The organism is Rhodococcus sp. UNC23MFCrub1.1 (assembly GCF_000686025.1).
Taxonomy (GTDB): Bacteria; Actinomycetota; Actinomycetes; order Mycobacteriales; family Mycobacteriaceae; genus Rhodococcoides.
This window is the reverse complement of record NZ_JMLQ01000008.1, coordinates 57,115-172,457: the sequence shown is the minus strand read 5'-3', so window position 1 is coordinate 172,457 and position 115,343 is coordinate 57,115. Positions and strand designations below refer to the sequence as shown.

Annotated in this window: 104 protein-coding genes, 3 tRNA genes and 1 other RNA gene (2 of these 108 only partly in view); 44 read left to right on the top strand and 64 right to left on the bottom strand. The window is 68.0% G+C overall.

Annotated elements, in window-relative coordinates:
* On the top strand, positions 1-1,084 hold the 3' portion of the coding sequence (locus tag BR07_RS0118430) for an ArsA family ATPase (protein WP_027506684.1). It extends 41 nt beyond the left edge of the window; only the last 1,084 of its 1,125 coding nucleotides appear in the window; its start codon lies beyond the left edge, outside the window; its stop codon occupies positions 1,082-1,084.
* A 10-nt stretch (positions 1,085-1,094) separates the two neighbouring features.
* On the opposite strand, the gene BR07_RS0118425 is transcribed toward BR07_RS0118430, so the two are convergent.
* The 3 genes from BR07_RS0118425 to BR07_RS0118415 all read right to left on the bottom strand — a co-directional run bounded on the left by BR07_RS0118425 (position 1,095) and on the right by BR07_RS0118415 (position 3,331).
* Entirely contained in the window at positions 1,095-1,754 is a 660-nt protein-coding gene (locus BR07_RS0118425; protein WP_027506683.1) for a hypothetical protein, read from the bottom strand.
* 8 nt (positions 1,755-1,762) lie between these two features.
* Positions 1,763-2,431 carry a hypothetical protein gene (locus tag BR07_RS0118420; protein ID WP_027506682.1) on the bottom strand — a complete coding sequence of 223 codons (669 nt, stop codon included), beginning with the start codon at positions 2,429-2,431 and terminating at the stop codon, positions 1,763-1,765.
* A 576-nt stretch (positions 2,432-3,007) separates the two neighbouring features.
* A complete protein-coding gene (locus tag BR07_RS0118415; RefSeq protein WP_027506681.1) occupies positions 3,008-3,331 on the bottom strand; it encodes a WhiB family transcriptional regulator in 324 nt (107 codons plus the stop codon).
* A 285-nt stretch (positions 3,332-3,616) separates the two neighbouring features.
* On the opposite strand from BR07_RS0118415, the gene BR07_RS0118410 reads away from it, so the two are divergent.
* Positions 3,617-5,986: a penicillin-binding protein gene (locus BR07_RS0118410; RefSeq protein ID WP_027506680.1), complete on the top strand. Its 2,370-nt coding sequence runs from the start codon at positions 3,617-3,619 to the stop codon at positions 5,984-5,986.
* Positions 5,987-6,016: 30 nt separating this feature from the next.
* On the opposite strand, the gene BR07_RS0118405 is transcribed toward BR07_RS0118410, so the two are convergent.
* Positions 6,017-6,490 carry a GatB/YqeY domain-containing protein gene (locus tag BR07_RS0118405; RefSeq protein ID WP_027506679.1) on the bottom strand — a complete coding sequence of 158 codons (474 nt, stop codon included), beginning with the start codon at positions 6,488-6,490 and terminating at the stop codon, positions 6,017-6,019.
* Between the two features lie 75 nt (positions 6,491-6,565).
* Between BR07_RS0118405 and BR07_RS0118400 the strand changes: the two genes are divergently transcribed.
* Both BR07_RS0118400 and BR07_RS0118395 read left to right on the top strand, forming a co-directional pair.
* Positions 6,566-7,531, top strand: a complete 966-nt coding sequence (locus BR07_RS0118400) for a metallophosphoesterase (RefSeq protein WP_051613580.1) — start codon at positions 6,566-6,568, stop codon at positions 7,529-7,531.
* Positions 7,532-7,567: 36 nt separating this feature from the next.
* Positions 7,568-7,641 (top strand) — tRNA-Pro (locus BR07_RS0118395).
* A gap of 74 nt (positions 7,642-7,715) precedes the next feature.
* Here BR07_RS0118395 and BR07_RS25425 read toward each other — a convergent pair.
* On the bottom strand, positions 7,716-9,326 hold the full coding sequence (locus BR07_RS25425; protein WP_051613562.1) for an MFS transporter: 1,611 nt from the start codon (positions 9,324-9,326) through the stop codon (positions 7,716-7,718).
* A gap of 95 nt (positions 9,327-9,421) precedes the next feature.
* Between BR07_RS25425 and BR07_RS25420 the strand changes: the two genes are divergently transcribed.
* Positions 9,422-10,120, top strand: a complete 699-nt coding sequence (locus BR07_RS25420; RefSeq protein ID WP_037186485.1) for a TetR/AcrR family transcriptional regulator — start codon at positions 9,422-9,424, stop codon at positions 10,118-10,120.
* A gap of 23 nt (positions 10,121-10,143) precedes the next feature.
* Here BR07_RS25420 and BR07_RS0118380 read toward each other — a convergent pair whose 3' ends face one another.
* The gene (locus tag BR07_RS0118380) at positions 10,144-11,550 is read right to left on the bottom strand and encodes an FAD-dependent oxidoreductase (protein WP_027506677.1); all 1,407 of its coding nucleotides are present in this window, start codon (positions 11,548-11,550) and stop codon (positions 10,144-10,146) included.
* 113 nt (positions 11,551-11,663) lie between these two features.
* Between BR07_RS0118380 and BR07_RS0118375 the strand changes: the two genes are divergently transcribed.
* On the top strand, positions 11,664-14,177 hold the full coding sequence (locus BR07_RS0118375; RefSeq protein ID WP_027506676.1) for a molybdopterin-dependent oxidoreductase: 2,514 nt from the start codon (positions 11,664-11,666) through the stop codon (positions 14,175-14,177).
* Positions 14,178-14,299: 122 nt separating this feature from the next.
* Complete coding sequence (locus BR07_RS0118370; RefSeq protein ID WP_027506675.1) at positions 14,300-14,773, top strand: tautomerase family protein; 474 nt, start codon at positions 14,300-14,302, stop codon at positions 14,771-14,773.
* Positions 14,774-14,852: 79 nt separating this feature from the next.
* Here BR07_RS0118370 and BR07_RS25415 read toward each other — a convergent pair whose 3' ends face one another.
* The 6 genes from BR07_RS25415 to BR07_RS25405 form a co-directional block, all read right to left on the bottom strand.
* Positions 14,853-16,067 (bottom strand): oxygenase MpaB family protein, encoded by a 1,215-nt coding sequence (locus BR07_RS25415; RefSeq protein ID WP_051613579.1) that lies wholly within the window; start codon positions 16,065-16,067, stop codon positions 14,853-14,855.
* A gap of 223 nt (positions 16,068-16,290) precedes the next feature.
* Positions 16,291-17,757 carry a mannitol dehydrogenase family protein gene (locus tag BR07_RS25410; protein WP_051613561.1) on the bottom strand — a complete coding sequence of 489 codons (1,467 nt, stop codon included), beginning with the start codon at positions 17,755-17,757 and terminating at the stop codon, positions 16,291-16,293.
* A gap of 107 nt (positions 17,758-17,864) precedes the next feature.
* Complete coding sequence (locus BR07_RS0118355; RefSeq protein WP_027506674.1) at positions 17,865-18,833, bottom strand: ABC transporter substrate-binding protein; 969 nt, start codon at positions 18,831-18,833, stop codon at positions 17,865-17,867.
* Between the two features lie 72 nt (positions 18,834-18,905).
* The gene (locus BR07_RS0118350; RefSeq protein WP_027506673.1) at positions 18,906-20,003 is read right to left on the bottom strand and encodes an ABC transporter permease; all 1,098 of its coding nucleotides are present in this window, start codon (positions 20,001-20,003) and stop codon (positions 18,906-18,908) included.
* Complete coding sequence (locus BR07_RS0118345) at positions 20,000-20,779, bottom strand: ATP-binding cassette domain-containing protein (RefSeq protein WP_027506672.1); 780 nt, start codon at positions 20,777-20,779, stop codon at positions 20,000-20,002. The genes BR07_RS0118350 and BR07_RS0118345 overlap by 4 nt, the downstream gene beginning before the upstream one ends.
* On the bottom strand, positions 20,776-21,534 hold the full coding sequence (locus BR07_RS25405; protein ID WP_081821395.1) for a nucleoside/nucleotide kinase family protein: 759 nt from the start codon (positions 21,532-21,534) through the stop codon (positions 20,776-20,778). The genes BR07_RS0118345 and BR07_RS25405 overlap by 4 nt, the downstream gene beginning before the upstream one ends.
* Positions 21,535-21,903: 369 nt before the next feature.
* Here BR07_RS25405 and BR07_RS0118335 point away from each other — a divergent pair, with 369 nt between their 5' ends.
* Both BR07_RS0118335 and BR07_RS0118330 read left to right on the top strand, forming a co-directional pair.
* Positions 21,904-22,644: an SDR family oxidoreductase gene (locus BR07_RS0118335; RefSeq protein WP_027506671.1), complete on the top strand. Its 741-nt coding sequence runs from the start codon at positions 21,904-21,906 to the stop codon at positions 22,642-22,644.
* Between the two features lie 39 nt (positions 22,645-22,683).
* Positions 22,684-23,694 (top strand): LacI family DNA-binding transcriptional regulator, encoded by a 1,011-nt coding sequence (locus BR07_RS0118330; protein WP_027506670.1) that lies wholly within the window; start codon positions 22,684-22,686, stop codon positions 23,692-23,694.
* Here the strand turns inward: BR07_RS0118330 and BR07_RS26735 are convergent.
* Positions 23,683-24,855, bottom strand: a complete 1,173-nt coding sequence (locus BR07_RS26735; protein ID WP_197027829.1) for an HAD-IA family hydrolase — start codon at positions 24,853-24,855, stop codon at positions 23,683-23,685. The two genes, BR07_RS0118330 and BR07_RS26735, sit on opposite strands and share 12 nt — an antisense overlap.
* Positions 24,856-24,975: 120 nt before the next feature.
* On the opposite strand from BR07_RS26735, the gene BR07_RS25400 reads away from it, so the two are divergent.
* From BR07_RS25400 to BR07_RS25390, 5 genes are all read left to right on the top strand, one after another.
* Entirely contained in the window at positions 24,976-26,007 is a 1,032-nt protein-coding gene (locus tag BR07_RS25400) for a LacI family DNA-binding transcriptional regulator (protein WP_051613560.1), read from the top strand.
* Between the two features lie 2 nt (positions 26,008-26,009).
* Positions 26,010-28,277, top strand: coding sequence for an FGGY family carbohydrate kinase (locus BR07_RS27440; RefSeq protein WP_231476442.1), 2,268 nt, complete (start codon positions 26,010-26,012; stop codon positions 28,275-28,277).
* Between the two features lie 51 nt (positions 28,278-28,328).
* Complete coding sequence (locus BR07_RS0118305; RefSeq protein WP_027506668.1) at positions 28,329-29,891, top strand: DUF2207 family protein; 1,563 nt, start codon at positions 28,329-28,331, stop codon at positions 29,889-29,891.
* Positions 29,892-29,904: 13 nt separating this feature from the next.
* On the top strand, positions 29,905-30,183 hold the full coding sequence (locus BR07_RS0118300; protein WP_027506667.1) for a hypothetical protein: 279 nt from the start codon (positions 29,905-29,907) through the stop codon (positions 30,181-30,183).
* 78 nt (positions 30,184-30,261) lie between these two features.
* Entirely contained in the window at positions 30,262-31,653 is a 1,392-nt protein-coding gene (locus BR07_RS25390; RefSeq protein WP_081821392.1) for a nucleobase:cation symporter-2 family protein, read from the top strand.
* A gap of 12 nt (positions 31,654-31,665) precedes the next feature.
* On the opposite strand, the gene BR07_RS0118290 is transcribed toward BR07_RS25390, so the two are convergent.
* From BR07_RS0118290 to BR07_RS0118240, 10 genes are all read right to left on the bottom strand, one after another.
* The gene (locus BR07_RS0118290) at positions 31,666-32,655 is read right to left on the bottom strand and encodes an LLM class F420-dependent oxidoreductase (protein ID WP_027506666.1); all 990 of its coding nucleotides are present in this window, start codon (positions 32,653-32,655) and stop codon (positions 31,666-31,668) included.
* 15 nt (positions 32,656-32,670) lie between these two features.
* Complete coding sequence (locus BR07_RS0118285; protein ID WP_027506665.1) at positions 32,671-33,471, bottom strand: SDR family NAD(P)-dependent oxidoreductase; 801 nt, start codon at positions 33,469-33,471, stop codon at positions 32,671-32,673.
* Positions 33,472-33,477: 6 nt separating this feature from the next.
* Entirely contained in the window at positions 33,478-35,286 is a 1,809-nt protein-coding gene (locus tag BR07_RS0118280) for a glycoside hydrolase family 15 protein (RefSeq protein ID WP_027506664.1), read from the bottom strand.
* Entirely contained in the window at positions 35,283-35,948 is a 666-nt protein-coding gene (locus BR07_RS0118275; RefSeq protein ID WP_027506663.1) for an HAD family hydrolase, read from the bottom strand. The genes BR07_RS0118280 and BR07_RS0118275 overlap by 4 nt, the downstream gene beginning before the upstream one ends.
* Before the next feature lie 50 nt (positions 35,949-35,998).
* Positions 35,999-37,462 carry a hypothetical protein gene (locus tag BR07_RS27115; RefSeq protein ID WP_027506662.1) on the bottom strand — a complete coding sequence of 488 codons (1,464 nt, stop codon included), beginning with the start codon at positions 37,460-37,462 and terminating at the stop codon, positions 35,999-36,001.
* Positions 37,462-37,986, bottom strand: a complete 525-nt coding sequence (locus tag BR07_RS25385; RefSeq protein WP_081821410.1) for a signal peptidase I — start codon at positions 37,984-37,986, stop codon at positions 37,462-37,464. The genes BR07_RS27115 and BR07_RS25385 overlap by 1 nt, the downstream gene beginning before the upstream one ends.
* Positions 37,987-38,011: 25 nt before the next feature.
* Entirely contained in the window at positions 38,012-38,629 is a 618-nt protein-coding gene (locus tag BR07_RS0118260) for a hypothetical protein (protein ID WP_155957103.1), read from the bottom strand.
* A gap of 63 nt (positions 38,630-38,692) precedes the next feature.
* Entirely contained in the window at positions 38,693-39,355 is a 663-nt protein-coding gene (locus BR07_RS0118255; RefSeq protein WP_027506660.1) for a SipW-dependent-type signal peptide-containing protein, read from the bottom strand.
* Between the two features lie 340 nt (positions 39,356-39,695).
* Complete coding sequence (locus tag BR07_RS0118250; RefSeq protein WP_027506659.1) at positions 39,696-41,219, bottom strand: catalase; 1,524 nt, start codon at positions 41,217-41,219, stop codon at positions 39,696-39,698.
* A gap of 161 nt (positions 41,220-41,380) precedes the next feature.
* The gene (locus BR07_RS0118240; protein ID WP_155957102.1) at positions 41,381-42,466 is read right to left on the bottom strand and encodes an SMP-30/gluconolactonase/LRE family protein; all 1,086 of its coding nucleotides are present in this window, start codon (positions 42,464-42,466) and stop codon (positions 41,381-41,383) included.
* A gap of 200 nt (positions 42,467-42,666) precedes the next feature.
* Here BR07_RS0118240 and BR07_RS0118235 point away from each other — a divergent pair, with 200 nt between their 5' ends.
* Complete coding sequence (locus tag BR07_RS0118235; RefSeq protein WP_027506657.1) at positions 42,667-43,815, top strand: hypothetical protein; 1,149 nt, start codon at positions 42,667-42,669, stop codon at positions 43,813-43,815.
* 72 nt (positions 43,816-43,887) lie between these two features.
* On the opposite strand, the gene BR07_RS0118230 is transcribed toward BR07_RS0118235, so the two are convergent.
* From BR07_RS0118230 to BR07_RS0118215, 4 genes are all read right to left on the bottom strand, one after another.
* Positions 43,888-45,594 carry a GMC oxidoreductase gene (locus BR07_RS0118230; RefSeq protein ID WP_027506656.1) on the bottom strand — a complete coding sequence of 569 codons (1,707 nt, stop codon included), beginning with the start codon at positions 45,592-45,594 and terminating at the stop codon, positions 43,888-43,890.
* Positions 45,591-47,066 (bottom strand): flavin-containing monooxygenase, encoded by a 1,476-nt coding sequence (locus BR07_RS25380; protein WP_051613577.1) that lies wholly within the window; start codon positions 47,064-47,066, stop codon positions 45,591-45,593. The genes BR07_RS0118230 and BR07_RS25380 overlap by 4 nt, the downstream gene beginning before the upstream one ends.
* A gap of 56 nt (positions 47,067-47,122) precedes the next feature.
* A complete protein-coding gene (locus BR07_RS0118220; RefSeq protein WP_051613558.1) occupies positions 47,123-47,734 on the bottom strand; it encodes a TetR/AcrR family transcriptional regulator in 612 nt (203 codons plus the stop codon).
* 69 nt (positions 47,735-47,803) lie between these two features.
* Positions 47,804-48,886: a glycosyltransferase gene (locus BR07_RS0118215; RefSeq protein ID WP_027506654.1), complete on the bottom strand. Its 1,083-nt coding sequence runs from the start codon at positions 48,884-48,886 to the stop codon at positions 47,804-47,806.
* A gap of 183 nt (positions 48,887-49,069) precedes the next feature.
* Here BR07_RS0118215 and BR07_RS0118210 point away from each other — a divergent pair, with 183 nt between their 5' ends.
* Both BR07_RS0118210 and BR07_RS26350 read left to right on the top strand, forming a co-directional pair.
* Positions 49,070-49,267 carry a PspC domain-containing protein gene (locus BR07_RS0118210; RefSeq protein WP_027506653.1) on the top strand — a complete coding sequence of 66 codons (198 nt, stop codon included), beginning with the start codon at positions 49,070-49,072 and terminating at the stop codon, positions 49,265-49,267.
* A gap of 291 nt (positions 49,268-49,558) precedes the next feature.
* Positions 49,559-50,248: a hypothetical protein gene (locus tag BR07_RS26350; RefSeq protein ID WP_051613557.1), complete on the top strand. Its 690-nt coding sequence runs from the start codon at positions 49,559-49,561 to the stop codon at positions 50,246-50,248.
* Positions 50,249-50,315: 67 nt separating this feature from the next.
* Here the strand turns inward: BR07_RS26350 and BR07_RS0118200 are convergent, their stop codons facing one another.
* Positions 50,316-51,359, bottom strand: a complete 1,044-nt coding sequence (locus BR07_RS0118200; protein WP_027506652.1) for an aspartate-semialdehyde dehydrogenase — start codon at positions 51,357-51,359, stop codon at positions 50,316-50,318.
* Positions 51,360-51,366: 7 nt separating this feature from the next.
* Complete coding sequence (locus BR07_RS0118195) at positions 51,367-52,632, bottom strand: aspartate kinase (protein WP_027506651.1); 1,266 nt, start codon at positions 52,630-52,632, stop codon at positions 51,367-51,369.
* Positions 52,633-52,760: 128 nt separating this feature from the next.
* Between BR07_RS0118195 and BR07_RS0118190 the strand changes: the two genes are divergently transcribed.
* Together BR07_RS0118190 and leuA are read left to right on the top strand one after the other, a co-directional pair.
* Complete coding sequence (locus tag BR07_RS0118190) at positions 52,761-54,437, top strand: FUSC family protein (RefSeq protein ID WP_027506650.1); 1,677 nt, start codon at positions 52,761-52,763, stop codon at positions 54,435-54,437.
* A gap of 168 nt (positions 54,438-54,605) precedes the next feature.
* Positions 54,606-56,426, top strand: coding sequence for a 2-isopropylmalate synthase (gene leuA, locus BR07_RS0118185; protein WP_027506649.1), 1,821 nt, complete (start codon positions 54,606-54,608; stop codon positions 56,424-56,426).
* A gap of 48 nt (positions 56,427-56,474) precedes the next feature.
* Here leuA and BR07_RS0118180 read toward each other — a convergent pair whose 3' ends face one another.
* Positions 56,475-57,368: a LysR family transcriptional regulator gene (locus BR07_RS0118180; RefSeq protein WP_027506648.1), complete on the bottom strand. Its 894-nt coding sequence runs from the start codon at positions 57,366-57,368 to the stop codon at positions 56,475-56,477.
* 72 nt (positions 57,369-57,440) lie between these two features.
* On the opposite strand from BR07_RS0118180, the gene BR07_RS0118175 reads away from it, so the two are divergent.
* The 4 genes from BR07_RS0118175 to BR07_RS0118160 are packed head-to-tail and all read left to right on the top strand — an operon-like array spanning position 57,441 to position 61,361.
* On the top strand, positions 57,441-58,400 hold the full coding sequence (locus BR07_RS0118175; protein WP_027506647.1) for an EamA family transporter: 960 nt from the start codon (positions 57,441-57,443) through the stop codon (positions 58,398-58,400).
* Positions 58,401-58,438: 38 nt separating this feature from the next.
* Positions 58,439-59,350: an ABC transporter substrate-binding protein gene (locus tag BR07_RS0118170; RefSeq protein WP_027506646.1), complete on the top strand. Its 912-nt coding sequence runs from the start codon at positions 58,439-58,441 to the stop codon at positions 59,348-59,350.
* A 30-nt stretch (positions 59,351-59,380) separates the two neighbouring features.
* On the top strand, positions 59,381-60,667 hold the full coding sequence (locus BR07_RS0118165) for a Mur ligase family protein (RefSeq protein ID WP_027506645.1): 1,287 nt from the start codon (positions 59,381-59,383) through the stop codon (positions 60,665-60,667).
* On the top strand, positions 60,660-61,361 hold the full coding sequence (locus BR07_RS0118160) for a type 1 glutamine amidotransferase (RefSeq protein ID WP_027506644.1): 702 nt from the start codon (positions 60,660-60,662) through the stop codon (positions 61,359-61,361). The genes BR07_RS0118165 and BR07_RS0118160 overlap by 8 nt, the downstream gene beginning before the upstream one ends.
* On the opposite strand, the gene BR07_RS0118155 is transcribed toward BR07_RS0118160, so the two are convergent.
* The 4 genes from BR07_RS0118155 to BR07_RS0118140 all read right to left on the bottom strand — a co-directional run bounded on the left by BR07_RS0118155 (position 61,358) and on the right by BR07_RS0118140 (position 65,369).
* A complete protein-coding gene (locus BR07_RS0118155; RefSeq protein WP_027506643.1) occupies positions 61,358-62,434 on the bottom strand; it encodes an AbrB family transcriptional regulator in 1,077 nt (358 codons plus the stop codon). The two genes, BR07_RS0118160 and BR07_RS0118155, sit on opposite strands and share 4 nt — an antisense overlap.
* Positions 62,435-62,454: 20 nt before the next feature.
* The gene (locus BR07_RS0118150; protein WP_027506642.1) at positions 62,455-62,856 is read right to left on the bottom strand and encodes a universal stress protein; all 402 of its coding nucleotides are present in this window, start codon (positions 62,854-62,856) and stop codon (positions 62,455-62,457) included.
* Positions 62,857-62,887: 31 nt separating this feature from the next.
* A complete protein-coding gene (locus BR07_RS0118145; RefSeq protein ID WP_027506641.1) occupies positions 62,888-64,294 on the bottom strand; it encodes a CitMHS family transporter in 1,407 nt (468 codons plus the stop codon).
* A gap of 88 nt (positions 64,295-64,382) precedes the next feature.
* On the bottom strand, positions 64,383-65,369 hold the full coding sequence (locus tag BR07_RS0118140) for a Bug family tripartite tricarboxylate transporter substrate binding protein (RefSeq protein WP_027506640.1): 987 nt from the start codon (positions 65,367-65,369) through the stop codon (positions 64,383-64,385).
* 136 nt (positions 65,370-65,505) lie between these two features.
* Here BR07_RS0118140 and BR07_RS0118135 point away from each other — a divergent pair, with 136 nt between their 5' ends.
* Positions 65,506-67,236 (top strand): sensor histidine kinase, encoded by a 1,731-nt coding sequence (locus BR07_RS0118135; protein ID WP_231476436.1) that lies wholly within the window; start codon positions 65,506-65,508, stop codon positions 67,234-67,236.
* Positions 67,233-67,901: a response regulator gene (locus BR07_RS0118130; RefSeq protein ID WP_037186531.1), complete on the top strand. Its 669-nt coding sequence runs from the start codon at positions 67,233-67,235 to the stop codon at positions 67,899-67,901. Before BR07_RS0118135 ends, BR07_RS0118130 begins: the two co-directional genes overlap by 4 nt.
* Here the strand turns inward: BR07_RS0118130 and recR are convergent.
* Genes recR through BR07_RS0118115 form a run of 3 tightly spaced genes read right to left on the bottom strand, consistent with a single transcriptional unit; the run spans position 67,898 to position 69,357 of the window.
* On the bottom strand, positions 67,898-68,509 hold the full coding sequence (gene recR, locus BR07_RS0118125) for a recombination mediator RecR (RefSeq protein ID WP_027506637.1): 612 nt from the start codon (positions 68,507-68,509) through the stop codon (positions 67,898-67,900). The two genes, BR07_RS0118130 and recR, sit on opposite strands and share 4 nt — an antisense overlap.
* Positions 68,510-68,525: 16 nt before the next feature.
* Entirely contained in the window at positions 68,526-68,864 is a 339-nt protein-coding gene (locus BR07_RS0118120; RefSeq protein ID WP_027506636.1) for a YbaB/EbfC family nucleoid-associated protein, read from the bottom strand.
* 58 nt (positions 68,865-68,922) lie between these two features.
* Entirely contained in the window at positions 68,923-69,357 is a 435-nt protein-coding gene (locus BR07_RS0118115) for an SRPBCC family protein (protein ID WP_027506635.1), read from the bottom strand.
* A 228-nt stretch (positions 69,358-69,585) separates the two neighbouring features.
* Here BR07_RS0118115 and BR07_RS0118110 point away from each other — a divergent pair, with 228 nt between their 5' ends.
* The 3 genes from BR07_RS0118110 (at position 69,586) to fadD5 (ending at position 73,937) form a co-directional block, all read left to right on the top strand.
* Complete coding sequence (locus BR07_RS0118110; RefSeq protein WP_027506634.1) at positions 69,586-70,998, top strand: FAD-binding oxidoreductase; 1,413 nt, start codon at positions 69,586-69,588, stop codon at positions 70,996-70,998.
* On the top strand, positions 70,995-72,314 hold the full coding sequence (locus BR07_RS0118105; protein ID WP_027506633.1) for a class I SAM-dependent methyltransferase: 1,320 nt from the start codon (positions 70,995-70,997) through the stop codon (positions 72,312-72,314). The genes BR07_RS0118110 and BR07_RS0118105 overlap by 4 nt, the downstream gene beginning before the upstream one ends.
* Before the next feature lie 87 nt (positions 72,315-72,401).
* The gene (gene fadD5 / locus BR07_RS0118100; protein WP_027506632.1) at positions 72,402-73,937 is read left to right on the top strand and encodes a fatty-acid--CoA ligase FadD5; all 1,536 of its coding nucleotides are present in this window, start codon (positions 72,402-72,404) and stop codon (positions 73,935-73,937) included.
* Here fadD5 and BR07_RS0118095 read toward each other — a convergent pair.
* Positions 73,934-74,122, bottom strand: coding sequence for a hypothetical protein (locus tag BR07_RS0118095; protein WP_027506631.1), 189 nt, complete (start codon positions 74,120-74,122; stop codon positions 73,934-73,936). The two genes, fadD5 and BR07_RS0118095, sit on opposite strands and share 4 nt — an antisense overlap.
* A gap of 108 nt (positions 74,123-74,230) precedes the next feature.
* Between BR07_RS0118095 and BR07_RS0118090 the strand changes: the two genes are divergently transcribed.
* A complete protein-coding gene (locus BR07_RS0118090) occupies positions 74,231-75,370 on the top strand; it encodes a lipase family protein (protein WP_027506630.1) in 1,140 nt (379 codons plus the stop codon).
* A 50-nt stretch (positions 75,371-75,420) separates the two neighbouring features.
* On the opposite strand, the gene BR07_RS0118085 is transcribed toward BR07_RS0118090, so the two are convergent.
* The 7 genes from BR07_RS0118085 to ffs form a co-directional block, all read right to left on the bottom strand.
* Positions 75,421-77,571: a 3-hydroxyacyl-CoA dehydrogenase NAD-binding domain-containing protein gene (locus BR07_RS0118085; RefSeq protein WP_027506629.1), complete on the bottom strand. Its 2,151-nt coding sequence runs from the start codon at positions 77,569-77,571 to the stop codon at positions 75,421-75,423.
* Between the two features lie 8 nt (positions 77,572-77,579).
* Positions 77,580-78,791, bottom strand: a complete 1,212-nt coding sequence (locus BR07_RS0118080; protein WP_027506628.1) for an acetyl-CoA C-acetyltransferase — start codon at positions 78,789-78,791, stop codon at positions 77,580-77,582.
* Between the two features lie 176 nt (positions 78,792-78,967).
* Entirely contained in the window at positions 78,968-81,181 is a 2,214-nt protein-coding gene (locus BR07_RS25370) for a DNA polymerase III subunit gamma and tau (RefSeq protein ID WP_037186475.1), read from the bottom strand.
* A gap of 46 nt (positions 81,182-81,227) precedes the next feature.
* Positions 81,228-81,812 carry an HhH-GPD-type base excision DNA repair protein gene (locus BR07_RS0118070; protein ID WP_027506627.1) on the bottom strand — a complete coding sequence of 195 codons (585 nt, stop codon included), beginning with the start codon at positions 81,810-81,812 and terminating at the stop codon, positions 81,228-81,230.
* 12 nt (positions 81,813-81,824) lie between these two features.
* The gene (locus tag BR07_RS25365) at positions 81,825-82,700 is read right to left on the bottom strand and encodes a type IV toxin-antitoxin system AbiEi family antitoxin domain-containing protein (protein WP_037186472.1); all 876 of its coding nucleotides are present in this window, start codon (positions 82,698-82,700) and stop codon (positions 81,825-81,827) included.
* Positions 82,701-82,923: 223 nt separating this feature from the next.
* Positions 82,924-84,210, bottom strand: coding sequence for an aminotransferase class I/II-fold pyridoxal phosphate-dependent enzyme (locus BR07_RS0118060; RefSeq protein ID WP_027506626.1), 1,287 nt, complete (start codon positions 84,208-84,210; stop codon positions 82,924-82,926).
* 41 nt (positions 84,211-84,251) lie between these two features.
* An RNA gene (ffs, locus tag BR07_RS26725) (signal recognition particle sRNA small type) lies at positions 84,252-84,346 on the bottom strand.
* Between the two features lie 82 nt (positions 84,347-84,428).
* On the opposite strand from ffs, the gene BR07_RS0118055 reads away from it, so the two are divergent.
* Positions 84,429-84,513: transfer RNA gene (locus BR07_RS0118055), tRNA-Ser, on the top strand.
* Positions 84,514-84,556: 43 nt separating this feature from the next.
* Here BR07_RS0118055 and BR07_RS27800 read toward each other — a convergent pair.
* Together BR07_RS27800 and BR07_RS0118045 are read right to left on the bottom strand one after the other, a co-directional pair.
* Positions 84,557-84,691, bottom strand: coding sequence for a hypothetical protein (locus BR07_RS27800; RefSeq protein WP_268788599.1), 135 nt, complete (start codon positions 84,689-84,691; stop codon positions 84,557-84,559).
* Between the two features lie 50 nt (positions 84,692-84,741).
* Complete coding sequence (locus tag BR07_RS0118045) at positions 84,742-85,650, bottom strand: DUF2797 domain-containing protein (RefSeq protein WP_231476435.1); 909 nt, start codon at positions 85,648-85,650, stop codon at positions 84,742-84,744.
* A gap of 33 nt (positions 85,651-85,683) precedes the next feature.
* On the opposite strand from BR07_RS0118045, the gene BR07_RS0118040 reads away from it, so the two are divergent.
* Complete coding sequence (locus BR07_RS0118040; RefSeq protein WP_027506624.1) at positions 85,684-86,223, top strand: hypothetical protein; 540 nt, start codon at positions 85,684-85,686, stop codon at positions 86,221-86,223.
* Between the two features lie 140 nt (positions 86,224-86,363).
* Entirely contained in the window at positions 86,364-87,266 is a 903-nt protein-coding gene (locus tag BR07_RS0118035; protein ID WP_027506623.1) for an alpha/beta fold hydrolase, read from the top strand.
* Positions 87,267-87,326: 60 nt separating this feature from the next.
* Here BR07_RS0118035 and BR07_RS0118030 read toward each other — a convergent pair whose 3' ends face one another.
* Positions 87,327-88,712 carry an MFS transporter gene (locus BR07_RS0118030; RefSeq protein ID WP_027506622.1) on the bottom strand — a complete coding sequence of 462 codons (1,386 nt, stop codon included), beginning with the start codon at positions 88,710-88,712 and terminating at the stop codon, positions 87,327-87,329.
* Positions 88,713-88,840: 128 nt separating this feature from the next.
* Between BR07_RS0118030 and BR07_RS27110 the strand changes: the two genes are divergently transcribed.
* The 4 genes from BR07_RS27110 to BR07_RS0118010 all read left to right on the top strand — a co-directional run bounded on the left by BR07_RS27110 (position 88,841) and on the right by BR07_RS0118010 (position 92,324).
* Positions 88,841-89,794: a LysR family transcriptional regulator gene (locus BR07_RS27110; RefSeq protein ID WP_231476434.1), complete on the top strand. Its 954-nt coding sequence runs from the start codon at positions 88,841-88,843 to the stop codon at positions 89,792-89,794.
* Entirely contained in the window at positions 89,791-90,681 is an 891-nt protein-coding gene (gluQRS, locus tag BR07_RS27105; RefSeq protein ID WP_027506620.1) for a tRNA glutamyl-Q(34) synthetase GluQRS, read from the top strand. Before BR07_RS27110 ends, gluQRS begins: the two co-directional genes overlap by 4 nt.
* Before the next feature lie 104 nt (positions 90,682-90,785).
* Positions 90,786-91,502: an RDD family protein gene (locus tag BR07_RS27870; protein ID WP_027506619.1), complete on the top strand. Its 717-nt coding sequence runs from the start codon at positions 90,786-90,788 to the stop codon at positions 91,500-91,502.
* 78 nt (positions 91,503-91,580) lie between these two features.
* Entirely contained in the window at positions 91,581-92,324 is a 744-nt protein-coding gene (locus BR07_RS0118010; protein ID WP_027506618.1) for a queuosine precursor transporter, read from the top strand.
* 88 nt (positions 92,325-92,412) lie between these two features.
* On the opposite strand, the gene tgt is transcribed toward BR07_RS0118010, so the two are convergent.
* From tgt to BR07_RS27100, 7 genes are all read right to left on the bottom strand, one after another.
* On the bottom strand, positions 92,413-93,630 hold the full coding sequence (gene tgt / locus BR07_RS0118005; RefSeq protein WP_027506617.1) for a tRNA guanosine(34) transglycosylase Tgt: 1,218 nt from the start codon (positions 93,628-93,630) through the stop codon (positions 92,413-92,415).
* Positions 93,627-95,561: an ABC transporter ATP-binding protein gene (locus BR07_RS25360; protein ID WP_051613554.1), complete on the bottom strand. Its 1,935-nt coding sequence runs from the start codon at positions 95,559-95,561 to the stop codon at positions 93,627-93,629. The genes tgt and BR07_RS25360 overlap by 4 nt, the downstream gene beginning before the upstream one ends.
* Positions 95,558-97,291 carry an ABC transporter ATP-binding protein gene (locus BR07_RS0117995; protein WP_027506616.1) on the bottom strand — a complete coding sequence of 578 codons (1,734 nt, stop codon included), beginning with the start codon at positions 97,289-97,291 and terminating at the stop codon, positions 95,558-95,560. The genes BR07_RS25360 and BR07_RS0117995 overlap by 4 nt, the downstream gene beginning before the upstream one ends.
* Positions 97,292-97,357: 66 nt before the next feature.
* Positions 97,358-99,688, bottom strand: a complete 2,331-nt coding sequence (locus BR07_RS0117990; protein ID WP_027506615.1) for an MMPL family transporter — start codon at positions 99,686-99,688, stop codon at positions 97,358-97,360.
* 56 nt (positions 99,689-99,744) lie between these two features.
* Entirely contained in the window at positions 99,745-100,383 is a 639-nt protein-coding gene (locus BR07_RS25355; protein ID WP_051613574.1) for a TetR/AcrR family transcriptional regulator, read from the bottom strand.
* A 93-nt stretch (positions 100,384-100,476) separates the two neighbouring features.
* Complete coding sequence (locus BR07_RS0117980; protein ID WP_027506614.1) at positions 100,477-101,058, bottom strand: antibiotic biosynthesis monooxygenase; 582 nt, start codon at positions 101,056-101,058, stop codon at positions 100,477-100,479.
* 19 nt (positions 101,059-101,077) lie between these two features.
* On the bottom strand, positions 101,078-101,215 hold the full coding sequence (locus BR07_RS27100) for a hypothetical protein (RefSeq protein WP_155957101.1): 138 nt from the start codon (positions 101,213-101,215) through the stop codon (positions 101,078-101,080).
* A gap of 351 nt (positions 101,216-101,566) precedes the next feature.
* Here BR07_RS27100 and BR07_RS0117970 point away from each other — a divergent pair, with 351 nt between their 5' ends.
* Together BR07_RS0117970 and BR07_RS25350 are read left to right on the top strand one after the other, a co-directional pair.
* The gene (locus tag BR07_RS0117970) at positions 101,567-102,628 is read left to right on the top strand and encodes a fatty acid desaturase family protein (RefSeq protein WP_027506613.1); all 1,062 of its coding nucleotides are present in this window, start codon (positions 101,567-101,569) and stop codon (positions 102,626-102,628) included.
* A gap of 35 nt (positions 102,629-102,663) precedes the next feature.
* Complete coding sequence (locus BR07_RS25350; protein WP_155957100.1) at positions 102,664-103,647, top strand: sterol desaturase family protein; 984 nt, start codon at positions 102,664-102,666, stop codon at positions 103,645-103,647.
* On the opposite strand, the gene BR07_RS0117960 is transcribed toward BR07_RS25350, so the two are convergent.
* The 6 genes from BR07_RS0117960 to BR07_RS0117935 all read right to left on the bottom strand — a co-directional run bounded on the left by BR07_RS0117960 (position 103,560) and on the right by BR07_RS0117935 (position 106,902).
* Positions 103,560-104,243 carry a YceI family protein gene (locus tag BR07_RS0117960; protein WP_027506612.1) on the bottom strand — a complete coding sequence of 228 codons (684 nt, stop codon included), beginning with the start codon at positions 104,241-104,243 and terminating at the stop codon, positions 103,560-103,562. The genes BR07_RS25350 and BR07_RS0117960 overlap by 88 nt on opposite strands.
* Before the next feature lie 72 nt (positions 104,244-104,315).
* Positions 104,316-105,332: an aldo/keto reductase gene (locus tag BR07_RS0117955; RefSeq protein WP_231476433.1), complete on the bottom strand. Its 1,017-nt coding sequence runs from the start codon at positions 105,330-105,332 to the stop codon at positions 104,316-104,318.
* Positions 105,333-105,399: 67 nt separating this feature from the next.
* A tRNA-Ser gene (locus tag BR07_RS0117950) sits at positions 105,400-105,490 on the bottom strand.
* Positions 105,491-105,559: 69 nt separating this feature from the next.
* The gene (locus BR07_RS0117945; protein ID WP_027506610.1) at positions 105,560-105,757 is read right to left on the bottom strand and encodes a CsbD family protein; all 198 of its coding nucleotides are present in this window, start codon (positions 105,755-105,757) and stop codon (positions 105,560-105,562) included.
* A 117-nt stretch (positions 105,758-105,874) separates the two neighbouring features.
* Entirely contained in the window at positions 105,875-106,312 is a 438-nt protein-coding gene (locus tag BR07_RS0117940; RefSeq protein ID WP_027506609.1) for a nucleoside deaminase, read from the bottom strand.
* 32 nt (positions 106,313-106,344) lie between these two features.
* Positions 106,345-106,902, bottom strand: a complete 558-nt coding sequence (locus tag BR07_RS0117935) for a tRNA adenosine deaminase-associated protein (RefSeq protein ID WP_027506608.1) — start codon at positions 106,900-106,902, stop codon at positions 106,345-106,347.
* A 121-nt stretch (positions 106,903-107,023) separates the two neighbouring features.
* Between BR07_RS0117935 and BR07_RS0117930 the strand changes: the two genes are divergently transcribed.
* Positions 107,024-107,983 carry a prephenate dehydrogenase gene (locus BR07_RS0117930; protein WP_027506607.1) on the top strand — a complete coding sequence of 320 codons (960 nt, stop codon included), beginning with the start codon at positions 107,024-107,026 and terminating at the stop codon, positions 107,981-107,983.
* A gap of 11 nt (positions 107,984-107,994) precedes the next feature.
* Here the strand turns inward: BR07_RS0117930 and BR07_RS0117925 are convergent, their stop codons facing one another.
* Positions 107,995-108,603, bottom strand: a complete 609-nt coding sequence (locus tag BR07_RS0117925; RefSeq protein WP_269320107.1) for a putative glycolipid-binding domain-containing protein — start codon at positions 108,601-108,603, stop codon at positions 107,995-107,997.
* Positions 108,604-108,917: 314 nt separating this feature from the next.
* On the opposite strand from BR07_RS0117925, the gene BR07_RS25345 reads away from it, so the two are divergent.
* Genes BR07_RS25345 through BR07_RS0117910 form a run of 3 tightly spaced genes read left to right on the top strand, consistent with a single transcriptional unit; the run spans position 108,918 to position 111,312 of the window.
* Complete coding sequence (locus BR07_RS25345; protein WP_051613573.1) at positions 108,918-110,078, top strand: DNA cytosine methyltransferase; 1,161 nt, start codon at positions 108,918-108,920, stop codon at positions 110,076-110,078.
* Entirely contained in the window at positions 110,078-110,887 is an 810-nt protein-coding gene (locus BR07_RS25340; RefSeq protein WP_037186467.1) for a hypothetical protein, read from the top strand. The genes BR07_RS25345 and BR07_RS25340 overlap by 1 nt, the downstream gene beginning before the upstream one ends.
* Positions 110,884-111,312, top strand: coding sequence for a very short patch repair endonuclease (locus tag BR07_RS0117910; RefSeq protein WP_027506605.1), 429 nt, complete (start codon positions 110,884-110,886; stop codon positions 111,310-111,312). Before BR07_RS25340 ends, BR07_RS0117910 begins: the two co-directional genes overlap by 4 nt.
* Before the next feature lie 2 nt (positions 111,313-111,314).
* On the opposite strand, the gene BR07_RS25335 is transcribed toward BR07_RS0117910, so the two are convergent.
* A complete protein-coding gene (locus BR07_RS25335) occupies positions 111,315-111,824 on the bottom strand; it encodes a hypothetical protein (RefSeq protein ID WP_051613553.1) in 510 nt (169 codons plus the stop codon).
* 95 nt (positions 111,825-111,919) lie between these two features.
* On the opposite strand from BR07_RS25335, the gene BR07_RS0117900 reads away from it, so the two are divergent.
* On the top strand, positions 111,920-113,062 hold the full coding sequence (locus BR07_RS0117900; protein WP_027506604.1) for an NAD(P)/FAD-dependent oxidoreductase: 1,143 nt from the start codon (positions 111,920-111,922) through the stop codon (positions 113,060-113,062).
* Positions 113,063-113,073: 11 nt separating this feature from the next.
* Here the strand turns inward: BR07_RS0117900 and corA are convergent, their stop codons facing one another.
* Entirely contained in the window at positions 113,074-114,090 is a 1,017-nt protein-coding gene (corA, locus tag BR07_RS0117895) for a magnesium/cobalt transporter CorA (RefSeq protein WP_027506603.1), read from the bottom strand.
* Positions 114,091-114,268: 178 nt separating this feature from the next.
* On the opposite strand from corA, the gene BR07_RS0117890 reads away from it, so the two are divergent.
* A protein-coding gene (locus BR07_RS0117890) for a ferredoxin reductase (protein ID WP_027506602.1) crosses the window boundary here: on the top strand, positions 114,269-115,343 show its 5' portion. The gene runs 23 nt beyond the window's last position; the window shows 1,075 of its 1,098 coding nt (coding positions 1-1,075); it begins with the start codon at positions 114,269-114,271; its stop codon lies beyond the right edge, outside the window.

Genomic DNA, 115,343 nt, shown 5'->3' with positions numbered 1-115,343 from the left:
CGATCCGTCGTCGCGGATCGTCGTGTGCTGCGGCTCCGGCGGTGTCGGCAAGACCACCACCGCGGCGTCGATGGCGTTGCGGGCAGCCGAGAACGGGCGCCGGGTAGTCGTGCTGACGATCGATCCCGCACGGCGCCTGGCCCAGGCTCTCGGCGTCGGCGAGCTGGACAACACTCCGCAGCCGGTCGCCCTCGGGCCCGGCGCCACCGGCGAACTGCACGCGATGATGCTCAACATGCGTCGGACGTTCGACGAGATGGTGATGGAGCACTCGACGCCGGAGAAGGCCCGGCAGATCCTGAACAATTCCTTCTATCAGACTGTGGCGTCGTCCTTCTCGGGGACGCAGGAGTACATGGCGATGGAGAAGCTGGGGCAGCTCGCCGCCAGCGGTGACTGGGATCTCGTGGTCGTGGACACGCCGCCGTCGCGCAACGCGCTGGACTTCCTCGACGCCCCACAGCGTCTGGGGTCGTTCCTCGACGGTCGCATGATCAAGCTGCTGATGGCCCCGGGTCGCGGGCTGGGCCGAGTGGTCACCGGCGCCGTGGGTCTCGCGATGCGCGGCGTCTCGTCCATCGTCGGCAGCCAGATGCTCTCCGACGCTTCCGCTTTCGTGCAGTCGCTGGACTCGATGTTCGGTGGCTTCCGCGAACGTGCGCGCCACACGTACGACCTGCTGCGTCAGGACGGAACCCATTTCGTCGTCGTCGCGGCCGCGGAGCCCGACGCGCTGCGGGAGGCATCCTTCTTCGTCACCCGCCTGTCCGAGGACGGCATGCCGTTGGCTGGACTGGTGCTCAACCGCACGCACCCGACGCTGAGTTCGCTGCCGTCCGACCACGCCGTCACGGCCGCCGACCAGTTGGACGCCGAAGGCACCCCCGATGCCGCTCTGGCCGCGGGAGTGCTTCGCGTGCACGCGCATCGGGCCGTCACCGCGAAGCGCGAGATCGGACTGCTGCGTCGTTTCACCGCCGCTCACCCCCGTGTTCCCGTCGTGGGGGTGCCCTCGCTGCCGTTCGAGGTGTCCGATCTCGACGCACTGCGTGCCGTCGCCGATCAGCTGACCGGCACCGCCTGAGCCTCTGCGCTCAGGCGGTGAGCCGCAGGCCCGCGCCGGGGCCGCCGCTCTCGTCGATCGCACGCAGGATCGACACCAGGTCGGTGACGACGGCGGGGCCGATGCAGGGTGCCACGAGGTATGCGTTCACCATGCCGACCACGGACGTTCCCCGCACCACCGGCGCACCGGAGTCCCCGGCGTTCACGCACACCTGAGCGAACACCTGCTGGGAGTTCAGGATGTCACCGTAGGAGACTCCACACGTCGCACCGGTCGTACGACCCTGCTTGCACACGGTCTCGGCCAGCCGTGCGGGATCCCCGACAGCCGTGATGGTGGCGCTGCCGACGGAGGCCACCGGGGCCACCCGCTCCGCGTCGAACTCGATGATCGCCGTGTCGTACGCGGGCAGAACCGCGACGACGGAGCCCACATTTCCTGCGGCGGAATCGCTCTCGCTCGCCACGGTGTCGCCGACCCGCCCGCAGTGACCTGCGGTGAGCCCGATGGTGCGCCCGGCGGTGTCCGCACCGATCACGGTGAGACTGCACAGGGTCTCTCGTCCGTCCTGCGTCAGGACCAGCCCGGAACCCCCGCCCAGCTCCACGCGCTCGGCGGCGGAGGCCTGAGCCCCGCCGCCGAGAACGAGCGAGCAGAGGACGGCGAGACCGACCAGAAGTACTCGCATCGGTGTGACTACTTCTTCACTGCGGGCGGCGCCTCGAGCAGCGTGACGAACTGCTGCGCGTTGGCCACGGCGGAACCGAGACCACCGATGGCGGTACCGGCGAGCGATCCACCGGCGCCGAGCAGCAGGGCGCCACCGATGCATCCGGCGATCGGGCCCGCACCGAAGAGGAGCGCGACGGGAGCGGAGACGATGCCGGCCGCGGCCGCACCGAGGAGGCAGCCGCCGACGAGACCGGTTGCGGCACCGAGGAATCCACCGACCGTGGCGGTGAGCGACAGGTTGTCCTTGACGCCGGCGACCGCGGCGGGCAGGTCCACCTGGTTCAGGCCCGGAATGTCGTAGACCGGCGCGGCGGGCGCAGCGGCGTCGACCGCGAGGGTCGCGGTGTTGCCCTCGACCTGAGCGGACACGGGATGCGCCAGTCCGTCGACGGCGAGAGCCAGCGGCACCGAATCGACGACGACACCCGAGTCGTCGCGGATGACCAGGTGGTTGTTCTCGTTGCTCAGGGTTCCCGAGTCGGTGGTCACGAGCAGCCCGGTGCCCGCGGCCACGGCGTTCCAGTGCACCTCGGGAGCAGCGGCGGGTGCCGGATCGGCGTACGCGGTCGCGGAGGCGGTGCCCAGCGACACGATCGTCATCGCGGCGACAACCGCGATCTTGTTCATCTTCATGCCCGTCGAGTCCTTTTCGCAGTGGGAGCGAATCCGCGCTGATCGTCGGATCCGTCAAGCGGCGAGTGCCGAGCAGGATTCAACGGTCACGGTGAGACGGTGTCAATCGACGTGCGAGACAACGGAAAGCGAACCGCGAGGGACGGGCCGACACACGGACCGGGCGCGGCCGGGGCACCGAACGCCGGGTCCCATTCGGTGCCGGGCACGACCGGCGCGGCGGCAGGCGAGCGGGCGCCCCCACGGTCCGCGTCGGCGACGGCGCAGGTCAGAGCGTGGAAAGCCTTCCCGCGCGGGCGCGGCAGCCGAGCGACCGTGCGTCACGCTTCTTCCGATACGACCGATTCCGTTGTGACGCACACAGACTCGATGGAGGTCCGATTCGTCCGCGCTGTCGCGTGTGGTCGATCGACACGGGCGGGCGTGACAGACACACCGCGCCCCGGACGGGTCCCGACGCGTCGTCGGGCGTTCACGAAGAGTTCATGCGGTGCGACGAGAGATCTCCCACCGCGAATCGGACATCGCGGTGGGAGATCACAGGAACCGTGGCCGGTCGCCCGGCGGCGGCGTGGGTCAGACGGCCGACTGGTGGTGACGCTGGGTCTCGAAGAACTCGGCCCAGGAGTCCACCTCGGGGTGCTGCTTGATCAGGGCCCGGCGCTGACGCTCTGTCATGCCGCCCCAGACGCCGAACTCGACACGGTTGTCGAGGGCGTCCGCTCCGCACTGCATGAGCACGGGGCAGTGACGGCAGATCGTTGCGGCCTTGCGCTGCGCGGCGCCGCGGACGAACAGTTGATCGGGATCCACTCCCCGGCATCGTGCCTGCGATACCCATGCGATGCGCGCTTCGGCTTCCCCGATGTCGAGCGCTGCATTCGGCGTTCCTGTGTGCATTCGTTGACCCCTTACCGTCGGCGAACACCGTTTCCCTGGCGTTCCGGGCGTCCCACCCGCCGACGCAGCTCACGCTGCACAGCGAACTGAGGAGCACCCCACTAACTGATGTGATTGTTATCTGAATCACATCGTGTCCATCAATGTAGGGGAAAGGCCGCGCGGGAAGCAAGGTGGGGGATCACTTTTCTGGTACGCCCGTGCGATCGGTCACATCGGAGCAGGTCAGCCGTCCACATGTCCGGTACGGGCTGTGTCCCGGAGGAGCCACGTACTCTGTTGTTCGTGCCGATCGCCAAGACTGTCGCCAAACTCGCCGGGTGCTCCGCCCTGGCCGGCGCGCTGCTCGCCGGAGTCATGTTCCCGCTCGCCGGCGGGTTCGGATTCGCGTCCAACCGCGCCGCCGACACCGTGGACAACGTCTCCGCGGAACTCGTCGAGGGAACGGTGCCCGCCGTGTCCACGATGGTGGACTCCGCGGGCAACCCCATCGCGTGGCTCTACGAGCAACGACGCTTCGAGGTGCCGAGCGACCGCATCTCGAACGAGATGAAGCTCGCCATCGTCTCCATCGAGGACCGCCGGTTCGCCGAGCACGAGGGCGTCGACTGGCAGGGCACGGTGCGCGCCTTCCTGACCAACACCACCAGCGGACAGGTGGAGCAGGGCGCGTCCACCCTCGACCAGCAGTACGTGAAGAACTACCAACTGCTCGTCGTCGCCAAGACGGACGCCGAACGCCGCGCCGCCATCGAGACCACTCCCGCGCGTAAGATCCGCGAGATCCGCATGGCGCTGACGCTGGACAAGCAGCTGACCAAGGACGAGATCCTCACGCGCTACCTCAACCTGGTGCCGTTCGGTAACTCGTCCTACGGCATCCAGGACGCGGCACAGACGTACTTCGGCATCGACGCGAGCCAGCTGAGCCTGACGCAGGCGGCGATGCTCGCGGGCATGGTGCAGTCCAGCTCCGCCCTCAACCCGTACACCAACTACGACGGCGTGATGGCGCGACGGAACACCGTTCTCGACACGATGATCCAGAACATCCCGGACCGCGCGGCGGAGATCGAGGCCGCCAAGGCCGAGCCGCTGGGCGTGCTGCCAGAGCCCAACCAGTTGCCGCGCGGCTGCATCGCCGCCGGTGATCGTGGCTTCTTCTGTGACTACGCGCTGCAGTACCTGGCCGACGCCGGCATCAGCAAGGACCAGGTGGACAAGGGCGGTTACCTGATCAAGACCACTCTCGACCCGGCCGTGCAGTCCTCCACGAGCGCCGCCCTGTCCGGGAACAGCAGCCCGGATCTCGACGGTGTCGCGACGGTCATGAACGTCATCGCGCCGGGGCAGGACTCGCACCGCATCCTCGCGATGGGGTCGTCACGGCGCTACGGCCTGAACGGCGACGCCAACGAGACCGTCCAGCCGCAGCCGTACTCCCTGGTGGGCAGCGGTGCCGGGTCGATCTTCAAGATCTTCACCACCGCCGCCGCGATGGAGAAGGGCCTCGGCACGTCCGCGGTCCTGCAGGTGCCCAACCGCGTCGAGGTCAAGGGGCTCGGCGACGGCGGTGCGCGCGGGTGCCCTCCCTCGACGTACTGCGTGACCAACGCCGGCAACTACCCGCAGTCACTCTCGGTGACCGACGCGCTGGCACAGTCCCCCAACACCGCCTTCGTGAAGCTGATCGAGTCGGTCGGCGTCACCCCGACGGTCGACATGGCCGTCCGCCTGGGCCTGCGCTCGTACACGCTGCCCGGCACAGCCGGCCAGGGCACCGACCAGAGCCTCGCCGACTACCAGAAGGAGGCGAACCTCGGCTCCTTCACGCTCGGACCGACGTACGTCAATCCGCTGGAACTGTCCAACGTGGCCGCGACCCTCGCGTCCGGCGGCAAGTGGTGCCCGCCCAACCCGATCGACAGCGTCTTCGATCGCAGCGGCAAGCAGATCCCCGTCACGCAGCAGGCGTGCGAGCAGGTCGTGGAGCCGGGACTGGCGAACACACTGGCCAACGCGATGAGCAAAGACGACCAGCCCGGCGGCACGTCGGCGTCCGCCGCGAGCTCGGTGGGCTGGTCGCTGCCGATGTCCGGCAAGACCGGCACCACGGAATCGCACCGATCCTCGGGATTCCTCGGATTCACGAACCGGTACGCGGCCGCCGCCTACACCTACGGCGATTCCCCGACTCCCAGCGAGATCTGCTCGTTCCCGCTGCGCCCGTGTGGTTCGGGCAACCTGTTCGGCGGTAACGAGCCTGCACGGACCTGGTACGACGCGATGGATCCGGTGGCCACGAACTTCGGCGACGTCGGACTCCCGGCCGTCGACCAGAAGTACGTGCGCGGATCGGCCAACGGCCAGGTTCCCGACGTCACGGGCCTGACGCAGAACTCCGCGACCTCGCAGTTGCAGGCCGCCGGGTTCCGCGTGCAGGTGGCGACCACCGCGTCGTCGGAGGGTCGGGGCACCGTGGTCAGCACGTCACCCTCGGGTTCCGCCATTCCAGGATCGACGGTCACGATCTACATCAGCGACGGGTCCGTCCGGGCGGCACCGGCGGCCCCGGCGCCGGGGATCCAGCTTCCGGCGTTGCCGCCCGGGGTCACCCTGCCGGCGATCCCCGGGCTGACGGCACCGCCGCGCTAGCTGCGGCAGTGCCGTGCGGCGGCGAGTGCTCTACAGCCGAGCCTTGACCGCGGCCGAGATGCGGGAGCCGTCGGCCTTGCCGGCGGCGATCGCCGTGGCGGCCTTCATGACCTGTCCCATCTGTCGCATCGCCGGGCGCTCACCGAGTTCCTCGGCCACCTGCGCGATGGCCGTGTCGGCGACGTCGGCCAGTTCGGCGTCGGTCAGCGGCGTCGGCAGGTACTCGTCGATGATCTGCGCCTCGGCACGCTCGGTGGCGGCGAGTTCACCGCGCCCGTTCTGGGTGTAGATCTCGGCGGACTCGCCGCGCTTCTTCGATTCCTTGGCCAGCACGCGCAGCACGTCCTCGTCGGTGAGCTCGTGTGCTTCCTTACCCGACACCTTCTCGGTCTGTACCGCCGACAGCAGCATTCGCAGCGTCGCCGTCCGGAGCTTGTCCTTCGCCTTCATCGATGTCGTCAGATCCGCCCGCAGGCGCTTTTCCATGTCACAGTTCTCGGCCATGTCGGAAACGGTACTGTCGAAGAGGTGTCCGGTACATCAGCGTTCCCCCGTCGCTCGGCGCACCCGCTCCCGAGTCTGCAGTCGGCCGCGCGTTCTCTCGCCACTCCCGGAGGGATCGCGGCTCTCGCCGCGGGATCGGCGGCGGTGGGGTTGACCTACGCCACGGCCATCGAGCGGAACGCCTTCGCGCTGCGGGAGACCACCATGCCGGTGCTCGCCCCGGGGTCGTCGACGCTGCGTGTCCTGCACATCAGCGACCTGCACATGATGCCGGACCAGAAACTCAAGCAGAACTGGGTGCGTGAGCTCGATCGGCTCGAACCCGATCTCGTCGTGAACACCGGCGACAACCTGTCCCACCAGCGGTCGGTGCCGGCCGTGGTGCAGTCGCTCGGGTCGCTCCTCGGTCGGCCAGGGCTGTTCGTGTTCGGCTCGAACGACTACTTCGCGCCCGTGCCCAAGAACCCCCTGAAGTACTTCTCGAAGAATCACAAGAAGGTGTTCGGGAACCCGCTGCCGTGGCAGGACCTGCGGGCGGCCTTCACCGAGCGCGGGTGGATGGACGTCACCCACGTCCGCCGCGAGCTCGAGGTGTCCGGCGTCCGGATCGCCACGGCCGGGGTGGACGATCCGCACCTGAAGCGTGATCGCTACGACACCATCGCCGGCGCGCCGAACCCCATCGCCGACGTGAGCATCGGCATCACCCACTCTCCCGAACCGCGCGTTCTCGATCGCTTCGCGGCGGACGGATACGACCTGGTGCTCGCGGGACACACCCACGGCGGCCAACTGTGCCTCCCGTTCTACGGCGCACTGGTGACCAACTGCGAGCTCGACCGCTCTCGCGTCAAGGGACCCTCGCGCTGGGGTGCCCACACCCGACTGCACGTGTCGGCCGGACTCGGGACGTCGCCGTATGCGCCGTACCGCTTCTGCTGCCGTCCCGAGGCCACCCTGATCACTCTCGTTCCGGCGAAGCGTCCGCCCAGGACCTCACCCGAACAGGGCGTTTCGCGTTCCGAAGCCATGGTGCGATAGAGTTGCAGAGCTGCCCTGACGGGGAGTGAACGGCCACGGGGTGTGGCGCAGCTTGGTAGCGCGCTTCGTTCGGGACGAAGAGGTCGTGGGTTCGAATCCCGCCACCCCGACTCGTGGTTGAGACACGAAAGAAAGCCCCGACCGGGGAAACCTGGTCGGGGCTTTCGTGCTTCTGCGCAGCGGTTCAGCGAGCGCTGCCCCGAGCGACCGTGCTCTCCGTCGCGTCATCCGGACCGGGTAGTTCGGCATCGATGTCATCGTGCGCGACGGGATGGGCAGGCAGAAAAATGAGGGTGAGAACGGCAGCAGCGGCAGTCACGCCTCCCGCGACCATGCATCCGAGCGACATTCCGTCGACGAAGCCCACCCTTGCGACCTCTGTCAGTCGTGCGCCTACATCGGCACCGGCCTGACCGAACAGTTCCGCCGCCCTGTCGGCAGCGAAGAGTGCCGCGCCGACCGATTCGCTCGCGGGCTCCCGCAGCGGCTCGGGAAAGGATCCGACATCGAGATGATCGCGATACGCGGACAGTGCGACCGATCCGATCACCGCGACGCCGAGGGTGCCGCCGAGCTCACGCGTGGCGTCGTTGACCGCCGACCCCATGCCGGCCTTGTCCGGTGAGACCACACCCATGATCGCTTCGGTTGCCGGCGTGCCGGTCAGTCCGATGCCGCCACCCAACAGGAGCATCTGAAGCAGGATGACCCAGTAGTCGGCGTCGGCAGAGAGAGTCGACGCCCACACGAATGCGACGCTGAGAGAGAACAATCCGAAAGCGACGACCACTTTCGTGCCGATTGCGACAGCGATCCGAGGCCCGACGAGCGCTGCCACCGCGATCGAGCCCGCGACCGGCAGGATTCGGACGCCGGTCTCCAGAGCGCCGTACCCGCGCACGAACTGGAAGTACTGGGTGACCAGGAAGATGAAGCCGAACAGGGCGAAGAATCCGCCGGTGACCGCTCCACTTGCGGCGGTGAACCGCATGTTCGCGAACAACCTGACATCGAGCATGGGATGGTCGCTCCGGATCTCGTGGATGACGAACACCGTCGACACCACCGCAGCCACCACGAAGCCGATCACGGTAGGTGGCGAGCCCCATCCGCGGTCGGGTGCCTCGATGATCGAGTACACGAGCGTGCCGAGTGCGACGGTCGACAGTACGAGGCCGACGTAGTCGAGCGGCGGCGTAGCGGGGTCGCGCGACTCGGGGATGAAGCGCGCGGCGAAGAACAGCGTGAACGCCGCAGCTATGCCGTTGAAGACGAGAATCGATCCCCACCAGAAGTGCTCGATCAGGGCACCACCGACGACCGGACCGGTGGCCACCGCAAGGCCGGTGGCCGCTCCCCACAACCCGAGAGCTTTCACCCGTTCGGTCCGATCGGTGAACACGTTGGCGAGGATCGACAGCGTTACCGGATAAACCAGTGCAGCGGCGACACCGGCGAGTGTGCGCCAGGCGACGAGTACGCCGGGGCTGCCGCTGAGCGCTCCGCCTGCGGATGCTGCGACGAAGATGACGAGTCCGAGCAGCAGGAGCCGACGACGACCGAATCGATCGCTGAGCGATCCACCCGCCAGCACCAGCGCGGCGAACGCAAGATTGAACGCGTCGACGATCCAGAGCAGGTCCCGGGTGCTGGCCCCCAGCTCCCTGACCAGCGTGGGCAGAGCGATGTTGATGACGGTCGTGGACACGTTGACAACGAATACCGCTAGACAGAGCGTCGCGAGGACGGCCGTCTTGTTGACGGCGCTAGTGGAGAGTGGGCGGGTGAGCGACATAATGAAGTTATAGCAGACGCTGCCTGCCGTGCACCCCGAAGCGGTCCCCTGTGCCGTCAGCCGGGTGTCCCGTCCCGATGTGAAACGATCGACTCATGGCATCCGCTCACACGCCCCTCGTCGGGAGCGTCGACGACGAACCCGTCCGCGAGCGGCTCATCCGCTCGGCGATGGAGTTGCTGGCCGATGCCGGTCCGAGCGAGTTGAAGGTGCGGACGATCACCGATCGCGCCGGCGTCTCGACGATCACCATCTATCACCACTTCGGCGGTTTGCAGGAACTGTTGCAAGAGGTCGTCATCCGCGGATACGCCAACCTTCGTGCTGCATTGCTCGCAGCATCAGCGGCACGAATGAACCCGGGCGCACAGTTGTTCGCAATGGCACTGAGCACCCGCGAGGTTGCCCAACGCAACGCCCACCTCTACGACATGATGTTCGGCCTCTCCACTCGGGGCACGTACCGATACGTCGCTTCGACGAATCGGATGTCCACCGACGGGTTCGGTCCCGCCTATGCCGTCCTGGCCGCCACCTGCGAGAAATTGGCTCGCACGGGGGTGTCGCCGATCGCGGGAGAGCAGATGGCGGCAGAACTGTGGAGTCTCGTCCACGGCTTCGTCACGCTGGAAATCAGCGGGCAATTCGCAGATTTCACAGACCCCGTGGCCACCATCTTGGAACCGATGGCTGTCAACCACTTCGTCGGGATGGGATACCCGCGCGATCTGTCAGAGGCCGGCGCGAAGCAAGCCGTGCGATGGTGGAAGCGACGGCAGCAGTCGCAGCCCTAGCGCGCATCCGGCGTGGTTGTCCGTCACGAACGTCGGCGGGCGGACACTTTGTCGGGTTCGGCGGCGGCGAGCATGTCGTCACGCTCGACGACCTTGATGCGTTCGCGGCCCTCGACCCGGCCCAGTGAGCGTTCGTGTTCGTCCAGTCGATACCAGCCGTCCCAGGTCGTGAACTGCACGTCGCGCGATTCCAGGAGCTCGAGAACGGCGGATTCCTGCGGCGTGGCCGGGGTGTTCAGCGACTCGGCCCTCATGTCGTCGAGAATGCACTCGACGGTCTCGTTGGCGTCGCCCTTGGTGTGCCCGATCAGGCCGATGGGTCCCCGCTTGACCCAGCCCGTCGTGTAGAGCCCGGCCAGGTGGGTGCCCTCGTCGACGATGCGTCCGGCCTCGTTGGGGATGACACCGGCCCGGGTGTCGAACGGGATCCCCGGCAGATCGTCCGACAGATACCCGACCGCGCGATAGACCGCACCGACCTCCCAGTCGGTGAACGCACCGGTCGGCGTCACGTTGCCGCTCCCGTCCAGTCGGGTGCGTTCGGTGCGCAGACCGATGACCTTGCCTTCGGCGCCGAGGATCTCCACGGGTGATTCGAAGAAGTGCAGAAACAGCTTGTGCGGACGGTCACCGGGTTCGCGGATCGCGTAGTTCTCGATGATCGTGGCAACCTGATCGGTGATCTTGGAGGCGCGTCGCGCGACCGCGGACCCCTCGTCGTACTCGATGTCCTCGGGGTCGACGATCACCTCGATCGTCGGGGAGTGGTCCAGCTCTTTCAACTCGAGCGGCGTGAACTTGGCCTGGGCCGGGCCGCGACGCCCGAACACGTGCACCTCGACGGCTCTGTTGGCCGCGAGCCCGTCGTAGACGTTCGGCGGGATCTCCGTGGGCAGCAGCTCGTCGGCGGTCTTGGCGAGCACCCGCGCGACGTCCAACGCCACATTGCCGACGCCGATGACGGCAACCTTCTCCGCCTCCAGAGGCCAGGTACGAGAGAAGTCGGGGTGTCCGTCGTACCAGGCCACGAACTGCGCGGCACCGAAGGAGCCGTCGAGATCGATGCCGGGGACGTCCATCGCGCGGTCCTCGGTGGCACCGGTGGAGAAAATCACCGCGTCGTACAGCGACCGGAGATCATCCACGGTGATGTCGGTGCCGAAGTCGACGTTGCCCAGCAGTCGGACCTGCGGCTTGTCGAGGACCTTGTGCAGGGCGGTGATGATGCCCTTGATGCGCGGGTGATCCGGTGCCACGCCGTAGCGAATCAATCCGAACGGCGCGGGCATCCGCTCGAACAGATCGATCGACACGCCACGCTCCGAGGCCGTGTCGGACTTCATCAGCGCGTCCGCCGCATAGATCCCGGCCGGCCCCGCTCCCACGATGGCGACTCGGAGGGGACGCGAATTTATAATGAGGTTATGCATCTGGTCATCGTACCCATCGTCCGCACGTCTAGTCGGTCGGACCTCCGATCGGATCCCCCCGTACATGACTTTGTTATGTACGATCGCTCACACGACGCGAAGGGATCACCGACATGACGCAGGACGCGACACCAGCCGACTGGCAGAAGACCGCATGCATTCTGTGCGAGTGCAATTGTGGCATCGAGGTACTGCTCGAGGGCCGGGCGCTGACCAAGATCCGAGGCGACAAGGACCATCCCAACTCACAGGGATACAGCTGCGAGAAGCCGCTACGTCTCGATCGCTATCAGAACGGCGCCCACCGGATCGACAGCCCGCTGCGCCGACGTCCCGACGGCACGTTCGAGGAGATCAGTTGGGACACAGCCCTCGACGAGATCGCCGCTCGACTGGCTGCCGTGCGGGACGAACACGGCGGTGAGCGAATCTTCTTCTACGGTGGCGGTGGTCAGGGCAACCACCTCGGTGGCGGATACGGCCGCGCGCTGTTCAACGGCGTGGGCGGCAAGTACATGTCGAACGCCCTCGGCCAGGAGAAGACCAGCGAAGCGTACGTCGACAAGCACCTGTACGGCGCCCACACGGCGGGCGACTTCGAGAACTCCGAAGTTGCCGTGTTCATCGGCAAGAACCCGTGGCAGTCGCACGGCATGGCCCGGGCCCGACCCACCTTGAAGGAATTGGCGCGCGACCCCGACCGGGCGATCATCGTGATCGATCCCCGGAAGAGCGAGACCGCAGCGATGGCGGACCATCACCTGCAGATAAAGCCCGGGACCGACGTCTGGTGTCTCGGCGCCCTAGACGCCACCCTCGTACAGGAAAACCTGATCGCGTCGGAGTGGCTGAACACCCATGCGGTCGGGGTCGACGAAGTTCTGCAGCTGTTCCGCGACATCGACATCACCGACTACGCCCGACGATGCGGCGTGCCCGAGGACGACATTCGTGCAGCCGCCCGCCGCATCGCGCGAGCGAAGAGTGTCGCCACGTACGAGGATCTGGGTATCCAGCAGTCCCCCAACAGCACCGTATGCTCTTATCTGCAGAAGATGCTCTGGGTGTTGACCGGCAACTTCGCCAAGCCCGGCGGCATGCACATCCACTCGTGGATCTTTCCGCTCGCAGGGCCGTGGTTCCCCATCGAACGGGACGAGCCGGTGCGGTTCTCCGGGGCGCGACGCGCTGTCGGACTCCGGTCGATGCGTCACGGCGCTGCCGCGATGCGCGCGGTCTTCTCCCGCCTCGACGGACATGCGACCTCCGGGAAGGTGGCCGAGAACGTTGCCCGATCCGCGTTGCACTTCTTCTTCCCGTCGGTGTCGGTGGCAGCGGCCGATCCGATAGCACGACTCGCCGGCAACGTGGACCGTGATGCCGGAGTGACCCCGGTGACCGGCGCGCGCATCATGGCCGGCTTGATCCCGGCCAACTCCATCGCGGACGAGATTCTGACCGATCACCCGGATCGGTTTCGTGCGATGTTCATCGAATCGTCGAATCCCTTGCATTCGTTGGCCGATTCGGAGCGCTTCCGGCAGGCGATGCGCAGCCTCGACCTCACCGTCGTCATCGATGTCGCCCTGACCGAGACCGCCAGGGCTGCGGACTACGTGCTGCCAGCAGCCAGTCAGTTCGAGAAGTACGAGGCGTCACTGTTCACTTTGCACTTCCCGCACAACACCTTTCAGATGCGTCACCCCTTGATGCCGCCGATGCCGGGCACCCGATCGGAGCCGGAGATCTACGCCGCTCTGATGGACAGGCTCGACCTCGTGGATCCGGGCATCATCGCGTCGTTGACGGCGTCCGCGCGGGTGGGTCGATCCGCCTACAGCCTCGCGCTGTTCTCGACGATCGAGCAGAAGCCCGAACTCGCCGGAATCGTGCCGTACCTCGTCTACCGCACATTGGGCGCAACATTCGCTCCGGGAGACGAGGCACAATCACTCGTCTGGAGTTTTGCCCATCTCGCAGCCATTGCACAGCCCGACGCGGTACGGCGGGCTGGGTTCACCCACGACGGTGAAGGACAGGGCGAAAAGCTGTTCGAAGCGATCCGTGATCGCCGCGAGGGCGTGATCTTCACCGAGGATCGCTACTCCGACGCCTGGTCCTACATTCGCCACGAGGACAAGAAGATCCACGTCGCGATCCCGGAGCTCATGGACGAGCTACGCCTGCTCGACGCCGAGGAACCGTGCTACACCAGCGAGGAGTTTCCGTTCATCCTGTCGGCGGGTGAGCGACGGGCATTCACTGCGAACGTCATCATTCGCGACCCCGAGTGGCGTCGACGCGACAAAGATGGGGCGCTGCGAATGAGCCCGCAGGACGCCGCTGATCTCGCTGTCGATACAGGTGATGTCGTGCGTCTGATCACCGAGACGGGCATCGCGACAACGACGGTGGAGATCAGCGACATGATGCAACCCGGACACGTGTCGTTGCCCAACGGCATGGGTGTCTCCTACCCGGGAGAGAACGGAGACACCGTGGTCGGGGTGCCGCTCAACACGCTGACCACGGTCACGCGACGTGACAAGTTCTTCGGAAATCCGTGGCACAAGAATGTCCCGGTACGCATCGAACTCGTGGACTCGAGCGTGACAGCCGACAGCTGAGAATACGCACCACGGCGAGATCAGCCCGGAGGATCGACAACCACCGAACTCGCCCGCGAGGGGGCGGGCGAGTTCGGTGTGCGAGTCGAACCTTGGAATCGAACCGACCCACAGGAGAAAGCATGCCGCTCTGGAACATCAGGACCGCGAAGAATGTGTACACCGCCGACGACAAGAAGGCGTTCGCCGACAGCATCACGTCGTTCTACCTGGACGCCGTCGGGTTGCCGAAGTTCTACACCAGCGTCGTCTTCCATGAATTCGATCCCGAGAACTTCTTCCTCGGGGGTGAACCGACAGACGATTTCGTCCTGATCGAGGTGGTTCATGTCGCCCGCAACATGGACGAGCTGTCCGAGAAGCTCGGCGCGACGATGACCGAGGACGACCTGTATTCGTTGATGCGAGAGAGCTTCGCCGGGATCGTCCGACCGTTCGTCGACGATCGTGGGCTGCGCTGGGAGACAGCGGTTGTGGAAGGGCTCTTCAAGAGCTGGATGATCGACGGCATGACACCACCGCCGCCCTTCTCGGACGCGGAGAAGACGTGGGCGCGGCAGAACAAGCCGTCGCCGTATGACACAGAGTCGGCCTGACTCTCGGACCGGACATCGACGGCGACGTCGTCGGCATCCTGCGTGCGCTGCTGCGCCGCGATGGATGCCGACGACGTCGTCACTCGTCGGTCGGTCGTCCCGCCACTGCCGTTCCGCGATAGTCGGCTCGGACGCCGTCGAGTCCGCGTTCCAGCGAACTCTCCAACAGTCGGAAACCGCCCTCTTCGGCGATACGGCGCACTCCCGGGAGCCTCGTCACCGAACTCACTGCTCGTAGCGCGCCCGCCCCCAGTCGCACCACCGCCTCCGCCGTGGGCCGTGGCTCGAGGCCCAACGCGTCCCGAGCATCGCCACCGGGGAACGTGGCTATCATCGACGGTTGCAGAACCTGCCGCGCCACCGCGTGGTTCAGCCATGTCGACTTCCCGAAAGCGGCCATCGATGCTGTGCCCTCGACAACGTCGCGCATCAAGGTCTTCGTCTTGTCACTCTCACTGAACAGGGTGTCGTGGATTCGCATCTGGATCGCCATCTCCTCGGCGTGGTCTCGCCCGAGCAGTTGATTGTTCGCACCCTCGATGCGCGACACCCAGCGCCACATCAGCGCGAAGCCGTCGCGTTCGTCGGGGGTCACCTTTCCCCCGAAATACTCCATGATGTTGACCCGGTACTGCCCGAAGATGTACGTCGCACCGGCAGTGGCCATCTGGCTGATCGGCGTTCCCGATTCATATCGGGGCCACCTCGCGCTGCGATGGATTCCTAGCCGGATCATGGTGTGCATGAACCTGATTCGTATCCACATGATCCACCGATCGCCACCCGGCAACATCCCGTCCACGTCGAGTGCTCCGACGAAACCGGTTGCCGTCTCCCAGAAACGGCGTCGGAAATCGCCTCCGCCGGCCAGGCGACCGGTCGACGACATCACCTCCGCGGTGGCCGGATCCAGGTAGGTCATGGGCAAGGCCCCGTGGATCCCGAACAACATGCCCAGCGGATTGCGGCGTCCCATCCGCGCACCCACCCTGAGGGAATCGACATCGAGCCAGCTCGGAATGGCCTCGACGTCGGCGAAGAAGGCGGTGGCCTCCGAATTGCCCCCTCGTTCGAGTTCTCTGGCGTTCGCGTAGATGTCGCCACCCATCAGTTTGCGTTCGCGCATCACGTGGATCAGCGCCTCGCACAGCGGGTCACCCACGTGATTCCACGACCTGTAGTCGATGTCCCCGGGTGCGAGATACGATTCCGCGCCCGGGATACTCGCCAACGCGATCAGCGCGTCGACGCTCGGACCGTGCGGGGCGAACTCACTGCGTGTTTCGCTGAACATGTGGCGCCTTCCGTCGAGGAACGACCGAGCACTCCGAGCACGCGCCTCGACCCGAGCGAGGTGCATGACCGGTGATCGAGGCGTGGTGCACGAGCCGTCGCGAGGTACAGAACCTCGTTATAGATAGTTCTATCACGTCCGCTCGAGGTCGGCACAGAGGCGACGTCGACGATGCCGGAACGCGGGTGCAGGCCCACGACACGACGGGGTCGTGGGTCCGGCGTCAGACCGGTGATGCCACGAGCAGCCGGACCGTCCCGATCGGTCCGTCGTCCTGCAGCCGACGCTTCGCGCGCTGGTACGCCACGCGCAGTCGCACGCTCGTCGTCAGGTCCCCGAAGACGTCGGGTTGGGCCAGGAACGCACCGGGGCTGTCGTGGTCGGCCCGCGCCAGTGCGCGGAGCTGATCCGCCGCCCGGTCGGGCAGCGCCACTCCTCCTTCGATGCATGCGCACCACGCCGCGAGCATCAGGGCCGCGTGATCGATCGACCGGTCGTCGCGCAGTCTGTCCCGCACGACGGGCAGGACGAACTTCGGGATGCGCGACGTCGCGTCGACCACCTGACGCGCCACCGTGTCCTGCACGGCCGGGCTGCCGAAGCGTGCGAGCAGATCGTCGATGTACGTGTCGAGGTCCACGCCGGGAACGAGTCCCACGGTGGGCGCCGCCTCGTGGCGCATGTAGGAGGCCACGAAGGCCCCGAGGTCGGGGTCGGCCATCACCTCGTGCACGAACGTCTTCCCGGCCAGCACACCGAGGTACCCGAGCATCTGATGGGAGGCGTTGAGGAGTCGGAGCTTCATCCGCTCGAACGGCGCGACGTCCGTGACCACCTGGACGCCCACGTCCTCGAACGGTGGCCGCCCGTCGGAGAAGTCGTCCTCGAGGGCCCACTGCGCGAACGATTCGGACCGCACCGGCCAGGCGTCGTCGATGCCCGTCCGGCGGCGCACCGAGTCGATCACGGCCGGCGACGTCGCAGGGGTGATCCGGTCCACCATCGAGTTCGGGAATGCGACGGAGTCGTCGATCCAGTCGGCGAGCGCGCCGTCGTGGTGACGGGCGAACGACACCAGCGCGGCACGGGCCACGGCACCGTTTCCGACGATGTTGTCGCACGACATGACGGTGAACGGCGCGGTGCCCTCGTCGCGGCGACGGCGGAGTGCCACCGTGAGGAACCCGAGGACGCTGACCGGCGCGTCGAGAGACATGAGGTCGTGGCGCGTGGCGTCGTCCCGGGGATCGAAGGCACCGGTCGCGTCGTCGATGCCGTAGCCCGACTCGGTGATGGTGAGCGAGACGATGTGCGTGGTGGGTGCCGCGAGCGTCGCGACGACGAGATCCGGGTCGTCCGGCGCGTAGAGGTAGCGGGCGATGGACCCCACGATGCGGGTGTCCTCCGCGCCGTCCGGATGCACCGTGCTGAGGGTGTAGAGCTGGTCCTGGGCAGCGGCGGTGTCACGCGCCGCCGCGTCGGCGGGCATGACACCGACACCGCAGATCGCCCAGCCGAGGTGCCCCGCGGCGAGCAACCGGTCGACGTACATCGCCTCGTGCGCTCGATGGAAGGCGCCGACACCGATGTGGACGATGCCGCACACCAGGGTCGAGCCGTCCACTCGATGACGCGGAACCGTCACGCCCGCAGGCGGTGCGGTGAGGGCGTCCTGGATCGAGATGGTCACGGCAGCGGTGCCTTTCGAGTGGTACGACGTGGAACGCGGTGGCGCTCCCGTTCACCGGGATCGAGCCGGTGAGACAGAAGAGCGCCACCGCAGCTGGGGACGGCCGGTCAGCAGGCCGACTTGTACACGTACTGCGCGCCGTCGCCGTCGATCGTGTCCGCGGTGATGACGTGGAATCCGGTGGAGATGTCCTTCTCGGTGGGCTCGTCCTCGAGCGAGGCGACGGCCTGCTCGACGCCGTCGGTGCCGATGGTGGCCGGCTGCTGGGCGATGAGCGCCTGGACCGTTCCCTCGCGGAGCTGCTTCACCTGGGCGGGGCCGGCGTCGAAGCCGACGATCTTGACCTGCTCCTGCTTCCCGGTCTGGCGGACGCCGGTCGCGGTGCCCTCCGCGGCGAAGGTGTTGGTGGCGAAGACACCGACGATGTCGGGATCCTTGGCGATGGCGGCGGAGATCAGACGAGCGGCCTCGGCCGGATCGTTGTGGCTGTACTGCACTCCGAGGTACTGGAAGGCCGAGTTGCCCGCGGCCGCGTCCTCGAATCCCTTGACGCGGGCGTCGGTGGTGGAGACGCCGGGGTCGGTGGAGATGACGATGACCTTGCCGCCGTTCGGGTTCAACCCCTCGATCGCGTTGAACGCCTCGGCGCCGCCGCCCTCGTTGTCCGACGAGATGGCCGACACGGCCTTCGACGGATCCTCGAGCGTCGTGTCGACGAGGACGACCTTGATTCCGGCCTGCGCGGCGGCGTCGAGCGGTGCCTGCATCGCGGACACGTCGGTGGGGGCGATGAGAATCGCGGCGGGACGAGAGGCGACGACCGAATCGACGATCGGCTTCTGCAGGGTCGGGTCGAACTTGGCGGGACCCTGGACGTCGACCGTGTAACCGGCGGCCTGAGCGGCGTCCTGGATGCCGCACTGCATGCTGATGTAGAACTCGTCGCCGCTGACGCCCTGGATGAACGCGAGCTTCTTCTCACCGCCGCCCGAGTCGGACGAACAGCCGGCGAGCACGAAGGTGGAGAGTGACGCGGCTGCCAGCGCAGCGGCGGCGACGGTCCGGGATGTACGCATGGGTGAGTGATCTTTCCGGTAGGCCGAGCGTGGTGAGTGGAGTGTGCGATGAGGCCGAGCGACGGTGGTACGTCAGGGGTTTCGAGCCCACAGTCGTTTCAGTGAAGACGTCGACGCCCCGCGGGTGGCGGCGGCTCGGCGGCGTTGATCGAAGTACACGGCGGCGATGAGCACGGCACCGACGGCGACCTGCTGCCAGAAGGGCTGCACACCGACGATGACGAAGCCGTTCTGGAGCACGGCGGGAATGAAGAGTCCGATGACGGTGCCGAACATGGTGCCCACACCGCCGAAGAGGCTGGTGCCGCCGATGACGACCGCGGCGATGACGTTGAGGTTGGTCTGCGACTGGCCGGCGATGGCCGTGGTGCCGTACTGCGAGAGCGACAGGATGCCCGCGAGACCGGCGAGCGTGCCGGACAGCGCGTAGACCTTGATCAGGTGCAGGTCGACCTTGATGCCGACGCGCCGGGCGGACTGCTCCTTGGACCCGACAGCGAAGGTGTGCAGGCCGAACCTTGTGCGGTGCAGCACGATACCGAACACGATGACGAACACCAGGGCGATGAAGGAGATGAGCGGGATGGTGGTCGCGGGCACGTTGCCGTAGCCGATCGTGTCGACCAGCACCGGCGGCACGTCGCGGATGTCGACACCACCGGTGATGACCTGGGCGAGACCCAGTGCGCCGCCGAGCGTACCCAGCGTCGCGATCAACGGAGGCACCTTCGCGATACCGATGAGGAACCCGTTGAGCAGCCCCCACGCCAGCCCGCAGGCGACGGCCACGAGGATACCGATGACGGCCACACTCCAGCCCTCGCCGCCGACGGCCCGCATCACCTTCGCGGCGACGACGCCGGAGAAGACGAGGACAGAGCCGATGGATAGATCGATACCGCTGGTGACGATGACGAACGTCATCCCGATGCCGAGGACGGCGAGGATCGAGACGTTCTGGATGATCTGCCGGATGTTGCCCCACTCGGGGAAACTGTTCGGCGCGAGAATCGAGAACAGGATGCTGATCGCCAGCAGCACGATGACGATCTGGAACACCTGGACACGGGCGAGGCCGGCGAGGCTGCTCCGCAGATCGAACGAGCTGCCGTTCGACGACGGTTCGGGGGCCGAGGATCCCGCTGATTTCGGCAAGGTCTGATTGCTCATCTCGCGGCTCCCACCGTCGCGCCGGTCATCGCGCCGACGAGTGCTTCCATGGTCGTGTTCTTGGCATCGAGCGTCGCGACGCGCTTGCCCAGGCGCAGTACCTGGACGCGGTCGGCGACCTCCATGACGTGCGGCATCGAGTGGCTGATGAACACCACGGCGACGCCCTTGTCGGCCACTCGACGAATGGTGTCGAGCACGTTGCGGGTCTGGACCACGCCGAGTGCGGCGGTGGGTTCGTCGAGGAACACCACACCCTTGGCCCAGGCCACGGCGCGGGCGATGGCGATGGCCTGCTGCTGGCCACCGGACATGGCTCCGACCGGATCGGTGAGGCTGCGGACGGTGGCCCCCAGTTCGTCGAGCGCCGCACGCGACTGCGTGCGCATCTCGGCCGTGTTCAGGAAGCCGAGCTTGCCCAGCAGGCCCGCCGCGGGAATCTCGCGCCCCAGGAACATGTTCTGGGCCGCGTTGAGGTGCGGAGCGAGCGCCAGGTCCTGGAACACCGTCTCGATGCCCAGATCTGCTGCTGCGGTGGGGTTGTCCAGGTCGACGGTCACGCCGTCGTAGAGGATCTCGCCGGAGTCCAGCGCCAGGCTGCCGGACAGCGCCTTGACCATCGTCGACTTACCGGCGCCGTTGTCGCCGATGAGTGCGACCACCTCGCCCGCGTAGATGTCGAAATCGGCGTCGTCGAGCGCGCGCACGTTCCCGAAGCTGCGGGAGAGCCCGCGTGCCTCGAGGACGGGCGTGGCGCCGTCGGGGTGGTTGCTCATGAGAGCTCCTCGGATGAGTCGGTGTCGCGTGATGAGTCGGTGTCGTGAGCGGGTGCGAGAAGCGGGTCGTTCGGCACCTCGATGATCAGGTCGGCGCGGCGGGCCGCCGCGGCCACGATCTCCGCGTTGCGGAGGTCGACGTCGCGGGTCCACTGCTCGGCGTCCGCACGCGACTTGCCGTGGTGTCGGTGTCGGGCCACGAGTCGTTCCGCGCGCACCGTCGTCGGAACGTCGAGGTACCAGACCTCGTCGAGTTCCGAGCGCACCGCGCCCCACCCGCCGTCGTCGAGCAGGAGGTAATTGCCCTCGGTGATCACCATCGCGGTGTCGCGCTGCACGGGGACGGCGCCGGCGATCGCGGCCTCGATCGACCGCTCGAACCGCGGTGCGTAGATCGTCTCCGCCGTCTGGTTCCGCAGGCGGCGCAGGAGCGCGACGTATCCGTCGACGTCGAAGGTGTCGGGCGCACCCTTGCGTCCACGGCGCCCGAGCCGGATCAGCTCCTCGTCGGCGAGGTGGAACGCGTCCATCCCCACCAGCGTGGAGTCGGTACCGAGTTCCGCCTGAAGCAGTGCGCAGAAGGTCGACTTGCCCGCGCCCGGTGCACCGGTGACACCCAGCAGCCGGCGACCGCCGGATCCGTCGCGCAGCACGGACGCCAGGTGGCTCACCATCTCGGTGAGATCGGCCGGCGCGTAGCGCCGACGGTCCTCGCGGCCGTCCGGCGTGCCGGCGTCGTTCGAAGCTGCGTACATGTCCGTCCCTCGTCGAATTGCGGAACTCGATCGACCCGACCTTCGTGAGGGCGGGTCGTCGTGCGGCCCGAGCCGCATCGCGATGCGGATCAGTGTGACCCACGCAACTCGCCGTGTCACGCGTTTCGCGAAAATTCATGTCACCGGTGACATGGGCACCGTTCGGTCGAGCTTCCCCGATTCGTGGAGGACACCCCCGAGGGAAGGATCAATGCAGTTCAGCGATGTTTCTCGGCAATCGGGCGCAGAATTGCACACGGTGACGTACGGTCCGTGTCATCGATGTCATGGACCACCGCAACGGAGGTCATGACATCGATGACATCGCATCACCGCCACACCCACGACTCCCCAGAAGGCAGAACCGACATGTCGCAGAGTTCCCCGTCGAAGTTCAGCGGCCGCACGATCCTCGTCACCGGGGCCAGCGGCGGTATCGGCGCCGCCACAGTGCGGCGCCTCGTCGCCGACGGCGCCGACGTCATCGCGTCCGGACGGAACGAGGCCGCGCTCGCTGCTCTGCAGGAGGAGACCGGCGCACGTCCGCTGCCGTTCGACCTCACGTCGGAGGACAGCATCCGTGAGGCCCTGTCGGGCCTCGAGCTCTACGGCGTGGTCAACTGCGGCGGCTTCGGCGGCGAGATCGCCACCCCCCAGGACACCGACATCGACATCTTCGACAAGGTCATCTCCATCAACGCGCGCGGCAGCCTCCTCGTCATCAAGTACGCGGCTCCCGCGATGATCGCCGCCGGAGCCGGGGCCATCGTCAACGTCTCGAGCCAGGCATCGCTCGCAGCGCTCCCCGGACACATCTCGTACGGATCCTCGAAAGCGGCTCTGGACAACATCACTCGCGTCGCGGCACTGGAACTCGGGAAGCACGGCATCCGGGTCAACAGCGTCAATCCCACCGTCGTCATGACGGAGATGTCCGCCTTCTACTGGGGGCGCCCGGAGATCGAGGGCCCGTTCCTGTCGCAGATGCCGCTCGGTCGGTGGGCCACCGAGGCCGAGATCGCGGCCCCCATCGCGTTCCTGCTCAGCGACGACGCCTCGATGATCACCGGGGTGTCTCTTCCGGTCGACGGCGGGTACACCAGCCGCTGACCCGTCATACTGTCCCGGCACGTACGAGAAGGTGGCCCGATGACCACGATGCAGGATGTCGCGACACTGGCCAACGTCAGCGCGAAGACGGTGTCCCGTGTCTACAACGACGATCCGCACGTCGATCCCGAGACTCGCGCTCGGGTCAACGCGGCGCTCGAATCGTTGAACTACGTTCCCAACACCATCGCGACGTCGTTCCGCGCCGGCCACACCGGTGCCATCGGGGTCGCCGTCCCGGACATCGACGATCCCTTCTTCGCGTCGATCGCGCGTGCGGTGGAGAACCGAGCCCGGCTGCACGACATGGCCGTCATCATGACCAGCCTCGGTCACGACGCGTCCCTCGAGAGCTCACTGGTGGAATCGCTCCTGCGCAGACAACTCAGCGGCCTGGTGATCGCGCCCATCGGTACCGACCACGCCTATCTCAAGCGGTGGGCCGAGCGCACCCCCACCGTGTTCGTGGACCGCGCGCCCTCCGGGCTCACCGCCGACACGTTCGTCGACGACGATCACGGCGGTGCCTGGACGGCCACCACCCATCTTCTCGATCGGGGCCACCGGCGCATCGCTCTGGTCGGCGACGACATCTCCATCAGCACCGCGTTCAACCGCCTCTCCGGGTATCGAGACGCGCTGGAGAGCAACGGGATCGAGTACGACGACACGTTGGTCGTCACCGGAGTCCTCGGCCGCGATCAGGCACGGGAGGCGATGCGCACACTGCTCGACTCCTCCGCGCCGCCCACGGCGCTGTTCCTGTCCAACGCCCGCACCGCGATGGCGTGCGTGCCCGAACTGCAGAAGCGCGGAGCGACGCGCCCCGCGTACGTCGGCTTCGGCGACTTCCCGCTGGCCGACGCTCTGTGCCCGCCCGTCACCGTGATCGACCAGAACCCAGCCGAACTCGGGCTCCAAGCGATCGATCGCATTCTCGGACGCATCGAGAACCCGCGCCGGCGTTACCGCCGCCGCAACGTGCTCGGAGTCGAGCTGATCGAGAGGGAATCGTGCACGCTCCCCGACGGCGCCGCGTCACCGCAGTGACACGGTGACGCCTCCCTCGGCGAGGGTGACCGTCAGCTGATCCAGGGTGTCGACCTGCAGGTCCGCGTCCAGGTCGGCTCGGTCGTGCGTGCCTCCCACACCGATCACCGTGCAGCCCGCGGCCCGTGCCGATCGCACTCCGGCGGGCGCGTCCTCGACGACCAGGCAGCGGCTCGGATCGATCCCGAGCGTGCGCGCCGCGAGGAGATAGGGCTCCGGGTCCGGCTTGCCGTGTGCCACGTCCGCAGAGGTCACCATCGCGGTGGGTGCGGCCAGACCCGCCGCTGCGAGACGGGCGTGCGCCACGGGCGGTGCACCCGACGTCACGATCGCCACCCGCGAGGCGGGCAGTGCCGAGAACAACTCCAGCGCACCGGGAGTGGGGACCACGTCGGCCACGTCGCGGGTCTCCAGATCACCGAGCCGCAGCGCCGCTGCCGGCCCCTCCACGTCGCCGAGAAGCAGCGCCATCGACTCCGCCGCCGTCATTCCGTGCGCGATGTCCGCGACCGCGAATCCGTACTCGTCGCCGACCTGGGCCCAGCACCGCGCGACGGCCGCCGTGGAGTCGACGAGAGTGCCGTCGAGGTCGAACAGCATCGCGTCGAACGTCCGCCCGACGACACCCCCCCGGTCCGCGGGCGGGGACACCAGTCCCAGCGCCCGGCGGACACGGAACAGTTGCTGCGCGGTGGTCAGAGACGCGTCGACGCGCAGATGCGGGACCGTGGGGCTCGAGTGCGGCGTGTCGGCGCGGTGGCGATCCCGGTCCAGACCGCGGTCCGCGCGGCGCCGGGCGAGCAACGCCTCGCTGCCGTCGACATGGACGACGACCACCGGCGCAGGGGCCACGGACTCGAGAAGAGCCGCCCACTCGTCACCACCCTGCAGTTCGCGGGTGAACGGCGCGACCATCACGGACCGCACGCCCACCGACGTCAGTTCTTCTGCGACGGAACGCATCACGGCATATCGACCGGCACGGATCAGGGGCGCCGCGTCGCCGGAGTCGTTCCAGTGTCCACTGCCCAGCAGCGGACTCAGCACGTCGAGCAGCGGCGCCGTCAGGGTGTCGAGGTCGAGCAACGGCGCTGCGAGATCACGGGCGACCGCTGCTCCGAGGGTCGACTTGCCACTGCCGGCGACCCCGGCGATCACCACGTGCGGGCCGCTTTTCCACGCAATCTCTTGACAGGAGGTGTGCACGATGACGATCATAGAAGACAACGTTGTCTCGCAGCAATGCCGGACCGTCACCCACCCTCGATCGAGAGTTCTCCCGTGACCCACCGCGCCAGCATCAAGGACGTCGCCGCACTGGCAGGCGTCAGCTTCAAGACTGTCTCGCGCGTGGTCAACGGTGTCGACACGGTGCTCCCCGAGCTGCGCGAGCGCGTCGAAGCGGCGGTGGCGGAACTGAACTACGTTCCCAACTCCGCCGCACGATCACTGAAGTCCGGATCCGGCACCACCATCGGCATCGTGGTCGACTCCATCGACGACATCTTCTTCGCCTCCCTGGTACGCGCGATCGAGGAGCGTGCGCTCGATCGCGGCATGGGAGTCATGGTCGGCAGCACCGGGTTCGATCCCGAGCGCGAACTGTCGCAACTCACCCGCCTCGCCGGTCAACACGTGCGCGGCATCGTGCTCGCCCCCGTCGGCGATCACTCGTCGTTCCTCACCCCGCGCCGCCACACCCTGCCGGTGGTGACCGTCGACCGCTCGATCCCGGGTTTCGACTCCGTCACCGTCGACGACTACTCGGCGGCTCGACGCGCCGTCCGGGTGCTGGTCGACGCGGGGCACCGGCGGATCGCCCTCGTCGGTCACGATGCGCGACTGCAGACGGCGCAACGTCGACGCGACGCGTACGTCGACGTCCTCACCGAGCACGGTCTCAGCGCCCCGGGCGACGGCATTCCCGAAGTGGCGCCGTCACCGGACGCGGTGCGCCCGGTGGTGCTCGACCTGCTCGCCCTCCCTGAACCCCCCACGGCGCTGTTCGTCTCCAACGCCCGCCACGCCAGTGCCGTCGTGTCGGTCCTGCACGAGATCCACCGCACGGACGTGGCCATGGTGTCGTTCGGCAGCTTCGCTCTCGCCGACGCCGTCGATCCGCCCGTCACCTGCATCGACCAGAACCCGTACGAGATCGGAGCCGCGGCGTTCGACCGTCTGCTGCTGCGCTTCGACGATCCCACCCTCGACGCCGTGGCCGGCCTCGCCGACACGACTCTCGTCGAGCGCAGCTCGCATCTCGCTCCCCCGAATCGACAGTCCCCCAGCGCTGGAAAGCGGTACCGCCCGTGAGCATGTCCCTCGTCGCCGGTCTCGACCTCGGCAGCACCGGAATCAAGATCCTCGTCAGCGACTCCTCGGGTTCCGAGGTCCTGATCGAGCAACTCGCCACTCCCTGGACGCACGGGGCCGGCGGTACCACCGACATGGCGGCGGACGATCTCCTCGACACCGTGCGTCACCTGGTGGAGATCGTCGCGCGCCGACTGCCGGACGTCACCGGTGATCCGAACGCCCGGCTCGATGCCGTCGCCGTCTCGGGCATGGGCGAGACGGGCTTCCTCGTCGACGCAGGGCTGGAGGTCGTGGCGCCGTCGTTCGCGTGGTTCGACCCGCGCGGCGGGGAGCAGGTCGCCGCCCTGCCCGGGCCGCTGCGGGCCGCGTTCGCAGCGACCACGGGAATCCCTCTCGGGGTGCAGGTCTCGGTCGCGAAGATCCTGCATCTGCAGTCCGGCGGACTGGACCTCACCGGACTCCGATGGCTGGATCTGCCCGCGTTCGTCGTCGCCGCTCTCGGCGGACGGGCTGTCAGCGAGTACTCGCTGGCGTCGCGAACGGGGCTGCTCGACCAGGACACCGGCGCCCCCTGGCGGGACATGCTGGCGCACCTCGGTGTCGACGACACCTTCCTCCCGCCGCTCGTCGCTGCCGGCACCGCACTCGGATTCGCCTCGGCGCCATGGCTTCCCGAGCTCGTACGCGGGGCCGCCCTCACGGTCGCGGGCCACGACCACCTCGTGTCCGCGGTGTCCGGCGGCGACATCGCCGACGACACCTACCTCGTCTCGATGGGTACCGCGGAGGTGTTGTTGCGCGTCCTGGACACGCCACCGTCCGCGGCCAGTCGCGCGCGACTGGCCGAGCACCTGATCAACTCGGTCCGCCACGTCGTGCCCGGCAAGTACGTGCTGGTGGCCGGTGTGAAGTCGGGACTGCTCATGCGCCGCGCGCTGCAGTTGTGCGACATCACCGATCGCGCCGGGCGGGACGGGCTGGACCAGCGCGTGCAGGCACTACCGTCCGCGGGATCCGTCGCCGAGGGTGGTGTCACCGTCTCCGGTGCACGCAACGACGACGGTGTGCTCGCACTGACCATCCGGACCGACGGGGTGGACGCCGCCGAACTCTTCCGCGCCGTGCTGCTCCACGGGAACGACGAGGTGGCCCTGCTGGTCGCCGCGCTCGACCGTGAGGTCCCGCCCGCACGGCGCAGCATCCTCACCGGTGGCTGGGCGAGCATGGCCTGCGTCCGCGACGCCCGCGCCGCCGTCCTGCCCGACATCACCACCTCCGGCCGAACACAGGACACCGCCTACGGCGCAGCCCTGTTCGCCTCCAGACTGCTCGACTCGAGCGACCGAACCCCACCTTGCACCACCGACAGGAGCTCCGACATGAACGACCTCACCACACTGGAACGACGCGGCATGGCCGCCATCTCCACTGCGAACGGCAACATGCTGATCGTGGCCGGCGACCAGCGCAACGGCATGAAGGCCGTCATGAACGACGCCCCGGACGGTCCGGACTCCATCTCGAAGGATCAACTCGCCGATGCCAAGGGCGATCTCGTGAAGTACCTCGGCAACCACGCTCCCGCCATCCTGCTCGACCCGGAGGTGGCGCTCCCCCGCGTCGTCGACGAAGGCACGTTGTCGCGGGACACCGCGCTCGTGGTCGGGATGGACGCCTCGGGATTCGAGACCGTGGACGGCCTGAAGTTCACCCGCTTCGTCGACGGCGTCACCCCGCGCGTGGTGCGCGATCTGGGCGGCGATGTCGCGAAGATGTTGTGGTACATGCGCCCCGACCGTCAGACGGCGGACTCGCGGGTCGGCCAGGAGATCGCCGAACTGGTGAAGGCGTGCTCGGCCGAGGGTCTGCTGCTGATCGTCGAGATCCTCACGTACCGGCTCGAGGGCGAATCGGCCGTCGACTACGCGGAGCGCTTCCCGTCCCTCGTGGCCGAGTCCGCCCGCATCTCCGTCGAGTGCGGTGCCAAGGTGCTCAAGCTGCAGTACCCCGGATCGGCCGAAGCCTGTGCCGCCGTGACCGCCGCCGCGAACGGCGTGCCGTGGGCCGTCCTGTCCGCCGGTGTGGATCACGAGACGTTCATCGAGCAGGTGCGCACCGCCGTGGCGAACGGCGCCAGCGGCGCGATGGCGGGTCGCTCCCTCTGGAAGGACAGCATGGCCGTCTCGGCCGACACCCGCGAGCAGCTGCTGACGGACCGCGCGCTGCCGCGCCTGCGCGAGCTGGCCGAGGCCGTCGACAACCGCTGACCCACACGCGACACGCGATACCGGACCGTCGAGTCTGCCTATCATGACGGCATGACACGGTTCCGGTTCGCGGTCGCGTTCATCGCGGCGACAGCAGTGCTCGGTCTCGCCGGTTGCTCCGACAGCTCCGGTGACACACAGTTCGACGGGCTCACGGTCGGCCAACGCGTGTACGACCGCACCGGGGACTCGCTGGGTCCGGCCGACGTCGAGGCGCTGGAGCAACGACTCGACGCGCTGCGCGCCGAGACCGGGGCCGACGTCGTCGCGTACGTCCGCGAGCTGGACGCCGACTCGGACGACACCCTCGATCAGGTGGAGGCACTCCAGCAGGCGTGGGTGTCGACGGCGGACGTCGATCAGGACGTCGCCGGCGCCATCCTGATCAACCGCGAGCCCGGTACCGACGACGAGGCCCGCGCCGGGATCTTCCTCGGATCCACCTTCGACGACGGCAATGTTCCCCGCGACGAGCAGGAAGCGATCATCGAGGACGCCCTGGTGCCGCCGCTGCGCGACGGTGACGTCGCGGGCAGTCTGACGAACGGCATCGACCGGCTGGAGTCCTCCATCCTGGTCGGGCCACCGGTGACGGCGCTCGACGAGTTCGCCGCCGGGCCGGGGTCGACGTGGCTCCCGTGGACCGGTCTCGCCGTCGTGCTGGTCGGCTCCGCGGGCGCGGCGCAGATCTACCGTCGCCGTTCGCGGCCCACGGTGTCGGCGCAGCCTCCGACGACCTACCGACCCGATCACACCACCGATCCCGCGATCGTCACGGCTCTGGTCCATCGGAGCGCGCAGGCGAGTGCGGTGCCGGCCACGCTGCTGGCACTCGCGGCGGCCGACGCAGTGGCTCTCGAGTCCGAGCCGGGTTCCGGGTCGAAGAAACGTGGCAAGGACACGCTCCGAGTCCGACTGCTCGACCGCGGCAAGGTACGCGGCGACGTGCAGGACGCCGTCTGGACCATGCTGTCCGAGAAGGCCGAGGGCGACGTGGTGGACAGCGCCGCGCTCACGAAGCTCGCGCAGGGTCACGGCGCGACGAAGGCCGTCGTCGACGCGCACCTCGAGGCGAACGGGTGGGTGCGCCACGGCACGGCCGGACCACGCTGGGGTCTGGTCGGACTGGCACTTCTCGGCGGTGCAGTCATGGTGGGCGCAGGCGTGGTCGCTGCTTCCGGGGCCCCGATCATGCTGGTCGCCGCGATTCCCGGCGGGATCCTGCTGATCGCCGGCCTCGTCATGACGGTCGCCTACTCGCGATTCTCGGCTGCCGGTCTCGACGCCGCTCGTCCCTGGGAGGCCTACCGTGACGGGTTGAAGCAGTCGGGAAAGGACGACGACTCCTCGCTCGATCTGGACGACGCACTGCCCGACATCGTCGCGCTGGGGCTCGGCTCCACGTTCACGAAGCGCCTCGAGGCGGCCACGGACGCGGACGGCGGAACGACGCTGCGTGCCTTCGCCTCACCGTCCGGATCACTGCACGCCTCGGACCCGGCACTGCTGAACTGGGTCGTCTTCTCCTCGGTGTTCACCTCGACCAACAGCAGCGCCGGCACGGTGTCCGGGGCCGGCGCGGGTGGCGGTGGCGGCGCTGCGGGGAGCACCTGAGACCATTCCGGGTGTGACCGACACTCCGTCATCACGTCCCGCGTATCGCAACGGCGCGGGCAGCAGCGCGCTGGTCGCGGGCATCGTCGCGCTGGTCTGCGCGTTCGTGCCCTTCGTGGGAGACATCGTCGCGGTGCCCACCGGCATCCTCGCGGTGGTGTGCGGATGGGTCGGTATCGGCCGGGACGAGGACGGCACGGCCACCAACGGCCGCGAGGCGATGATCGGAGCCGCGCTGGGCGGCGCCGCACTGTTCGTCGTCTTCGTGTCCTTCGCCGCCACCACCCTCTGAGCCGACGGAGTGCCGCCGTAACGGCGCGGAAACCGAGAAGACCGACGAACGACACGGGCAGGGCCGACACTGTGTCCCATGGTGTCGTTGTCGAGGTTCACTCGCGGTCGGGCGGGCACGCATCCGGTCGACCACATTCCCCCGCTGTCGGTGCTGGCTCCAGTCGGCCTGCAGCACGTGCTCGCGATGTACGCGGGCGCGGTCGCCGTCCCTCTCATCGTCGGCAGCGCGCTGGTCGCTGCGGGGGAACTGCAGTCGAGCGACCTGCCGTACCTCATCACGGCCGACCTGTTCGTCGCCGGGATCGCGACACTGATCCAGGCGGTCGGGTTCTGGCGCTTCGGGGTACGACTACCGCTGATGCAGGGCTGCACCTTCGCCGCGGTGACACCGATGATCGCCATCGGCTCGCAGTACGGCGTCACCGCCATCTACGGTTCCGTGATCGCGTCCGGCGTGTTCATGATGGCGCTGGCGCCGGTGTTCGCGAAGCTGCTCCACCTGTTCCCGCCTCTGGTCACGGGCACGGTCATCCTGATCATCGGCCTGTCGCTGATGCCGGTGGCGGCCGGATGGTTCGGCGGCGGAACGGGATCCGAGGACTTCGGTGATCCGAAGTACATCGGGATGGGCGCACTCACGTTGCTGATCATCCTGCTGATCGAACGGTTTGCTCCCCCGGCCGCCAAGCGACTGAGCATCCTGCTCGGACTCGTCGCCGGCACCGTCATCGCGATCCCGCTGGGCATGACCGACTTCAGTGGTGTGCGGGAACAGGACTGGGTCGGCGTGACCACGCCGTTCCACTTCGGATTCCCGACGTTCGAGGTCAGCGCGATCATCACCATGTGCATCGTCGCGCTGGTCATCATGACCGAGACCACGGGCGACATCATCGCTGTCGGCGAGATCGTCGACAAGAAGGTTCCGCCTCGCCGTCTGGCCGACGGTCTGCGCGCCGACGGCCTGTCGACGATGCTCGGTGGCATCTTCAACACGTTCCCGTACACGGCGTTCGCGCAGAACGTGGGGCTGGTGGCGATCACGGGCGTCAAGACCCGCCATGTGGCCACGTTCGCCGGCGGCATCCTCATCCTGCTGGGGTTGCTGCCGAAACTCGGTGCCGTGGTGGAGGGTGTGCCGCTTCCCGTGCTCGGTGGCGCGGGCATCGCACTGTTCGGCATGGTGGCCGCGAGTGGCGTCCGCACGCTCGCGCAGGTGTCGTTCAACAACACGAACATCCTGGTGGTCGCCGTCGCGGTGGGCGTCGGACTGTTGCCCACGGTGTCGCCGGACCTCTACGACCGGTTCCCCGACTGGTTCCAGACCATCTTCCACTCCGGCATCAGCGCGGGTGCGCTGTGCGCGGTGGTCCTGAACATGCTGCTGAATTCGGAGTCGTTGCGCGACAAGCTGTCCACCGACACAGATCCGCCGGCCCACGACGCTGTGCGTGGACCGGCGCTCTGATCGACCCGTCGGTCAGGAGGACGCTGCGCGGAGCTTCTCGAGCAGTGGCCCGGCGGCCTCGGCAAGGAAGCGCTCCTGGGTCTCGTCGCCGACCTGCACGAGTGCGATGTCGGTGAAACCGGCCTCCCAGTAGGGCGCCACCTTCTCGACGATCGCATCGAGATCCGGTCCGCAGGGGATGGTTCCGGCCACGTCCTCCGGCCGGACGAACTGTGTCGCACCCGCGAAGCCGGCCGTCGTCGGCAGGTCCGCGTTCACGGCCCACCCACCTGCGAACCAGCGGAACTGGTCGTGCGCGAGCTCGGTGGCCGCCTTCTCGTCCGGACCCCAGCAGATGGGGATCTGACCGATCTTCTTCGACTCCCGGTTCAGGCCCGTGCCGATGTGCCTGGCCTTGTCCCAGCCCTCGACCAGCTCGGACTTCGGCTCCGTCGAGATCATGTGGTCGCCGAGCGGCGCGAACCGCTCGATCGACTTCGACCCCGAGACCGCGATGCCGATCTCGAGCGGGTGTTCGGGGGTGTCCCACAGGCGCGCCGAGTCGACGCGGTAGTGCTCGCCCTGCCACGTGATCAGTTCACCCGACTGAAGTTGCCGGATGATCTTGACCGCTTCCTCGAACATGTCCTGACGCTTGTCCACCGAGGGCCAACCCTCGCCGACGACGTGCTCGTTCAGGTTCTCGCCGCTTCCCAGGCCCAGCGTGAAACGGCCGTCGGCGAGGATCTGCAGCGTTGCCGCCTTCTGCGCGACGATCGCCGGGTGGTACCTGATGATGGGGCAGGTCACGTACGTGTAGAGGCCGACTCGGGACGTCGCCTGCGCCACCGCGCCGAGCATCGTCCAGGCGTAGGACGCGTGTCCCTGCGACGACAACCAGGGTGAGTAGTGATCGCTGGACACCTCGAAGTCGAACCCGACGTCCTCCGCCTTCACGGCGTAGTCGACGAGCTGCTTCGGTCCGCTCTGCTCGGTCATGAGGGTGTAGCCGAAACGTGTCATGGGCGTGGGTCCTCTCTAGATGGTCGCGACGGAACCGGAGTCGACGCGGTAGTTCGAGCCGTTGACGAAGCTGGCGCGCTCCGAGCACAGGAACGTGATCACCGACGCCACCTCCTCCGGGGTACCCCGTCGGCCGAGTTCCATGAACGGCCGGTCCTCCTTCAGGAAGCTCTCGATGGCCTCGTCGCGGTCGGTGCCACGCTCGTCGGCTCGCTTGTCCATCATCGCGTCCGTCATCGGGGTGTGGATGAAGGCAGGAGACACCGCGTTCACCAGGACACCCTCGGACGCATACGTCTTCGACAGTCCCTTGACCAGCGAGAGGATGCCGGCCTTGGCCGCACAGTAGGGCAGCTCGTCGATGTAGGGCTGCTCCGCGTCCTCGGACGCGAGCAACACGATGCGCCCCCATCCGCCCGCGCGGAGTTCGGGAAGGAAGGCGCGCACGACGCGCACCGGCCCGAGAAGGTCGACCTCGATCGTCGTCGACCACCCGTCGTCGTCGATCTCGTGGAACATGCCCTGTGCGCCGGTGATGCCGGCGCTCTGCACCAGGATGTCCACGGTGCCGAGCGCCTCGACCGCCTTCGCGTGCATCGCCTCGACGTCGGCGGGCTTCGTCACGTCCGCGGCGAACGCCGTGACGGCACCCTCCGGTCCGGTGAGCTCGGCAGCGCCGGCGGCCAGCTTGTCCTGGTCCTTGTCCGTGACGAAGACCCGGACACCCTCGTCGAGCAGCATCTGCGCCGTGCACCACCCGATTCCCGAGTCCGCGCCGGTGACGACAGCAGTTCTGCCAGTGATTCCGAGGTCCATGTGGTCCTACTTTCCTGTGTCGGAGGTCGTGTGGTCGTGGCCGCTGGCGAGAGTGAGCGCAGCGTTGATGAGAGCGAGATGGGAGAGCCCCTGCGGGAAGTTGCCCAGAAAGGTCGACGGCTCGTCCTCGGCCGACCGGTCGGGATCGATCATCTCGGCGAAGAGGCCGACGTCGTTGCCGCTGGTGACCAGTCGATCCATGAGTGCGCTGGCCTCGTCGTCGCGGCCGAGCTTGGCGAGGGCGCCGACGACCCAGAACGAGCAGGCGACGAACGTACCCTCGACCATCTGCATGCCGGAGTAGCGATAGAGGTGGTCGCCGGAACCGAGTTCGTCGCGCAGAGCGTCGACGGTCCTCGACATCCGCTCGTCGTCGACGCACCGACTGCCCGCGTGCAGCAACACGGAGGCGTCGAGCTCATCCGTGCCCGGGTACCAGACGTAGGCGCCGCGGGACTCGGACCAGCAATTGTCGTCGATCCACTGGGCGATGTGGTCGCGCTCGGTCACCCACCTGTCCGCGATGCCGGGAATCATGCCCTGCTCGGAGAGGTGCACCGCACGGTCGAGCGCGTGCCAGCAGCCCATCTTGGAGGATGTGTAGTGCCGGATCGTGGGCAGCTCCCAGATTCCGGCGTCCTTACGGCGCCAGATGTCACACGTCGTGTCGGCGATCTCCGCGAGGAGTCGGCCCGTGGGCGCGTCGAGTACGTTGCCCGCGTCCACGTAGAGGGACACGATGTCGAACAGGTCACCGAAGATCCCCTGCTGCAACTGAGTTGCCGCCTCGTTTCCGTTGATCACCGGACCGACCCCGCGCCACCCCGGCACGTCGGGATATGTCGAGCCGCCCGGGATCTCACCGTTCAGGGTGTAGAACACCTGCGTGATCTGCTCGTTGCTGCGGATGATGCGCAGCAGCCACGCCACCGCGGCGTGGACCTCCTCGCGCAGACCGAAGCGGATCAGCGCCTTGATCGTGTACGCGGTGTCACGCACCCACGCGTAGCGGTAGTCCCAGTTCTTGGCACCGGCCCACCGCTCCGGCAGCGAGGTCGTCGCCGCCGCCGCGATGGCACCGGACGGGCTGTACAACAATAGCTTCAGTGCGAGGGCGCTGCGATGGACCTCGTCGTGCCAGGGGCCCTCGTACCGGAACTCCTCGGACCACATCTGCCAGTTCGCGATCGTACGATCGATGCCCGAGTCGACGTCCTCCGGCACCGGGAGATACAACGGTTCCACCTCGGTACCGACCACGGCCACGAGGGAGCGCGAACCGACCGCGGTGGTGAATCGACCACTGATGGAGCGAGATTCGAGCTCGATGTCGTCGGCATTGAGAGTACGCACGCCCAGAGTGACACCGTCGACGCGCAGCACCGTACCGTGCACCGTCTCGTACGACCACGGCGACGCCGTTCCCAGACACGTCCCCGGAGCGACGGACCACTCCATGTCGACACTGCCCTCGACGCCCTCGACGCGCCGTGCGAGCTCGGTCCACGGAAGGCGTCCCGCCACACCGGTGTTCAGTGAGTCCGTGACGTTCACGACGCCCGACTCGGTGGTGAACGTCGTGACCAGGACATTGGTGCCGTCGGCGTACCGACGCGTGGTCGTGAAGTCCTCCGCCGGGCGCATCGAGATGTGGCCGCCGGACTCGGCGTCGAGCAGTGCCGCGAACACCGGCGCGGTGTCGAGATTGGGAACGGGAAACCAGTCGATGCGCCCGTCGTCCGCGATGAGCGCGACGGTGCGGCCGTCGCCGATCGCCGCGTAGTTCTCGATCGGTGCGTAGCCGTTCTCTCTCATTCGAGGCGCGCGATCATCGAACTGTCGATGTGCGCCAACAGGTCTGCAGGATCGTCGTACACCGCGGTGGCGCCGGCCTCGGTCAACTCGGCACTCGAGACGCCGCCACTGCGCACTCCGATACACGGGACGCCCGCTGTGACGGATGCCTTCACGTCCCACACGGAATCCCCGACGAAGACGGCGCGCTCGGCACCGACGCCGGCACGGTCCAGCGCGATGTCGACGATGCGCGGCTCCGGCTTCGCCGTCTCGACGTCCTCCGACGACGTCAACTCCGAGACGATCTCCTCGACCCCGAGAAGTCCGCGAAGGATCGCGAGTTCGTTCTCCGGTGCCGAGGTGGCGAGCACGACCTGCAGCCCGCGGTCTGCTACCGCGCCGAGCAGGTCGAGCGCACCGGGCAGCGGCGACAGCAAGGAGGACATCTCCTCGTAGTACTGCGTGTGTAGTTCCTTCGCATGCGAGGCAGCGGCGTCGTCCGCGTCACCGGCCAGCGACGAGAGCAGCTTCGCGCCGTCCATGCCGATCGAGCGGTGAATCCGCCACGAGTCCACAGCGATACCGGCGTCGGAGAAGGCACGAGCCCAGGCGTGGACATGGGCGTAGTTCGAATCGACGAGCGTGCCGTCGATGTCGAACAGAACGGCGGGAGAAGTCACCCTCCTCGACTACCCGGGGGTGGGGGACGACAAACGGCGGGAGGGCAGCGTCACGCCCGGGTGGCCGCCTCCACCGGCACCGTCTCCCCCGTGAGCGTCCTCGGCGACCAGAGCCCGTCGGTCGTGGCAGCGGCGATGCCAGGTGGCGACAGCGCCACCGGAGTGAAGACGACCGCCGACCCGTCACCACACGCGAACGGCACCGCGTCCTCGGTGGGGGTGCCGGCCACACACGTCAGGCCGTCCGATGTCACCAGTCTCGTCACGGACCCGTCGGGTGGGCCGGAGAACTCGGTCGCCGCGGGCGTGACGGAGGTGGTGGTCGAGGCCGTGGTGGTCGAGGCCGTGGTGGTCGAGGCCGTGATCGCGGTCGTCGTCAGGGGGTTGTCCGTCGTGTCAGGTGTCGGTGCGATGGTGATCGTCGGCGTCGGTGCCGTCGTGACGGTCGTCGTCGTGGTCGAGGCGGTGGTCGATGTGGTGGTCGCTGCGGTGGTCGCGGTCTCTGCCGAGGTCGTCGTCGTCGTACCGGCTGTTGACGTCGCTGCTTCCGGCGTCGTCGACGGGGCCGCCGGAGTCGTCGAGAAGGCCTCCGGCACCGCTACCCGAGCAGCGGGCTCCGCGCTCGCTACGACCGGCGCTGCGACATCCTTCCCACACATCGCGTCGACGACCACGAGCCGGAACGTGATCGGAACGAGTCCGATGTAGGTGAGGGTGCCGTCGACCGTCAGTGTCGACCGTGCCTGGCCGGCAGACTGGGTCACCGCACTGGTGATCGTTCCCGCGAGCCGCGGAACCAGCACTCCGGTCGGGCGGTCGAACGCCGTCGTTCCGCCCGCCGCGGGTATCGCGACGGCCTGATTTCGGATGCTGATCGTGCCCTGATCGCCGGCGGTCGCGTTGGCCGCGCGAGCCCCGGTCGCGGTGGTCGACGCCGTCGACGTGGAGAAGTTGCAGGACGCCGTGGCCGTGACCGCGGAGGGCAGAGTGACGACCTGCACGGACCCCAGACCGGCAAGCAGTTCTGCGCGCAGTGTGTAGGTCGACAATGTGCTCGTCGCGTACACCTTCTGGGCAGCACCGGTGCACTGGGGCGGTGAACCCGGACCCCATGCATAGGACGCGCACGTGTCACCGACGATCGGGGAGGTGTCGGTGGCCCCTCGGGAGATCAGCTGGTTGACCAGGCCCAGTACGCCGCCGTTGCGATACGGCCCGGCGTTCGAGGCAGTCGAGGCACCGGGAACCGTCTGAGTCCTGCTCGCGGTCACCCCGGACCACGGCATGCTGGTTCCACCGGAAAGCAGATTGAACACGAGACCGGAGGCAGACACGACTCGCCCCGCCTCCGCGTACGCGCTACCGCTCGTCGGCCAGTATCCGGGCGTCACGGTGGTGGCGAGGTGCTCTCGCCCGACCCACGCGGCGTCGGTGGAGGAGGTGCGGACGACCGTCGCGACGAAGGTCGACAGCACCGCGACGAGAACGACGGCCGTGGAGAGGCGTCGACGCATCAGGTTCTCGCCCGCGGTGTTCGGGGCCAGAAGACGGCGACGACCAGCACCGTCATGGCGATGGTGATCGCCCCCAGCACCAACGGGTGCGAGAACCACACGATCACCTTCGCGAGGCCGGGGATCGACCACAGAACCTTGCGGACCTCCGTGACCTTGTATCCGGCGGGGTCCTCGTACTCGTTGGCATCGCCCTTGAGTTCCAGAACGGTCGTGCCGTCCGTGCTGGGTGACGTCCGCACCACCCGGTGCGTGACGGGGAGTTCTCCGGCCCGGTCGACGGTCACGATGTCACCGGGAGCCACTGTGTCGGCGGCGACTTCGCGTACAACGGCCAGCGATCCGGTGGGGATGGTGGGCGACATGGAGCCGGTCTTGAACATGATGAGCGTGATGTTCATCGTGAACGCCAGGATCACCAGAACGATGCACACCACACCACCGACCGCGAGCACGTTCAGCACGGCATCGCCGATGCGCGTGAGGGCCCGCCGCTCGGTGGGGGCCACGTGGCGAGTAGTCATGGAGAACACTCCGTTCCGGGCGGGCTCATGTCGTTCCGACGAAGGTCCACGTCGCGGGGAACGAAGTTTGTAGTGTCGAGTTGGTCCACACCGCCAGCGTGTCCGGCAGGCTCAGCCGAAAACACAGGGGCACAGGGGAGCCCGTCGCACTGGAGGTTCCCGCGGGCAGAATCACGGCGTTCGCTGCAGAATCTGTCGTCACCGGTACGTCCGCCGCGGCCGATCCGATGACATAGGACGCCCCGGGTGCGGTGAAGTTCGCCGCGACACAGGTCGCCGAGCGGATGACGGAGTACCGCAGCACGGATCCGAGCCCAGCAGTGGTCGAGGTCGCGTCCACGGTGACGCGGATCTGGGGCGACGCGGTGACAGCCCGGAGCGACACGGCGCCGTACGTGGACTGGCCGGGAAGAAGCGATGCGGCGCTGAGAGTCATGACGGCAGGCGCGTTCGCCGGATGCGCCGCCCACGTACCGCCGTTGTTCACGGAAGACTCCAGACCGAACGGGCTGGTGGTGAAACGAGAACTGCCGATTGCCCGGTCCACCCAGGATGCCGCGACAGTGGTCGCGCTGAGGGCCGCGACGACGGCGCCCACCACGAGCAAGAGGGCCGCGCCGACACGGGCCCGCCTACCAGGCATCGGGATCAGGCGGGTCCGTGAGGACCTGTGTCGAACCACGAGACTGTTGCGACGTGACCGAAGTCAGACCACCGCTTCGGCTGCGAACTGCCACGTGACGACGCCCGTCGTCTGTCCCGCCACGACGTTCGGGGCGACGGCCTGCGGAAGGGTCACGGCGAAGCACAGCGACACCGGACTGCCGTCAGCAGGCACACTGATCGCGTCCACGGCGCTCCCGTCCCCGAGTGCACTGCCGGCCACGACGACGTCGGTTCCACCGCCCAGTATCGCTGCGTTGCAGTTGTCCGCCGAGACGCCCGACACCACCTGGTAGGTCAGCGCGGTGGCAAGGGGACCCGTGATCGGAGTCGCTCCGTTCAGTGTCACGTCTGCCGGGTAGGCGCCGCCCGGGGTAGTGCCGGTGCCGACTCGAAGTGCCACCGGCGCGTAGACCGTCAAGCCAGGACTCATGGCCGCGAAACCCGTGGTGTACGCGAAGGTGCCGGCTGTTCCGACCGTGTCGTACTCGTTCCAGACGCCGGTACCACCGGTGGAGAAGTCGCCCTGGACGTTCCAGTTCTCCGCCGAGAACTGTGCTTGCCCGAACACGTTGTCGGTCCAGACGGCCAATGTCACCGCCGCTCCCACGCCGAGAACCAGCCCGCCCGCGAGGAGCGCTCGAACCTTGCGGCGACGGACATCGCGCTGCTCACGCTCTGTCTCGACGGTGAGATCGGTGGTCATGGCAGGTCCCCGTTTCGCTTCGACGAGCCATTACCGCAATGGCTGCGAGCGAACTGTAGATCCATTCTCGAAACCACACATACCGAACGTTCTTCAATTTCCGCGAACCATTGATCGGTACTCGGGGTCACACAGACCGATCGGGGCGATACGACGAGGCCGTTCGATGAACCGGGCCGGGACGTGAGCCTGTCGGCGTTGCCGCCGCCGCTTCGGTGCCCGAAGCAGCGAGCCGGCAGAGAATTCTGACCACACGTTTCAGACGTGATCTACATCACATACGGCAACGCCCGCCGCACCCGCTGAGGGTGCGACGGGCGGCGTCGAGAATCGGAGCGGATCAGACCTTCGCGGCCTCGTCGGCCGGGTCGTCCACCGCGCCGGCGCCGGTCGTGGGGGCGGTCTCGCCCTGTCCGGAGCGCACACCCTCCTCGACCTTCTTGCCGATCTCGGGGTCGACGTTGCTCCAGTACTGGAACACCCGCTGCAGCACAGGCTCGGTGACACCGTTGAGCGCGTGGCCGACGATGTTGCCCACGAGACGCTCGCGGGCGTCGTCGTCCATGATCTCGCGCACGAGAATGCCGGCCTGGACGAAGTCGCCGTCCTCGGGATGCTGCACGTACCCGGTGCGCACGAATCGGGGCTCGAAGTCCCAGGCACCGTCGTCGCCGTACGCGTTCGTGTCGGCGGCGGGACCACCGTACGAGTTCGGGGCGTACACGGGCGTCTCCGCGGAGTTGTAGTGGATGTTCATCGCACCCTCCTTGGAGTAGGAGTTGATCTCCGCCTTCGCCCGATTGACCGGCAGCTGCGCGTAATTGGTGCCGATGCGGTACCGGTGCGCGTCCGCGTAGCTGAAGATGCGTCCGAGCAACATCTTGTCCGGGCTCGCACCGATGCCCGGAACGAGGTTGGACGGCTCGAACGAGCTCTGCTCGATCTGGGCGTGGAAGTTCTCCGGGTTCTTGTTCAAGGTCATCGTGCCGACCTCGATCAACGGGTAGTCCTTCTGCGACCAGACCTTGGTCAGATCGAACGGGTTGTACCTGTACGTCTCGGCATCGTCGTACGGCATGATCTGCACCTTGACGGTCCAGCTCGGGAAGTCGCCGTTGCGGATCGATCCGAACAGGTCCTGACGATGATGATCGGGCGACGTGCCCGCCAGCTCGTCGGCCTTGTCCTGTGTCAGGTAGTCGATGCCCTGATCCGTCTTGAAGTGGAACTTGACCCACGACTTGGTGCCGTCGGCAGCGATGAACTGGTACGTGTGCGAACCGAAACCGTCCATGTGGCGGAACGACTTCGGGATTCCGCGGTCACCCATCAGCCAGGTCACCTGGTGTGCCGACTCGGGCGACAGGGTCCAGAAGTCCCACTGCATGTTGTTGTCTCGGAGACCGGAGTCGGGCATGCGCTTCTGGCTGCGGATGAAGTCCTGGAACTTCAACGGATCGCGCACGAAGAACACCGGCGTGTTGTTGCCGACCATGTCCCAGTTGCCTTCGGTGGTGTAGAACTTCAGCGCGAAACCGCGGGGGTCGCGCCACGTGTCGGGGCTGCCCTGCTCGCCCGCGACGGTGGAGAAGCGCGCCAGCATCTCGGTCTTCGCGCCGGGCTGGAACACCGCCGCCCGCGTGTACTGCGAGATGTCACCGGTGACCTCGAACGTGCCGAAGGCGCCTGCACCCTTGGCGTGCACCACACGCTCCGGGACCCGCTCACGGTTGAACTGCGCCATCTTCTCGATGAGGTAGTGATCGTGCAGCAGGATCGGTCCCTGCGCACCCGCAGTGAGGGAGTGCTCGTCGCTGGGAACCGGGATACCGGCGTTGTTGGTCGTGGGCCTCGGCTGTGTCATGAGTCCAGTGCCTCCTGTTCGTGGCAGACGCGAAGCGTCGCGGTGTGACGCAGAACGTCCGTCGTACCCGCATACCCGGGCATCGACTCGCGCACACGCAGAATGTCGATCCGTTCCAGTATGACCCCTTTTCTGGAATCAGTCCAGTTACGTTCGTGGTGTCAGGGCGTCGGGTACAGGAGGGGCAGTCCCCGCTCCCCCACGCCCAACTCCTGGATCGACCACTCGCGGGGGTCGATCGCGTACTGGGAATGGTTGGTCGCCAACACCGACGTGCCGCGGAAGGCCAACGATGCGGGAGTGACGAGAGGCACCGCCAGCGCCGCCCTCGCTTCGGGGGACGGGAGCGCGCCGACGACGCCACGTCCGGGCTCCACGATCTCGACGTCGTTGATGATCGGGTTCGCGACCGCCACGTAGACGCGGCCCGACTCCCCGATGGCGATGCCGTCACCCTGTGACGTCGTGGCGATCTCCTCGCGAGTACCCGGACCACCGTTCCCGTCGACGCCGAGGCGGAACAGCTTCCCGCGGAAGATCGACGGGTCCGCTGTCAGGGAGATCGTGACCACGAAGACGAGGCGGCCCTGCACGTCGAACTGCATGCCGTTGACGCTGTACAGCGACACGAAATCTGGACTCTGGTACCAGATCCGAGCCTCACCGCCGCCGGCCGGCACCTTCCAGATGGTGGCCTGGTTCAGATCGCTCACGTACAGATTGCCCGCCGCGTCGAACACCGGGTAGTTGGGCCACGCGGGTCGATCGACAGGGCTCGGCTCGCACGGGACGATCCCCCGACCACAGGACGGCAGATCGGGGAACGTCGCGTAGACCGACTGGGCTCCCGATGCAGGATCGAGTCGTACCGCACGCGCACCCGACCAGTCGAGCGCGTACACCCGGCCCGCACCGTCCAGCGCGATGCCGTTGACCCCGTGCTCGGCCTCCGGGGAGTGCCCCACGAGATCGTAGGTGCCGATCAGTGCACCGGATCCGTCGTGATGCCAGACCGTTCCCGTCGATCGGGGCCGATTCGATCCCGTCCACACGCTGCCGTCGGACGGATCGACGGCGATGCCCTCCGGCTGTCCGGGCAGCGGAAGCTCGGAGAACGTTCGCGCGCCACCGGGCGCCGGCGACGGTTGTACTGCGGGATCCGCACTCCCCGTGGCACTCCCGAACACGGTCATGGCGGCCACTGCCACCACGGTGACCATGACTCTGGTCAGAGAGAACGTCGACACGTCAGGAGCCCCCCGGCACGAATTGCGCAGCATTGTGCTGCTCCGGTGGACACTACGGTCAGTCCGACCGTCCCCTCGTGTCCACTCGTCCAGGGCCGCGTAGCGGGCATTGTGCCAGGTCACACACATGTCGGAGATGGGGGATTCGTGTGGCACTCTTCGGTCGTCGAGATGGCAGCAGTTCTGGGGGGAATACAACAATGCACAGTCGTTCGAGCAGATCCGGTCTTCTGCGGCGGGCGGGACTCGTCGCCGCTGCGGCCGTCACCGCGGTCGCCTCCTTCACGGGCACCGCCTCGGCCGACCCGGGACCGGTGGCACCGTCGACCCTTCTCGGATCGATCAGCGACGGCCCCGGCCAGTTCCACGTCTTCCGCACGGTGGACAGCGGCAATCGGCCGACTGCCGAGGACACCGCGCGGTGCAACGCCCAGTACGGCGTTCCGGCCCAGTACCTCCTCGTCGAACGTCTCGACGCCCGTATGTACACGTTCCAGTCGGACCCCGCGTCCGGCGTGCTGACCGCCGAGACGGCGCGCAACGTCGGACCTATCTACGTGTGCGACGGGCTGGGGCTCGACGGAACCCAGATCCTCGACCAGTGGGGCACTCTCGACGCTCCCGGCCTCGGCCGTCTCGACATGCGCGGACCGTGCGGCTTCGAGCTCTACCCCGGATCGCCCGGACGCGGCGCCGTCGACTGCGTTCTCCGCATCCAGCCCAACGCGTCCGGTGTGAGCGCCGGTGTCGCCACCAGCAACTCGGTGGCCAACCCGTTGCGTCTGCCCGGTGGACGCACCGGATCGGTGTGGACGCTGTACTCGCTCGGCGAGGGCACCGCGCCCGTCGATTCGGCTCCGCCCGCCGGAATCCCGCAGCCGACGGGCCCGATCGCCTACAACGTGACACGCGAGGTGAACTCCCGATCGGTGGGATCGTCGCCGTCCTGTGCGGGAGGCGAGCGCACCACCGAACTGCACGCGGCGAGTGTGGATCCGGCCACGGGCGCGGCCTCGACCTCGCCCAGCGAGATCACGGCCGCGACGGCGCGTGTCTGCTACTCCCCGACGGCGCAGCCCGAATTCGGTGCTGCCCTGACCGTCACGTACGACAACCTGCCCGGTGGCCCGCTGACGGTCGAGGGACGCGGTCAGTGCCGCCAGAACTCGCTGCCCGGCATCGCCGACGTGCAGCAGAGTTGCGGCCTCACCCTCCCGCCGAACCCCGCACGCGGACTGGCCGGCGGACAGGTGACCATCAACGGACTGGTGCCGGCCGGTGACCCGGCAGGGTCCGCCAACTCGGCGATCTGGACCACCTCGCTGCTGGGACCCATCTCCGGCAAGTGACCGAACGGGACAGGCCCCGATCTCCGCGAGGAGGTCGGGGCCTGTGTCGTCTCGGGGTCGAGCCCGCGCGAGTCAGCGGTTCCGACCCACCACGGTGAGCGGGAGTCGCAGTGCGCCGGGTGCTTCGGCGGGAACCACGGGAGCGACGGGGCGGACCGGGGCGAGGGGTTCGTACCCTGTGCCGACCGGCGGACGCTGATCGTTTTCTCCCTTGTTCGGCCACAGGGCCATCGCCCGCTCAGCCTGGGCGGTGATGGTGAGCGACGGATTGACGCCGAGGTTCGCGCTCACGGCCGATCCGTCGACGACGTGCAGACCCTCGTGCCCGAACACCCGGTGGTACGCGTCGATGACGCCCCGTTCCGGCGTCGCACCGATGACACAACCACCGAGGAAGTGCGCGGTCATGGGAATGTCGAACACGTCCGCGAACGAGCCACCCGGGTCGCCGCCGATCTTGTCCGCGGCCTTCCTGATCGCGATGTGCCCCTCCGGGATCCACTTCGGCGGCGGGCTGCCACCTCCCGGGCGGGAGGTCAGACGCCGACCGAATCGACCTTTCCTGGAACCGAGTTCCAGCGAGTTGTCGTCGGTCTGCATGACGAGCGCGATGACGGTGCGTTCCGACCAGTTCTTCACCGACAGGCTGCGCACGGTGGCGGCCGGATGGCGCAGCGCGACGCCCAGCGTCTTCAGCGGTCGCGGCAGCCTGCCGCCGCCGTCACTGAGAACGGTCTGCAACAGTCCGATGGCGTTGCTGCCCTTGCCGTATCGCACCGGCTCGATGTGCGTGTGATCGTTGGGGTGGAACGACGAGGTGATCGCCACGCCCTCCGTGTAGTCGATCTGCCGGTCACGCGCCGTCGCGGCCAGCACCGCTTCGGAGTTGGTGCGCACCACGGACCCGAGCTTGTCCGACAGGTGGGGCAGATCTCCGGTCTCCTTCATCGCCAGCATCAACTTCTGGGTCCCGTAGGTGCCGGCGGCGAAGACGACGTGGTCGGCCGTCATCACGGTCTCCTTGCGCCGCAGCTTCGCACCGGTGCGACGCGTCCGCACCTCGTATCCACCGCCCTCGCGGGGACGCACCGAGGTGACCGTGGTCAGCGGATGCACCATGGCACCGGCCTTCTCGGCGAGGTAGAGGTAGTTCTTCACCAGGGTGTTCTTGGCGCCGACACGGCAGCCCGTCATGCACGCACCGCACTCGGTGCAGCCTGTCCGGGTGGGTCCGACGCCACCGAAGAACGGGTCCGGGACGTCGCTACCCTTCTGCCCCGGCTGACCGAAGAACACGCCGACCGGTGTGGTGCTGAACGTGTCACCGACGCCCATCTCCTCGGCGATGTCGCGCATGACCTTGTCCGCGGGGGTGATGGTCGGGTTGTCCTCGACGCCCAGCATCCGACGCGCCTGCTTGTAGTACGGCGTCATCTCCGCTTCCCAGTCGGTGATGTCACCCCACTGCGGATCCTCGAAGAAGCGGCTCGGGGGCTGGTACAGAGTGTTCGCGTAGTTCAGCGATCCGCCGCCGACACCGGCTCCGGCCATCACCAGGACATTGGGGAGCAGGTGGATCCGCTGCAGTCCGTAGCACCCGATCATGGGCGCCCACAGATACTTCCGCAGTCGCCAGCTCGTCTTGGGCAGCTCGTCGTCCTCGAAACGACGACCGGATTCCAGGACACCGACTCGGTATCCCTTCTCGGTCAGACGCAGGGCGGAGACGCTGCCGCCGAAACCCGATCCGACGACGATGACGTCGTAGGTGTTCTTCATATTGCTGCCTTCTCCGACGGTGTACTTCCCACAGTTCGGCCGACGTCCGGCCCTCCGCGCGCCCGCATCGTGCGGTAGTTCTCGATGTCGAACGCGGCGGTCGCCTTGCGGAACTTCCACGTGAAGGTCGGCCACATGGCCGAGTTCCGTCCACTCGCGTCCAGGTACCAACTCGAACACCCACCGGTGTTCCACACCGTGCCGGCCAGGTCGGCGTCGAGAGACGCGTTCCACTCGTCGACCGCGGACGGACTCACGTCGACGGCATCGACGCTGCGACGCGTCATCTCGCGCAGAGCGGATTCGACGTACGCCGACTGGGACTCGAGCATGTAGACGATCGAGCTGTGTCCCAGGTTGGTGTTCGGCCCGTACATGAGGAAGAGATTCGGGAAGCCGGCCATCGTCGTACCTCGGTAGGCGCGCGGGCTGCCGCCCCACCGCTCGGCGAGAGTTCGACCGTCGCTGCCGCGCAACAGATGTGCGACGGGCGGCTCGGTGGGGGTGAAGCCGGTACCGAAGACGATGGCGTCGACCTCGCGCTCGCGTCCCGCGGCGTCCACCACTCCTGTCGGCGTGATCGAGGCCAGACCGCTGTCCACCAGTTCGACGTCCGGTCGCTGCAACGTGTCGTACCAGTCGTTGGACAACAGCATGCGCTTGCAGCCGATGGTGTAGCCCGGCGTGAGGCGCTTCCGGAGTCCGCCGTCGCGCACCTTCAGTCGGAGGAAACCCGTGGCTATCGTGTGCGCGATCGACAGAAGCTTGGGCCGCTTGGCCATCATCTCGACGTACATCTCGCGGTAGGCGTAGATCGCACCGCGCTGCGCCTCGAGTGTCCACGGCGCGCGGCGGTAGAACCATCGCTCGATCGGACCGCGCGTGCGGTCCATGCGCGGGATCACCCACGCCGGGGTGCGCTGGAAGACGTGCAGTTGCGACGTGACCGGGGCGATCTCGGGAACGAACTGGATGGCCGACGCACCGGTGCCCACGACGGCGACACGCTTGCCGCGCAGGTCGTAGTCGTGGTCCCACGTCGCGGAGTGGAAGGTGTGGCCGGCGAATGTGTCGAGGCCCGGCACAGCGGGCAGCTTCGGCGTCGAGAGCGTTCCCGTGGCCGCGACCAACACTCGGCAGGTCAGATCACCCTTCTCCGTGGTGACGTCCCAGACGCAGCGTTCCTCGTCCCACTGCGCCCCGAGCAGCGCGCAACCCGTGACGAGACGGTCTCGGATCCCGAAGTCGTCGGCCACCCCGCGCAGGTACCGATGGATCTCCGGTCCACGAGCGAAGGTGTGGCTCCAGTCGGAGTGCGGGGCGAAGGAGAACGAGTACAGCGACGTCGGAACATCGCACGCGACACCGGGATACGTGTTGTCGCGCCAGGTCCCACCGACGTCGTCGGCACGCTCGATCACGAGCACGTCGGCGGACGGGTCCTCGCGGAGCACCCGCGCCGTCACACCCATACCGGCGAATCCCGATCCGACGACGAGAACATCGACGTGCGCGGGCAGTGTGGTCGTCACAGCTCCGTCACCGCCCGCTCCCACTCCGGCAACAATCGTGCACGCATCGCGTGTTCCTCCTCGGGGGTTCGGAAGATGGCCGACACGGCCATCCCTCGTGCGAGTTCGATACTCAGGTCGAAGGCAGCGGGAGACATGCTGTCCCCGTAGAGCTCTCGGCCGCCTTCCTGCAACACCTCGGTCACTCGACGCTCGAGTGGTTCCACCGCGGCGTGCAGTGCCGCATCCGTGCGGGCGGCGACCCACAGTTCGAGCGCCGCGTGGAACAACGGGCCGGAGAAGGCGTCGAGCAGGAGCGCCGGGCCGACGGGCCCACCGCGGTGGACCCCGATCAGCTCGTCGAGGCGTCGCTCGACGAGCCGCTCGACGGCCGCCACGACGAGCGCTTCCTTCGTCGGGAAGTGGTGGAGCTGAGCACCGCGGGACACACCGGCCCGACGTGCGATCTCCTGGGTGCTCGCGCGGGAGTACCCGACGTCCACCAACGTGTCGATGGCGGCGTCGAGAAGCTTGGCCCGCGTGCCGGCGGTGCGCTCCGCCTGCGTCCGGCGGGCGGGCTGGGCAGCCGGCTCGGTCACGGCGGTGGTCTCGGTCACATCTGCGACCATATCGGCTTTCTTACAAACAGTCCAGACTGAATGTAAGTGAGTTCGCCGGAGTTCAGGGCGGGCCGACCGTCACCGCCCGGACAGGACCTCGAGCATCGATTCCACCGCCGTCGGCCAGCCGTACTGCTCCGCCCTCGCCCTGGCCGTCGGCCGTCCGCCCGAGGGGAGCGCCAGGGTCGCGGCGATGCCCTCGGCGAAGTCGCGAGAGCGATTGGCCACTGCTGCGCCGCAGTCCGGGGTGACGATCTCGGCCAGCGCGGACGTTCCCGAGACCACCGCGGGTGTGCCCGACGCCAGTGCCTCCAGCGCCGCCAGCCCGAACGTCTCGTGCGGTCCGGGAGCGACCGCCACGTCCGCCTCGGCGAGCAACCGTGCGACGCGCTCGCGGTCTGAGACGAACCCGGCGAAGTGCACGGGCAGACCCTCGGCGCGCCGCTCGAGCGCGGACCGCCGCGGACCGTCGCCCACCACCACCAGGCGTGCGTCGATGCCCTCGCGGCGCAGGTGTGCCAGGGCGTCGACGCTCCGCTCGGCGTGCTTCTCCACCGACAGCCGTCCACAGTGCACGAGCCGGATCATCCGTCCCTCGTTGCGATGGCGACGCGACGGGTGGAACAACTCGAGGTCCACCCCGAGTGCGATGCGGTGCGCGTCTGCGCCGATCCGGTCGAACTCCTCCTGCGCGAACGCGGTGGTGCACACCACCGCGTCGTGACCGAGGACGGACCGCCTGTTGGCGACGTCCGCCGCCGCGCGCGCCACCGGGACGGGCAACACCTGTCCGAGAAGTCGGTCCAGCCTCTCGTGGGAGATCATCACGCTGCGAATCCCCCTGTGGCGCGCCCACGTTCCGAGGCCACGCAGGGTGAGACGGTCCGAGATCTCTAGCACGTCCGGTCGCAGACTCGCCGCGACGTCGGCCGTCACGGACGGCCTCGCCACCCGGTAGCCACCGGTCATCGGGAGCCGGCTGGACGGGACGGTGATGCGATGCACCCCGGTGGCGGACATCGTCTCGGAGTGGACGTCGCCGGGCACGATGACCGTCACCTCGTGGCCGCGAGCGACATAGCCGGCTCCGAGCTGGTCCACGGCCGTCCGCAGACCGCCCGAACGAGGTCCGTAGAAGTTGGCCACCTGCACGATGCGCATGCGGCCCAGTGTCGAGGTGAGCCGTGTACGGACGAGGACCGCGCCGAGAACGTCGCACGAACACTCACGTCGAGCATTCACCGTCGTCGCACGACGGCGGCACGGGAACCCGGCACCGGCGCCGCACGTTGCCGTGGTGTCCGACCCGCGACGACACGTCACCGACGAAGAAGAGGTCCCACGATGACCAGCCCGGCCCGCAGGCTCACCCGTTCACGTCAGAGCAAGCTCATCGCCGGAGTGTGCGGCGGTCTCGCCGAGCGCTTCGGTCTGAGCGCAGGACTCGTGCGCCTGCTGTTCGTCCTCTCGTGCATCCTTCCGGGACCGCAGTTCGTGATCTACCTGGTCCTGTGGATCGCGATCCCCAAGTCGTCCTACTGATCGTTCGATCAGTTCGAGAGTGAGTGCACATCGGGCGCCGTTCCCGTGGCGGGTTCGTATTCCGATCACCGACAACATCTTTGACCAACGGTTGGACAGGGTCTACTTGCGGCACGACTGACCTGCACCTACTGTCGAAGTCGATTCGTCGCACGTGCGGTGTCGTCACCTCGTCCACCGTGCGCTCACGTCGAAGTGCGAGGCGTTCGAGCCCCGGGGCGCCCGGCACCACACGGCCACTCTCGAGCAGGCTGTTCGCCACCACCCTGGCGCGCGGCCGGCAAGGACACGATGTCTTACCATGGCGGTTTCCCGCACCACGGTGATCCTTCGGGCCGCGGCGCTCGACCTCGTCCGGGCGTTCTACCCGGTCCCGATCGCGCCCGCGGTCGCTACACGTGGCGCTATCTCGACACCGACGACGCCGCCCGCCTGTGGGACGAGGTGACCGACTGGGTGTGGTGGCTGCGTGACCGCTACGAGTTGACCGAGCGCATCCCCCGCTGCTGGTACCGACACGGACCGGTGGTCGAGGAGTTCACCGCCGTGTTCGCGTCCTGGAGCGAGGCCTACGGCGGCGAGAGCGGACTGTCCCGCTGGCATTCACAGGACCTGTGGCCACTGATCGAGCGGCTCGAGGTGATCGCCGGATTCGAACAGTGTCAGGCCGACGGGTGCTCGCACGACTCCGGCTTCCTCCACGCTCCCGAGGGCACCGAGGCGGTCATGGAGCCGCTGGTCGACCCGTCGGGCCGCGATGCCGACGAGCCGGTGTCCACGGTCGATGCGATGGTGGTCGGTGTCGTCGACGAGAGCGTGATGCTCTCGGCCGTCGTCAGCGGCGAGGCGACAGCGCTCGACGCCGGTCTCCCCCACGGGCGCTATCGACTCGACGGACGCCTGTGGACCTGGAGTTCGATCCTGGGTGGGTACGTGCCGTCACGCGACACGCACCGCACCCTGCGCGCCCTCGAGAGCTGAGCGCCCGCCTGATCCGACCGGCCTCCGGCCTTCCCGCCGAACCCGACCGGCCTCCAGCCTTCCCGCACTACCGAACGAAGAGTTCGGCGATCTGAATCGTGTTGAGGGCAGCACCCTTGCGCAGGTTGTCGCCGGACACGAACAGCGCGAGTCCGCGACCGTCCGGCACACCGGGATCCTGCCGGATACGTCCGACGAGCGACTCGTCGGCGCCGGCCGCCTGCAGAGGCGTCGGCACGGCCACCACGCGCACACCGGGAGCCGACGACAACAGTTCCGTCGCACGCTCCACCGACAGCGGATTCGCGAACTCGGCGTTGATCGACAGCGAGTGTCCGGTGAACACGGGCACGCGGACGCAGGTTCCGCTGACCAGGAGATCCGGCAGACCCAGGATCTTGCGGGACTCGTTGCGCAGCTTCTGGTCCTCGTCCGTCTCGCCACTTCCGTCGTCGACGAGAGAGCCCGCGAGCGGCAGGACGTTGAACGCGATCGGCGCGGTGTAGACCGTCGGATCGGGGTACGCGACGGCGCTGCCGTCGTGCACCAGCTTCTCGGCGTCGGCCACCACGGCACGCGCCTGCGTCGCCAGTTCCTCGACACCGGCGAGACCGCTGCCGGACACGGCCTGGTAGCTCGAGACGATGAGCCGCTGCAGCCCGGCCTCGTCGTGCAGCACCTTGAGCACCGGCATCGCCGCCATGGTGGTGCAGTTGGGGTTCGCGATGATGCCCTTGACGAGATTCTTCGTCGCCTCGGGGTTCACCTCGCTGACCACGAGCGGGACGTCGGGATCCTTGCGCCACGCGGAGGAGTTGTCGATGACGGTGACGCCGGCGGCGGCGAAGCGCGGCGCCTGCTCGCGGGACATGGTGGCGCCGGCCGAGAACAGCGCGATGTCGAGCCCGGTGGGATCCGCGGTGGACGCGTCCTCCACGGTGATCTCGCCGTCGCCCCACGGCAGGGTCTTGCCGGCGGACCGGGCGGACGCGAAGAAACGGATCGAGGCGACGGGAAACTTACGCTCCGCCAACAGGGTTCGCATGACGGCGCCGACCTGGCCGGTCGCGCCGACGACTCCGATGTGGAGGCCGGTGGAATTCGTGGTCATGATGCTCCTACCTTCCGGTTCCGCCGTGCACGACGGCGATCTCGTCGCCGCCGAGGCCGAAGGCGGCGTGCAGCACGCGCACGGCCTCGTCGAGCTCGGAGTCCTTGGTCAGCACGGAGATACGGATCTCCGAGGTGCTGATGAGGTCGATGTTGATGCCCGCGTCGGCGAGCGCTTCACAGAACGTCGCGGTGACGCCGGGGTGCGACTTCATGCCGGCGCCGATGAGCGAGACCTTGCCGATGTGGTCGTCGTAGAGCACCTTGGTGAAGCCGATCTCGCCCTGCAGCTTGGTCAGCTTCTCCACCGCGGTGGGTCCGTCGGCCTTGGGGCACGTGAACGTGATGTCGGTCTTGCCGGTGTCGATGCGCGAGACGTTCTGCAGCACCATGTCGATGTTGATCTCGGCGTCCGCGACGGCCCGGAAGACCTTGGCGGCGAAGCCCGGCTGATCGGACAGGCCGACGACCGTGACCTTCGCTTCGCTCCGGTCGTGCGCGACACCGGTCAGAATGGCTTCTTCCACTGGAATGTCCTCCATGGATCCGGACACGATGGTCCCTGGCTTGGTGGTGTACGACGAGCGGACGTGGACGGGAACGTTGTAGCGGCGGGCGTATTCCACGCACCGCAGCATCAGGACCTTGGCGCCGCACGCCGCCATCTCGAGCATCTCCTCGAACGAGACCTTCTCGAGGTGACGGGCGTCGGGAACGATGCGTGGGTCGGCGGTGAAGATGCCGTCGACATCGGTGTAGATCTCGCAGACGTCGGCGTTCAGCGCGGCGGCGAGCGCGACGGCGGTGGTGTCCGACCCACCGCGCCCGAGCGTCGTCACGTCCTTGCTGTCCTGGCTGACGCCCTGGAAACCGGCGACGAGGACGATCGAGCCCTCGTCGAGTGCGTCGCGGACACGGCCGGGCGTCACGTCGATGATCTTGGCGTTGCCGTGCACGCTGGTGGTGACGACGCCGGCCTGCGATCCCGTGAAGGATCGGGCCTCGGCGCCGAGGGAGTGGATGGCCATGGCGACGAGCGCGTTGGAGATGCGTTCGCCCGACGTGAGCAGCATGTCCATCTCGCGCGCGGGCGGCGCGGGGCACACCTGCTGCGCGAGGTCGAGCAGTTCGTCGGTGGTGTCTCCCATCGCGGAGACGACCACCACCACGTCGTGGCCCTTGCGCTTGGTCTCGACGATCCGTTCAGCGACGCGCCGGATCCGCTCGGCGGTCGCCACCGAGGATCCTCCGTACTTCTGAACGACGAGTGCCACGCTGGTGCTACCTCCCGAGTCGAGAACGTCCCGCTGGACATCCACTGGTGCGACGGGTGCCGCCGGAACGGTCAGCAGCCTACCGACCTGCGGGGGTCCGGGGGGAATCGCGTGCCTACCATCAGGTGGTGACAGCCCCGGACCCGTCCGCTCTACCGCCTCGTCCTCGGCGCCGACGACTCTTCGTCGCGGTGCCGTCGGTGGGGCCGCGCTGGCCCGGCGGCCTCCGCGCCGCGCTCGCGTTCGGTGTTCCGGCACTCGCGCTGCTCGCGCTCGGTTTTCCCACCGAGGCCCTGCTGACCGCGGCAGGCGGGTTCGCCGTCGTCTACGGCGAGGGCCGGCCGTTCCGGTCCCGCTGGTCGGTCGTCCTGTGGGCCGGTCTCGCGCTCGTGCTGTCCGCCACCGTCGGCGGCCTCGTGGGCCAGTACGGCGACCCGCGGAACTCCGTGGTGGGCGCCGTCCTCGTCGTCGTGGTGCTCACCGTCCTGGGCACCGTCGCGACCTTCGTGGTGGATGCGCTCCGTCTCGGACCACCCGGTGCCTTCTTCTTCGTCCTGACCTGCGCGATCGCCACCATCGTCCCGCAGAGCGGGGTGACGGCGTGGGTCAACTCCGCCTGCGTCGCGCTCGGAGCGCTGTGGGCCCTGGTCGTGTCGATGGCACCGGCACTGCGCGACGCGTCGAAACCGGAACGCGACGCCGTGGCGGCCGCCGAGCGGAGCGTGACCGACTTCGGTGAGGCGCGCACCGCGGGCGATCCCGCGGTCGGTGCCCGGCACCGCGCCGCCGTCGCGGTCGATCGCGCCTGGGCCGCGCTGCACGACGCCGGGATACCGGCTCGCCGGATCGACGATCCGCTGGTCCTGCGACTGCGGAGGGTCCACCTCGACTTCGCGCGCATCATCGGCGACGCACCGCTCGATCCCGAGCACGCGTCGGACACCGTGCACGTCACTCCGGATCACACGCCCTCCGTCCCGATGTCGCGCCCGACGATCAAGTTCCGGCTGGTCCGGGCCCTGCACGTCGATTCCCACGCCACCACCACGGCGCTCCGCGTCTTCTGCGCATCCGCGGCCTCGGGCGCGATCGCCGTCGTCGCCGGGCTCGGGCGGCCCGACTGGGCTGTCATCGGCGCGGTCCTCGTGCTGCAACAGGGCCTCGACCGACCACGAGGTACCGTCCGCGCCCTGCACCGCCTGGTGGGCACGGCCGTCGGAGTGGTGCTCTTCGCCGTCGTCTTCTCACTGTCACCGAGCGGGTTCGTGCTGGTCCTGCTGCTGATGGCACTGCAGTTCCTCATCGAACTGGTCATCGCTCGGAACTACGGCATCGCCGTCATGTTCATCACGCCCCTGGCGCTGCTCATCGGCGGCGCGTCCCATCCGGGTGCGCAGGCGTGGCCGCTCGCGACCGAACGTCTCGTCGAGACGAGCATCGGTGTGCTGTGCGCGCTGGCGTCGATGTGGGTGGTCGCTCGTCACGCTCATCGGCGGTGCCTGCTGTGGTGCGACGGGCGCGTTCTCGACGCCTGTCGCCGGACGGCGGATCTGCTGCGCACCGTGACACCCACCCATCCGGACGCCATGACCGCGCGGCGAGACGTGCAGTTCGAGCTCGTCGGGGCCGCCTTCGCCGCCGAGCACGCCGTCAGCGACGACCGGGAGTGGACGTCGGCGAGGTGGGAGTCGCACCTGCGAGTCGACGCGGCCGGGTACGACCTCCTGTCCGCCTGCTGGCGCACCGCGGACGGCGCCATGCTGGCGGAACCGGAGCGGTGGGCGGACGTGGCACCGCGCCCGTGAGACGTGCCGGTGTCGTCCGCGCGGGCGACGGAGTAGGGTGACCCGCATGTTCGGCGCCGGGTTCGCCCTCCTCCTTCGTCGCCGCGACGGGGTCTGATTCACAGACCGGCTCCCTGTCGCGGGTCTTTTCGGCGCCGGTCGTCCCCTTCCTCACAACGGAGATCATCGATGTCACCCGCCGACGCTTTCGTATCCGGCTCACGCACGGTCACCACCCCCACCAAGCCTGCGCCCGCCGATCAGCCCTCGTGGAACACCCAGAAGAACTCGTCGATGCCGACGTTCCGGTACCGGTCGTTCGCCGAGGAGGTCGAACCGCTCACCCTCCCCGACCGCACCTGGCCGGACAAGGTCATCGATCGCGCACCCCAGTGGTGCGCCGTGGACCTGCGTGACGGCAACCAGGCACTCATCGACCCGATGAGCCCCGCGCGCAAGCGCCGCATGTTCGAACTGCTGGTTCGTATGGGCTACAAGGAGATCGAGGTCGGTTTCCCGTCCGCGAGCCAGACCGACTTCGACTTCGTCCGCGAGATCATCGAGGACGGTGCGATTCCCGACGACGTCACCATCCAGGTGCTCACCCAGTGCCGGCCGGAACTGATCGAGCGCACGTTCGTCGCGTGCGAGGGCGCCCGCAGCGTCATCGTCCACTTCTACAACTCCACGTCGATCCTGCAGCGCCGCGTGGTCTTCCGCGCGGACCGCGACGCCATCGAGAAGATCGCGACCGACGGTGCCCGCAAGGTGCTCGAGGAGGCGACGAAGTTCCCCGACACGCACTGGCGCTACGAGTACTCGCCCGAGTCCTACACCGGCACGGAGCTCGAGTACGCCAAGAAGGTCTGTGACGCGGTCACCGAGATCATCGCTCCCACACCGGAGAACCCGATGATCCTGAACCTGCCCGCGACCGTCGAGATGGCGACCCCCAACGTCTACGCCGACTCCATCGAGTGGATGCACCGCAATCTCGAACGTCGCGACTCGATCGTGCTGAGCCTGCACCCGCACAACGACCGCGGGACCGGCGTCGCCGCAGCCGAACTGGGCTACCAGGCCGGCGCCGACCGCATCGAGGGTTGCCTCTTCGGCAACGGTGAGCGCACCGGCAACGTCTGCCTGGTCACGCTGGGCCTGAATCTCTTCACTCGCGGAGTCGACCCGCAGATCGACTTCTCCAACATCGACGAGATCCGGCGCACCGTCGAGTACTGCAACCAGCTGCCCGTCCACGAGCGCCACCCGTACGGCGGCGACCTGGTCTACACCGCGTTCTCCGGCAGCCACCAGGACGCCGTGAACAAGGGCCTCGATGCGATGAAAGTGTCTGCGGACGAACAGGATCAGGACGTCGACGACGTGCTGTGGCAGGTTCCGTACCTGCCCGTCGACCCCAAGGACGTCGGCCGCACGTACGAGGCCGTGATCCGCGTCAACTCGCAGTCCGGCAAGGGCGGCGTCGCTTACATCATGAAGTCGGACCACGGTCTGGTGCTGCCGCGTCGACTGCAGATCGAGTTCTCCTCGGCCGTGCAGCGCGTCACCGACGGCGAGGGCGGCGAGGTGTCGCCCAAGGCCATGTGGGACGTGTTCTCCGAGGAGTACCTGGCCCCGATCGTTCCTCTCGAGCGCATCCGGCAGCGCGTCACCGCGGCCGAGGAGGACGGCGGAATCGACTCGATCTCCGCGATCGTCAAGGTCGACGGCGCCGAGCAGGAGATCACGGGCGACGGCAACGGTCCACTCGCCGCCTTCGTCGACGCGCTGGGCTCCATCGGGTACGACGTCAGCGTCCTCGACTACTCCGAGCACGCCATGTCCGCCGGCGACGACGCCCAGGCCGCGGCCTACGTCGAGGCGGCCGTGCGGCTGCCCGGCGGCGGCGAGACCATCGTGTGGGGTGTCGGTATCGCCACCTCCATCACCACGGCATCACTGCGCGCCGTGGTCTCGGCCGTGAACCGGGCGGCACGATCCGGGGCGTAGCCCTCGTGCGCCTTCTGCGCATCCAGGGATACGCAAAAGGCGCACGGGTCACGCAGTGACCTCCGCGACCCGCGCCGCGAACGCGTCCACCACGGCCCGCACGGCCGGACGCTCCGCGGCGCGGGGTCGTGTCGCCAGGTCGTAGATGCGGGCCGCGCGCACCCCGGCCAACCGGCGTTGCGTGACACCCGGGTGCGTCGAGGCGTGGCGCGGCATCAGCGCGATCCCGTGGCCGTGGGCCACCAGCTCCTCCATGAGCCGGAAGTCGTTGATACGCAGATCGACTCGCGGCGCCACCCCGGTGACCGTCGCGATGGAGAGCAGCACGTCGTCCACCGGGAACCCTCCGCGGACACTGATCCACCGCTCGTCCGCCAGATCCTCGATGTCGACGGCATCACGCTCCGCCAGCGGGTGCCCCGGCGGCAGCACCAGGTCGATGGGCTCGCGCATCAGTGAACGCACCTCCACCCGCTCGGACGCGATGCTCGGTGCGCGCTCGTCCCGATGCGTCAGCACCACGTCGTAGTCCGCGAGCAACGCCGGCACGGCCGACGCGGGCACGTCCTCGTCCCGGGCGTCGACGTCCACACCCGCCTCGGTGAGCCGGTCCAGAACCCCCGGCAGCAACAGTGCGGCGCCCGAGGGGAAGAGCGCCAGTCGAACGGTTCCGCGTGCGCTGCCGCGGTACGACGCCATCTCCTCCGACGCCCGGTCGAGGGCGGCGAGCACGTCGTCGGCGTGAGGAAGCAGCGCGCGTCCCGCCGCGGTGAGCCGCACGCGGCGCCCGTCGGGTTCGAGCAGGGCGACTCCCGCCTCCCTCGCCAACACCTTGAGCTGCTGCGACACCGCGGACGGTGTCATCGACAGCGCGTCGGCGGCCGCGGCGACCGTGCCGCGATCCGCCAGCGCCCGCAGGACGCGCAACCGGTCGACATTCATGTAGCAACGCTACAGCTACCGGTCACCACAATTCGATTGTTCTTAGCAGTCGCACCCGGAACACTCGAGGTCATGACCACTCGCGACCGCCTGCTCGGACTGATCGTGGTGGTGGTCTGGGGACTGAACTTCCTCGCCATCCGCGCCGGGCTCGACCAGTTCCCGCCGTTCTTCTTCGCTGCCCTGCGGTTCGCGGTGATCGCCGTTCCGGTCGTCCTCTTCGTCCGCCGACCGACCGTGCCGGTGCGCTGGCTCCTGCTGTACGGCACGGGTTTCGGCCTGCTGCAGTTCGCGTTCCTCTTCGCCGCGATGAACGCCGGCATGCCCACCGGCCTGGCCTCGCTGGTGCTCCAGTCGTCGGCGCCGTTCACCGTCGTTCTCGGCGCGCTGCTGCTGCGGGAGAAGGTCGGGCCGCGCCAGTGGATCGGGATCGGCATCGCCGTCGGGGGCATGATTCTCATCGGGTGGGATCGTGCCCACAACGCCACCCTCCTGCCCGTGCTGCTGACGCTGTTGGCAGGCCTCAGCTGGGCCTTCGGCAATCTCGGAAACCGACTGGCGACTCGAGCATCTCGACCGGCCTCCGGCGTTCCCGTCGAGCCGATGCGACTCATGCTGTGGATGACGGTGGTTCCCCCGCTGCCGATGTTCGCGTTGTCGGCCGTCGTCGAGGGTCCGACCACGGGATGGACCGCCATCGGCGATGTGGTGTCGGCCGGGCAGTTCTCCGGGTTGATCGGGCTCGCCTACATCGTGCTCATCGGCACGATCGCCGGCTCGGGACTGTGGACCGTCCTGATCAGCCGCTACCCCGCCGGCGTCGTCGCGCCGTTCTCGTTGCTGGTCCCGGTCGTCGGCATCGGTGCGTCCTGGCTCGTGCTCGACGAGACGCCGAGCGTCCTCTCCCTCGTCGGTGCGGCCGTCGTGATCGGCGGCTGCACGTGGGGTCTGAGCCGCTCGCCGCGATCCGCGACGACCACACGGACCGAGCCCCGGATCGTGACTCCCCCGTCCGGAGCCAGCGTCGGTTAGGGTCCCCTCACCATCACTGTGACGGAGGCTCGGCAAGCGTGTTCGGAAGAAGAAGTACTGTCCTGGCGACCCTGCTCGCCGCGACGGCCCTTGTGGCCTCGGCGTGTTCGACCGATGCGACAGCCGAGGACGCCGCGGACAGCACCCGGACCGTGACCCATGCGCGCGGGGACACGGAGGTGCCCTCGTCGCCGTTGCGAGTCGTCACTCTCGAACCCGTCCAGCTCGACACGAGTGTCGCGCTCGGCGTCGTTCCGGTGGGCACGTCGGTGCTGAGCGAGGCGACGGGGGTGCCCCCGTATCTGGGCGACGAGGCGTCGCGCATCGAGACCGTCGGCACCGTCGCGGAGCCTCGCGTCGAGGCCATCGCGGCTCTGCAGCCGGATCTGATCCTGGGAACGGAGACGCGCCACTCGGAGCTGTACGAGCGGTTGTCCGCGATCGCTCCGACGGTGTTCATGGCGTCGCAGAGCGACCCGTGGCAGGACAACGTCCGCCTCGTCGGGCGCGCCCTCGGACGTGACGCCGAGCCGTTGCTGGGCGAGTACGACGCGCGGTGCGACGAGATCGCCGACAGGTTCGACACCGCCGGGTCGACGGCGCAGCTCATCCGGCCACGCAACGAGGAGCTCACGCTCTACGGACCGCTGTCCTTCGCGGGCAGCACCCTCGAGTGCGCCGGGTTCACCACGCCGCCCCGCCCGGAGTGGTCGAACGAGATCAGTGTCGACGTCTCCCCCGAACTGGCGACGGAGGCCCGCGCCGATCTCGTGGTCGTGACGTCGGCGACACCGGACGATCCGGCGTCGATGCCCACGTCCGTCACGTCGAACACGACGGCGTTCCCGAATCCGCACCTCGTCGACCAGTCGTACTGGATCACCGGCGTGGGACCTCGCGGCGGACAGGCCGTGCTCGACGACATCGAACGGATCCTCGGGGCGTCCTGAGTTCCTTCCCGTGTGGGAGGATCGGACACCATGATCGACAGCAGCAGACGGCACCTCGGAGCCCGCGGACGCCTGGCACTGTCGGCGGCCTCCGCGGCCGCGTGGGCTTCGCAGAAGGCCGGTCGCGGCAAGGGATCGATGATCGGCGGTCTCGTCGCGCTGAAGATCGACCCGGCCCTCATGTCGCGCCTGGGCGCGAATCGACGCACGGCCGTCATCACCGGTACCAACGGCAAGTCGACCACCACCCGGATGACCGCGGCGGCGCTCGCGACACTGGGCGAGGTGGCGACGCAGGCCGACGGCGCCAACATGGACGCGGGAATCGTCGCCGCGCTGAACTCACGGCGCACCGCGCCGCTGGCGGCCCTCGAGGTCGACGAGCTGCACGTCCCGCACGTGTGCGACGCCGTGAACCCCGAGGTCCTGGTGTTGCTGAACCTCAGCCGTGATCAGCTCGACCGCGTCGGCGAGATCAACATGATCGAGCGCAAGCTCCGCGCGGGAATCGTCGCCCATCCCGACACCGTCGTCGTCGCCAACTGCGACGACGTGCTGATGACGTCCGCGGCGTACGACGCGCCGCGGACCGTGTGGGTGGCCGCCGGCGGCGGATGGGTCGGCGACTCGGTCAGCTGCCCCCGCACCGGGGAACCCATCGAGTGGAACGGCACGCACTGGCGCAGCACAGGCCTGCTGGAGGGCGGGCGGGAGTTCTCGCGGCCGGAGCCGCAGTGGTGGCTCGACGACGAGAACCTGTACGGCCCGGACGGTCTCGTGCTCCCCATGAGTTTGACGCTGCCCGGCCGGGCCAACCGCGGAAACGCGGCGCAGGCCGTCGCTGCCGCGGTCACGATGGGCGCCGATCCCGCGCAGGCCGTCGCCGCGGTGTCCGCGGTCGACGAGGTGGCGGGCCGCTACAGCTCGATCCAGTACGGATCCCACACCGTGCGCATGCTGCTGGCCAAGAACCCCGCCGGATGGCAGGAAGCACTGTCGATGATCGACCCGGCCGCCGACGGCCTGGTGATCGCCGTCAACGGCCAGGTGCCCGACGGCGAGGACCTGTCGTGGCTGTGGGACGTGCGGTTCGAGCATTTCGAGAACACCACGGTGGTGGCGGCCGGTGAACGTGCGACCGACCTGGGAGTTCGCCTGACGTACGCCGGAGCCGACCACACCGTGGTGCCGAACCCGTTGCGGGCCATCGCCTCCTGCCCACCCGGGCGCGTGGAGGTCCTGGCGAACTACACGGCCTTCCGTGACCTCGGCCGGGCGCTGGCGCGCGAGACCGCGAAGGAGGCACCCGGTGTCTGATTTCCGTATCGGGCTCGTCCTGCCCGACGTCATGGGCACGTACGGCGACAGCGGCAACGCGCTCGTCCTGCGCCAGCGCATGCTGATGCGCGGACTCGACGCCGAGATCGTGTCGATCACCCTCGCCGATCCGGTGCCCGAGTCCCTCGACGTCTACGTGCTCGGCGGAGCGGAGGACTCGGCGCAGCGACTCGCGACGAAGCACCTCGCGCGCTACCCCGGACTGCAGCGCGCCGCCGAGCGCGGTGCACCGGTGCTCGCCATCTGCGCGGCGATCCAGGTGCTGGGCGAGTGGTACGAGACGAGCTCCGGCGAACGCGTCGACGGTGTGTCGATGCTGAACGTCACCACGGCGCCGCAGGCGACTCGGTCCATCGGCGAGGTCATCACCCGCCCGGTGTCGGACCGCCTCACCCAGACACTCACCGGCTTCGAGAACCATCGCGGCGGAACCACTCTCGGCCCCGACGCGGCCCCGTTCGCCCTAGTGGAGCACGGCATCGGCAACGGGGTGGGCGACGGCAACGAGGGGGTCGTCCAGGGGTCGGTCATCGGGACGTACATGCACGGACCGGCGCTGGCACGGAACCCGGAGCTGGCCGACCACCTGCTCGAGACCGCTCTCGGACACCCGCTCGAGCCGTTGCACCTGGCCGACGTCGAGCAACTGCGCACCGAGCGTCTGCGCCGCTAGACCGAGACCGGATCCTCGGCCGGCCTCCGCGCCGCCCGGCGCATCAGGAGCTGGGCGATGAGCGGTGCCGCCACGAGCATCGAGACCAGCCGGATGAGCTGCACGCACGCCACGAACGTGACGTCGGACCCGGTGGACGCGGACACCGCGAGCACTGCCGCCAACCCGCCGGGGGTCGTCGCCAGGTAGCCGGTGAGCAGGCTGGTCCCGGTCCACGCGGACAGCGCCCATCCGAGCAGCGCACAGATCACGCCGATGCCGAGCACCAGCGCGAACGCGTAGGGGAAGAGTCGGCCGATCAGGCGCAGGCTCGACATCGTGAACGCCAGTCCCGCTTGCCATCCGATGACCAGGAACGCGAGTGGCAGCACGATCATGGGAACCTCGATGCCCACGGGCCAGCCCAGCAGCGCGCAGGCGCCGGACACCATCAGCGGACCCAGCGTGGCCGGTGCGGGAAGCCGCGCGAGCCGCCCCACCGCGATGCCGACGAGAACAGCGCCGAGCAGGAACAGCAGACCCACCCACCACGGCAGCGCATTCTCGTCGGGTGCGGCCGCCGCGACCGAGTGGGTGTCGGCGTGGAACACGAACGTGACCACCAGAGGCATGGTCACCACCACCAGTGCCACCCGCAGGTACTGCACCACCGCGACCACACGTTCGTCGCCGCCGAGCTCTCTCGCTGTCGCGACGAGACCGGTGGCCCCGCCCGCGATCAGCGCCAGCATCCCGGTGGCCGCGGTGACGTCCTTGTTCAATGCGAGCAGTGCACCGCAGCCGGCGCTGACGACGAGCGTCGCGATCCCGATGGCGACCGCAGGAAACCAGTTGTCCCCCAGCGCACTCAGCGTCTCGACATCCACCATGAGACCGATGGTGACGGCCAACGTTCCCTGCGCCGCCATGGATCCCGCGCGCGGGACGGCGCGCGGCCCCAGTCCGGTGAGGGCGAAGACCACCGCCACCACCAGTGCCGCGAACAACGACGGCGCCGTCAGGCCGACGGCGTCGAGCGCGAACCATCCGGCCACGGACACGGCTGTGAGCGCCACCCAGCGGGTGGCGCTCACAGCGACGGTACGACCTCCGCTCACGACTTGACGAGCAGCACCGGTACCGGTGTTTCGAGAAGCAGGCGCTGGACGGCCTGTCCCATCAGGAACTTGCCGACGGCCGACCGATGCCGCGACCCGACGACCAGCAGCTCGGCGTCCGCCTTGTCGATGAGCGCGAGCAGTGTGGTGGTCGCGTCCGGATCGGGCTGGGCCGCAGCGAGAGTCCACTGCGCCTCGGACTCTCCGAGCGCGGCGAGCGACGTACGGATCGAGTCCTCGACGGCGGTGGTCTCCTTCGCCTCCGAGGAGGGATCCGCGGATCCGGAGAAGGCGTGGAGGACGACCAGTTCGGTTCCTGCGGACCGGGCCTGCTGGACTGCCGATCCGAGTGCCTTGCGGCCTTCCTCGGAACTGTTGTGCACGACGGCGACACTCATGTCGGTGACTCCTCTCTCTCGTGGATGCTGATCAGCCGAAGGGGATCTGGCCGAGGAGGACGCCGACGGCGAGCATCGTCAGGGAGACGACGGTGGCACGCCACAGGACCTTGCGGTGGTGGTCGGCGAGCGAGACGCCGGCCAGGGTGACCAGCAGCAGGATGGCGGGGACCAGCGGGCTCTGCAGGTGGACGGGCTGTCCGGTGATGGAGGCGCGGGCCATCTCGACCGGCTCGATGCCGTACTGGGCGGCGGTCTCGGTGAGGACCGGGAGGATGCCGAAGTAGAAGGCGTCGTTGGTCATGAAGAACGTCAACGGGATCGACAAGATTCCGGTGATGACGGCCAGGAACGGTCCCATCGCGTCGGGGATGACGCCGAGGAGCCACTCGGCCATGGCCTCGACCATTCCGGTACCGGAGAACACGCCGGTGAGGACGGCAGCTGCGAGCACCATGGCGACGACGGAGACGATCGAGGCGGAGTGGCGTGCGATGGCCTCGCCCTGCTCCTTGACCTTCGGGAAGTTGAACGTGAGCGCGATGGAGGCGGCGATCATGAACAGCACCGGGATGGGGAGGATGTCCATGACCAGGATCACGAGCAGCGTGACGGTCAGGATCGCGTTGAACCACAGCAGCTTCGGACGCAGAGTGTCGCGGTTGGGGTCCAGGCCGTCGATGAACTGGCCGGCCTTGCCGTCGTTCTCGTCGTCGCCGGTGGTGATGTCGGCGCTTCCGGTGCTGCGACGGGTCTTGCCGTTTCCGGTTCCGGTGCCGTCGGTACCCACGCCGGCGCCCACCAGCTCCGTGTCGTAGATCAGCGAGCCGAGGCGGCGACGCTCCATGAGGCCGAGGTGGATCGAGAAGAGCAGCACGATGATCAGGCCGGCGATCATCGACGGGACCATCGGGATGAAGACGTCGGAGGGCGAGATGCCCAGTGCGGACGCGGCGCGAACGGTCGGGCCACCCCACGGGATGATGTTCATGGTGCCGTTGGCGAGGCCGGCGACGACCGTCAGGATGACCGGTGAGACACCGAGTTTCAGGTAGAGCGGCAGCAGCGCGGACGTCACGATGATGAACGTGGTGGAGCCGTCACCGTCGAGGGACACGACCATGGCGAGCACCGCGGTGCCGACGACCAGCTTCATCGGATCGTTGCGCACCAGGCGGAGGATGCCGCGCACCAGCGGGTCGAACAGACCCACGTCGATCATGATGCCGAAGAAGATGATCGCGAAGAACAGCAGCGCTGCCGTGGGGGCGAGCGACTTGATGCCGTCCGTGATCATGTCGCCGATGCCGAGCCCGGCGCCGGCGAACAGGCCGAAGATGACCGGGACCAGGATCAGGGCGACCACCGGGGTCGCTCGTTTGGTCAGGATCAAGAACATGAAAGCGGCAACCATGAGGAAGCCGAGTATCACCAACATGGTTACTACTCCTCGTTGTTCGAATAGTGCAGGGTGTGTCGAGGCAGGCTGCGGGCACAGGTGTGGCGCAGTACGGAGGTGTGCGGCGTCAGCCGTCGGTGGGTGGATCGATGGTCGAGCGGACCAGGTCGGCCTGCTCGCGGAGGAACGACGCGAAGTCGTCTCCGGTGAGCAGCGCGTCCCGCCACCCGTTCTGCGCCAGGATCTCCTGCCAGAGCGGCGATCCGACCAGGGCTGTGACGTCGGCGATCAGGCGGTCGACGCGCTCCGGTGGCAGTCCCGGCGGGGCGAGGATGCCGCGCCAGTTGTCGAAGTCGAGGTCGACTCCCTGCTCCCGCAGAGTGGGCGCGTCGATGCCGTCGACGCGCTCGGAGCTCGAGACGGCGAGCGCCCGGACCGTACCGGACGCGATCTGGTCCAGATATTCGCTGACGCCCGTGGTAGCGACGTCGACCTCGCCGGTCAGTAGGGCCGGCAGCAACTCGCCGCCGCCGTCGAAGACGCGGTACTCGGATGCTCGCGGGTCGACACCGACGGTGCGGGCGAGCTGGGTCCGGAACAACCCGTCCGGCCCACCCTCCGCGGAGCCGCCGGCGAACTGCAGAGCCGCGGGATCCTGTTGCCAGGCGTTCGTGAGATCGGCCAGAGTCCGCAGCGGGGATGCTGCCGGCACCAGGACGACCTCGGGTTCGGTGACGAGTCGGGCGATCGGGGTGACGTCCGCGATCTCGTGATCGGACGGGGTGGTGGACAGTGCGCCCACCAGACCCAGCCCCATCACCAGCAGGAGTCGATCGTTGCCCTGTTCGAGAGCGAGACGATTGAGTCCCACGACACCACCCGATCCGGGTAGTACGAGGACGTCGTCCACCACGACGCCCTCCGCGGCCCAACCTCGGGCCAGACTGCGAGCGGTCAGGTCGTAACCGCCACCGGCGACCGACGGAGCGATGACACGAAGTCCCGGCTCCTCCGCCCCGGTCACCATGGCCGACACCCCCGCACTGCACGCGGTCGCCGTGCAGAGCACCGCGAGCAACGCTGCGAGAGCGCTGATGCGGAGGCGTCGGTTCATGGGCACGGTCTCACTGTGTCGGATCCTGTGACTGTGGTCACCCTTTGGTGCACAAACGGGATTGTGTTCATTGTGAGCGTCCGTAGCGCACGCAGATGCACGAATTCCGCGCTCGCCCGGCGGTACGGTTCACCTCGTGATCGGGCGGCGACTGCGCATCTTCGGAACACGCCGCACCCTCTCGTCGCAACTGCTCGCACTGCAGCTTCTCATCATCGTCGCGGTGCTCGTCGTCATCAGCGGGTTGTCGCTGGCCCAGGCGTCGGCGACCTTCCAGCGCGAACAGGGTCTGCGCGTCCAGTCGGCTGCCGAGAACCTCGCCGCGAGTCCCACCGTGCGACAACTGCTCGCCTCCGCCCAGCCCCGCATTCGTACGGCGCTGCAGGGTGCAGTCGAGTCGGTGCGGGCCGTCTCGGGTCTGGACTACGCGCAACTGACCGACCCCGACGGCATCATCGTCGTCGCGACCGACCCGTCGCGGGTGGGACAGGAATCGGCGGCCGAGGGAGCGGGCGCGCGGACGGGCCGATCCTGGACCGGTCTCGCCGAGACGAGCGCCAACACCGCGGTGTCCCCCGACGCGTCCGTGCAGTCACAGGTCCCGGTGCTCGATGCCGACGGCCGCATCGTCGGTGTGGCGATCGTCGGCCGCGAGTACCCGTCGGTGTGGGAGCGCCTCGCGCAGGCGACCCCGGACCTCGTCATCTACCTTGCCGTGGCCTCCGTTCTGGGCGCCGTCGGGTCGATCCTGCTGGCCCGACGCGTCAAGCGGCAGACCATGGGAATGGAGGCCGGGGAGATCGTCGACCTGGTGCGCCAGCGGCAGGCGATGCTCGAGGGCCTCAAGGAGGCCGTGGTGGCGCTGGATCCGTCGGGTCGGGTGGTCCTGCTGAGTCGCAGCGCACACGACATGCTCGGCCTCGACGAGGACGGTGTGGGCCGGCGGGTGGAGGAGCTCGGACTCGACGACCGGGTCCTCGACGTCCTGCGTCACCCGAGCGACGACGGCGACCAGCTCGTCCTCACCGGAGATCGCATCCTCGTCTTCAACACGGTGCCGATCGAGGCGTCCGGACGAAAGGTGGCCACGGTGACCACGTTCCGTGACCGCACCGAACTGAGCGAGGTCCAGAGCAAACTCGACATCAGCCGCACCAGCTCGACGGCACTGCGGGAGCACATCCACGAGTTCGACAACCAGCTGCACACCATCTCGGGACTGGTCCAGCTCGGTGAGTACGACGAGGTGGAGCGGTACGTCGACGGCATCACCGAGCATCGTGAGCGCCTCACGTCCACCGTGACCGACCGCATCGACGATCTCGGGGTCGCGGCGCTGCTCATCGCCAAGATCGGCGCCGCCGCGGCCCGCTCGGTGACCGTGGCGCTCGACGACGCCTCACATCTCCCGCGACTCGACGACGATGCCTCCCGAGACCTCTGCACCGTCGTCGGCAACCTCGTCGACAACGCTGTGGACGCAGTCCTCGAGAATCAGGCAGTGGACGCAGTCCTCGAGAATCAGGCAGTGGACGCAGTCCTCGAGAATCAGGCAGTGGACGCAGTCCTCGAGGGGCAGTCGGTGGACGCGGTGGTGCGCGTCCGGATCGTCGCGGACGCGGACGGGATCGAGGTCGAGGTGGCCGACAACGGCCCCGGCATCGGCACGGAGGATGCGGATCGCGTGTTCGAGCAGGGGTGGAGCACGAAGGGGACGTCGCTCGACGGGCACGGTTTCGGCCTCGCCCTCGTGCGTGTCGTGTGCCGCCGACGCGGCGGTGAGGTCGGCGTGAGTGACAGAGTCGAGGACGGTAGGCGGTGGACGGTCTTCCGGGCCGTCACCGGATCCGGGGGGAGGACGCGATGACACTCAGGGTGCTGGTGGTGGACGACGACTTCATGGTCGCGCGGGTGCACACCGGTTTCGTCACCAAGGTGGCCGGATTCGAGGTGTGCGGGGTGGCGCACACGGCGCAGGAAGCGCTGGAGAAAGTGGAGTCCACCCGTCCCGATCTGGTGCTGCTGGACGTCCATCTGCCCGGCGTCACCGGGCTCGATCTCATCGGCCCGTTCCGGGAGATCATCCCGGACCTCGACGTCCTGGTGATCACCAGCGAGCGCGAGGCCGAATCGGTGCGCAAGGCACTGCGCGCGGGCGCCGTGCACTACTTGATCAAGCCGTTCAAGTTCCAGGCACTGCAGGAGCGCCTCGAGCACTACCGCCGCACACGGGAGTCGCTGGCCGCGATCGACGAGGCGGAGCAGGACGCCGTCGACAAGGCATTCGGAGTGCGCGGGACCGCGACACGGCTCCCCAAGGGCCTGAGCGCCGAGACGCTGGCCATGGTCGAGCACCAACTGCGGGAGAATCCCGGCGAGACCTCGGCGAGCACGATGGCCGAGAGGACCGGGATGTCGCGGTCGAGCGCTCGCCGCTACCTGGAGTACCTCAGCAACGTCGACCGGGTGACCGTCTCGCTCGACTACGGCAACGTGGGGCGACCCGAGCGCCTCTATCGGCTCGAGCGCTAATTCATCACGTTGCGGCCGGACAGCGCACGGCCCAACGTGAGCTCGTCCGCGAACTCGAGGTCGCCGCCCATCGGCAGTCCGGAGGCCAGTCGGGTGACGGACAGGCCGGGGAAATCACGCATCATGCGCAGCAGGTAGGTGGCCGTCGCCTCCCCCTCGGTGTTGGGGTCGGTCGCGATGATCACCTCGGAGACGTCGACGCCGTCCTCCTGATTGCCGATGCGGGTGAGCAACTCCCGGATGCGCAGCTGATCGGGACCGACCCCGCTCAGCGGATCCAGCGCGCCGCCCAGCACGTGGTATCTGCCCTTGAACTCGCGGGTGCGTTCGACGGCCTGCACGTCCTTGGGTTCCTCGACGACGCAGATCTTCGTCCGATCGCGGCGCGGGTCCGCACAGATGCGGCACAGTTCCTTGTCGGAGACGGTGCCGCAGACGATGCAGAACTGCACCCCGTCGCGGACGCGCTGCAACGCCTTCTGCAGGCGGTCGATCTCGGGCGCCTCGACCCCCAACAGGTGAAAGGCGATGCGCTGCGCACTCTTCGGTCCGACACCGGGAAGTTTGCCCAGCTCGTCGATCAGATCCTGGACCGGACCTTCGTACACGCTTCTCGACCCGGTTCTAGAAGCCGGGCAGGCCGGGGAGTCCGCCGCCGCCCAGGCCGGCGAGGGGACCGAGCTTCTGCGACGCGACCTCACCCGCGGCGCGGGACGCGTCGGCGATCGCACCGATGATCAGGTCCTGCAGGGTCTCGACGTCGTCGGGATCCACGACCTTGGGGTCGATGGTCAGACCGACCACCTCGCCGCTGCCCTTCACAGTCGCCACGACGAGACCGTTGCCGGCGCGACCGGTGACCTCCGTCGCGGCGATCTCCGCCTGGGCTGCCATCAACTGCTGCTGCATCTGCTGGGCCTGCTGCAGCAGCTGGGACATGTCGGGCTGTTCACCGGGATGCACGGCGGGTGTCCTTCCGAAGTGGTGACGAGATCGTGTCGGTCGAGCGTAGCCGCGTGCCTCACTCCACCTGGCGCGAGAGGTTCTGCAGGAGCTGCGCCTGAATCTTCTTCAGTCCGAGGGGCGCGAACGTCTTCTCGAAGAAGCCGCCGACACCGCCGGCGCCCGTCCACTCCGTGGTGGTGGTGACCGACGACCCGCTACCGCTCGGGGCGACGAGGTACGTGGTCACCATCGACGAGTTGGCGTCCTTCTCCGTGACGGTCGCGCCGGACACCGACACGGTCGCGAGCACGTTCCGCGAGCGCTTCTCGGTCGCCTGCAGGACCCAGCGAGCGACAGTGCCGTCGCCCTGCCCACCCTCGACGACCGCGAAGTCGCGGTACTGCTCGGGCAGGATGCGCGGACGCACCGTCTCGTAGTCGGACAGTGCCGCGAGGACCTTGTCGGGAGCCGCACTGATGGTGAGGGAACTGCTCGCGCTGACCTTGGCCATGACGGGGAGAACTCCTGATGTCGGGGTGGGACGGACGGTGACATTCATTGTTTCACGTCCACGCCCGGGCGAATCGAGCGCAACGATCGTGTGAAGTTTCCTCGTCGGGAGGCACCTTCCATAGCGTTGCGAACAACCTCCGTATAGCGTTCTCGCGTGGCTCAGACAGTCGATGCGGCGCTCGGGGGAGCGCGGGAACCCGGCGGGGGCGGCAACCGTCCGCACGAGATCGGACAAGCGGGACATCGGGCGGGTGTGGAACGGCTTCTGGCCAGTTACCGTGCCATTCCCCGGGACGCGACCGTCCGCCTGGCGAAGAAGACCTCCAACCTCTTCCGGGCCAGGCCGAAGAACTCCGCCCCCGGACTCGACGTCTCCGGGTTGGGAGGCGTCATCTCGGTCGACCCCGACGCCATGACCGCCGACGTGCAGGGAATGTGCACCTACGAGGACCTCGTCGACGCCACCCTGGCGTACGGGCTCGCTCCCCTGGTGGTGCCGCAGCTCAAGACCATCACGCTCGGCGGCGCGGTCACCGGCCTCGGCATCGAGTCGACGTCGTTCCGCAGCGGCCTTCCGCACGAGTCCGTCCTCGAGATCGACATTCTCGCCGGATCGGGTGACGTCGTCACGGCCACTCCCGACAACGAGTACGGCGACCTCTTCCGAGGGTTCCCGAACTCCTACGGCACCCTCGGCTACTCGACACGGTTGCGCATCGAACTCGAGCCCGTCCTTCCCTACGTCGCCCTGCGCCACGTCCGGTTCCGCGACCTCGAGTCGGTGCAGACGGTCATGGCGCGCATCGTCGCGGAGCGGGAGTACGAGGGTGACCGCGTCGACTACCTCGACGGGGTGGTGTTCTCCGGGACCGAGGCCTATCTGACCCTGGGCCGGCAGACCGACGAGCCGGGACCGGTGAGCGACTACACCGACTCGGCGATCTTCTACCGGTCCATCCAGCACGACGGCACCGCGCCGCGAACGGACCGCCTGACGGTGCGCGACTACCTGTGGCGGTGGGACACCGACTGGTTCTGGTGCTCGCGCGCCTTCGGTGCGCAGAACCCGCGCATCCGACGTCTCTGGCCGAAGAAGTACCTGCGCAGCAGCTTCTACTGGAAGCTGATCGCGCTCGACCAGAAGTACGACATCGCCGACCGTCTCGAGAAGCGCAAGGGCAACCCGATCCGCGAGCGCGTCGTGCAGGACATCGAGGTGCCGATCGAGAACACGGCCGCGTTCGTCTCGTGGTTCCTCGACGAGATCCCGATCGAGCCGTTGTGGCTGTGTCCCTTGCGACTTCGCGAACCCGACGGGTACGCCGACGCGCAGGACTCCGACGCCGGAGTACGCGGGTGGCCCCTCTATCCGCTCGAACCTCACCGCACCTACGTCAACGTCGGCTTCTGGTCGTCGGTGCCCGTGGTCCCCGGTGAACCCGACGGGGCAGCCAACCGTCGGATCGAGAAGAAGGTGACCGAGTTCGACGGTCACAAGTCCCTCTACTCGGACTCGTTCTACGACAGGGCCGAGTTCGATGCCCTCTACGGCGGTGACGGTTACCGCCGACTCAAAGAGAAGTACGACCCCGATTCGCGGTTGTTGGATCTGTATTCGAAGGCGGTGCATCGTCGATGACGACATTCAAGGATCAACGGAACCCCGGCCTGTCCGGCGGTTCCCCCAAACTCTCCATCGCCGAGATTCTCGAGCAGTTCACCGAAGGTGATCTGCCCGTTCGATTCTCGGCGTACGACGGCAGTACGGCCGGTGCCGAAGATTCCGAGTACGGGCTCAGGCTCACCTCACCCCGCGGCACCACGTACCTCGCGACCGCCCCCGGCGACCTGGGCATGGCTCGCGCCTACGTCTCGGGCGATCTGGAGATCGAGGGCGCCCACCCGGGTGACCCGTACGACGTGCTCCGGATGCTGGGCGACGACCTGCACTTCAAACGTCCGTCCGCGCGCGCACTAGCGACCGTCACCCGGTCTCTCGGATGGGAGTTGCTGCGTCCCATCGCTCCCCCGCCCCAGGAATCTCTCCCACGTTGGCGTCGTATCGCCGAGGGGTTGCGGCACAGCAAGACTCGGGACGCCGAGAGCATCCACCACCACTACGACGTGTCGAACACGTTCTACGAGTACGTGCTCGGCCCGTCGATGACCTACACCTGCGCCGCCTACCCGACTCTCGAGGCGTCGCTCGAGGAGGCGCAGGAGAACAAGTACCGCCTGGTGTTCGAGAAGCTGAACCTGAAGGCGGGCGACCGACTGCTCGACATCGGTTGTGGCTGGGGCTCGATGGTGCGCTACGCGGCCCGTCGCGGCGTCCACGTCATCGGCGCCACGCTCTCGCGCGAGCAGGCAGAGTGGGCGCAGAACGCCATCGCCGCCGACGGTCTGAGCGATCTCGCGGAGGTGCGTCACAGCGACTACCGCGACATCGTCGAGGGCGACTTCGACGCCGTGTCGTCGATCGGCCTCACCGAGCACATCGGCGTCTCGAACTACCCGGCGTACTTCGAGTTCATCAAGGGAAAGCTGCGCCCGGGTGGCCGCGTCCTGAACCACTGCATCACCCGCCCGGACAACCGCTCGTCGGCGCGGGCCGGCGGCTTCATCGACCGCTACGTCTTCCCCGACGGCGAGCTGACGGGATCCGGCCGCATCATCACCGAGATGCAGGACGTGGGCCTCGAGGTGCGTCACGAGGAGAACCTGCGCGAGCACTACGCGATGACGCTTCGGGACTGGTGCCGCAACCTCGTCGACAACTGGGACGCCTGCGTCGCGGAGGTCGGTGAGGGCACCGCGCGCGTGTGGGGCCTCTACATGGCGGGCTCACGCCTGGGCTTCGAGCGCAACGTGGTCCAGCTGCACCAGGTGCTCGCCGTCAAGCTCGACGAGAACAACGACGCGGGTCTTCCGTTGCGGCCCTGGTGGATCGGCTGATCCACTGACACGGACGCCGTCTCGGGTGTCGAATCACGGGGACTGTCGACACCCGAGTGGGTGCGACTCCACGAGAGGACACCCGAGATGGCGGATCAGTCGCAGCCCGGACGTGCACGGCGGGACAACTGGAACAACCAGGTACGACGACACGCACTGATGAATCCCGCGGGCGTGGCGCTGCGCTTCGGTGGGACGACGCACACCTGGCGCGGCCTCTGCGATCGTGTCGACGCACTCGCCGGCGGGTTGGCCCACCGTGGCGTGACGGCCGGGGACCGGGTGCTGATCCTCATGCTCAACCGGCCCGAGTACATCGAATCGGTGCTCGCGATCACTGCCGTCGGTGCAATCGCCGTGCCCGTCAACTTTCGGATGAGCGCCCCGGAGATCACCTACCTCGCGCAGAACAGCGGCGCCGGCCTCATCGTCGTGGAGGACGCCCTGGCGCCGCTCGCCGCGGCGGTCGGCATCGCGGACTCGATCATCGTGGGAGGAGACGGGGACACCTACGAGGCTCTGATCCGCGAGAACACGCCCGCGCCGGACACCGACGTCCCGGACGACGCACCGGCTCTGATCATGTACACCTCGGGAACGACCGGCCGTCCCAAAGGCGCTGTGCTGTCTCATTCCAACATGCAGGCTCAGGCGCTTACCTGCATTCGCGCCCTGCAGATGTACGGAGTCGACGAGATCAACTTCTGTGCGTCACCGATGTTCCACATCGCCGCCCTGGGCAGCATCGCCCCCAGCCTCAAGCTCGGCATCCCGACCGTCGTCCACCCCGTCGGCGCGTTCGATCCGGCCGCGTTGCTCGACGTCCTCGAGGCCGAGGCGGTGACCACCCTGTTCCTCGTGCCGGTGCAGTGGCAGGCGGTCTGCGCGGAACAGGCGCGCCGCCCCAGGACGTTGTCGCTGCGAGTGATCTCGTGGGGTGCGGCGCCGGCGTCGGACACCGTCCTGCGGGCGATGTCGCAGACCTTCCCCGACGCCCTCACCGTGGCCGTCTTCGGTCAGACCGAGATGTCGCCGATCACCTGCGTCCTCGACGGCGGCGACGCACTGCGCAAACTCGGATCCGTGGGACGCGTCGTCGCCACGGTGGAGGCTCGGGTCGTCGACGACGACATGATCGACGTCCCGCAGGGCGACATCGGCGAGATCGTCTATCGCGGGCCGACGCTGATGCACGGGTACTGGGAGAACCCTGCCGCCACGTCGGACGCGTTCCACGGTGGCTGGTTCCATTCCGGCGACCTGGTGCGTCAGGACGAGGAGGGCTTCGTCTTCGTCGTCGACCGCAAGAAGGACATGATCATCTCCGGCGGCGAGAACATCTACTGCGCCGAGGTCGAGAACGTGCTGTTCTCCCACCCACGAATCCTCGAGGCAGCAGTGATAGGCCGCCCGGACGACCGCTGGGGTGAGGTGCCCGTCGCCGTCGTCGCGCAGCGCGGCACCGACGAGCCGGACCTCACGCTTCCCGACCTCGTCGGCTGGCTGGACGGACGCCTCGCGCACTACAAGCACCCGCGCCACCTGGTGCTGGTGGAGGCGCTCCCCCGCAACGCCGGCGGCAAAGTCGTGAAGGTCGACCTGCGCAGGCGTTTCTCCGACTAGACCCCTCGGCGCCTGCTCACCACCACGATCGCCACTCCGACGATCAGGATGACGGGGCCGAGGATCGACCAGGTGGTCGTGTTGCTCATCGCACTGCCACCGATCACCCCGAATCCCTGGAGGCTGAACAGCAGGCCCATGACGGCGATCACGGCACCGATGACGGTGACAACGGGAGTCTTCACCTGTCGAACCTAGTCCCCTGATGCCGCGTCGGGCCCGTTCTCGTGACGAGACACATCGTCGCGACGGGACACACCACGGACGCCGCTCGACATGATGGACTGCTGTCCGTGACTTCTCTTCCCCGACGATTCTGTCCACCGGTCCTCGTCGCGTGCGTCGCACTCGCGTCGTCCGTCCTTCTCGTCCCTGCTCCCGCGTCCGCCGAGACGGCCGCGGGCACGGTGCTCTCCAGCACCGCGCTCGATCCCGCGCTGGCACCCGCCGGCGCCGCGGAGAGCTATGTGGTGCGCTACTCCACGCTGCGGACGGCCGAGCAGGCCGGGGAGTCGACGGGCACGGTGTTCGTGCCGACAGGCGATGCTCCCGCCGACGGATGGCCGGTCGTGTCCTACGCCCACGGCACCACCGGTGTCGCCGACTCGTGTGCACCGTCGGCGACGGGCACCGCGCAGTACGAGCGTCCGGCGATCGAGGCGTGGCTGGCCGCCGGCCACGCCGTGGTGGCCACCGACTATGCGGGCATGGGGACTCCGGGTGTGCACGCCTATCTGGACGGACCCGCCGCCGGTGCCAACGCGATCGACATCGTCCGCGCAGCACACACGATGCTCGGCGATCGGCTCTCGCCGGAATGGATCACCACCGGCCTGTCCCAGGGCGGCAACACGTCCTTCTTCACCGCCGCAGCGGCATCCACCCGCGCACCGGACCTCGACTTCCGCGGCGCCGTGTCCGTGGCCGGCCCGACGGGGCTCGACACCGTGCTCCCGCTGGTCGGTCCGGTTCTCCCGCCGGTCGTCCCCAGCGGCTTTCTCGGCTACGTCTTCTACACCCTCGCCGGACTGGCGGACCAACGTCCGGAACTCGACGTCCGGCAGTACCTCACGCCGAAGGGCGTCGAGTATCTCGACGCTGCGACCACGCTGTGCGGCAACGAATTCCGCGATTATCGGTCGGCGCACCCGGCCCAGTTCGGGGAGCTTCTCACGCGCCCGTTGACGCCGCTGGCCCCCGTGCTCGAGCAGATGCAGGCCGTCCCCGTCAGTGGCTACGACCGGCCGCTCCTCGTGACTCAGAGCCTCTCCGATCAGACAGTTCCGGCTCCGCTCACGTTCGTCCACACGGCCCGGATGACCGCTGCCGGTACGGACTTCCAGCTGGTCACCTTTCCGACGCCCGATCACATCGGCACCCTGATGGCCTCCATGCCCGCATCACTCGACTTCGCCGCGCGCGTCCTGAGCTGAGACGACGACAGCCCCACACCAGGAGGTGCGGGGCTGTCGTGTACTCGTGACTAGCGCAGAGACGCAGGCGGAGTGAACCGCTCGCCGTACTGCTTGGCCAGCTCCTCGGCACGGGCGACGAACGCCTCCTTGCCGATCGAGCCGTCCGCGGCCTCGTAGCCGACGACGTACTGGTGCACGCCACCGGTCCACGCCGGGAAGCCGATACCGAAGATCGAGCCGATGTTGGCGTCGGCCGTCGTGTTCAGCACGCCCTCGTCGAAGCACTTCTGCGTCTCGATCGCCTCGATGAAGAGCATGCGCTCCTTGAGGTCCTCGAACGACGACTCCGAGGTACCCGACTTGAAGGCGTCACGCAGACCCGACCAGAGGCCGGTGCGCTTGCCGTCGACGTACTCGTAGAAGCCGGCACCCTTGGCCTTCGACGGACGCTCGAACTCGTCGACCATCTTGTCGATGACCGCGCCCGCGGCATCCTCGGGAGGAGTTCCGCCGGCTGCGACGATCGCGTCGTAGGTCTCCTTGCGGATCTTCTGCATCAGCGTCAGCGTCAGCTCGTCGGAGAGCTGCAACGGCGGCGCCGGGTAGCCCGCCTGCAGACCGGCCTGCTCGATGGTCGCGGGCTCGACGCCCTCGCCCAGCATGGCGATGGCCTCGTTGATGAAGGTGCCGATCACGCGGGAGGTGAAGAAGCCACGGCTGTCGTTGACGACGATCGGAGTCTTCTTGATGGCCTGTACGAGGTCGAATGCCTTGGCCAGAGCGGCATCCGAGGTCTTGTCGCCACGGATGATCTCGACCAGCGGCATCTTGTCGACGGGCGAGAAGAAGTGAATACCGATGAAGTCTTCCTGGCGCTTCACACCCGTCGCGAGACCGGTGATGGGAAGCGTCGAGGTGTTCGAGCCGAGCAGCGAATCGGGAGCGACGAGGTCCTCGATCTCCTGGAAGACCTTGTGCTTGAGGTCCTGCGACTCGAAGACCGCCTCGATGACGAGGTCTGCACCCTCGACGTCCTTCGGATCGGCCGTCGGGTGGATACGCGCCAGCAGCGCGTCCGACTTCTCCTGCGTGGTCTTGCCGCGTGAGAGCGCCTTGGCCTCGATGGCCTCGGAGTACGCCTTGCCCTTGTCCGCGGACGCCTGCTCGACGTCCTTGAGCACCACGTCGATTCCGGCCTTGGCACAGACGTAGGCGATGCCCGCGCCCATCATGCCGGCGCCGAGCACGGCGACCTTGGTGAACTGCGTCTTCTCGTAGCCGTCCGGGCGGGACTTGCCGGCATTGATCGCCTGCAGGTCGAAGAAGAATGCCTGGATCATGTTCTTCGACACCTGGCCGGTGACGAGCGACGTGAAGTAGCGCGACTCGATGGTGGACGCGTTGTCGAAGTCGACCTGCGCACCCTCCACCGCGGCGGACAGGATCGCGAGCGGTGCCGGCATCGGCGCGCCCTTGATCTGCTTGCGCAGGTTCGACGGGAACGCCGGAAGGATCTGCGCGAGCTTGGGATTGGAAGGCGTGCCGCCGGGGATCTTGTAGCCCTTGACGTCCCACGGGGCGACGCCGCCCTCGGGGTTGGCCTTGATCCATGCCTTCGCAGCGGGAACGAGTTCCTCGACGCTGCCGACGACCTCGTGCACCAGACCGAGCTCGAGCGCCTTGGCCGGGCGGAATCGCGTGCCCTGGGACAGCACCGACATGAAGCCGTTCTGGATACCCATCATGCGGGTGATGCGGGTGACGCCGCCGCCGCCGGGCAGCAGGCCCAGCGACACCTCGGGCAGGCCGAGCTGGACACCGGGAACGTCCGCGACGATGCGGTGGTGCGTCGCCAGCGTGATCTCCAGGCCGCCACCGAGTGCGGCGCCGTTGATCGCGGACACGACAGGCTTGCCGAGCGTCTCGAGCCGACGCAGCTGCGACTTGACCGTCTGCACCTCGTCGAAGATCTGCTGGGCGTCGGCGGGGCCGGCCTTGATCATGTTCTTGAGATCGCCACCGGCGAAGAAGGTCTTCTTCGCCGAGGTGACGACGACACCGGTGATGGAGTCCTTCTCGGCCTCGAGGCGGTCGACCGTGGCGCCCATCGAGGTCTTGTAGAGCTCGTTCATCGTGTTGGCGCCCTGGTTCGGGTCGTCCATCGTCAGGGTGACGATGCCGTCGGCATCCTGGTCCCACTGAATCATGTTGTCACTCATGCTGTTCCTCAGACTCGCTCGATGATGGTGGCCACGCCCATGCCGCCGCCGATGCACAGGGTGATCAGTGCGTAGCGGCCGTTCCGACGCTCGAGCTCGTCGAGCACGGTGCCGGTGATCATGGCGCCCGTGGCACCGAGGGGGTGGCCCATCGCGATGGCGCCACCGTTGACGTTGAGCTTCTCGCCCGGGATCTTCAGGTCGCGCTGGAAGCGCAGGACCACGGAGGCGAATGCCTCGTTCAGCTCGAACAGGTCGATGTCGTCGACCGTCAGGCCGGCCGCGGCCAGCACCTTCTTCGACGCGGGCGTCGGCCCGGTCAGCATGATGGTGGTGTCGGCGCCGCTGGTGGCGGTCGCGACGACGCGAGCGCGCGGCGTCATGCCCATCGACTTGCCGGCGTCCTCGCTGCCGACGACGACCAGGGCCGCACCGTCGACGATGCCCGACGAGTTACCGCCGGTGTGGACGTGATCGATCTTCTCGATCCAGTGGTACTTCTGCAGCGCGACGTCGTCGAACCCGCCCATCGCGGCGATGCCCTCGAAGGCCGGCTTGAGCTTGCCGAGCGACTCGACGGTGGTGCCGGGGCGCATGTGCTCGTCACTGTCGAGGATCAGCAGACCGTTCTGGTCCGTGACCGGCACGACGGACTTGGTGAAGTAGCCACCCGACCATGCGGCTGCAGCGCGCTCCTGGGACTGCGCGGCGTACGCGTCGACGTCCTCACGGGTGAAGCCCTCGATCGTCGCGATGAGGTCGGCGCCGATGCCCTGGGGGGCGAAGTAGGTGTCGTAGTTGGTCTGCGGGTCCATGGCCCACGCGCCGCCGTCCGATCCCATGGGAACGCGGGACATCGACTCCACGCCACCGGCGATGACGAGCTCGTCCCAGCCCGACCGCACCTTCTGCGCGGCGAGGTTGACGGCTTCGAGGCCGGACGCGCAGAAACGGTTGAGCTGGAAGCCGCCGACCGTGTCGGGCATCTTCGCGGCGAGCACCGCGGTACGGGCGATGTCGGCACCCTGATCTCCCACGGGCGAGACGACGCCCAGGATCAGATCGGAGATGCGATCCTCGTCCATGTCGGGGAAACGACGGCGGAGCTCGTCGATCAACCCGGTGACCAGCGAGATCGGCTTGACCGAGTGCAGCGACCCGTTCTTACCCTTACCTCGCGGTGTTCTGATGGCTTCGTAGATGTATGCCTCTGTGGTCACTGAACACAGTTCCTTCCGACGTGAGACTCGGGCAGCACGGTGCACTGGAGACACCGGCGCCCACGAGGACAGACCTCGACGCCATTCACCCTAGGCATGGAGCCGCGCTGCCGAAAGGACCGAAACGAGCGCGCACTGTGACACTCCTGCCGGTGTTTCACACCGTCAGCAGCAGGTCAGACGTCTTTCAGCGGGGTGGCACCCAGCTCGGACTGCAGCAGCTCGAGCGCGACCTCGTCCGGATCGCGACGCGTCGACGGATCGACCGGCTCCTTCGCCTGCTTCATGAGCTCTTCCTGCTCCTCCGGGCTCTCCGGGGGAGGTGGACCGTCGTACGGCGAGGGACCCGGGTCGTCCGGATAGTCGGGCTCCTCGGGCGGCGGGGGGATGTCGTCGTCGGACGGGCGCGAGGGCGTCGACCGCGCCGGGGCGCTGCCGGACTGCGCCGGCCGTGCCGGCTCCGGGGTGGGCGCCGACCTGCTCGGGCGCGAGAACCGAGGGCCGGTGGACGCCGGGCGCTCGGCCGGGGTGGATGCCGGCGCCGGTGCCGCCGACCGGGCGGTGCCGTCGCCCGCCTCGCAGACCACGGTCCACTCGACGCCGAAGACGTCACGCAGCGCGTCCTTGATGACCTCGGCGTTGCGGGGCTCGACCAGCCTCTTGGCCAGCGGTACCGAGTCGTGCGCCAACACGATCGCCCCGTCCCCGACGGACTTCACGGTGGCGCCCGAGAGCATCACCTCGACGGTGCGGCTGCGCTCGCGCACCTTGGTCCGCACCTCGGACCAGACGGCGCGCACGTCCGCGGCATCCGGACCCTCCGCCGCGGCGGGACTCGGCGCGGCGGGCTCGGGTGCTGTCTCTGCTGCCGTCTCTGTCTGCTCGAGTGCCGACTCGGTGGGCTCGGGTGGCGTCGATTCGGCGGCCGGGGGTTCCACGGCTACCGGGGTGGGCTCCGGGGTCGGCTCGGGTTCAGGGGTCGGCTCGGGCTCAGGGGTGGCCGGCTGCGCGGCGGGCGGCTGCGCTGCGGCCGGTTCGGGGCGCGCAGGTTCGGGTGTGACCGGTTCCGGTGCAGCGACTCTGGCTGCGGGGGCGTCGACGACGGGCGCGGGAGCGGGGGCCGGCTCGGCCGCCCGCTCGGACGGACGGCGGTACGTCTGCTGCTGCGCCGCCGCCTCGAGGCGGTCGTGCTGATGTTCGGCCTCGACCGCAGCGGCCTCGCCTGCGGGCAGGGTCACGTCGAGGCGCCGTTCGAGTCGCTCCAACCGTTGCAGCACAGCACTTTCCGCATCGGACGCCGCCGGCAGCAGCATCCGCGCACACATGACCTCCAGCAACAGCCGGGGAGCCGTGGCGCCGCGCATCTCACCGAGTCCGGCGTGCACCGTCTCCGCGAATCGGGCCAGCGTGGCCGGGCCGATGCGCTCCGCCTCGTCGCGCATCCGCTCGAGCATGTCGGCGGGGGCGTCGACGAGTCCGCGCTCCCCCGCATCGGGGACTGCACGCATGAGGATGAGGTCGCGCAGCCGATCGAGCAGGTCCACCGCGAACCGGCGGGGATCGTGGCCCGCGTCCATGACCTTCTCGACGGTGCCGAACAGAGCGGCACCGTCCCGGGCGGCCAGTGCGTCGACGGCCTCGTCGATCAGCGCGACGTCGGTGACGCCGAGCAGAGTGAGTGCGCGGGTGTACTGCACACCCTCGTCACCTGCACCGGCGAGCAGCTGGTCCAGCACGCTGAGGGTGTCGCGCGGGGAGCCACCACCGGCACGAATGACCAACGGGTACACCGCATCCTGCACGGTGACCTTCTCCTCCGCACAGATGCGCTCCATCAGACCGCGCATGGCGAGCGGAGGCAGCAACCGGAAGGGGTAGTGATGGGTGCGGCTGCGGATGGTCGGCAGCACCTTCTCCGGCTCCGTGGTCGCGAACACGAAGATCAGGTGCTCGGGCGGCTCCTCCACGATCTTGAGCAGCGCATTGAAGCCCGCCGTCGTGACCATGTGGGCCTCGTCCACGATGAAGACGCGGTAGCGCGATTCCGCAGGCGCGTAGAACGCGCGGTCACGCAGCTCACGGGTGTCGTCCACGCCGCCGTGGCTGGCCGCGTCGAGCTCGATGACGTCGAGGTTGCCCGGGCCGCCGGGAGCGAGCGCGACACACGAGCCGCACACTCCGCACGGCGTCGACGTCGGACCCTGGACGCAGTTGAGCGACCGCGCCAGGATACGTGCGGACGACGTCTTGCCACACCCGCGAGGGCCGGAGAAGAGGTAGGCGTGATTGATGCGCTTCGAGTCCAGTGCGACGGACAGAGGCTCGGTGACATGCTCCTGCCCGACCACTTCCGCGAACGTCGCTGGACGGTACTTCCGGTACAGGGCCACGCGAGAGAGAGTACCGACGTCGACCGACAGAACGGTCGGCGGGAACCTACGATCCTGCGCTCTCCTTGGCGGCCCGCTTGGCCGCCTTCTTGAACTCGCGCACCTCGCCCAGACTGGTCGCGTCGACCACGTCGGCGATGGATCGTCGGGAGCCGTCGTCGCCGTACGATCCGGCGGCGTCGCGCCACCCGGCCGGCTCCACACCCATCTGCTTGCCCAGCAGAGCCAGGAAGATGCGCGCCTTCTGATCGCCGTACCCGGGCAGCGCCTTCAGTCGCTTCAGCACTTCTCTGCCGTCCGGGTCGCCGTCCGTCCAGATGGCGTCGGCGCGGCCGTCCCACTCGTCGACGATGTACGAGCACATCGACTGGATCCGCTTGCCCATCGACCCGGGGAACCGGTGCACCGCGGGTGGAGTGGAGCAGATCGCGAGGAAGTCGTCCTCCGGCATCTCGGCGATCGCGCGGACGTCGAGCGACCCGATGCGATCCACCAGCTTCTTCGGACCGGCGAACGCCGACTCCATCGGTACCTGCTGATCGAGCAACATCCCGATCAGCAGCGCGAGCGGGTCGGAGGCGAGCAGGGCGTCGGCGTCGGGATCCCCCACCAAGTGCAGCGTCGTGGCCATGGCCTCATTCTTTCACGCGGACAGCGCAGCACGAATGCGCTGCGCCAGCCGACCGTCGACGAGGTCCGCCCACGTCCACCGCACGACGATCCACCCGGCGGCACGCAGAGCATCCTCCCGAAGCTTCTCGGCGATCATCACGGTCTCGGTCGCCTCGCCTCCACCGGTGTACTTCACCATCCCGTCGAACTCCCCGATCACGTTGTCCCACAGGAAGTCGGGCCGATACACGCGTCCGTCGACGACGATCTCGACCTGCAGCCGAGGACGGGGGAGTCCGTGTCGGTCGAGGTAGACCCGGCTCCGCGACTCACCGACCGATTCGCTCGCACGATCGATGAAGTCGGCCACACGTCGCGCTCGGGCGATACCTGCGCGTCGACCACATCGCTGCAGAGCCGCCCGGATGTCGGCGTCATCAGCCGACGCGGCGTCCCCCGCACACACCGCAGCCTCGAACGACAGCGAACAGGCGAGGTCGACGACGGTTCGCGCAAGCGTCGTCACACATGTCTGGTCGTGCGTGGTCAGGTCGACCGGGCCGAGGGAATGGCTGTGGAGGTATCTGTCCGCGTCGACACGTCCGCGTCGTCCACTCGTCGCAGTGACATGGACTTTGTGCGGTGGCCCGCCGATCAACGGCAGCCCCCAGTGCACTGCGGCGGACTCGTGGCTGAGTACGAGGTCGGACCCGCCTGCCGACAGCACGGCCCTGGCGCTGAGGAGGTGGCGCGCTTCCGCAGACAGGTCCGCCATGACGCGGGAACCGACGAAACACCCGCGGCGCACGGAGGAGATCGAACCGGACCGGAGTGCGCGGCGGATCTCGGAATCGCTGACACCGCGGTGCACCAGGTCGCGTCGGGTGATGAGTGGGTCGTCGGCCATGCGCTCATCGTGAACGATCTCGCCGACCAGTGAATTGATCTGTCCACAGGGCCGCTGATTGCTCCGGTTTCTGCAAGGTGCTCCGGTTGCAACCAGAGCAGGATGCGGGACACGGAGCACGTGCAGCCAACGTTGTCCACAGGCGGCCGAGGTATCAGAACCCGCTTCGGCTACTGCAACCTGCTCCGGCTACGACAGGAGCACCGTGCGGAGACCGACCGAACTACGACCCGAGCAGCTTCTCCGTCGCGGCCAGCAGCACGCAGGTGGCCACGCCGTCCATCGCCGCGGACAACTCGTCGGTGGACGGGAAGCTGGGGGCGAGGCGGATGTTCCGGTCGTCGGGATCGCGCTTGTACGGGAAGGCGGAGCCGGCGCCGGTGAGGGCGATGCCGGCGTCCTTCGCCAGGGAGATGGTGCGCGCTGCGGTGCCGTCGAGCACGTCGAGGCTGATGAAGTACCCGCCCGCGGGCTCGGTCCACGAGGCCACCTTCGACGCACCCAAGCGATCGTCGAGGATCTCCTGCACCCGGGCGAACTTCGGCGCGAGGATCTCGCGGTGCTTCGCCATGTGTGCGCGCACACCCTCGGCGTCGCCGAAGAAGCGCAGGTGGCGGAGCTGATTGAGCTTGTCGGGGCCGATGCTCTTCTTGCCGTAGTGGCCCAGGTACCAGTCGAGGTTCGCCGACGACGAACCGAGGAAGCTGACGCCCGCACCGGCGTAGGTGATCTTCGACGTGGACGCGAAGACGTACGGACGGTTCGGGTGACCGGCCTCCGCCGCCAGGCTCAGCACGTCGTACGCGGGCGGGAACTCGTCTGCCAGCGGATGCACCGCGTAGGCGTTGTCCCAGAACAGGCGATAGTCGGCGGCCGCGGTGGGCATCGTCGCGAGAGCGCGGGTGACCTCCTCCGAGTACACCGCACCCGTGGGGTTGGCGTAGTTCGGCACGCACCACATGCCCTTGATCTGTGGATCGCCCGAGACCAGCCGCTCGACCTCGGCGACGTCGGGGCCGTCCTCGTTCATCGTCACCGGGATCATCTCGATGCCGTAGCTCTCGGTGATGGCGAAGTGCCGGTCGTAACCGGGGCTCGGGCACAGGAAGCGGACGACGGGTTCGGCCGACCACGGACGCACCGAGTCGACGGTGCCGTGCAGCAGCCCCCACACCACGAGGTCGTGCATGATCTCGAGGCTCGCGTTGTTTCCCGCGATCAGGTTCGCGGCCGGGATGTTCAGTAGCTCACCGAAGATGGCGCGCAGCTCGGGCAGACCCTGCAGTCCGCCGTAGTTGCGGCAGTCGGTGCCCTTGCCGTCCCGGTAGTCCTCACCGGGCAGGGTGAGCAGGCCGGCCGCGAGATCGAGCTGCTCGGGGGACGGCTTGCCGCGGGTGAGGTCCAGCGAGAGTCCGCGTGCGACCAGTGCCTCGTACTCGGCGGTGCGCTTCTCGTGCTCCGCGGCCAGCTCGTCGGGGTTCATCAGTCCGAGTTGAGCTTGGCCGGTCATGGCGAGGAGGGCCTTTCGAGGCGACTGCGCGTGGCGGGAAGTTAAGGGGACCCCGCGCACCCGGCAGAGCCCGTTGACCCTTGCTGCCTTCCGGCCCTGGGGGAGTTCACAGGATGCGCGCCGCGCGGGATCCGTGGACGAGTCTAGCCACATCCCCCGCGCACCACCGAACCGACCCGATTCGTCTCAACGGGGGTGTCGCCGGTAAGGTAGCCGACGGAGGATTCGCCTAGTGGCCTATGGCGCTCGCCTGGAACGCGGGTTGGGTTAACGCCCTCAGGGGTTCAAATCCCCTATCCTCCGCAAAGAAAGACCCCCGTGCACTGCACGGGGGTCTTCTTCGTTCTCACTCTCTGTCCAGCACCCAGGTCACCGGAGCCGGGTCGAGCCCTTCCACGACCACCGCGGCCCACGCCTCGGCCGTCGACACGTCCTCGTGCTCGGCCGTGGCCAGGATGGAGTCGTCGCTGGTGTCTCTCACTCGATAGGTCGGCATGGCTCACGAATGCCACGTGGCGGCCGGGGACAAACTCAGAAGAGTGCTTCCTGCATGGCGGGCAGCGCGGTGTCGAACTCGCCCCACTCGATGCGGCGGCCCCGCAGTCGGGCCAGGTCGGCGACGTAGACGGCATCCGGATCCTTCGCCACCGTCGCGCCGACGGCGGAACCGATGCACCACTGCACGGTCAGGCCGTGCGCACCGACGGCAGTGTCCAGCGGATAGGCCGTGCGCCGACCCGTGAAGGCCGCCTCTCGGCCCGCGGGCGGCTCCCACTGCTCGTCGACGACACGGAAGTCGTCGTCGGAGAAGTCGGGACCGAGGTCGGCGAGCACCTCGCGCGCCAGTGTCGCCGCGTCGGCGTTCGATCGGTCGAGGCGGGCGAGGTCGATCGGGCGGGTCAACCCCGCCGCCTTGGCTGCGGCGCGCACGGCCTGGCGCAGACCGGCAGTGTCGGTCATCGCGTCCTCGAGGTGCCGCACCACGCGTCCGTCGACCGCCCGTGCGACGTAGCGTCCGACCACGGCGCCCTGCTCGGTGAGCCGTCCCCATTTCCGAGGATCCGCCGCCGTTCCCACCTTGTCCGTCCCGTCGGCGAAGGTCGCGACGTAGAGCCAGTGCGGTTGCATCACGACGCTCTCGAGCCCCTTCGACAGGAAGTCCTGCCGGTGGACGATGTGGACGAACCGGTACGGATCCGCCGCGACACAGGCGTCGCAGTGCACCCCGGAGGTGGCGCGCGCACCGTTCGGGCAGGCCACAGGACGGCCGTCCTCGGCGCGGCGACCGATGCACCACAGCACACCCGGCGCGTCGAGCGCGCGGTATCGCAGTGCGGACGACAGCACCGGCCGGGACGTCACCTCGCCGGTGTCCGTGTCGGTGACTCCGAGCAGCGGCTCCCCGCGTGGCCACCCGACACCGCGCACGACCAGGGCCATCGCGACTCCTCTCCACCTGGCAGCATTCCCGGGATGAGCACACCCGGACCCGTCGGATCCCTCTACCGCCGAGTGACGACGCGCAAGGCCGGCGTGCTGCCTCCGCACCGCGCCACCCGACGTCTCTCGGCCTACGTCTACGGAAACGTCCTGGTGATGACCGTGGTGGTCGCCGCCAGTCCGTCGTCCATCGCGAACGGTACGGCGGCGTTGTTGGTGATCGGCACCACGCTCACCACCTTCCTCGCCCACATCTTCGCGGACGCCGTCGCGGCCGGCACCGTCGACGACGACACCGTCGACTGGCGCGAGGAGTTGCGGGACTCGCTGCCGATCGCCTCCTCGGGCGTCGCGCCGTCGTTGCTGCTGGCGCTGGCGTGGCTCGAGATCCTGCCCGGCGCACTCGCGCAGGGGCTCGCGGGTGGTCTGGTGACGTTGCGTATCGCGTCGATCCCGGTGGTCGCCGAGCGTCTGCGCGGCCGCGGACTGTCGTTTCGCCTGGTCCTGGCCGGTATCGCCACCGCAGTGCTGGCCGCGATCGTCGTGGCGGTGAAGGTGTATCTGACGCACTGATCGCGTCGTTCGCCACCGAAACTTCTTGTGACCGACACCGCCGCCGGGCAGTGAATGTCTGGGATCACATGCTCGCGGAACGGCTCCCCGCCGCCCACCAGCGTGCACACTGGAGCGGTAGTACAACGGAGGGATCTCCCATGGCGGCACTCGATACCGCACAGCCGGACATGCAGACACTCAGTCTGCACGGCAACGAACTGAAGTATCTGGACATCGGACACGGCCCCGCGGTCATCCTGATCCACGGACTGCTGGGCTCCCATCACAACTGGGAACCGCAGATCGACACCCTGTCGCAGCGGTACCGCGTCATCGTGCCGGACCTGTTCGGCCACGGTGAATCGGACAAGCCCGCCGGGGACTACTCCATCAGTTCCCACGCCGCGACGGTGCGCGACCTGCTGCACAGCCTGGACATCACGTCGGCGACGTTCGTGGGCCACTCGCTCGGCGGTGGCATCGCGATGCAGACGCTGTACCTGTTCCCCGAGTTGGTCGAGCGCATGGTGCTCATCGCCAGCGGCGGTCTCGGCCCCGAGGTCAGCCCGCTCCTGCGTGCGGCCACCCTGCCGGGCAGCGAATTCGTTCTCCCGCTCATGGCGAACCGCACCGTGCGCGGTCTCACCGATCTCGCGATCGATCGGCTCGACAAGCTGGGACTCCCCCTGATGAGCGCCAGTTCCTCCGAGGCGTGGCGCAGCTTCGGGTCGGTCCAGGACGCCGGCACCCGCCGCGCGTTCCTCGCGACCGCCCGCTCCGTCATCAGCTTCCGCGGTCAGACCATCAGTGCGACACCGCACTTCGCCAACTTCCCCAACATCCAGGCGATGCTGGTCTGGGGTGCTCGCGACAGCATCATCCCCAACTCGCATACCGAGAACGCTCGGGCCGAGTTGCCGCACGGCCGCGTCGAGATCTTCGAGAGGGCAGGGCATTTCCCGCATCTCGACAATCCCGACCGCTTCGACCGCATCTTCACCGAGTTCATGCGTGACTGCGAGGCCGGTGCCTCGCGTCCGCACCTCGTCGCCGAGGCCTGACACACACACGAACGCGCCCTCTCCCGTCATGCGGGAGAGGGCGCGATTCTGTGTGCGTGCCTACTTCGTCGGGATACCGGCCTTCGCGAGCTCGGCCTCGGTGGCCAGGTTCTTCGCGTCCGCGATGTCGATGCTCTCGAGCGCGATGCCCTTGGTCTCACGAGCCACCACGACGGCGATCAGCGTGATGAGCGCGGAGGCTGCGAGGTACCAGGCGATCGGCACGGACGAGCCGTAGACGTCCAGCAGCTTCACCGCGATGATCGGCGCGAGCGACCCTGCGACGATCGACGTCACCTGATAGCCCAGGGACACACCGGAATACCGCATACGCGTGGGGAACATCTCGGACATGATCGCCGGCTGGGTGGCGTACATGAAGGCGTGGAACACCAGTCCGATGATGATCGCCAGCATGATGACGACGTTGTGGCCGCTGTTCATCATGGGGAAGGCGAAGAAGCCCCACGTGCCGGCGGTGACCGCACCGACGAGGTACACCGGACGGCGTCCGACGGTGTCCGCCAGGCGACCGACCAACGGGATCACCGCGAAGTGCACGGCGTGCGCGATGAGCATCCACCAGAGGATGGTGCTGGTGTCGGTTCCCACCTCGACCTTGAGGTAGGTGATGGAGAAGGTGACCACCAGGTAGTACATGACGTTCTCGCCGAAGCGCAGGCCCATCGCGGTGAACACGCCACGCGGGTAACGCTTCACGACCTCGAAGACGCCGTACGACGCGGCCTTGATGACCTCGGCCTGCTTCTGCGCCTCGACGAAGATGGGTGCGTCGGTGACCTTGGTGCGGACGTAGTAGCCGACGAAGACGATGACGGCGGACAGCCAGAACGCGACACGCCAGCCCCAGCTGAGGAACGCGTCCTCCGAGAGCACGGTGGTGAGCACCAACAGGACGACCGTCGCGAGCAGGTTGCCGCCGGGGACACCGGCCTGCGGCCAACTGGCCCAGAAGCCGCGGCTCTTGTTGGGGCTGTGCTCGGCGACGAGAAGCACTGCGCCGCCCCACTCGCCGCCCACCGCGAAGCCCTGGATGAAGCGCAGCGTCACCAGAAGTGCCGGCGCCCAGTACCCGATCTGGTTGAACGTCGGCAGGCAGCCCATGAGGAAGGTGGCGGCGCCGACCAGCACCAGCGAGAACTGCAGGAGCTTCTTACGTCCGTACTTGTCACCGAAGTGACCGAAGACGATGCCACCGAGCGGTCGTGCGACGAAGCCGACCGCGTACGTGACGAAGGCCGCCAGGATCGCGTCGAGTTCGCTGGTTCCCTCCGCGAACATGATCTTGCTGAACACGAGCGTCGCCGCCGTGCCGTAGAGGAAGAACTCGTACCACTCGACCACGGTGCCCGCCATGGATGCGGCGACCACCTTTCGCAGACCCGACGGTTCCTCGTCGCGATCCACCCTGTCGACAACCGACATGACATTCTCCTTGCTGAGTCTCCGGTGCCGGGACAGTGATCCACGGCACACGCCGAGTCGAGTATCGACGCAGATCACCGCGCCGCACAATGGCCGCGCGCGCACGACCGAACTGCAAAGATGCACACATGACCTCGTCCGGACGCTCCTCGGCGCACACGCCGCCCAGCGCGGACGATCTTCTCGTCCTCCTCGCCGTCGGGCGCAGCGGCCGCTTCACCGCCGCCGCGGACAGCCTCGGTGTCAATCACACGACGGTGTCTCGCCGCATCGCCTCACTGGAGAAATCACTCGGTGGTCGGGTACTCGTCCGCACCTCGGGCGGCTGGGAACTCACCGACCTGGGCCGACACGCACTCGCCGCGGCCGAGACGGTCGACAGCGTGGTGCGCGGCCTGGTGGACCCGGGCGGTGCGTCGCTGCGTGGTGTCGTCCGCATCTCCGCGACGGACGGATTCAGCGCCTACATCGCGGCGCCCGCCGCCGTCAGTGTGCAGGAACGGCACCCCGAGGTGTCCGTGGAACTGGTCGCCGCGACGCGACGCGCCTCGCAACAACGGTCGGGAATGGACATCGAGATCGTCGTCGGCACGCCTCAGGTGCACCGCGCCGAGGCCGTGCACCTCGGCGAGTACTGCCTCGGTCTGTACGCCACTCCGGAGTACCTCGAGGACCACGACACCATCACCACCCGACGCGACCTCGCCGGCCATCCCCTCGTCTACTTCGTCGAGTCGATGCTCCACGTCGACGACCTCGATCTCGCGCGCTCCGTCGCCGTCGGCGACGCTCCCCCGTCGTCGGACGTCCCGGTGATGCGGAGTTCGGTGAGCTCGACCAACGTCTTCGTGCACGTCGAGGCCACGCGGGCGGGCGCCGGTATCGGCCTGCTGCCGTGCTTCATGGCCGACCGGCACCGCGATCTCGTGCGCATCCTGCGCTCGGAGGTGTCGGTCACCCTGGCCTACTGGCTGGTCGTGCGCGGCGAGACGCTGCGCCGCCCCGAGGTCGGGGTGGTGGTCGACGCGCTGCGGACGGAGGTCGCGTCCCGACGGGACGAGCTCATGGGTCGCGGCGAGTGAACGGCCGCTTCGCACCGAGCCCCTCCGGCGACCTCCACATCGGGAACCTCCGCACGGCTGTGCTCGCGTGGCTCCTCGCCCGCGGAACCGGACGCGGATTCGTCCTGCGCGTCGAGGACCTCGATCGCGTGCGACCGGGCGCCGAGCACCGTCAGCTCGACGATCTCGCCGCCGTCGGCATCACCGTCGACGGGCCGGTGCTGCGGCAATCGGATCGCCGAGAGTCCTATGCCGAGGCCATCGCCTCCCTCGCCGCCGACGGCCGTGTCTACGAGTGTTTCTGCACCCGCCGCGAGATCCAGCAGGCCGCGTCCGCACCGCACGCTCCCGAGGGTGCGTACCCCGGAACCTGCCGGAACCTCACGGAGGCGCAACGCGCGTCCCGCCGCGCCGAGGGCCGACGCGCCGCACTGCGGTTGCGTTCGGACACGCGGTCGTTCACCGTGACCGACGCCCTCGTCGGCGAGTTCACGGGCGTGGTCGACGACCTCGTCCTCCAGCGCACGGACGGCGTTCCCGCCTACAACCTCGCCGTCGTCGTCGACGACGGGTTCCAGAGCGTCGACCAGGTGGTTCGCGCGGACGACCTGCTCGCGTCGGCGCCGCGTCAGGCCTACCTCGCCGGTCTGCTCGGCGTGCAGATCCCGGAGTACGTGCACGTCCCGCTCGCTCTCGGACCGACGGGCAAGCGCCTCGCCAAGCGGGACGGCGCCGTCACCCTGCGCGACCGACTCGCCGCCGGGCAGACCGTGTCCGACGTCCGCGCCGAGATCGCGTCGTCGATCGGGGTTCCGTCCGAGCGCACGCACGAATCGCTGTCCGACCTGGCCTCGCACTGGTTCCTGGACCTGCTCCCGAGGGAGCCGTGGTTCGTGCTCGGTCACTGATCGAGACCCCGTTGCAACGGAACATCGCACACCGGTCGGGGCGTATCGGACGTAAGGTGGCCGCGAGAAGACTCCGACACGTCAACCCGTACGAGAAGGACATCATGACCACAGGCGGTTTCGACCCGAGCAAGGATCCGCAGAACCCCGGCAGCTACCCGCCGCCGCAGCAGGGTTCCTACCCGCCCCCGTCGCAGGGGTCCTACCCGCCGCCCTCGCAGGGCAGTTACCCCCCGCCCTCGCAGGGCAACTACCCGCCGCCGCAGGGCAACGTCCCGCCGCAGCAGGGTGGCTACCCCCAGCAGGGCGGCTACCCCCAGCAGGGTGGCTACCCGACGCCCCCGCAGTTCGACAACACCACCAACTACGGTGGCTCGAACTTCGGTGGAGTGCCCGGCGGCGGTCAGCCCGGTGGGCTCGGCATTCGACTGGGCGCGCGCATCATCGACGGGATCATCGTCGGCATCGTCGCGCTGATCCTCGCCGCGATCTTCGGTGCGACCGACAACATCCTCGTCACAGGGCTCTTCTCCGGCGTCCTGACGTTCGCGTACTTCGTCGGCCTCGAGGTCAGCCAGGGCGCGACTCTCGGCAAGAAGATCCTCGGACTCCAGGTGCACGGTCCCGCCGGCACGCCGCGGCCGACGCTGCAGCAGTCCGCGATCCGCAACGCGTTCACGCTGCTCAACATCATCCCGTTCCTCGGTAGCCTGCTCGCGTTCATCGCCGTGATCGTCATCGCCGTCACGGTCAACTCGAGCCCCACCAAGCAGGGCAAGCACGATCAGTTCGCCGGTGGCACCCAGGTGGTCAAGAAGTAGCCTCCGCACACACCGACATCGGGCGCGGGTCCCTTCGGGGATTCGCGCCCGTCGTCGTCTCGGTGCTTGGATCGACCGGTGACTGCAACCAACTCCACCGCCACCGACGGCGACACTCCGTCTGGACAGGCCTCGTTCGCCCACATCAGCCGTGGCTTCTACCCCGCCATCGTCGCGCTCTTCGTCGCGACACTGCTGATCTCGAACGTGGCCGCCAGCAAGGGTGTCGCCTTCTTCGCCGCGTCCGACGTCTCGCTCGGGCCCTTCCAGATTCTCCCCATCAACACCGACGGCGCGTTCTTCCTCTTCCCCCTCGCGTACATCCTCGGCGATGTCCTCAGCGAGGTGTACGGGCTCAAGGCGACGCGCCGCGCCATCTACCTGGGCTTCGGCTCTCTCCTGCTCACATCGGTCTGCTTCTGGATCGCCATCGAACTCCCCGCCGCGTCGTTCTACGAGAACCAGGCCGCACTCGAGACCGTCGTCGGCGTCGTGCCGCGCCTGGTCCTCGCCGGTCTCGCCGGTTACACCGTCGGACAGCTGTTGAACTCCATCGTGCTGGTGAAGATCAAGGAACGCACCAAGGAGAAGCACCTGTGGGCCCGCCTCATCGGGTCGACGGTGGTCGGCGAGTTCTTCGACACCCTGATCTTCTGCAGCATCGCGGCCGGCGTCATCGGCATCACGACGGGCGCCGACTTCGTGAACTACGTCATCGTCGGCTTCCTGTGGAAGACCCTCGTCGAGGTGCTCGTGCTCCCGATCACCTACGCCGTCATCGCGTACATCAAGAAGCGCGAGCCGACCTACTCCCCGGACTGACCCCCGCCCGCCCCCGCGAGTACGTCGATACTGTCGTTGTCGAGCACGACTTCACGACACTATGGGCGTACTCGCGGGGAGTTGCGGCTCAGGAATAGAAGCGCGCCAGCGTGTCCTTCTTGAACTCCTGGAACCGCCCGTCGCGGATGGAGGCGCGGATGTCGTCCACCAGCCGCACGGTGAACCGCTCGTTGTGAATGGTGGCGAGGGTCGAGGCCAGCATCTCCTTGGCCTTGAACAGGTGATGCATGTACGCCCGCGTGTAGTGCGCGCAGGTGTAGCAGTCGCACTCCTCGTCGATCGGCGTGAAGTCCCGACGGAACCGCGCGGTGTTGATGTTGAAGCGCCCGTCCGGGGTGTAGATCGCCGCGTTCCGGGCCACGCGTGACGGATTCACGCAGTCGAACGTGTCGGCACCGTTCTCGATGGCGACGAAGAAGTCGTCCGGCTCGCTGATCCCGAGCATGTGGCGCGGTTTGTGTTCGGGCAGTTCCTCGTTCACCCAGCGGACGATGGTGCCGAGGTTCTGCTTCTCCAGAGCGCCGCCGATGCCGTAGCCGTCGAATCCGCGCCCGGTCTCGCCGACGATGGTCTCGAGATCGTGTGCCGCCTTCCGACGAAGGTCCTCGTACTGCGCACCCTGCACCACACCGAACAGCGCCTGGTACGGCTTGTCGGCGCGCTCGGCCGTGAGGCGCTCGTGCTCGGCGATGCACCGCACCGCCCACGCCTGCGTGCGGTCCAGCGACTGTTCCTGGTACGCACGGGTGTTCATCAACGTGGTCAGCTCGTCGAACGCGAACATGATGTCCGCGCCGAGCTGGTGCTGGATCTGCATCGACACCTCGGGAGTGAAGCGGTGCCGCGATCCGTCGAGGTGGGACTTGAACGTCACGCCGTCGTCGTCGACGTGCGCGAGGCGCTCCTTGCCCTCGGCGATGACGTCGTCCGACTCCACCCGAGTGGCGTCCATCGAGATGACCTTCTTGAACCCGACGCCGAGCGACATCACCTGGAACCCGCCGCTGTCGGTGAACGTCGGGCCGTCCCAGTTCATGAACGTGCCGAGTCCCCCGGCCTCGTCCACGATGTCGGGCCCCGGCTGCAGGTACAGGTGGTAGGCGTTCGCCAGAACCGCCTGTGCGCCCAGCTCTTTCATCGACTCCGGCAGCACCGCCTTGACGGTGGCCTTGGTGCCGACGGCGATGAACGCGGGGGTCTCGATGTCGCCGTGCGGCGTCCGCAGGGTGCCGGTTCGACCGAGATGGTCCTCGATACGGGTCTCGACTGTGAAGAGGTCGGTCATGCCCCCATCGAACCAGACGCCAACTGCTGCTCCTGCAGGCCGGACGCACTGAGACGGTGGTAGGCGCCGCGCGCCGCGATGAGCTCATCGTGCGTGCCCTTCTCCACGATGGACCCGTTCTCCATCACCAGGATCAGATCGGCGTCGCGGATCGTGGAGAGGCGGTGCGCGATCACGAAACTCGTGCGATCGCTGCGCAGGGCCGCGGTGGCCTTCTGCACCAGCAGCTCGGTACGGGTGTCGACGGAGCTGGTGGCCTCGTCGAGGATCAGCACGGCCGGATCGGCGAGGAACGCGCGCGCGATGGTGATCAACTGCTTCTCGCCCGCACTGACGTTGCTGCCCTCCTCGTCGATGACGGTGTCGTACCCGTCGGGCAGCGAGTGCACGAAACGGTCGACGTAACTCACCCGCGCCGCCTCCATGATCGACTCCTCGGTGGCGCCACTGTTGCCGTACGCGATGTTGTCGCGGATGCTGCCGCCGAACAGCCAGGTGTCTTGCAGCACCATGCCGGTGCGCGATCGCAGCGTCGCCCGCGTCATGTCACGCGTGTCCACACCGTCGAGCGTGATCGAGCCGGAATCGATGTCGTAGAACCGCATCACGAGGTTCACGAGCGTCGTCTTGCCGGCGCCGGTGGGGCCGACGATCGCAACCATCTGGCCGGGCTCCGCCACGAAGGACAGCCCGTCGATGAGCGGACGCTCCGGTTCGTAGCGGAACGACACGTCCCGGAACTCGACGCGTCCACTGCGCGTGGTGGGGGTGACGGGTGCCGACGGATCGACGCCCTCCTCCTCGGCGTCGAGGATCTCGAAGATGCGCTCCGCCGAGGCGACACCCGACTGGAGCAGGTTGACCATCGAGCCGATCTGCGTGAGCGGCTGTGTGAACTGGCGGGAGTACTGGATGAAGGCCTGCACCTCGCCCAGGCTCAGCGTGCCGGACGCGACGCGCAGTCCGCCCACCACGGCGATGGCGACGTAGTTGAGGTTGCCCAGGAACATGATGGCGGGCATGACGATTCCGGAGATGAACTGTGCCCGGAAGCTCGCCTGGTACAGCTCCTCGTTGCTCTCGTGGAACACCCGCGCCGTCTCGTGCTGGCGGCCGTAGGCCTTGACCAGCTCGTGCCCGGTGTAGGCCTCCTCGACCTGTGCGTTGAGCGCGCCGGTCTGCTTCCACTGCGCGATGAAGTGCGGCTGCGAGCGCTTGGCGATCATCGCCGTCACCACGATCGACAGCGGCACCGTCAGGATCGCGACCAGTGCGAGCAGCGGCGAGATCCACAGCATCATGCCCAGGATGCCGAAGACCGTGAGCACCGAGACCACGAGCTGGCTGAGTGTCTGTTGCAGGCTCTGCGAGACGTTGTCGATGTCGTTGGTGACTCGCGAGAGCACGTCGCCGCGCTTGTGGGAGTCGAAGTAGCGCAACGGCAACCGGTGGATCTTGTTCTCGACGTCGGTACGCAGACGCTTGATGACGCGTTGCAGCGCGATGTTGAGAATGTAGCCCTGCACCCAGGACAGCAGTGCGGACCCGATGTAGAGGATGAGGACGAGGACCAGCACCTTGCCGACGGCGTCGAAGTCGACTCCCCGACCGGGGACGACGTCCATGCTCGACACCATGTCGGCGCGTGTGCCCTCACCCGAGGCGCGGAGACCGTCGACGACCTGCTCCTTGGACAACGAGGGGTCGAGCGAACGGCCGACGATGCCGTCGAAGATGAGGTTGGTGGCTCGGCCCAGGATGTTCGGGGCGAGAACGGTGAGAACGACGCTGGCGACGGCGAACACGAGGACCACCGTGAGCAGCATGCGCTGCGGAAGTAGCCGGCGCAGCAGCCGCCTGACGGACGGTCCGAAGCTCATCGCCTTCGTGCCGGGAGCACCGGGACCGGGAGGACCGCCGGGCCGCGTCATGCGACACCCGCTGCGGTGCGCTGCGAGTCGACGATCTCGGCATAGGTGGGACACGTCTCGAGCAGCTCGTCGTGCGTACCGAGGCCGACCATCCTGCCGTCGTCGAGCACCACGATGCTGTCCGCGTCGCGGATGGTGGACACCCGCTGCGCGACGACGATGACGCAGGCGTCACGTGTGATGGGGCGCAGGGCCGCTCGGAGATTCGCGTCCGTCGTCAGGTCGAGAGCGGAGAACGCGTCGTCGAAGACGTAGATGCTCGGCCGCCGGATGATGGCGCGGGCGATGGCCAGTCGCTGACGCTGCCCACCGGAGACGGTGGTGCCGCCCTGGGCGACGGCGGTCTCGAGACCCTCGGGCATCTCGCGGACGAAGTCGGCGGCCTGCGCCACCTCGAGTGCGTCCCACATCTCGGCCTCCGTGGCGTCCTCCTTGCCGTAGCGAAGATTGGAGGCGATGGTGCCGGAGAACAGGAAGGGCCGCTGGGGGATCAGTCCGATCTCCACTCGCAGCGCCTCCGGATCGAGTTCTCGCACATCGGTTCCGCCCACGCGCACCACTCCGTCGGTCGTGTCGATGAGACGCGGGATCAGGTTGATCAGCGTCGTCTTGCCCGAGCCGGTGCTGCCGATCACGGCCGTGGTGGTTCCGGCCGTCGCCCGGAACGACACGTCGCAGAGCACCGGGTGATCGGCCGCGGGATACGCGAAACCGGCCTTGTCGAACTCCACCGTCGACGGCGCCGAGGCGAAGACGACGGGCTTCGCGGAGGGCACGACGGACGAATTCGTGTCGAGCACCTCGGTGATGCGCTCGGCACACACGCTGGCGCGCGGGATCATCATCGCGATGAACGACGCCATGATCACCGACATCAGGATCTGCATGATGTAGCTGAGCAGGGCCGTCAGCGACCCGATCTCCATGCGTCCCTCGTCGACGGCGTGACCACCGAACCAGATCACCGCGACGCTGGTGACGTTGCTGATGAGCATGACCACCGGGAACATGAGCGCCATCAGACGACCGACCTGCAGTGCGGTGGCGGTGAGGGCGGTGTTCGCGTCGTCGAAACGCTCCACCTCGTACGGCTCGCGCACGAAGGCGCGTACCACGCGGATGCCCGTGATCTGCTCGCGCAGAACGCGGTTGACCGTGTCGATGCGCTTCTGCATGACCTTGAACGCCGGAACCATGCGGACCACGACGAAGCCCATGCTCAGCGCCAGCGCAGGAACGGCGATACCGAGGAGCCACGACAGTCCGAAGTCCTCGCGCAGAGCCATGACGATGCCGCCGACGCACATGATGGGCGCCATCACCAGGATGGTGCAGCCCATCAGGACCACCATCTGCACCTGCTGAACGTCGTTCGTGTTGCGGGTGATGAGCGACGGAGCGCCGAACGTCCCGACCTCGCGCGCCGAGAAAGTGCCGACGCGGTCGAGGAGCGCCCCGCGGATGTCGCGGCCGGCCGCCATGGCGGCGCGTGCTCCGAAGTAGACGCCGCCGATCGAGCACGCGATCTGCACGGCGGAGACGGCCAGCATGATCGAGCCGGTCGACAGGATGTACCCGGTGTCGCCGGTCGTCACGCCGTTGTCGATGATGTCGGCGTTGAGGCTGGGCAGGTACAGCGAGGCCACGGTGGCCACGAACTGCAGCACCACCACGCCTGTCAGTGCGCCGCGGTACGGCGCCAGATACCGGCGGAGAAGTGAGATCAACACGTCGTGCATCCTTCCTTCTCGACAGGACCCGTCGGACGACAGGCGTGGTGGGTGCAGTTCATCGACTCAGCTCCGGTTCGCCGGCTGCTGGGTCGCCGGTGCGGTCTCGTCCGTCCTGCGGACGAGTTTCTCACCTTCGATGTCCACGTTCGGCAGAATCTTGTCCAGCCACTTCGGCAGGTACCAGGCCTTGTCGCCGAGCAGCGCCATGACCGCGGGGATCAGGATCATGCGGACGATGAAGGCGTCGAAGAACACGGCGGCCGCGAGTGCGAAACCGATGGACTTGATGAACGAGTCCGGTTCCAGCATGAACGCCGCGAACACCGAGATCATGATGACCGCCGCGGCAGCGACGACGCGGGCGCCGTACTTGAAGCCCGTGACGATGGCATCGCTCGCGGTCGCGCCGTGGACGTACGCCTCCCGCATGCGGGACACCAGGAACACCTGGTAGTCCATCGCCAGACCGAACACCACACCGATCAGGAAGATCGGCATGAAGCTGACGATCGGCTGCGGATTGGAGATCAGGCCCAGCCCGCCCTCCTGGAAGATGAACACCGTCGCACCGAACGTGGCCAGCACGCTGAGCAGGAAGCCCAGGGTCGCGGTCAGCGGGACGAGGATGGATCGGAAGACGACCATCAGCAGCAGGAACGCCAGGCCGACGACGACAGCGAGGTACGGGATCAGGGCCTTCTGGAGCCGATCCGACACATCGATCTCGAGCGCCGTCTGGCCGGTGACGCCGTAGGTGACGCCGTACTCGGATTCCAGACCACCCCGGGCGTCGCGCAGCGCGGTCACCAGGTTCTGCGTGTCCTCGCTGATCGGTGAGCTCTTGGGAGTCACCGACACCAGGGCGGTGTCGCCCGCCGGGTTGAGCCCGGCCTGCTGTGCGTTGGTCACGTCGGGTTCCGCCGCCGCCTTGTCGACGACGGCCTGGAAGGCCGCCGTCCGATCGGCCTCGGGGACGTTGCTCGCGTCCACGACCATCAGCAGCTGACCGTTGCGTCCCGGGCCGAAGCCCTGGTCGACCAGGTCGTACGCCTCACGAGCGGGGGTACCCGGTTCGGCGGTGGCCACCGACGGAAGCGCCAGACGCAGCGACGTCATGGGACCGGCGATGACACCGAGGATCACGACACCGACGATGAGCACCAGTGCGGGACGCTTGATCACCATGCGCACCCATCGCAAGCCGTTGGTCGGCTTGTCGTCGTGCTCGGGGTCCGGCACGGTGCGGATCTTGCCGGCGAACGCCTTCGCGCCGAAGAGTCCGAGGACGGCGGGCAGCATGGTCAGCGCGACGAGGACGGCGACGAAGACACCGAAGCCGGCGGCCAGACCCATCTGGGACAGGAACGGGATGCCGACGACGCGCAGTGCCACGAGCGCGATGAGCACCGTGGTGCCGGCGAAGACGACGGCGCTGCCGGCGGTTCCCACGGCGCGTGCCGCGGCTTCCTCACGGTCGTCCGTCTCGCTCAGCTCGTTACGGAACCGGGCGACGATGAACAGCGAGTAGTCGATGGCGACGGCCAGGCCGATCATGATGGCGAGAATCGGCGTGAACTGAGTGAGCTCGGCGAAGCCCGACGCGGTGGTGATGGTCAGACTGGTGACGCCGATACCGACGATGGCCGTGATGAGCGGCAGTCCGGCGGCGACGAGCGATCCGAACATGACGACGAGGACGACGGCGGCGACGGCCAGGCCGATCAGCTCGGCGGTGCCGCCGGGCGGCTCGGCGGCCTGCATGGCGCTGCCACCGATCTCGACGGTGAGCCCTGCGTCACGGGCGGGCTGGGCGGCGTCGGTCAGCTCGGTGCGGATCTCGGCCGTGACATCGGTGACGGTGCCGGTGATGGGCACGTCGAGGATGCCGATGGTCTTGTCCGGTGAGAGCGGCGACACGACCGCGGCGTTCGCGGCCGCGACGTCCGGCGCGAGACCGGCCTCCGCGTACTGATCGACGATCGCCTGGTTGCCGGCGATCGGATCGAGGAGCGGCATGGCACCCTCGGGCACCGGTCCGGCCGCGGGATCGGCCTTGGCCGTGTCCTTCACGGCGGCGATGCCGCGAATGTTCGCGATGACGCCGTCGATGGCCGCCGTGTTCTCGGGCGAGTCGAGCGTGGTGCCCGCGGGTGCCTGGAACACGTACTGCGCGGACGCCGACGTGAGCGGATCCTCGCCGCCTCCGAAGCGCTCCTTCTGCAGATCCAGCGCAGCCTGGGCGGGGGTTCCCGGGATGGAGAACGACGTGCTCGTCGGGCCGGACAACGTGGCCGCGCCGATACCGGCCAACACCAGGATGGCGAGCCAGATCGGCAGCACGATGCCTTTCCGACGGTACGAGAACCGTCCTATGCGATACAGGAAGGTGGCCATGAGAGTTCTCCTCGTTCGGGGGGGTGTCGTGCTGCGGGTGACGGACGGACGCGCGATCAGTCGGGCGGGAGCGGGGTGGAACCGGTGAGCGGCGCTCGGAAGCCCCGTTCGAGTTGTTGCATGGCGAGGCGGACCACCTCGCCGGCGGATTCTGCTGTGGTGGAGCCCTTCTCGGATGCCTCGGCGAAGAATCCGAGTGCGGCGCTGACGGTGGCGCCCACCGCGGCCTGGACCAACGAGGGGTACAGGTCCCGATCGGGATCGAGCCCCGTGCGCCGGGCCACGGCCTTCTTGAACGCCGCGGAGAGCGAGCGGTCGAACTCGAGCTTCTTCGCCAGCAGAGCCGGCGACTCCTCGACGAACCGCGCGACCGCGACAGTCTCGGTCAACTCGCGCTCGGGATCGTCGACGATCTCGAAGACGATGGCGCGCACCGTGTCCCAGAAGTCCTCGTCCTGCGGACGGTGTTCGATCAGGTCCACCCACTCGAACGCTGCCTGCTCGAGGTAATACAGCGCCGCTTCTTCCTTGCTGGAGAAGTAGTTGTGGAACGTGCGCGTCGACACCCCCGCGTCGCGGGCGATCGCCTCGGCGGTCACGGTGTCGAAACCCTGTTGCCGCCCGAGACGGATCGCGGCAGCACTGAGCGCTGCACGGGTCTCCGCCTTCTTGCGGTCGCGTAGTCCGGAACTCACGAATCCCACAGTACGGAACTTGCACGGCTCGGCAAGTTTGCAGTGGTGTGCACTTTTGTGACGCTCACCACGCTCGCGCGGTGTTTCGAACCGTCAGGGAGTGAGCCAGCGCTTCACACGGGCGGTGATGAACGGCAGCAGGACGTACACCATGAGGGGTGTGCTCACGAGGGTGACGAGCAGGGTCCGGAGTACAAGACCCAGCGAGAGGTACTCGGAGACAAGGGTGTTGAGCAGAAGAGACAGGGGGAAGAACGCCGACCAGATGACGATGGCCTGCTTCCACCGAGGCGGCGGAGCGCCCACGACGCGGACCGCGTCGGTGAGCGTCGACTGTGGCTCGAACCACCCTTCGACCCCGGTGAGGCGATGCGTCACATGGTCGTCCGCCACACCCACACCACGCGCGACCCAGGCACGCCGGAAGGGCGACGAGAGCCACTCCTGCAGATGAGCGTCCGAATCGAATCGGTAGAGCACGTAGTACTCGTACGGATCGGTCGAGGAGCGCAGCCACCCGCCGCCCAGAAACCCGTCGAACGTGCGCAGCACACTGATTCCGGCATCGGTCCAGGCAACGAAGTCCTGCTCACGGCCGGGCGTGATGCGCCGCGCCACCGAGGTCGTGACCGCGGTACTCGTGGACGTGGACCGGTCGTCCCGGGGTTCAGTCATGTCAGGCGTTCGAGAGGAGTCAGTTCTTCTCGGAGAACAGCTGGGTGTAGACGGGCGGCGCCGCGTTGACGACGTCCCTGGCAGCGGACGTCGCGGGAGCCTCGACGGGCTCCGCGTCGGCGGTGACGGGTGCGAGAAAGATCAGTTCGGGTTCCATGGAAACCCCTTCATCAGTAGTTCGGTGGTGAGGAGAACGAGTCGTCCGTCACGAGGGGGAGAACGAGGCGCCGGTGAGAACCGCGGCGTGCTCGTGATCCGAACACTACGCCACGGCGCCGACGGGGCGCGGTACGACCACGCCCGGCCACGTCGACCGTCGTCTGTGGATGCACTGAGAGAAGACGACCGACACTCTCGGACTGTCGACGCCGTGCCCTGCCTGTGTCACACTTGTGACAGAGGCGTGACCTGAGCACTTCCCGCCCTCTCCGCGGTTCTCACCACTGCATCGACTGCCAGAACGACCGACAGCCACCGTGGCCAGACCGTCCACAGAACAGAGGCACCAGTGTCCGTCACCGCCGAACGCCCCAGAGATCGATTCGTCAGTTCGTACACCGAGCTGTCCGTCGCCGTGCGCGCCTCGGGGCTGATGTCCCGCCGCCGCGGTTTCTACTGGTCCCGCATCATCGGCACCGTGGCGGCCTTCGTCGCCGTCTGGGTCGGTGCGTTCCTCCTGGGCGACTCGTGGTGGCAGCTCGCGCTCGCCGTCGCCCTCGCCGTCGTGAGCACGCAGTTCGGCTTCCTCGGTCACGACGGCGCCCACCGCCAGATGTTCGACTCGGCGAAGTGGAACGAGTGGACGGCCCGCATCCTGTCCGGCACCTTCGCAGGACTCTCGCTGCACTGGTGGCAGGGCAAGCACAGCAAGCACCACAACGCGCCGAACCAGATCGGCAAGGACCCCGACATCGGGAACGGGCCCATCGCCTTCGTCCCCGAGTACGTCGCGCAGCGCACCGGCTTCTACGGCGCGTTCACCCGCCGCCAGGGCTGGCTCTTCTTCCCGCTGCTCACCCTCGAAGGCGCCGCACTCCACGTCGCCAGCGTGCGCACGCTGATCGGCTCCAAGGAGATCAAGCACCGCAAGCTGGAGCTGTCGCTCATCGCGCTGAGGCTCACCATCGGGTTCGCACTGCCGTTCCTCGCGATGCCGGCGGGGCTCGCAGTCGGCTTCATCCTCGTGCACTTCGCCGTCTTCGGCGTTCTGCTGGGCGGCTCGTTCGCGCCCAACCACAAGGGGATGCCGCTGGTTCCGGCCAATGCGAAGATCGACTTCCTCCGCCGCCAGGTCCTCATGTCGCGCAACGTCGACGGCGGCCCCGTCACCGACTTCATGATGGGCGGCCTCAACTATCAGATCGAGCATCACCTGTTCCCCAGCATGCCGCGGCCGAACCTCAAGAAGGTGCGGCCCATGGTGCGCGAGCACTGCGCCAAGCACGGGGTGACCTACACCGAGACGTCGCTCGTGAAGTCCTACGGCATCGTCGTCCGCTACCTCAACCAGGTGGGACTGTCGAAGCGCAACCCCTTCGACTGCCCGCTGGTACGCGAGTACCGCGCCTGAACTCGGTGTGACCGCGGTCACGTAGACTGCGGCGGGTGATCGCCGATCTCTGGAACAGTCTGCCGACCGCGCTCCGCGACCCGGTCGCCCTCGCGGTGCCGGCATTCCTCGTTCTGCTCGCGCTCGAGTGGACCGCAGCGATCGTCCTCGAAAGCCACGGCGACGAGACCGAGGACGAACCCGGCCGACCGACCCGTGGAAGCTACCTCCGCGCCGACGCCCGGGCCAGCATCGCGATGGGTCTGGTGTCCATCGCCACCACCACCGCATGGAAAACCCTGGCGCTGCTGGGCTATTCGCTGATCTTCGCGTATGTCGCACCGTGGCAGCTGCCCTCGGACCAGTGGTACACGTGGGTGATCCTGCTGCTCGGCGTCGACGTCCTCTTCTACTGGTATCACCGCATCGCGCACCGCACGCGCATCGTGTGGGCCACGCATCAGGCGCACCACTCGAGCGAGTACTTCAATTTCAGCACCGCACTACGGCAGAAGTGGAACAACAGCGGCGAGATCCTGATGTGGTTGCCGCTGCCCCTGCTCGGCGTCCCGCCCTGGATGGTGTTCACCGGGTTCGCGATCAACCTGGTCTACCAGTTCTGGGTGCACACCGAGCGCATCGACCGGATGCCGCGCTGGTTCGAGTTCGTCTTCAACACGCCGTCGCACCACCGCGTGCATCACGGCCGCGACAAGGAGTACCTGGACAAGAACTACGCCGGCATCCTCATCGTGTGGGACCGCCTGTTCGGGACCTACGCCGACGAGACGTTCCGACCGCACTACGGGCTGACGACTCCGGTGCAGACGTTCGACATCCTGAAGCTCCAGACACACGAGTACGCCGCCATCGCACGGGACGTGCGGACGGCGGCGACTCTGCGTCAAAAACTCGGCTACGTCTTCGGACCGCCCGGCTGGACGCCCGAGGGTCAGGCCTTCCCGAGCGTCACCAGGAAATCGACGGACCCGGTCGGATCCACGGTCACGAAGCCCAGCGACGGCGGCTCGATGCCGTAGTCGGTCCACGTCGCGGGAATGTTGCCCGAGGCGACGATGGTCTCGCCCGACCGGAGCACCTGCGTCTCGACGCTCACGTCGCGCGTCTGGCCCTTGAGGGTCAGCGTGCCGTCGAGGGTGACGGTCGCCGTGGTGCCGTCGGTGGGCACGGTGGACAGGTCCACCGGCGACGTCACCGTGAACGTGGCGGTGGGGTTGTTCGCGACATCGAAGATGTTGCCGCGGAACTGGTTGTCGCGCCGATCGCTGTCGGTGGTGATGGTCTCGGTGCGCACCACGATCTCACCGGCGGTGAGCTCCTGGTTCGCGATCGTGGCGCTTCCCGAGACGTCCGGCGTGGTGCCGACGACCGTGACGTCGGTGCCGTTGAGCACCTCGGCGACGGTGTACCCGGCCGACGTCGGGTTCGCTGCGTCACCGGGCGTGACGGTCCACTCACCGTCCAGATCGCCCGTCGCCGCCTCGGCACCGGAGGTGGACACCGACGCCGCCGGATCGCTGCTCTCGATCGACGAGTAGATGCGCGGTCCGACGACGAGCGCCACGATCGCCAGGACGACGACCACGGCTCCGGTGATCCACCATTTCTTCTTCATGGGACGAACTTTAGTTGTCGCTTCAACGTGCGGCCACCGCTGCGGCCTGGGAATCCCCTGTGAAAGCGTCCGTCACCACGTCGAGTGAACGACGTCCCGGAGGTAGCGGTCGTAGATGCTCTGCACGCCGGCATCGAACTCCCCGCCGAGAAGCGCGACGCGCCCCGCCTCGGCATTGGCACGAGCCTGGTCCACGTTGCGGGCTCCCGGGATGACCGTCGAGATCTGCGGGTGCTGCCACAACCAGGCGATGGCGGCGGCGGCGGGCGTCGTACCCTCCGGAGCCGCGTCCGCGACCAGGGCGGAGAAGTCACGAGCCGCCGCAAGGCCCGTGTCGAACGGAACGCCCGAGAACGTCTCGCCGACGTCGAAGGCCTCACCGTTGCGATTGAAGTTGCGGTGATCGTTCTCGGGGAACGTCGTCGACTCGTCGTACTTCCCCGAGAGCAGGCCCGAGGCCAGCGGCACCCGCGCGATGATGCCGACTCCGGCATCGGCGGCGACGGACAGCACCTCGTCGACGGGCTTGAGCCGGAAGGCGTTGACGATGATCTGCACGGTGGCCACGTTCGGTCGGCGGATCGCCTCGAGCGCCTCCGCGACCGTCTCCACGCTGACGCCGTAATGCGCGATCGCCTGCTCCTCGACGAGGGTGTCGAGGGCATCGAACACCTGGTCGTCGCCGTACACGGCAGAGGGCGGGCAGTGCAGCTGCACCAGTTCCAGGGTGTCGACACCGAGGTTGCCGCGTGACCGGTCCACCCACTTGCGGAAGTTCGCGAGCGTGTAGTTCTCCGGCACCTGGTCGACGCGTCGACCCATCTTGGTCGCCACGGTGACGGTGTCCCGCAGGCCGCGATCGGCCAGGAATCCGCCGATCACCCGCTCACTGCGCCCGTCGCCGTACACGTCGGCCGTGTCGAAGAAGGTGATGCCGCTGTCCACGGCGGCGTCGAGCACCGCCACGGCGTCCTGCTCGGACACGTCGCCCCAGTCGGCTCCCAACTGCCAGGTGCCGAGTCCGACGCACGACACCTGCCGGCCGGTGCGTCCCAGGGTGCGGTTCTCCATCGCGTTCATGTTTCTCATCTCGTCGGTGTACCCGAAGTTGGTGAACGACAAAGCCCCCCAGCTGCCGAGGCAGGTGGGGGGCTCATGGCGGTGGCGGAGGGATTTGAACCCTCGGACGGGGGTTACCCGTCACACGCTTTCGAGGCGTGCTCCTTAGGCCGCTCGGACACGCCACCGGCGGATACGTTACCGGATGGGTGGCGCGGAACCGAAATCGCGACGTCAGGAGTCACAACGCGGGTGGCTCAGTGGCCGGTGAGCTTGTCCTTGATGTTGGACGCGGCATCCTTGACCTTCTCCACGCCGTCCTTGACGGCGGCGGAGGTCTGATCGCCCTGGCCTTCGGCCTTCAGGTCCTGGTCGCCGGTGGCATCGCCCGCGGCTTCCTTGCCCTTGCCCTTGAGATCTTCTGCCTTGTTGCCGATCTTGTCATCGAGACCCATGTGGTGCTCCTTCGAAGCGGAAGAACATGTCATCCACCCCTCCGTTTCGGCGGGGCGGGCGACGCAACGTCGCGCCTGGTGTTCTACCGGGCAGTAATACCCCGTCGACGGATCGCGTCAAACGTCGTTCGCGGTTCGAAAGAAGTCCCGAACCAGACCGGCCGCGTCGCTCTCGAGGACGCCGCCGACCACCTCCGGTCGATGCGTCAGACGCCGATCCCGCACCACGTCCCACAGCGAGCCGACGGCGCCCGTCTTCGGTTCCCAGGCCCCGAACAGCAGCCCGTCGACTCGCGAGAGCACCGCCGCGCCCGCACACATCGTGCAGGGCTCCAGCGTGACGACGAGAGTGCATCCGGTGAGTCGCCAGCCGTCCCCGTGCCGCTCGGCGGCGGCGCGGAGCGCGAGCACCTCCGCGTGGGCGGTCGGGTCCCCGCGGCGTTCGCGTTCGTTGACCGCGGACGCGATCTCGTCACCGTCGGCGTTCACGACGACGGCACCCACGGGAACGTCGCCCGCCGGCGTGGTGCGGGCGACCTCCAGGGCGCGACGCATCCAGACGTCACGCAGGTGGAGAGGCACCACGGTCAGCGAGGCAGCTTGTCGAGCACCGCGGCGAACTCCGCGGCGAATCCCAGTCGCGCGGCAATCATGCCGAGCTGCTCGTCGGGGTAGAGGTCGGACTCGGCCAGGATGACGCCGAGGACCGGCTCGGGAAGACCCATGTCGCTCAGCAGATCCAGATCGCCCTCGTCCCACGGCTCGACGTCGTCGAGCTCGTCCGGATCCAGATCGGGCACATCGACGTTCAGTCGGTCCAGGACGTCGGCCGCGATGTCGTAGTCGATCGCCGCGGTGGCGTCCGACAGCAGGACCCGCGTGCCCGACGGTGCCGGACGCAGCACGACGAAGAACTCGTCGTCGACATCGAGGAGCCCGAACACCGCACCGGCACTGCGGAGTTCACGAAGCTCGGTCTCGGCGGCACTGAGACTCGTCAGGGCGTCCGCGGACAACGGCCGGCACGTCCACGTGCCCTCCTCGCGGACGACCGCGATGGCGAACCCCTCGAGATCGTCGTAGTCGTCGGAGCGGTTGTCACCTCGACCCTGGGACGAGGTACTGCCTCCGCGCTGTGCAGCCATGCGCGCAACCGTAGTCCCACACCGTCGCCCCGGCGTGCAGACCTCCCTGTTCAGGGGAAACAGCGGGAGATTTCGGTGTCGTGCACCCGGCGGACGGTGCCGATGTGGAAATCTTCCCCCGGTGAACACACCCGACCGTCCCGTCTGCGTCCTGGGCCTCGGCCTCATCGGCGGCTCGTTACTGCGCGCCGTGGTCGACTCGGGTCGCCCGGCATGGGGTTGGAACCGATCGACCGGTGCCGTGGACGCCGCTCGCGCCGACGGGTACGACGTCACGGCGGACATCGCCTCCGCCCTCCAGCGTGCCGCCGAGGAGGACGCTCTCGTCGTCGTCGCGGTGCCCATGCCGGCGGTCGACACCGTCCTGGAATCGGTGGCCGCGCACGCGCCGCACTGCGTGCTCACGGACGTCGTCAGTGTGAAGGCGGAGATGGCGGCCGCGGTCGCACGTGCCGGACTCGGCGCTCGGTTCGTCGGCGGACATCCCATGGCCGGCACATCCGCCTCGGGGTGGCTCGCGGCCGACGTCGATCTCTTCCGCAACGCGGTCTGGGTCGTCACCGTGGACGACGACACCGACCCCGACGCCTGGCTCGCGGTCGCCGATCTCGCACTGTCCTCCGGATCCGTCGTCGTCCCGGCCCGAGCCGACGACCACGACCGCGCCGTCGCCCGCGTGTCCCATCTCCCGCATCTGCTGGCGGAAGCACTCGCCGCGGTGGGCGCGCAGGGCGGGGAGCTCACATTGCGGCTGGCAGCGGGCTCGTTCCGCGACGGCACCCGTGTGGCAGGAACAGCTCCGGCACTGGTCAGCGCGATGTGTGATGCCAACGCGCCCGCCCTGGTCGACGCGCTCGACGAGGCGCTCGCCGCATTGCACAGCGCCAGGGACACTCTCGTCGCCGACGCGTCGACCGAGACACTGGTGTCCGCGGGCCATGCGGCGCGGTCGCGCTACGACGAGCAGTTGCAGTGGTGGGAGATCACCGACGTCGTCGTCGGCTCGCCGTCCTGGCGGGGCGACCTCGTCGACGCCGGTCGCCGCGGCGGTGTGGTCCAGCGGCTGCCCCGGCGGGCGTGACGCTCGGCCCGTCAGATGCGCTCGGCGAGTCCCCGGTAGTCGGCGACGAACCCGTCCGAGTCGACGCTCACGGCCGACGTCCCGACGGGCGAGACCACCTCGAACTCGTGCGGACCGCGGCTGTAGGAGAGTGTCTCCGCGCGGGCGGTGAGGACCGGCAGACCCACGTACACGACGGGCACCTGATGATCGGCCGGGTTCGTCTGCAGGCCGAGACGACGGATGGCGAGCGTGTTGAAGAAGGGGCTCCACACCAGCTCGACGTCGAGCGCACCGCCGAACGAACTGCGGGTCGGTGACCCGTCGTCGACGAGCCAGTAGCCCTCGGAGTCGCGACTGATGGAGACCTGCTTCTCCCCCGACGCGACGGCCGCGCGTACGGACAACCGCTTGGTCACTCCCGATTCGTCCGTGACCAGGTCGTACGACGCGGAGAACGCCGGGTGTTCGTCGCACTCGCCGCCGATTATCCGGCCGGCGGCCTTGATCCGCTTGCCGTTAAGCTGGACGCGCACCGACTCCATACGCGGGGCGCTGTGCGCGCGCCACGTCAGGATGGCCGGCCACGACGAGCCCGTCACGTCGGCGGACGACAGAGAATCGGCGGTGGGTGTGGTCACGCGTTCACGGTAGATCACACGAGCACGACAAGTACCGGAGCCGGGCGAATTGCCTGTGAATCCCCGTCCTCGTCAGCGACCGAGTGCCCCGTTCTCGCGAGATGAAACGGTCACGAGCAGGGTTTTCGTCGACCGTGGGCGTGAGTCGGCGCACCACGCCCCCCGTCTGCGGGCGCTGCTCACAGCGGTGTCGCCCTCTCGGTCGGACGCCGTGTCGGTGTTCTCGAGTAGCCTCACTCGAGATCGACGTCGGTGTCCGGAGCCGCCGTCGCACACGACGGTGAGCGGGGGTACGCGTGTCCAGCCAGGGTGCCATGGTCGGCCTGTTCGCCGGCATCGGCGGTCTGGAGCTGGGCCTGGCGCGCAGCGGGTGGTCCACCACTCAGCTCTGCGAGATCGACGCCGGCGCGGGGGCGGTGCTGCGCTCGCGCTTCCCCGACGTGCCGCTGCACACCGACGTCGCGACGCTGCGGGCGCTCCCCGCCGGAACAGAGCTGGTCGCAGCCGGTTTCCCGTGCCAGGACCTCTCACAGGCCGGTCGCACGGCGGGCATCACGGGCGCGCGATCGGGTCTGGTCGACGAGGTCTTCCGACTCGTCGCCCGCAAACGTGGTCCCCGGTGGCTGCTGATCGAGAACGTGCCCTTCATGTTGCAGCTCGGCCGCGGCGCGGCGATGCGGCACATCACGCATGCGCTCGAGGATCTCGGTTACATGTGGGCGTATCGCGTCGTCGACGCTCGCTCGTTCGGCCTGCCCCAGCGGCGTCAGCGCGTCGTCATGCTCGCCTCACGTACGGACGACCCGCGTGAGGTGCTCTTCGGACCCGACGCGGGCATCCCCGAGGCCGGCGACGCCGACGTCCTCCCGTGCGGCTTCTACTGGACCGAGGGGGTGCGCGGCCTGGGCTGGGCGATCAACGCGGTGCCCACGCTCAAGGGCGGATCGACTCTCGGCATCGCCAGTCCCCCGGCCGTCCGGCTCCCGTCCGGCGAGCTGGTCACCCCGGGCATCTCGGACGCCGAACGGCTGCAGGGTTTCGACGCCGGGTGGACGGCCCCCGCCGTCGAGTCCCCGGGTGTCCGGGCCGGGCACCGGTGGAAGCTCGTCGGCAACGCCGTGAGCGTGCGCATGGCGACGTGGGTCGGTGAGCAGCTGGCCACCCGCACTCCCTACGACGAGGGGTCCGACACCGAGCTCGTACCCGGCCAGAGCTGGCCGTCGGCCGCGTGGGGCCGTGACCGTCGCGCGTTCGGGGTACCCGCGAGCACCTGGCCGGTCCAGCACCCCTACGAGGATCTGAGCGGATTCCTGGAGGAGTCGAAGTTGTTGTCCGCCAGGGCCACTGCCGGGTTCCTCAAGCGCGCACGCTCGGGTCGGCTGCGCTTCGCCCCCGGCTTCCTCGACACGGTCGAGTCGCACCTGCACCGGATGACCGATGATCCCGTCGTCCCCGAACCCGTTCGCGTGGCCTGATGTTCCCGTTGACGTTCGCACTCGACTTCGCCGGCGACCGTCCCGCGCCCGATGCCGACCGCGGGGAGAAGAAGAACTACGCGCAGCGCCTGTCCAACAACCTCGCGCAGGTGGTCGCCGATGCGTTGAGGCCTCGGTATCCGTCCATCACGCCCGACGCGCACGGCCTGGGCCAGGAAGCGCAGGTGGACGTCGCGAAGGGACGCAAGCGGCTCGACGTCAAGGCACTCGATCCGACGCTCGGCCTCATCCTCTGCGTGTCCGTGAAGACCTACAGCTTCCAGGACTACAGCCCCACGTCCGGTCGGCTCGGCCGCTGGACCAAGAACATCGTGCGCAACGACCACGAACTGCGGGGTGAGGCGATGGTGCTGCACCAGCGCCAGCCGTACAGCGTGCTCGTCGCCGTGATGTTCGAGCCCTGGTCGACGTGCGAGGACGGCGATCCCGCGAAGAGCAGCGACATCGGCAAGAGTTCGTTCGCGCACCACGTCACGACGCTGTCCAAGCGGTCGGGCCGCGGCAAGCGCCCCGTCGTCGGCATGCCGGGCCGGGCGTGGGTCGACCTCGGGGCCGAGGACACGCGCTACGACCTGTTCGAGAAGGTGTTCATCGGTCTCTACGAGCCGGACGGCCCGTACCGGGGTGAGGTGCGCTTCTTCGACGTCGACGAGGCGCCGCCGCGCAACGGCCGTCCGTCGGACCGCACCACACTCTCGTTCGAGGAGTTCGTCGAGGTGGTGCACTCGGAAGTGGAGCGGCGCAACAGGTTCGCCCCCAGCTGGTCCGAGATCGACGACGACGAATGACGCCCGACGCTCGGGCGACGCCGCCGACGGACGCCGCGACCAGTGCCCGGTTCAAGAAACAGAAGCGGCGTGACACCAAGCCCGAGGTGGCCCTGCGGAAGGAACTGCACCGAGCGGGACTGCGGTACTTCGTCGACAAGGCCCCGCTGAAGGGCATGCGACGACGGGCCGACGTGGTGTTCCCGCGTCGCCGAGTCGCGGTGTACGTCGACGGATGCTTCTGGCACAGCTGCCCGGAGCACGCCACCCACCCGCGCAACAACGCTCAGTGGTGGGCGGACAAGTTGGCTGCCAACGTCGCTCGGGATCGCGACACGGATCGTCGACTGGACGAGGCCGGCTGGACCGTCGTGCGTATCTGGGAGCACGAGGATCCAGCCGTGGCAGCGGAGCGGGTCACCGAGGCAGTGCGCCCCGGCGACTGACGTCAGCGCTCGTGGCGTCCCGGAGTGTCGTGCGGGCCGACGACAGGCGCGTCGGCGTGTCCGAGACCGGTGGTGCGGTCCGTGACGTTCCGGTCCGTGACGTTCCGGTCTGCGGGATTCTGGTTCTGCTGTGCCGCGTTCGCGTCCTGTCGACGCGGGGTGCCGTCGTCGTGGACGGTCGGGTCCAGCTTGTTCGCCCGCTCCCACTCACGGTCCAGTTCGTCACGCCCGGTGGCGGCAGTGCCCTGGTGCTCCTGCGCGCGCTGCTGCGCGATGCGGGCCTCCGCTGCCGCGGCGTCCGCCTCGGCCTGCGCACGACGGGCGTCGGCCTCGGACTTCTGCGCGAGCGCCTCCGACCGCTCCACCTCCGCGCTGCGCTCGGCGGCCCGCTCCCGGATCTCACCGGCCTGCTCGACGCGCTTCTGCTTCGCCTTCTTCGACAGTGCGACGCCGACGGCGACGAGCAGCAACACCACCACGACCGCGATGACGATCCAGACAGCTGTGTTCATGACGGCTCCCGATGTTCGAGTGCGCGCACGGTTGCGCGCGGGACGGGGTACCCGTGGCGCCCGATTTCCACACGGGCCGCCTACCCTCGACCGCCATGACCACCGATGTTGCCTCTCGAGCCCTCGACGTACTGGTGATCGGCGGCGGTATCGCGGGTGCCTCGCTCGCCTGGGAACTCTCGTCCGATCGAACCGTGTGTCTCCTCGAAGGGGAGTCGACCCTGGCGATGCACTCGACCGGGCGTTCGGCTGCGATGTTCCTCGAGACCTACGGCAACCACGTCATCCGTGGCCTGACGACGGCGAGCAGGGCCTTCCTCGTGGACCCGCCGGACATGGTGCGCGGAACGGTCATGACTCCGCGCCCCTTCGTGCAGTTCGCACGTCCGGGCCGGGGCGACGCTCTCGCGGAGATGTTCACGACTCTGCGGACACTGTCTCCCGATGCCCGCCTGCTCGAGACCGCCGAGGCGGTGGACCGGGCGCCCCTCCTGCGGCCTGCGGCAGTCGAGGCGGCCATCGTCGAACCGGGCGCACTCGACATGGACGTCGACGCGCTGCACCAGGGCTTCCTGCGCGGAGCACGCCGACGCGGATGCACCGTTCGCACCGGGGCACGGGTCGTCGCGATCGACCGCGTCGGCGAGCAGTGGCGGGTCGATCTCTCGACCGGCGACACTCTCGTCGCCACGGTGGTGGTGAACGCGGCGGGTGCCTGGGCGGACGACATGGCCGACCTCGCAGTCGTACCGAGGATCGGCCTGCAGCCGCGACGACGCACCATCGCCGTGATGGACGCGCCGCCCGAGATCGCCGACACCCACCACCCGCTGATCAGCGACATGGACGAGTCGTTCTACATCAAGCCGGAGGGTGTCCGTCTGCTCTGTTCCCCTGCCGACGAGACACCGTGCCCGCCCGGTGACGCGAAGCCGGACGATCTCGAGATCGCCCGCGCCCTGGACGAGATCACGGAGGCGACCGTGGTGACGAGCCGCCGTGTCCGGTCGTCGTGGGCCGGTCTGCGCTCCTTCGTCGCCGATCGCACACCGGTGGTGGGGTTCGACCCGAGCGTGGAGGGCTTCTTCTGGTGCGCGGGTCAGGGTGGGTACGGCATCCAGACGTGCGCGGCACTGGCGCGCGTCGGTGCGGCGCTGGTCCGCGGCGAGCCGTTACCGGCCGACGTGACCGACCGGGGCGTCACCGCGGAGGACCTGGCGCCGGGCCGGCTGCGCTGAGCCGCACGGGGCTAGAGCCACTTCTGTCTCCGGAACACGATGTACAGCGCGCACGACGCGAGCAGCATCGCGCCGACGGCTCCGGGATAGCCGAACGTCCAGCTCAGCTCCGGCATGTGCTCGAAGTTCATACCGTAGATGCCGGCGATGAGAGTCGGCGCGAAGAGGATGGCGCCCCAGGACGAGATCCGCTTGACCTGCTCGTTCTGTTCCAGACTCACCTGGGTCATCGCACGCATCTCGTCGTTCTGCCGCTGTCCCACCAGGGTGGTGTGCACCGACAGGGCGTTCTGCAGATTGGCGCGGAACGAGTCGACGCGCTCGGTGATGCGGATCGCGTGGTCGAGCACGTCGCGCAAGTTGCGCCGCAGCTCGATGTCCACGTTGTACTTCTCCGATCCGCGGCCGAGGGCCTCGATCATCGACACCAGCGGGTGGGTCGCGCGCTGGAACTCGATCACCTCGCGGGAGAGCTCGTAGATGCGACGGGAGACGTCGGGATCGCCGGTGAACAGCTGGTCGTCGATCTCGTCGATGTCGTTCTCCAGACCGGCGACGACCGGTTCGTACTCGTCGACCACCTGGTCGAGGATCGCGTACAGCACGGCCTCGGTTCCCAGTTCGAGCAGCTTCGGCGCACCTTCGAGCCGTTTACGGACCACGCCCAGGTCGGGTGACTCGGCATGGCGGATGGTGACGACGAAATCGGGACCGCAGAACACGTGGAGCTCGCCGAACTCCACCTTCTCGGTCTCGTCGATGTAGCGCGCGGGGTGCAGGACGACGAACAACTGATCGCCGTAGCGTTCGAGCTTGGGCCGCTGGTGCGCTTGGACGGCATCCTCGACCGCCAATCGGTGCAGCCCGAATTCGGTTGCCACCGAGTCGATCTCGGTTTTGTCGGGACGATACAGCCCGATCCACGCCATGCCGCCGCACGCCCGCAGGAGCTCGTACGTGCGATCCAGACTCTCCGGCTCGTCGGTACGCGCCCCGTGCACGTACACGGCGTTGTCCACGATCGGCACAGTTCACCCCTCGTCGTCGCACGTCCGCCGCCCGTCGGGCGGCTACCAGGACGCTCGCATCCAAACCTCGGACACGAATCTTCGTCCACCGAGACGACGGAAGCGAAACGGACTCGTTTCTGTCCACAATCGTCCGTTTACGGACGCGGATCCGCGCCGTGACGATAGCGTGTGACCTGTGGCAGAACGCGGCGCACGACCCCAGGTTTCGGTACTCCGCCGAACCATGCTCAAGGCATTCAAACATCTGTCGAACCCGCTGAGGCCGGACGACTACTTCGAGATGATCAATCCGTTGTGGACCACCCAGGAGCTCCGCGGGAAGGTCGACCGGGTCGAGAGGGAAGGCACCGACGCGGTGTCGGTGTTCATCAGGCCCGGGTACGATTGGGGTGGGCACCAGCCCGGCCAGTACCTCCGACTGGGCGTGGTCATCGACGGCCGCTATCACTGGCGCGCCTACTCGATCACCTCCGACCCGCACGGCGACCACGGCCTGATCTCCGTCAGCCCCAAGCTGGTTCCCGAGGGCACGGTGTCCCCGTACCTGGTGCAGGGCATCAAGCCGGGCGACATCGTGCGACTGAGCGAGATCGAGGGAGTCTTCACCCTCCCCGATCCCGTGCCCGCCAAACTGCTCTACATCAGCGCGGGCAGTGGCATCACGCCGATCATGAGCATGTTGCGCGAACTCGACCACCTCGACGCCATGCACGACGTCGTGGTCATCCACTCCGTGCACAGTCGCGACCAGACGATGTTCTCCGAGACCCTCGAGCGCCTCGATCGCAAGCACTCGTCGCTGCGTCTCGACCTTCGGGTGACCGAGGAGCGAGGTCGGATGAAAGCCACCGATCTGGACGAGTTGTGCCCCGACTGGCGTGAGCGCGAGGCATTCTGCTCCGGTCCAGGCGACCTGTTGGACGATCTGCGCGACTACTGGAAATCTGAGGGTGACCCGGAGAAATTCCACTACGAAAGTTTCCAACCCGTCATCGGTGGCGGTGACGAAGAAGGAGAAGGCGGCACTGTCCGCTTCATCCGTAGCGACACCGACGTCGAATGCGACGGAGGCACACCCATTCTCGCGGCCGGGGAGGAAGCGGGGCTGGATCTCAAGTTCGGTTGCAGGATCGGCATCTGCCACACCTGCACCGGAACCCTGAAGAAGGGACGTTTGAGAGATCTACGTAATGGGGAAGTCTCCGAGCCTACGGGGCAGGCGGTACGCATCTGCGTGAACACCGCCGAGG

Coding starts and splice junctions, on each gene's coding strand:
- BR07_RS0118425 (WP_027506683.1), bottom strand. CDS start 1,754: ATGCGAGTACTTCTGGTCGGTCTCGCCGTCCTCTGCTCGCTCGTTCTC.
- BR07_RS0118420 (WP_027506682.1), bottom strand. CDS start 2,431: ATGAAGATGAACAAGATCGCGGTTGTCGCCGCGATGACGATCGTGTCG.
- BR07_RS0118415 (WP_027506681.1), bottom strand. CDS start 3,331: ATGCACACAGGAACGCCGAATGCAGCGCTCGACATCGGGGAAGCCGAA.
- BR07_RS0118405 (WP_027506679.1), bottom strand. CDS start 6,490: ATGGCCGAGAACTGTGACATGGAAAAGCGCCTGCGGGCGGATCTGACG.
- BR07_RS25425 (WP_051613562.1), bottom strand. CDS start 9,326: ATGTCGCTCACCCGCCCACTCTCCACTAGCGCCGTCAACAAGACGGCC.
- BR07_RS25420 (WP_037186485.1), top strand. CDS start 9,422: ATGGCATCCGCTCACACGCCCCTCGTCGGGAGCGTCGACGACGAACCC.
- BR07_RS0118380 (WP_027506677.1), bottom strand. CDS start 11,550: ATGCATAACCTCATTATAAATTCGCGTCCCCTCCGAGTCGCCATCGTG.
- BR07_RS0118375 (WP_027506676.1), top strand. CDS start 11,664: ATGACGCAGGACGCGACACCAGCCGACTGGCAGAAGACCGCATGCATT.
- BR07_RS0118370 (WP_027506675.1), top strand. CDS start 14,300: ATGCCGCTCTGGAACATCAGGACCGCGAAGAATGTGTACACCGCCGAC.
- BR07_RS25415 (WP_051613579.1), bottom strand. CDS start 16,067: ATGTTCAGCGAAACACGCAGTGAGTTCGCCCCGCACGGTCCGAGCGTC.
- BR07_RS0118355 (WP_027506674.1), bottom strand. CDS start 18,833: ATGCGTACATCCCGGACCGTCGCCGCCGCTGCGCTGGCAGCCGCGTCA.
- BR07_RS0118350 (WP_027506673.1), bottom strand. CDS start 20,003: ATGAGCAATCAGACCTTGCCGAAATCAGCGGGATCCTCGGCCCCCGAA.
- BR07_RS0118345 (WP_027506672.1), bottom strand. CDS start 20,779: ATGAGCAACCACCCCGACGGCGCCACGCCCGTCCTCGAGGCACGCGGG.
- BR07_RS25405 (WP_081821395.1), bottom strand. CDS start 21,534: ATGTACGCAGCTTCGAACGACGCCGGCACGCCGGACGGCCGCGAGGAC.
- BR07_RS0118335 (WP_027506671.1), top strand. CDS start 21,904: ATGTCGCAGAGTTCCCCGTCGAAGTTCAGCGGCCGCACGATCCTCGTC.
- BR07_RS0118330 (WP_027506670.1), top strand. CDS start 22,684: ATGACCACGATGCAGGATGTCGCGACACTGGCCAACGTCAGCGCGAAG.
- BR07_RS27440 (WP_231476442.1), top strand. CDS start 26,010: ATGTCCCTCGTCGCCGGTCTCGACCTCGGCAGCACCGGAATCAAGATC.
- BR07_RS0118305 (WP_027506668.1), top strand. CDS start 28,329: ATGACACGGTTCCGGTTCGCGGTCGCGTTCATCGCGGCGACAGCAGTG.
- BR07_RS25390 (WP_081821392.1), top strand. CDS start 30,262: ATGGTGTCGTTGTCGAGGTTCACTCGCGGTCGGGCGGGCACGCATCCG.
- BR07_RS0118290 (WP_027506666.1), bottom strand. CDS start 32,655: ATGACACGTTTCGGCTACACCCTCATGACCGAGCAGAGCGGACCGAAG.
- BR07_RS0118285 (WP_027506665.1), bottom strand. CDS start 33,471: ATGGACCTCGGAATCACTGGCAGAACTGCTGTCGTCACCGGCGCGGAC.
- BR07_RS0118280 (WP_027506664.1), bottom strand. CDS start 35,286: ATGAGAGAGAACGGCTACGCACCGATCGAGAACTACGCGGCGATCGGC.
- BR07_RS27115 (WP_027506662.1), bottom strand. CDS start 37,462: ATGCGTCGACGCCTCTCCACGGCCGTCGTTCTCGTCGCGGTGCTGTCG.
- BR07_RS25385 (WP_081821410.1), bottom strand. CDS start 37,986: ATGACTACTCGCCACGTGGCCCCCACCGAGCGGCGGGCCCTCACGCGC.
- BR07_RS0118260 (WP_155957103.1), bottom strand. CDS start 38,629: ATGCCTGGTAGGCGGGCCCGTGTCGGCGCGGCCCTCTTGCTCGTGGTG.
- BR07_RS0118255 (WP_027506660.1), bottom strand. CDS start 39,355: ATGACCACCGATCTCACCGTCGAGACAGAGCGTGAGCAGCGCGATGTC.
- BR07_RS0118250 (WP_027506659.1), bottom strand. CDS start 41,219: ATGACACAGCCGAGGCCCACGACCAACAACGCCGGTATCCCGGTTCCC.
- BR07_RS0118235 (WP_027506657.1), top strand. CDS start 42,667: ATGCACAGTCGTTCGAGCAGATCCGGTCTTCTGCGGCGGGCGGGACTC.
- BR07_RS0118230 (WP_027506656.1), bottom strand. CDS start 45,594: ATGAAGAACACCTACGACGTCATCGTCGTCGGATCGGGTTTCGGCGGC.
- BR07_RS25380 (WP_051613577.1), bottom strand. CDS start 47,066: ATGGGTGTGACGGCGCGGGTGCTCCGCGAGGACCCGTCCGCCGACGTG.
- BR07_RS0118220 (WP_051613558.1), bottom strand. CDS start 47,734: ATGGTCGCAGATGTGACCGAGACCACCGCCGTGACCGAGCCGGCTGCC.
- BR07_RS0118215 (WP_027506654.1), bottom strand. CDS start 48,886: ATGCGCATCGTGCAGGTGGCCAACTTCTACGGACCTCGTTCGGGCGGT.
- BR07_RS0118210 (WP_027506653.1), top strand. CDS start 49,070: ATGACCAGCCCGGCCCGCAGGCTCACCCGTTCACGTCAGAGCAAGCTC.
- BR07_RS26350 (WP_051613557.1), top strand. CDS start 49,559: ATGTCTTACCATGGCGGTTTCCCGCACCACGGTGATCCTTCGGGCCGC.
- BR07_RS0118200 (WP_027506652.1), bottom strand. CDS start 51,359: ATGACCACGAATTCCACCGGCCTCCACATCGGAGTCGTCGGCGCGACC.
- leuA (WP_027506649.1), top strand. CDS start 54,606: ATGTCACCCGCCGACGCTTTCGTATCCGGCTCACGCACGGTCACCACC.
- BR07_RS0118180 (WP_027506648.1), bottom strand. CDS start 57,368: ATGAATGTCGACCGGTTGCGCGTCCTGCGGGCGCTGGCGGATCGCGGC.
- BR07_RS0118175 (WP_027506647.1), top strand. CDS start 57,441: ATGACCACTCGCGACCGCCTGCTCGGACTGATCGTGGTGGTGGTCTGG.
- BR07_RS0118165 (WP_027506645.1), top strand. CDS start 59,381: ATGATCGACAGCAGCAGACGGCACCTCGGAGCCCGCGGACGCCTGGCA.
- BR07_RS0118150 (WP_027506642.1), bottom strand. CDS start 62,856: ATGAGTGTCGCCGTCGTGCACAACAGTTCCGAGGAAGGCCGCAAGGCA.
- BR07_RS0118145 (WP_027506641.1), bottom strand. CDS start 64,294: ATGTTGGTGATACTCGGCTTCCTCATGGTTGCCGCTTTCATGTTCTTG.
- BR07_RS0118140 (WP_027506640.1), bottom strand. CDS start 65,369: ATGAACCGACGCCTCCGCATCAGCGCTCTCGCAGCGTTGCTCGCGGTG.
- BR07_RS0118130 (WP_037186531.1), top strand. CDS start 67,233: ATGACACTCAGGGTGCTGGTGGTGGACGACGACTTCATGGTCGCGCGG.
- BR07_RS0118115 (WP_027506635.1), bottom strand. CDS start 69,357: ATGGCCAAGGTCAGCGCGAGCAGTTCCCTCACCATCAGTGCGGCTCCC.
- BR07_RS0118105 (WP_027506633.1), top strand. CDS start 70,995: ATGACGACATTCAAGGATCAACGGAACCCCGGCCTGTCCGGCGGTTCC.
- fadD5 (WP_027506632.1), top strand. CDS start 72,402: ATGGCGGATCAGTCGCAGCCCGGACGTGCACGGCGGGACAACTGGAAC.
- BR07_RS0118085 (WP_027506629.1), bottom strand. CDS start 77,571: ATGAGTGACAACATGATTCAGTGGGACCAGGATGCCGACGGCATCGTC.
- BR07_RS0118070 (WP_027506627.1), bottom strand. CDS start 81,812: ATGGCCACGACGCTGCACTTGGTGGGGGATCCCGACGCCGACGCCCTG.
- BR07_RS25365 (WP_037186472.1), bottom strand. CDS start 82,700: ATGGCCGACGACCCACTCATCACCCGACGCGACCTGGTGCACCGCGGT.
- BR07_RS0118060 (WP_027506626.1), bottom strand. CDS start 84,210: ATGACCGGCCAAGCTCAACTCGGACTGATGAACCCCGACGAGCTGGCC.
- BR07_RS0118045 (WP_231476435.1), bottom strand. CDS start 85,650: ATGGCCCTGGTCGTGCGCGGTGTCGGGTGGCCACGCGGGGAGCCGCTG.
- BR07_RS0118040 (WP_027506624.1), top strand. CDS start 85,684: ATGAGCACACCCGGACCCGTCGGATCCCTCTACCGCCGAGTGACGACG.
- BR07_RS0118035 (WP_027506623.1), top strand. CDS start 86,364: ATGGCGGCACTCGATACCGCACAGCCGGACATGCAGACACTCAGTCTG.
- BR07_RS0118030 (WP_027506622.1), bottom strand. CDS start 88,712: ATGTCGGTTGTCGACAGGGTGGATCGCGACGAGGAACCGTCGGGTCTG.
- BR07_RS27110 (WP_231476434.1), top strand. CDS start 88,841: ATGACCTCGTCCGGACGCTCCTCGGCGCACACGCCGCCCAGCGCGGAC.
- BR07_RS27870 (WP_027506619.1), top strand. CDS start 90,786: ATGACCACAGGCGGTTTCGACCCGAGCAAGGATCCGCAGAACCCCGGC.
- tgt (WP_027506617.1), bottom strand. CDS start 93,630: ATGACCGACCTCTTCACAGTCGAGACCCGTATCGAGGACCATCTCGGT.
- BR07_RS25360 (WP_051613554.1), bottom strand. CDS start 95,561: ATGACGCGGCCCGGCGGTCCTCCCGGTCCCGGTGCTCCCGGCACGAAG.
- BR07_RS0117990 (WP_027506615.1), bottom strand. CDS start 99,688: ATGGCCACCTTCCTGTATCGCATAGGACGGTTCTCGTACCGTCGGAAA.
- BR07_RS0117980 (WP_027506614.1), bottom strand. CDS start 101,058: ATGACTGAACCCCGGGACGACCGGTCCACGTCCACGAGTACCGCGGTC.
- BR07_RS27100 (WP_155957101.1), bottom strand. CDS start 101,215: ATGGAACCCGAACTGATCTTTCTCGCACCCGTCACCGCCGACGCGGAG.
- BR07_RS0117960 (WP_027506612.1), bottom strand. CDS start 104,243: ATGAAGAAGAAATGGTGGATCACCGGAGCCGTGGTCGTCGTCCTGGCG.
- BR07_RS0117955 (WP_231476433.1), bottom strand. CDS start 105,332: ATGAGAAACATGAACGCGATGGAGAACCGCACCCTGGGACGCACCGGC.
- BR07_RS0117945 (WP_027506610.1), bottom strand. CDS start 105,757: ATGGGTCTCGATGACAAGATCGGCAACAAGGCAGAAGATCTCAAGGGC.
- BR07_RS0117940 (WP_027506609.1), bottom strand. CDS start 106,312: ATGCGTCGCGCCCTGGAGGTCGCCCGCACCACGCCGGCGGGCGACGTT.
- BR07_RS0117935 (WP_027506608.1), bottom strand. CDS start 106,902: ATGGCTGCACAGCGCGGAGGCAGTACCTCGTCCCAGGGTCGAGGTGAC.
- BR07_RS25345 (WP_051613573.1), top strand. CDS start 108,918: ATGGTCGGCCTGTTCGCCGGCATCGGCGGTCTGGAGCTGGGCCTGGCG.
- BR07_RS25340 (WP_037186467.1), top strand. CDS start 110,078: ATGTTCCCGTTGACGTTCGCACTCGACTTCGCCGGCGACCGTCCCGCG.
- BR07_RS0117910 (WP_027506605.1), top strand. CDS start 110,884: ATGACGCCCGACGCTCGGGCGACGCCGCCGACGGACGCCGCGACCAGT.
- BR07_RS25335 (WP_051613553.1), bottom strand. CDS start 111,824: ATGAACACAGCTGTCTGGATCGTCATCGCGGTCGTGGTGGTGTTGCTG.
- BR07_RS0117900 (WP_027506604.1), top strand. CDS start 111,920: ATGACCACCGATGTTGCCTCTCGAGCCCTCGACGTACTGGTGATCGGC.